This is a genomic window from Bacteroidota bacterium, assembly GCA_017303905.1.
Taxonomy (GTDB): domain Bacteria; phylum Bacteroidota; class Bacteroidia; order B-17B0; family Aurantibacillaceae; genus JAHEYG01.
In genome coordinates this window covers 115,343-230,685 of record JAFLBH010000002.1, presented here as the reverse complement: position 1 = coordinate 230,685, position 115,343 = coordinate 115,343, and the positions used below count along the sequence as shown (strand labels likewise).

The 115,343-nt window shown below is 36.0% G+C and carries 92 protein-coding genes (2 of these 92 running past the window's edge); 41 read left to right on the top strand and 51 right to left on the bottom strand.

Annotation, left to right across the window (positions count from 1 at the left end):
- Nucleotides 1-3, top strand: the 3' end of a protein-coding gene (locus J0L69_08765) for an ABC transporter permease (protein ID MBN8693276.1). 1,269 nt of this gene lie to the left of the window's left edge; 3 of the gene's 1,272 nt are visible here — the last part of the coding sequence; its start codon lies off the left edge, out of view; it ends in the stop codon at nucleotides 1-3.
- A 140-nt stretch (nucleotides 4-143) separates the two neighbouring features.
- On the opposite strand, the gene J0L69_08760 is transcribed toward J0L69_08765, so the two are convergent.
- The 3 genes from J0L69_08760 to J0L69_08750 form a co-directional block, all read right to left on the bottom strand.
- Nucleotides 144-1,448 carry a DUF5103 domain-containing protein gene (locus tag J0L69_08760; protein ID MBN8693275.1) on the bottom strand — a complete coding sequence of 435 codons (1,305 nt, stop codon included), beginning with the start codon at nucleotides 1,446-1,448 and terminating at the stop codon, nucleotides 144-146.
- A gap of 76 nt (nucleotides 1,449-1,524) precedes the next feature.
- Nucleotides 1,525-2,154, bottom strand: a complete 630-nt coding sequence (gene plsY, locus J0L69_08755) for a glycerol-3-phosphate 1-O-acyltransferase PlsY (protein MBN8693274.1) — start codon at nucleotides 2,152-2,154, stop codon at nucleotides 1,525-1,527.
- Between the two features lie 131 nt (nucleotides 2,155-2,285).
- Nucleotides 2,286-3,563, bottom strand: coding sequence for a Glu/Leu/Phe/Val dehydrogenase (locus J0L69_08750; GenBank protein MBN8693273.1), 1,278 nt, complete (start codon nucleotides 3,561-3,563; stop codon nucleotides 2,286-2,288).
- A 172-nt stretch (nucleotides 3,564-3,735) separates the two neighbouring features.
- Between J0L69_08750 and J0L69_08745 the strand changes: the two genes are divergently transcribed.
- Complete coding sequence (locus J0L69_08745; protein ID MBN8693272.1) at nucleotides 3,736-4,206, top strand: small multi-drug export protein; 471 nt, start codon at nucleotides 3,736-3,738, stop codon at nucleotides 4,204-4,206.
- The gene (locus J0L69_08740) at nucleotides 4,203-4,892 is read left to right on the top strand and encodes a YjjG family noncanonical pyrimidine nucleotidase (protein MBN8693271.1); all 690 of its coding nucleotides are present in this window, start codon (nucleotides 4,203-4,205) and stop codon (nucleotides 4,890-4,892) included. The genes J0L69_08745 and J0L69_08740 overlap by 4 nt, the downstream gene beginning before the upstream one ends.
- Here the strand turns inward: J0L69_08740 and J0L69_08735 are convergent, their stop codons facing one another.
- From J0L69_08735 to paaZ, 5 genes are read right to left on the bottom strand one after another with little or no spacing between them, the layout of a single operon-like run.
- Nucleotides 4,893-5,216, bottom strand: coding sequence for a DUF4188 domain-containing protein (locus J0L69_08735; GenBank protein ID MBN8693270.1), 324 nt, complete (start codon nucleotides 5,214-5,216; stop codon nucleotides 4,893-4,895).
- A 2-nt stretch (nucleotides 5,217-5,218) separates the two neighbouring features.
- Nucleotides 5,219-7,174: a tetratricopeptide repeat protein gene (locus tag J0L69_08730; GenBank protein MBN8693269.1), complete on the bottom strand. Its 1,956-nt coding sequence runs from the start codon at nucleotides 7,172-7,174 to the stop codon at nucleotides 5,219-5,221.
- A gap of 1 nt (nucleotide 7,175) precedes the next feature.
- Nucleotides 7,176-9,122, bottom strand: a complete 1,947-nt coding sequence (locus J0L69_08725) for a tetratricopeptide repeat protein (GenBank protein ID MBN8693268.1) — start codon at nucleotides 9,120-9,122, stop codon at nucleotides 7,176-7,178.
- A 1-nt stretch (nucleotide 9,123) separates the two neighbouring features.
- Nucleotides 9,124-11,154 carry a SpoIIE family protein phosphatase gene (locus tag J0L69_08720; GenBank protein MBN8693267.1) on the bottom strand — a complete coding sequence of 677 codons (2,031 nt, stop codon included), beginning with the start codon at nucleotides 11,152-11,154 and terminating at the stop codon, nucleotides 9,124-9,126.
- A gap of 16 nt (nucleotides 11,155-11,170) precedes the next feature.
- Nucleotides 11,171-13,273, bottom strand: a complete 2,103-nt coding sequence (gene paaZ, locus J0L69_08715; protein MBN8693266.1) for a phenylacetic acid degradation bifunctional protein PaaZ — start codon at nucleotides 13,271-13,273, stop codon at nucleotides 11,171-11,173.
- A gap of 132 nt (nucleotides 13,274-13,405) precedes the next feature.
- Between paaZ and J0L69_08710 the strand changes: the two genes are divergently transcribed.
- On the top strand, nucleotides 13,406-14,095 hold the full coding sequence (locus J0L69_08710) for a DUF4476 domain-containing protein (protein MBN8693265.1): 690 nt from the start codon (nucleotides 13,406-13,408) through the stop codon (nucleotides 14,093-14,095).
- Here the strand turns inward: J0L69_08710 and J0L69_08705 are convergent.
- From J0L69_08705 to J0L69_08690, 4 genes are read right to left on the bottom strand one after another with little or no spacing between them, the layout of a single operon-like run.
- Nucleotides 14,092-14,787, bottom strand: coding sequence for a response regulator transcription factor (locus J0L69_08705; protein MBN8693264.1), 696 nt, complete (start codon nucleotides 14,785-14,787; stop codon nucleotides 14,092-14,094). The two genes, J0L69_08710 and J0L69_08705, sit on opposite strands and share 4 nt — an antisense overlap.
- The gene (locus J0L69_08700; GenBank protein ID MBN8693263.1) at nucleotides 14,784-15,575 is read right to left on the bottom strand and encodes a histidine kinase; all 792 of its coding nucleotides are present in this window, start codon (nucleotides 15,573-15,575) and stop codon (nucleotides 14,784-14,786) included. Before J0L69_08700 ends, J0L69_08705 begins: the two co-directional genes overlap by 4 nt.
- Before the next feature lie 4 nt (nucleotides 15,576-15,579).
- Nucleotides 15,580-15,969, bottom strand: a complete 390-nt coding sequence (locus tag J0L69_08695) for a hypothetical protein (GenBank protein MBN8693262.1) — start codon at nucleotides 15,967-15,969, stop codon at nucleotides 15,580-15,582.
- A 2-nt stretch (nucleotides 15,970-15,971) separates the two neighbouring features.
- Complete coding sequence (locus tag J0L69_08690; GenBank protein MBN8693261.1) at nucleotides 15,972-17,159, bottom strand: DUF2130 domain-containing protein; 1,188 nt, start codon at nucleotides 17,157-17,159, stop codon at nucleotides 15,972-15,974.
- Between the two features lie 104 nt (nucleotides 17,160-17,263).
- On the opposite strand from J0L69_08690, the gene J0L69_08685 reads away from it, so the two are divergent.
- The 8 genes from J0L69_08685 (at nucleotide 17,264) to J0L69_08650 (ending at nucleotide 25,654) form a co-directional block, all read left to right on the top strand.
- Nucleotides 17,264-17,764, top strand: coding sequence for a histidine phosphatase family protein (locus J0L69_08685; GenBank protein ID MBN8693260.1), 501 nt, complete (start codon nucleotides 17,264-17,266; stop codon nucleotides 17,762-17,764).
- 3 nt (nucleotides 17,765-17,767) lie between these two features.
- Complete coding sequence (gene ppk1, locus J0L69_08680) at nucleotides 17,768-19,873, top strand: polyphosphate kinase 1 (GenBank protein ID MBN8693259.1); 2,106 nt, start codon at nucleotides 17,768-17,770, stop codon at nucleotides 19,871-19,873.
- The gene (locus J0L69_08675; protein ID MBN8693258.1) at nucleotides 19,873-20,760 is read left to right on the top strand and encodes an exopolyphosphatase; all 888 of its coding nucleotides are present in this window, start codon (nucleotides 19,873-19,875) and stop codon (nucleotides 20,758-20,760) included. Before ppk1 ends, J0L69_08675 begins: the two co-directional genes overlap by 1 nt.
- Nucleotides 20,761-20,763: 3 nt before the next feature.
- Nucleotides 20,764-21,564, top strand: coding sequence for a diadenylate cyclase CdaA (cdaA, locus tag J0L69_08670; GenBank protein ID MBN8693257.1), 801 nt, complete (start codon nucleotides 20,764-20,766; stop codon nucleotides 21,562-21,564).
- A 9-nt stretch (nucleotides 21,565-21,573) separates the two neighbouring features.
- Nucleotides 21,574-23,457, top strand: coding sequence for an ABC-F family ATP-binding cassette domain-containing protein (locus tag J0L69_08665; protein MBN8693256.1), 1,884 nt, complete (start codon nucleotides 21,574-21,576; stop codon nucleotides 23,455-23,457).
- The gene (locus J0L69_08660) at nucleotides 23,457-24,653 is read left to right on the top strand and encodes a sensor histidine kinase (GenBank protein MBN8693255.1); all 1,197 of its coding nucleotides are present in this window, start codon (nucleotides 23,457-23,459) and stop codon (nucleotides 24,651-24,653) included. The genes J0L69_08665 and J0L69_08660 overlap by 1 nt, the downstream gene beginning before the upstream one ends.
- Nucleotides 24,654-24,698: 45 nt before the next feature.
- A complete protein-coding gene (locus J0L69_08655) occupies nucleotides 24,699-25,175 on the top strand; it encodes an SRPBCC family protein (protein MBN8693254.1) in 477 nt (158 codons plus the stop codon).
- A gap of 260 nt (nucleotides 25,176-25,435) precedes the next feature.
- Entirely contained in the window at nucleotides 25,436-25,654 is a 219-nt protein-coding gene (locus J0L69_08650) for a hypothetical protein (protein ID MBN8693253.1), read from the top strand.
- A 42-nt stretch (nucleotides 25,655-25,696) separates the two neighbouring features.
- On the opposite strand, the gene J0L69_08645 is transcribed toward J0L69_08650, so the two are convergent.
- From J0L69_08645 to J0L69_08635, 3 genes are read right to left on the bottom strand one after another with little or no spacing between them, the layout of a single operon-like run.
- Entirely contained in the window at nucleotides 25,697-27,838 is a 2,142-nt protein-coding gene (locus tag J0L69_08645) for a SpoIIE family protein phosphatase (protein ID MBN8693252.1), read from the bottom strand.
- A gap of 3 nt (nucleotides 27,839-27,841) precedes the next feature.
- Nucleotides 27,842-29,416: a hypothetical protein gene (locus J0L69_08640; protein MBN8693251.1), complete on the bottom strand. Its 1,575-nt coding sequence runs from the start codon at nucleotides 29,414-29,416 to the stop codon at nucleotides 27,842-27,844.
- Nucleotides 29,417-29,423: 7 nt separating this feature from the next.
- Nucleotides 29,424-31,586 carry a glycoside hydrolase family 9 protein gene (locus J0L69_08635; protein ID MBN8693250.1) on the bottom strand — a complete coding sequence of 721 codons (2,163 nt, stop codon included), beginning with the start codon at nucleotides 31,584-31,586 and terminating at the stop codon, nucleotides 29,424-29,426.
- A 90-nt stretch (nucleotides 31,587-31,676) separates the two neighbouring features.
- Between J0L69_08635 and J0L69_08630 the strand changes: the two genes are divergently transcribed.
- Nucleotides 31,677-32,297 carry a hypothetical protein gene (locus tag J0L69_08630; protein MBN8693249.1) on the top strand — a complete coding sequence of 207 codons (621 nt, stop codon included), beginning with the start codon at nucleotides 31,677-31,679 and terminating at the stop codon, nucleotides 32,295-32,297.
- On the opposite strand, the gene J0L69_08625 is transcribed toward J0L69_08630, so the two are convergent.
- The 4 genes from J0L69_08625 to J0L69_08610 form a co-directional block, all read right to left on the bottom strand.
- Nucleotides 32,294-32,656 (bottom strand): hypothetical protein, encoded by a 363-nt coding sequence (locus tag J0L69_08625; protein ID MBN8693248.1) that lies wholly within the window; start codon nucleotides 32,654-32,656, stop codon nucleotides 32,294-32,296. The genes J0L69_08630 and J0L69_08625 overlap by 4 nt on opposite strands.
- A gap of 5 nt (nucleotides 32,657-32,661) precedes the next feature.
- Nucleotides 32,662-32,934, bottom strand: a complete 273-nt coding sequence (locus J0L69_08620) for a hypothetical protein (protein MBN8693247.1) — start codon at nucleotides 32,932-32,934, stop codon at nucleotides 32,662-32,664.
- A 90-nt stretch (nucleotides 32,935-33,024) separates the two neighbouring features.
- Complete coding sequence (gene idi / locus J0L69_08615) at nucleotides 33,025-33,525, bottom strand: isopentenyl-diphosphate Delta-isomerase (protein ID MBN8693246.1); 501 nt, start codon at nucleotides 33,523-33,525, stop codon at nucleotides 33,025-33,027.
- Nucleotides 33,526-33,528: 3 nt separating this feature from the next.
- Nucleotides 33,529-34,998, bottom strand: coding sequence for an oleate hydratase (locus tag J0L69_08610; protein ID MBN8693245.1), 1,470 nt, complete (start codon nucleotides 34,996-34,998; stop codon nucleotides 33,529-33,531).
- Between the two features lie 52 nt (nucleotides 34,999-35,050).
- Between J0L69_08610 and crtI the strand changes: the two genes are divergently transcribed.
- Genes crtI through J0L69_08590 form a run of 4 tightly spaced genes read left to right on the top strand, consistent with a single transcriptional unit; the run spans nucleotide 35,051 to nucleotide 38,035 of the window.
- On the top strand, nucleotides 35,051-36,520 hold the full coding sequence (gene crtI, locus J0L69_08605) for a phytoene desaturase (GenBank protein ID MBN8693244.1): 1,470 nt from the start codon (nucleotides 35,051-35,053) through the stop codon (nucleotides 36,518-36,520).
- A gap of 1 nt (nucleotide 36,521) precedes the next feature.
- The gene (locus J0L69_08600) at nucleotides 36,522-37,157 is read left to right on the top strand and encodes a carotenoid biosynthesis protein (protein MBN8693243.1); all 636 of its coding nucleotides are present in this window, start codon (nucleotides 36,522-36,524) and stop codon (nucleotides 37,155-37,157) included.
- On the top strand, nucleotides 37,150-37,842 hold the full coding sequence (locus tag J0L69_08595) for a lycopene cyclase domain-containing protein (protein MBN8693242.1): 693 nt from the start codon (nucleotides 37,150-37,152) through the stop codon (nucleotides 37,840-37,842). The genes J0L69_08600 and J0L69_08595 overlap by 8 nt, the downstream gene beginning before the upstream one ends.
- Nucleotides 37,835-38,035: a hypothetical protein gene (locus tag J0L69_08590; GenBank protein MBN8693241.1), complete on the top strand. Its 201-nt coding sequence runs from the start codon at nucleotides 37,835-37,837 to the stop codon at nucleotides 38,033-38,035. The genes J0L69_08595 and J0L69_08590 overlap by 8 nt, the downstream gene beginning before the upstream one ends.
- On the opposite strand, the gene J0L69_08585 is transcribed toward J0L69_08590, so the two are convergent.
- Nucleotides 38,013-39,050 (bottom strand): PD40 domain-containing protein, encoded by a 1,038-nt coding sequence (locus J0L69_08585; GenBank protein MBN8693240.1) that lies wholly within the window; start codon nucleotides 39,048-39,050, stop codon nucleotides 38,013-38,015. The genes J0L69_08590 and J0L69_08585 overlap by 23 nt on opposite strands.
- Nucleotides 39,051-39,185: 135 nt before the next feature.
- On the opposite strand from J0L69_08585, the gene J0L69_08580 reads away from it, so the two are divergent.
- The 4 genes from J0L69_08580 to J0L69_08565 are packed head-to-tail and all read left to right on the top strand — an operon-like array spanning nucleotide 39,186 to nucleotide 45,102.
- Nucleotides 39,186-39,668: a winged helix-turn-helix transcriptional regulator gene (locus tag J0L69_08580; protein ID MBN8693239.1), complete on the top strand. Its 483-nt coding sequence runs from the start codon at nucleotides 39,186-39,188 to the stop codon at nucleotides 39,666-39,668.
- Between the two features lie 4 nt (nucleotides 39,669-39,672).
- Nucleotides 39,673-40,743: an efflux RND transporter periplasmic adaptor subunit gene (locus J0L69_08575; protein ID MBN8693238.1), complete on the top strand. Its 1,071-nt coding sequence runs from the start codon at nucleotides 39,673-39,675 to the stop codon at nucleotides 40,741-40,743.
- Nucleotides 40,743-43,808 (top strand): efflux RND transporter permease subunit, encoded by a 3,066-nt coding sequence (locus tag J0L69_08570; GenBank protein MBN8693237.1) that lies wholly within the window; start codon nucleotides 40,743-40,745, stop codon nucleotides 43,806-43,808. The genes J0L69_08575 and J0L69_08570 overlap by 1 nt, the downstream gene beginning before the upstream one ends.
- On the top strand, nucleotides 43,798-45,102 hold the full coding sequence (locus J0L69_08565) for a TolC family protein (protein MBN8693236.1): 1,305 nt from the start codon (nucleotides 43,798-43,800) through the stop codon (nucleotides 45,100-45,102). Before J0L69_08570 ends, J0L69_08565 begins: the two co-directional genes overlap by 11 nt.
- A 44-nt stretch (nucleotides 45,103-45,146) precedes the next feature.
- Here the strand turns inward: J0L69_08565 and J0L69_08560 are convergent, their stop codons facing one another.
- Nucleotides 45,147-46,007, bottom strand: coding sequence for a hypothetical protein (locus J0L69_08560; protein ID MBN8693235.1), 861 nt, complete (start codon nucleotides 46,005-46,007; stop codon nucleotides 45,147-45,149).
- Between the two features lie 58 nt (nucleotides 46,008-46,065).
- Between J0L69_08560 and J0L69_08555 the strand changes: the two genes are divergently transcribed.
- Both J0L69_08555 and J0L69_08550 read left to right on the top strand, forming a co-directional pair.
- Nucleotides 46,066-46,500 carry a nucleoside deaminase gene (locus J0L69_08555; protein MBN8693234.1) on the top strand — a complete coding sequence of 145 codons (435 nt, stop codon included), beginning with the start codon at nucleotides 46,066-46,068 and terminating at the stop codon, nucleotides 46,498-46,500.
- A gap of 49 nt (nucleotides 46,501-46,549) precedes the next feature.
- The gene (locus J0L69_08550; GenBank protein MBN8693233.1) at nucleotides 46,550-46,744 is read left to right on the top strand and encodes a hypothetical protein; all 195 of its coding nucleotides are present in this window, start codon (nucleotides 46,550-46,552) and stop codon (nucleotides 46,742-46,744) included.
- On the opposite strand, the gene J0L69_08545 is transcribed toward J0L69_08550, so the two are convergent.
- The 14 genes from J0L69_08545 to J0L69_08480 all read right to left on the bottom strand — a co-directional run bounded on the left by J0L69_08545 (nucleotide 46,741) and on the right by J0L69_08480 (nucleotide 66,213).
- Nucleotides 46,741-48,117, bottom strand: coding sequence for a T9SS type A sorting domain-containing protein (locus J0L69_08545; GenBank protein MBN8693232.1), 1,377 nt, complete (start codon nucleotides 48,115-48,117; stop codon nucleotides 46,741-46,743). The genes J0L69_08550 and J0L69_08545 overlap by 4 nt on opposite strands.
- A gap of 136 nt (nucleotides 48,118-48,253) precedes the next feature.
- Nucleotides 48,254-48,928 carry a hypothetical protein gene (locus J0L69_08540; protein MBN8693231.1) on the bottom strand — a complete coding sequence of 225 codons (675 nt, stop codon included), beginning with the start codon at nucleotides 48,926-48,928 and terminating at the stop codon, nucleotides 48,254-48,256.
- A 47-nt stretch (nucleotides 48,929-48,975) separates the two neighbouring features.
- Nucleotides 48,976-50,295, bottom strand: coding sequence for a DUF3887 domain-containing protein (locus tag J0L69_08535; protein ID MBN8693230.1), 1,320 nt, complete (start codon nucleotides 50,293-50,295; stop codon nucleotides 48,976-48,978).
- Nucleotides 50,296-50,317: 22 nt separating this feature from the next.
- A complete protein-coding gene (locus J0L69_08530; GenBank protein MBN8693229.1) occupies nucleotides 50,318-51,289 on the bottom strand; it encodes a peptidoglycan DD-metalloendopeptidase family protein in 972 nt (323 codons plus the stop codon).
- An 85-nt stretch (nucleotides 51,290-51,374) separates the two neighbouring features.
- Nucleotides 51,375-53,636, bottom strand: a complete 2,262-nt coding sequence (locus tag J0L69_08525) for a SpoIIE family protein phosphatase (GenBank protein MBN8693228.1) — start codon at nucleotides 53,634-53,636, stop codon at nucleotides 51,375-51,377.
- Nucleotides 53,633-54,085: a DUF4293 domain-containing protein gene (locus J0L69_08520; GenBank protein ID MBN8693227.1), complete on the bottom strand. Its 453-nt coding sequence runs from the start codon at nucleotides 54,083-54,085 to the stop codon at nucleotides 53,633-53,635. Before J0L69_08520 ends, J0L69_08525 begins: the two co-directional genes overlap by 4 nt.
- 1 nt (nucleotide 54,086) lies before the next feature.
- A complete protein-coding gene (locus J0L69_08515) occupies nucleotides 54,087-54,530 on the bottom strand; it encodes an NUDIX domain-containing protein (protein ID MBN8693226.1) in 444 nt (147 codons plus the stop codon).
- A 31-nt stretch (nucleotides 54,531-54,561) separates the two neighbouring features.
- On the bottom strand, nucleotides 54,562-55,200 hold the full coding sequence (mnmD, locus tag J0L69_08510; GenBank protein ID MBN8693225.1) for a tRNA (5-methylaminomethyl-2-thiouridine)(34)-methyltransferase MnmD: 639 nt from the start codon (nucleotides 55,198-55,200) through the stop codon (nucleotides 54,562-54,564).
- Nucleotides 55,201-55,203: 3 nt separating this feature from the next.
- The gene (locus J0L69_08505) at nucleotides 55,204-55,704 is read right to left on the bottom strand and encodes a DUF1761 domain-containing protein (protein MBN8693224.1); all 501 of its coding nucleotides are present in this window, start codon (nucleotides 55,702-55,704) and stop codon (nucleotides 55,204-55,206) included.
- Between the two features lie 13 nt (nucleotides 55,705-55,717).
- Nucleotides 55,718-57,760, bottom strand: coding sequence for a M48 family metallopeptidase (locus tag J0L69_08500; protein ID MBN8693223.1), 2,043 nt, complete (start codon nucleotides 57,758-57,760; stop codon nucleotides 55,718-55,720).
- A complete protein-coding gene (locus tag J0L69_08495) occupies nucleotides 57,760-60,192 on the bottom strand; it encodes a tetratricopeptide repeat protein (GenBank protein MBN8693222.1) in 2,433 nt (810 codons plus the stop codon). Before J0L69_08495 ends, J0L69_08500 begins: the two co-directional genes overlap by 1 nt.
- Before the next feature lie 68 nt (nucleotides 60,193-60,260).
- Nucleotides 60,261-61,220 carry a hypothetical protein gene (locus J0L69_08490; protein ID MBN8693221.1) on the bottom strand — a complete coding sequence of 320 codons (960 nt, stop codon included), beginning with the start codon at nucleotides 61,218-61,220 and terminating at the stop codon, nucleotides 60,261-60,263.
- Nucleotides 61,221-61,270: 50 nt separating this feature from the next.
- Complete coding sequence (dnaE, locus tag J0L69_08485) at nucleotides 61,271-65,635, bottom strand: DNA polymerase III subunit alpha (GenBank protein ID MBN8693220.1); 4,365 nt, start codon at nucleotides 65,633-65,635, stop codon at nucleotides 61,271-61,273.
- Nucleotides 65,636-65,658: 23 nt separating this feature from the next.
- Entirely contained in the window at nucleotides 65,659-66,213 is a 555-nt protein-coding gene (locus tag J0L69_08480; GenBank protein MBN8693219.1) for a PH domain-containing protein, read from the bottom strand.
- A 73-nt stretch (nucleotides 66,214-66,286) separates the two neighbouring features.
- Between J0L69_08480 and J0L69_08475 the strand changes: the two genes are divergently transcribed.
- The 3 genes from J0L69_08475 to J0L69_08465 all read left to right on the top strand — a co-directional run bounded on the left by J0L69_08475 (nucleotide 66,287) and on the right by J0L69_08465 (nucleotide 71,433).
- Nucleotides 66,287-68,275 (top strand): tetratricopeptide repeat protein, encoded by a 1,989-nt coding sequence (locus tag J0L69_08475; GenBank protein MBN8693218.1) that lies wholly within the window; start codon nucleotides 66,287-66,289, stop codon nucleotides 68,273-68,275.
- 1 nt (nucleotide 68,276) lies between these two features.
- On the top strand, nucleotides 68,277-70,289 hold the full coding sequence (locus tag J0L69_08470) for a SpoIIE family protein phosphatase (protein ID MBN8693217.1): 2,013 nt from the start codon (nucleotides 68,277-68,279) through the stop codon (nucleotides 70,287-70,289).
- Between the two features lie 76 nt (nucleotides 70,290-70,365).
- A complete protein-coding gene (locus J0L69_08465; GenBank protein MBN8693216.1) occupies nucleotides 70,366-71,433 on the top strand; it encodes a branched-chain amino acid aminotransferase in 1,068 nt (355 codons plus the stop codon).
- Between the two features lie 10 nt (nucleotides 71,434-71,443).
- Here J0L69_08465 and J0L69_08460 read toward each other — a convergent pair whose 3' ends face one another.
- The 3 genes from J0L69_08460 to J0L69_08450 form a co-directional block, all read right to left on the bottom strand.
- Complete coding sequence (locus J0L69_08460; protein ID MBN8693215.1) at nucleotides 71,444-72,064, bottom strand: hypothetical protein; 621 nt, start codon at nucleotides 72,062-72,064, stop codon at nucleotides 71,444-71,446.
- A 99-nt stretch (nucleotides 72,065-72,163) separates the two neighbouring features.
- The gene (locus J0L69_08455; GenBank protein ID MBN8693214.1) at nucleotides 72,164-75,199 is read right to left on the bottom strand and encodes a M4 family metallopeptidase; all 3,036 of its coding nucleotides are present in this window, start codon (nucleotides 75,197-75,199) and stop codon (nucleotides 72,164-72,166) included.
- Between the two features lie 68 nt (nucleotides 75,200-75,267).
- Nucleotides 75,268-78,741 (bottom strand): M4 family metallopeptidase, encoded by a 3,474-nt coding sequence (locus tag J0L69_08450; GenBank protein ID MBN8693213.1) that lies wholly within the window; start codon nucleotides 78,739-78,741, stop codon nucleotides 75,268-75,270.
- 169 nt (nucleotides 78,742-78,910) lie between these two features.
- Here J0L69_08450 and J0L69_08445 point away from each other — a divergent pair, with 169 nt between their 5' ends.
- Nucleotides 78,911-80,557 (top strand): M23 family metallopeptidase, encoded by a 1,647-nt coding sequence (locus J0L69_08445; protein MBN8693212.1) that lies wholly within the window; start codon nucleotides 78,911-78,913, stop codon nucleotides 80,555-80,557.
- Here the strand turns inward: J0L69_08445 and J0L69_08440 are convergent.
- The 4 genes from J0L69_08440 to J0L69_08425 form a co-directional block, all read right to left on the bottom strand.
- Entirely contained in the window at nucleotides 80,540-81,151 is a 612-nt protein-coding gene (locus tag J0L69_08440; protein MBN8693211.1) for a WbqC family protein, read from the bottom strand. The genes J0L69_08445 and J0L69_08440 overlap by 18 nt on opposite strands.
- Nucleotides 81,151-82,038, bottom strand: a complete 888-nt coding sequence (gene lepB / locus J0L69_08435) for a signal peptidase I (GenBank protein MBN8693210.1) — start codon at nucleotides 82,036-82,038, stop codon at nucleotides 81,151-81,153. Before lepB (J0L69_08435) ends, J0L69_08440 begins: the two co-directional genes overlap by 1 nt.
- A complete protein-coding gene (gene lepB / locus J0L69_08430) occupies nucleotides 82,025-83,215 on the bottom strand; it encodes a signal peptidase I (GenBank protein MBN8693209.1) in 1,191 nt (396 codons plus the stop codon). Before lepB (J0L69_08430) ends, lepB (J0L69_08435) begins: the two co-directional genes overlap by 14 nt.
- Nucleotides 83,216-83,986: 771 nt before the next feature.
- Nucleotides 83,987-84,238 carry a type B 50S ribosomal protein L31 gene (locus tag J0L69_08425; GenBank protein MBN8693208.1) on the bottom strand — a complete coding sequence of 84 codons (252 nt, stop codon included), beginning with the start codon at nucleotides 84,236-84,238 and terminating at the stop codon, nucleotides 83,987-83,989.
- A gap of 308 nt (nucleotides 84,239-84,546) precedes the next feature.
- Between J0L69_08425 and J0L69_08420 the strand changes: the two genes are divergently transcribed.
- Nucleotides 84,547-86,973 carry a transketolase gene (locus tag J0L69_08420; GenBank protein MBN8693207.1) on the top strand — a complete coding sequence of 809 codons (2,427 nt, stop codon included), beginning with the start codon at nucleotides 84,547-84,549 and terminating at the stop codon, nucleotides 86,971-86,973.
- A gap of 14 nt (nucleotides 86,974-86,987) precedes the next feature.
- On the top strand, nucleotides 86,988-87,554 hold the full coding sequence (locus tag J0L69_08415) for a hypothetical protein (protein ID MBN8693206.1): 567 nt from the start codon (nucleotides 86,988-86,990) through the stop codon (nucleotides 87,552-87,554).
- 65 nt (nucleotides 87,555-87,619) lie between these two features.
- Here J0L69_08415 and J0L69_08410 read toward each other — a convergent pair whose 3' ends face one another.
- Nucleotides 87,620-88,270, bottom strand: coding sequence for a carboxypeptidase-like regulatory domain-containing protein (locus tag J0L69_08410; protein MBN8693205.1), 651 nt, complete (start codon nucleotides 88,268-88,270; stop codon nucleotides 87,620-87,622).
- 148 nt (nucleotides 88,271-88,418) lie between these two features.
- On the opposite strand from J0L69_08410, the gene J0L69_08405 reads away from it, so the two are divergent.
- Nucleotides 88,419-89,096, top strand: coding sequence for a hypothetical protein (locus J0L69_08405; protein ID MBN8693204.1), 678 nt, complete (start codon nucleotides 88,419-88,421; stop codon nucleotides 89,094-89,096).
- A gap of 48 nt (nucleotides 89,097-89,144) precedes the next feature.
- Here the strand turns inward: J0L69_08405 and J0L69_08400 are convergent, their stop codons facing one another.
- On the bottom strand, nucleotides 89,145-89,450 hold the full coding sequence (locus J0L69_08400) for a hypothetical protein (protein ID MBN8693203.1): 306 nt from the start codon (nucleotides 89,448-89,450) through the stop codon (nucleotides 89,145-89,147).
- Nucleotides 89,451-89,848: 398 nt separating this feature from the next.
- Between J0L69_08400 and J0L69_08395 the strand changes: the two genes are divergently transcribed.
- On the top strand, nucleotides 89,849-93,697 hold the full coding sequence (locus tag J0L69_08395) for a PKD domain-containing protein (GenBank protein ID MBN8693202.1): 3,849 nt from the start codon (nucleotides 89,849-89,851) through the stop codon (nucleotides 93,695-93,697).
- A 90-nt stretch (nucleotides 93,698-93,787) separates the two neighbouring features.
- Here the strand turns inward: J0L69_08395 and J0L69_08390 are convergent, their stop codons facing one another.
- Together J0L69_08390 and J0L69_08385 are read right to left on the bottom strand one after the other, a co-directional pair.
- Entirely contained in the window at nucleotides 93,788-94,591 is an 804-nt protein-coding gene (locus J0L69_08390; protein ID MBN8693201.1) for a M48 family metallopeptidase, read from the bottom strand.
- 2 nt (nucleotides 94,592-94,593) lie between these two features.
- Nucleotides 94,594-94,878, bottom strand: a complete 285-nt coding sequence (locus tag J0L69_08385) for an ATP-dependent Clp protease adaptor ClpS (protein ID MBN8693200.1) — start codon at nucleotides 94,876-94,878, stop codon at nucleotides 94,594-94,596.
- A gap of 115 nt (nucleotides 94,879-94,993) precedes the next feature.
- Between J0L69_08385 and J0L69_08380 the strand changes: the two genes are divergently transcribed.
- Entirely contained in the window at nucleotides 94,994-97,912 is a 2,919-nt protein-coding gene (locus J0L69_08380) for a gliding motility-associated C-terminal domain-containing protein (protein MBN8693199.1), read from the top strand.
- Nucleotides 97,913-97,914: 2 nt separating this feature from the next.
- On the opposite strand, the gene J0L69_08375 is transcribed toward J0L69_08380, so the two are convergent.
- Genes J0L69_08375 through J0L69_08365 form a run of 3 tightly spaced genes read right to left on the bottom strand, consistent with a single transcriptional unit; the run spans nucleotide 97,915 to nucleotide 100,311 of the window.
- Nucleotides 97,915-98,904 (bottom strand): amidohydrolase, encoded by a 990-nt coding sequence (locus J0L69_08375; protein ID MBN8693198.1) that lies wholly within the window; start codon nucleotides 98,902-98,904, stop codon nucleotides 97,915-97,917.
- A gap of 25 nt (nucleotides 98,905-98,929) precedes the next feature.
- Nucleotides 98,930-99,466: a 16S rRNA (guanine(966)-N(2))-methyltransferase RsmD gene (gene rsmD, locus J0L69_08370; GenBank protein ID MBN8693197.1), complete on the bottom strand. Its 537-nt coding sequence runs from the start codon at nucleotides 99,464-99,466 to the stop codon at nucleotides 98,930-98,932.
- On the bottom strand, nucleotides 99,457-100,311 hold the full coding sequence (locus J0L69_08365) for a DUF3822 family protein (GenBank protein ID MBN8693196.1): 855 nt from the start codon (nucleotides 100,309-100,311) through the stop codon (nucleotides 99,457-99,459). Before J0L69_08365 ends, rsmD begins: the two co-directional genes overlap by 10 nt.
- A 141-nt stretch (nucleotides 100,312-100,452) precedes the next feature.
- On the opposite strand from J0L69_08365, the gene J0L69_08360 reads away from it, so the two are divergent.
- The 6 genes from J0L69_08360 (at nucleotide 100,453) to J0L69_08335 (ending at nucleotide 110,015) form a co-directional block, all read left to right on the top strand.
- On the top strand, nucleotides 100,453-101,895 hold the full coding sequence (locus J0L69_08360) for an AAA family ATPase (GenBank protein ID MBN8693195.1): 1,443 nt from the start codon (nucleotides 100,453-100,455) through the stop codon (nucleotides 101,893-101,895).
- A 53-nt stretch (nucleotides 101,896-101,948) separates the two neighbouring features.
- A complete protein-coding gene (locus tag J0L69_08355; protein ID MBN8693194.1) occupies nucleotides 101,949-103,085 on the top strand; it encodes a glycosyltransferase in 1,137 nt (378 codons plus the stop codon).
- A gap of 163 nt (nucleotides 103,086-103,248) precedes the next feature.
- Complete coding sequence (locus J0L69_08350) at nucleotides 103,249-104,496, top strand: hypothetical protein (GenBank protein ID MBN8693193.1); 1,248 nt, start codon at nucleotides 103,249-103,251, stop codon at nucleotides 104,494-104,496.
- Nucleotides 104,497-104,605: 109 nt separating this feature from the next.
- The gene (locus tag J0L69_08345; GenBank protein MBN8693192.1) at nucleotides 104,606-105,208 is read left to right on the top strand and encodes a hypothetical protein; all 603 of its coding nucleotides are present in this window, start codon (nucleotides 104,606-104,608) and stop codon (nucleotides 105,206-105,208) included.
- Nucleotides 105,209-105,258: 50 nt separating this feature from the next.
- Nucleotides 105,259-108,942: an ATP-binding protein gene (locus tag J0L69_08340; protein MBN8693191.1), complete on the top strand. Its 3,684-nt coding sequence runs from the start codon at nucleotides 105,259-105,261 to the stop codon at nucleotides 108,940-108,942.
- Nucleotides 108,943-109,010: 68 nt separating this feature from the next.
- Nucleotides 109,011-110,015, top strand: a complete 1,005-nt coding sequence (locus tag J0L69_08335; protein MBN8693190.1) for a glycosyltransferase family 2 protein — start codon at nucleotides 109,011-109,013, stop codon at nucleotides 110,013-110,015.
- On the opposite strand, the gene J0L69_08330 is transcribed toward J0L69_08335, so the two are convergent.
- Together J0L69_08330 and J0L69_08325 are read right to left on the bottom strand one after the other, a co-directional pair.
- Nucleotides 110,016-110,543, bottom strand: coding sequence for a hypothetical protein (locus J0L69_08330; protein ID MBN8693189.1), 528 nt, complete (start codon nucleotides 110,541-110,543; stop codon nucleotides 110,016-110,018).
- Between the two features lie 17 nt (nucleotides 110,544-110,560).
- Nucleotides 110,561-111,718 (bottom strand): cystathionine gamma-synthase, encoded by a 1,158-nt coding sequence (locus J0L69_08325; GenBank protein MBN8693188.1) that lies wholly within the window; start codon nucleotides 111,716-111,718, stop codon nucleotides 110,561-110,563.
- A gap of 87 nt (nucleotides 111,719-111,805) precedes the next feature.
- Here J0L69_08325 and J0L69_08320 point away from each other — a divergent pair, with 87 nt between their 5' ends.
- The 3 genes in view from J0L69_08320 to J0L69_08310 are tightly spaced (at most 7 nt apart) and all read left to right on the top strand, a layout consistent with a single transcriptional unit that may run on beyond the window.
- Nucleotides 111,806-112,522 (top strand): hypothetical protein, encoded by a 717-nt coding sequence (locus J0L69_08320; GenBank protein ID MBN8693187.1) that lies wholly within the window; start codon nucleotides 111,806-111,808, stop codon nucleotides 112,520-112,522.
- Nucleotides 112,515-114,167, top strand: a complete 1,653-nt coding sequence (locus J0L69_08315) for a S8 family peptidase (GenBank protein ID MBN8693186.1) — start codon at nucleotides 112,515-112,517, stop codon at nucleotides 114,165-114,167. Before J0L69_08320 ends, J0L69_08315 begins: the two co-directional genes overlap by 8 nt.
- A gap of 7 nt (nucleotides 114,168-114,174) precedes the next feature.
- A protein-coding gene (locus J0L69_08310; protein MBN8693185.1) for an MFS transporter crosses the window boundary here: on the top strand, nucleotides 114,175-115,343 show its 5' portion. The gene runs 85 nt beyond the window's last position; only the first 1,169 of its 1,254 coding nucleotides appear in the window; it begins with the start codon at nucleotides 114,175-114,177; its stop codon lies off the right edge, out of view.

Below are 115,343 nucleotides of genomic sequence, written 5' to 3'. Positions count from 1 at the left end.
TAACCCCCTCGCCCGTGACCCCCTCCCGCTTCGCGGACTCCCCCTTAAAAAAAGGGGGAGAAAGATTTCGTTTTCAAAAAAGAATTTTAAGAGTAATAATGCTTTCTCCCCTGCTAAGGGGAGATGTCCGAAGGACAGAGGGGTTATGGTTTTCTAGAATTTAATCGTCTGATGCCAATCAGTTGATCGTAATAGGTGCCGCGCTGACGGTGATACACGTAAATGCTGTAATCGTTTTCGGTTTCCCAATGATTTCCTTCCACCATAGTTTCATCGCCGGCTTTCGTATTGTCGCTTAAAAACGCGTACATGTAATTGTAATAACCTTGTTTTAAGTAGAGCGTCCATTTGTAACCTTTCTTGGAATAATCGTACTCCATTTTATTGGCTTTATCCAATTTCCAATTACTCATTTTTCCGAGTAAATAAAAATTACCGCTTGCTTCAGGAGCCGGATATGGCAAAAAGAAATGCACGTAGGCATAGTCCGCTTCCGTATCCTGATTACCGTTCATGTCTTTATTCTTAATTAAGAAAGAGCCGTTGAAATCTGGATAAAAAATATAATTTTTAATACGACGATTTTCTTCGGGCGTGAGTTCAATGTGATTCTTATTGTTTTCGTCTTTATAACTGTTTTGAATGCGTTCGGTGTAAGTGCGAAGAGAACGCGTATCGAAATAACGAAACTCATTGCCGCCATTAAAGGTGCTGGTGTTATCGAGCGAGTAAGTTAGTTTTTGTGGCGTATTAAACGTTGGTTTGATATCATATACCGCATTATCCCAACGGTTATTTTGAGTAAGTACCACTTTTAAATCGACATGGTTATTCGTGATATCGTACGACGAATTAATAATGGAAAAATCGATGTGCTGCTTTTCGTATTGCGCGTCATCGCCAATGGCTTGCTGAATGGTAGAAACAACCGTTACCTTCTCATCGTACACCATAAAACGGCGACTTAGCACTAAATCTTTCTTATCGCCATCTTTATAAACGTAAACAATGTAGTTCCCGGATTTGGTGAGAATCATGTTTTGCGTTGGAAAGAGAATGGAGTAGTGCGTGTATTTCTGCAGCGTATTGATGGAGAAACTAAAGTTGATGATGTTTAAATCGTAAAAGCCTTGTAAATATTCCTGCTGCATGAGATCACTGGGATTCCATTTCGCATCGCAATGAATCACACTGAGGGAATATTGTTTTTGGTCGCCATCCAAATCATCAAAACTCAAACGCAATTGCTCACCGGAATTAAATTTAATGAGCGGCGCCGAAAACTCCCAGGTGGATTCGTAAAGTTGCGCGGTTTTAATGTTTGGTTTGTAGATATAATCTTCGTAGCGCAATTGATTATCGTTTACATAATCATCTTCTTGCGCCAAATAAGCATCACTAAAGCCGAGTAAAAGGAACAGAAGAAGATATGTTTTATGTAAACGCATAAACGTGATAAATCAAATGTATTGCCAAAAATACAATTTGAAGACAATTAAATGGATAAATAAGATTTATTAACGATTAATGAGACGCTTTATTGTAAAGTCTCACGCGGGTTTCCTGCTTATTTAATAAACGGGTAATGTTCTTACGGTGTGTAATCACTAATACCACAGCAACCAGGATTGAAAAAATCATCAGATTCGCGTTATCGTTTTTAAAGATCACATTCAAAATAATCGGGAAACTTAAACCGGCGCTCATTGAGCTTAATGAAACATAACGGGTTGTAAATAATACCGCCAAAAACACCAATAAAGCTATTGAACAAGCTACAGGATGAATACAGATAACTACTCCTAATAAAGTAGCAACACCTTTACCGCCGCGGAAGCCGGCAAAAATCGGGAAGATATGTCCGATTAAAGACGCCACACCTAAAGCAATTTGAAAATTGATAAAGAAATCAGAACCCGGATCGAAGCCGCTTGAATAGGATAAAGCAACGGCTGCACTTCCTTTTAAGATATCGATGATTAAAACGGGAATCCCGGCCTTTTTACCCAATACTCTGAAAGTGTTGGTGGCTCCGGCATTACCGCTTCCGAATTCACGTACATCTATATTAAAGAACAGCTTGCCAATCCACACCGAAGTAGGGATAGAGCCTAATAAATAAGCTGTAAATAAAAATATACCTATATAAAGAATTTCCAAGGGTTTAAATTTTGGTTAAGCAAAAATAAACTAAAAATTAAGCTAAGGGCATAAAAAAACTGTTTATATAAGTTAATATACAAACAGTTTTTTGTTAATTTATTGTTTATTAAGCATTTAAAGGCTTAGTAAGCACCTTTTAATTTAACTGCCTGCTCAATTTTTTGAAGGGCAGTAATATAAGCAGCAATACGCATGCTGGTTTTGAAACGGTCTGCATTATTCCAAACACTTTCAAAAGCGATTTCCATTTTGTGGTCATGCTTTGTATTTACTTCATCTTCTGTCCAGTAGTAACCGGCTTTGTTTTGTACCCACTCAAAATAAGATACAGTAACACCACCACTGTTCGCTAAAATATCCGGAACGCAGATGATTTTCTTGTCGTTTAAAATAACGTCAGCTTCCGGACGAGTTGGTCCGTTTGCGCCTTCCACGATTAATTTCGCCTGAATTTTAGCTGCGTTTTCTTCAGTAATTACATTTTGTAAAGCTGCAGGCACCAATACATCACACTTCGAAATCAATAATTGATTCGAAGGAATTTCGGTTGCACCTGTAAAGCCTTTTAATGTGTTTTTATTTTTTGAAGCGTATTCTAAAGCCGCTTTAATATCAATTCCGTTTTCGTTATAGAATGAAGCGGTATGATCACCGATACCTACAATTTTTAATCCTTGTTCAGATAATAAACGTGCGGCATGAGAACCTACATTACCAAAACCTTGAACAACCGCCGTTACGTTTTTAGGATTTAATCCCATTTTCTTTAAGGCGGCTAAAGTATTTACCATTACACCGCGTCCTGTAGCCGCATCGCGACCTAAAGAACCACCGATAGCAATTGGTTTACCTGTAATTACACCCGGAGAATCTTCTCCTGTTACTTTATTAAATTCATCTAAAATCCAAGCCATTTCGCGTCCGCTTGTTCCCATATCAGGAGCAGGAATATCGCGATTAACACCAAATACATCTTTCATGGATTTAGCATAGGCGCGAGACAAACGCTCTAATTCGCCAACACTCATTGCACGAGGATCACATTTAATACCGCCTTTTGCACCACCGTAAGGTAAGTTTGCAACAGCACATTTAAAGCTCATCCAGGCAGCTAAAGCCATTACTTCATCTTGATTTACATCCATTGCATAACGGATACCGCCTTTAGAGGGACCGATAGCCATTGAATGCACAACACGGTATCCTTCAAAAACCTGAACTTTACCATTATCCATCATTACAGGTAAACTTACTTTCACCTGCTTAATAGGGTTCCTTAATACTGTTGCAACATCATCCGAAAGGTTCATTAATTTGGCAGCCACATCTAAGCGGGCCAATACTGCTTCAAACATACTTTCGTGGGTTGCAGCAGCTGCGTTAGCAGTTTGTGTCGACATATTTAAATAGTTTTAGTTAGCTGGGGGTTAAAATTAATAAATTTTATAATATGCCAGCAATATAAAATTAACCCTGCGTTTTTAGATAAAACAGGTGTTTTTGACGATTAAAATATTAACAAACATTAATTTGCGAATTGAGCACTTTACCTCTTATTTTACATTCTGACTCATGGAAGAAATTTGGAAAATATTACCTGTGTTTTTTGCAGGAATGTTGGGTTTTGGCAAGATATCGGTGCCATCGGCAGTTGGATTATTCGGCTTTAATCATTTCATGGTATTGGGTGTAACCTGGGCGGGAGGATTAACAGGTGTGGTATTGTTTACGTTTATCAGTGATGTTTTTTTGAAATGGATTGAGCGGATTAAAAGTAAATACTCGAAGAATCCGCAAAAGCCAAAGCGCTTTACCAAGGGTAACAGAAGAATTATTAAAATCAGAAAGAAGTTTGGAATATGGGGCATCGCGTTTTTTACACCCATTGGATTGTCCACACCGGTTGGAACTTTTATTGCGGAGCGCTTTTATAAAGATAAACGAAAAGTGATTTTTGTGATTGGCAGTGGTGTGTTATTCTGGTACACGCTTATTTATTTCCTCATGTTTTTCTTTAAGGAATCGTTTAGCAAATTTCTTTGATGCATTTATTTTTTGATTTGGATAATACCCTTTGGGATTTTGATTTGAACTCATATAGGGTGTTACAAAATCTGTACTCTTCACTTGAATTGAAGGAAAAACTTAATGTAGAATTCGATAATTTTCATTCGTTTTATAAAAGGAAAAATGATGAGTTATGGCATTTGTATTACAAACAAATGATTCAGAAATCGGAATTACGATACAAACGTTTTTACGATTCGTTTTTAAATTTCGGACTGGATGACATTGAATTAAGCAAACATCTTTCGGAGGAGTATGTGCGTATTTCCCCTTATTCAAAAGCATTAAAGCCGGGTACGGTGGAAACGCTGGAGGCCTTAGTGAAGAATCATGAGTTACACATCATCACGAATGGTTTTAAAGAAGTGCAGAATATTAAAATTGATAATTGCGGATTACGTCCCTATTTCAAACAAATTATTATTTCGGAAGAACATGGTTTAACAAAACCGAACATCGAAATATTCCGATTGGCGCAAGAGAAAGCCCAGGCTACAAAAGAAGAATGTGTAATGATTGGTGATAATTGGTTGAGTGATATTGAAGGCGCTTTAGGAGCAGGGTGGAAGGCGGTTTTTTATAAGGTGAGTGAGAGGGCTTTGTTCGAGCATAAAAATCTTTCGGTGATTGATCATTTGAATCAATTGCCCGAATTGTATTAATTATTTTTCCATTAAATGGGAGTGCTCTACTTTACAAATCTGACTTAAATACCGTTTAGACCATTGATTGGCTTTTGCTTTCGCCATGAGATGTGTTGAGTTTTGACGCCACACGTTTATGGCTTCCATGCTTTCCCAATAGGAAATAAAGATTCCGGTATTACCGTTACTCACGCTTTCATAACCCAGATAACCGTTTTGTTCCTGTGCTAATCGCATGGTTTCATCATCCATTTCTTTATAACCTTCCAGGTTATCCGACTTAGTGGATGAAAAGATAACAGCGTAATATCCTGATGTGGGTGGTGATTTTTTCCAGGGCATAATTATATTTTTATTCCGATTATTAATACATCGTCTACTTGTTCGTTATTGCCTCTCCAACTTTCAAACTCAGCTAAAATCTTTGCTTCTTGTTCGGCAGGACTTAAATCTCCGGTTGCAATCAGTAATTCTTTTAATGCTTTATATTTAAATTTCTTTCCGTTCGGTCCGCCAAATTGATCGGCATACCCGTCGGTGAAAATATAAACACTATCGCCGGCTTGTAAGTTCTGCTTTTGTAAAGTGAAAGTTTTGTGTTCTTTAATAAAAAAACCAACGGGCTGTTTATCGCCGTTAAATTCTATTAATTCTTTGTTCCTGATTATCCACACCGGATTGTTAGCGGCGGCAAATTCAACCTCAGTCATATTAGAATTAAAACTCAACAGGGCAATGTCCATTCCGTCGCGTGAGCGATTTGTTTCCGATTGCTTAAGCGCGTTTATGATTTTAAATTTTAATTGATTTAATATTTCCGAAGGATTGGTGAGGCCTTCATGCTCAACTAACTCATTTAGAAAATTATTACCAATCATGCTCATCAATGAACCGGGTACGCCATGTCCGGTACAATCCACCGCTGCAATTAGTTTTCTATTATTCTTTTCGGTATACCAATAAAAATCACCACTTACTATGTCTTTAGGTTTAAATAGCACAAATGATTTAGGAAAAAGTTTTTGCTTTAATTCTTTAGCAGGAAGTAAAGCCTCCTGAATGGTGGAAGCATAATTGATAGAATCGGTTATCTCTTTGTTTTTATCGTCTACCTCATGCTTTTGTTTTTCTATGATCGTTTTTTGTTTTGCTGTTTCCTTGTATTTAGTGTAAAGAAAAAATGAAAAAACCAGAATGATGATTAAAATTACTGTGATAAATGCGATTGCTGATTTTTGTCGTCTCGAATTTTGTTGAAATTCTAATTCTTTTTTTTCGGTTTCGAGACGTGTTTTCAATTCCTTTTGTTCAAACTCAAACTGTAGAGTTTTTTGGGTGAACTCACGTTGTATATCGGCATTACTTAAACTATCTTTTAATTTAATAAAGCTTTTGTAATGGAATAAAGCATTTTTAGTGTCATTTTGTTTCTCGTAAAAGTCAATTAGCATTTGGTGTACATCCCGTAATAGATCCGGTGCACCGGTTTCTGAAGCTATTTCATAAGCTTTAAAAAAATGTGATTTCGCCTCTTTTAAATTGTTTTCCGAAGAGTACACCAATCCAATGTTTAAGTGTGAAATAGTTAATTCCCATTTGTTATTTTCCGCTTCTTGAATAACAGCGGCTTTATTAAAGTAATCGAGGGCTTTTTGATTTTGACCTTTAATTCTTAATATCTCACCCAAATTGTTATAAGAATTCGCTATACCTGAACTATCCCCGCGTTCTTCTCTTTTACGGAGTGCTTTTTCGTGATAGCTGTAGGCGATGTCGTATTGTTTTTTTGTATAATAGATGTTGCCAATGTTGTTGTAGTATATGGATAGATTCGCGTTCTGATTTGATTCGGACAACTTAACCGCTTTAAGATAACTTTCAAGGGCTTTATCGTACTGTTTTTGTGAAAAGTAAATAATTCCAAGTGTATTATAACTTGCTGGCAGAAGTTCTGAGTATCCGTTTTTTTCTGAAAGATGTATTACTTTTAAATTAGCGTCCAGAGCGGCCGTGTAATTTCCTCTGCCTTCTGCAACACGCCCTTGAATGATGGTAGCATAGGCTTCCGCTCTTTTATATCCTAATCGTTTTCCAAGTTCACTTACTAAATTCCTAAGTGAATCGGCGGTTTCGAAATCACTTTGATTCAGGTAAAAAAACGAAAGTTTATACATATTATACAATCTGAATGTGTCTTGCGTTGGTTTAAGCACAATTTCTCTGATTGAATCTTGTTTTCGATTTTGCGCATGTGTAAATGCACCTATAAATAAAAGTATGGATATACAATATTTACGCATGCTATATTTTTATTCCAATGATTAAAACGTCATCCACTTGTTCCAGATTGCCTTTCCATTTCTCGAATTCCGATTCCAGACGAGCGCATTGTTCCTGTAAAGTCAAATTATGAATGTCAAGTAATAAATGATTTAATTGCTTGTATTTATATTTTTTTCCGGCAGGTCCGCCAAATTGGTCGGCATAACCATCCGTATATAAGTAAAGCAAACTTCCTTTTTCTGTTTCAATACTTCTTAATTTGAACACTTCTTTTCTTTCCCCAATTCCAACCGGCATTCTATCGCTTTCTAATTCGGTGATTTGATTGTTACTTATAATTACCGGACGGTTATGCGCGGCAGCGTAGTCGAGTTTTTTGTTCTTGGTGTCAACCCGAAGTAAAATTCCGTCAAAACCGTCTTTTTGTCCGTCTTTTCCAATACTGTAGATTAATTTATCACGCACAAAATTGAAGATAGCATCCGGCTCCAAAATGTTTTTCTCATTAATAGCTTCGTTAATAAATCCAATGTTCAATAAGCTCATAAATGCTCCCGGCACACCATGACCGGTACTGTCACATACAGCCAAGTAGAAATAATCATTTTTTCGAGTAGCCCAATAAAAATCGCCACTAACTATATCCTTGGATTTATGAAAGATGAAATTCTTTTCAATGTTTTCATTAATAAAGTCTTTGTTGGCTAACAAAGCGGATTGTATCTTTTTTGCATAATTAATAGAATCCAAAATTTCTTTTTGTTTTTGCTCAACCAATGTTTTTTGTTGGGTAATAATGGTGTTCGATTTCTTTTTATCGCGATATCCTTTGTAAGAAAAGAAGAGGAGTATGACAATCAAAAATAATGCTACCAATGTTATGGAAGTATTTTTCTTCTCATTAATTAACTCTTTTTCTTTATTAGTTACTTCTATTTGATATTTCAACGAGTCTTGAATTTTAGCCTTGTTGAAGGAATAATTTAATTGCATTTCGGTTATTTCCTGCTTTTTTGTATCGTTTAATAAACTGTCGCCAATTTGCTTGGCTGTTTTATAATAACGCAACGAATTCTTAAAATCGCCTGTTTGTTCGTAAGCACTCGATAAATAGTATAATAAATCTCGGCTGGTGCTTCTTGCATCCACTCGTTTGGCAAATACAAGCGCTTTAGTTAATATATCGATTGCCTCACTGTATTTTTTTTGTTGTATTAATGAATTGCCAATGTAACTCATGTTTATTGCTAAACTATGCGTGTCTTTTCGTTGCTTCCAAATATCATAAGCTTTCAATAAATATACTTTGGCTGAATCATAATTTCTTTTTCCATCGTAGATTAATCCGATATTTTCTAAATTGGCCGCCACGCCATAATCGTTTCCGGCTTTATCGTTGAAGCCTCTTGCCTTATGAAAAAGTTCAAGAGCATGCTCGTAATCCTTTTTTTCAAGATAGATTAATCCTACGTTGTTATTTATCGATGCTTGTCCGCCAATATTTCCTTTTTTGATGTAGATAATCATGGCTTTGTTATAGTACTCAATGGCTTTATCAAACTCTTTTTGAACCGCATGAATAACCGCCATTCCATTATAGCAATTCGCTTTTTTCACATCGAAGTTGTTTTTTTCTGCAACGTCTAATGATTTTACCATATAGTCATAAGCTATATCATAAAGGCCTTTTTCTCTATGCCCCAAACCTAATTCACTATAAAAGGTGCAAATATATTTTTGATCATTCAATTCAATAGCCTTTTCTAATCCTGTACGATGATACTGTAAAGATGAATCCAACATGCCATTATAATAGTATTCGCGGCCAATTGAGTAATAAGTTTTTAATAAAGTTGTGTCCACCTTGTTTTGGTTTAAGGTGTGCTTTAAAGAATCTGCTTTATCTGCAAATAAATTCACATATAGAAATAAGAGTAGAGAAAGGATGTAATTGTTAAATTTCATACTATCTGATTTTTAATCCAATTAAACAAACATCATCTACTTGCTCTAAATTACCTTTCCATTCAGTAAAGACATTTTCAAGATTCTGTTTTTGGTTTACTAGTGTTAATGAGTTAATATTTAAAAGCAATTCGTTGAGTTGTTTGTATTTGAATTTTTTTCCCTTTGGCCCACCAAATTGATCGGCAAATCCGTCGGTATACAAATAAAGTGTGTCGCCTTTACTTAATTCTAAGTTATGCAGGGTAAAGGATTCTTTTCGTTCTCCAATTCCAACTGGCATACGATCTGATTCGAGTTCTCTTAATTCCGGTGCCTCGACAGCCTTAGTTTCCGTTTTTTTTCTAATTAAAATAGGCGCATTGTTGGCGGCAGCGTAAGTTACTATGGTTTTAGGCCCTTCGCTCATTAATGATGGTAATGTTTCAATGCATAACAATATACCGTCAAATCCGTCTTTTTGTCCTTCTTTACTGATATTATCAATTAATCTTTTTCTAACGAAATTAAAAACTTCATCAGGTCTCTCTATTCCTTTTTCATTGATGGCTTCGTTAAGGAAGTTGATGTTGAGTAAACTCATGAAAGCACCGGGAACGCCGTGTCCGGTTGAATCGCAGACTGCCAGATAGAATTTTCCATAAACATTACCGGTTTCCGGATTTACTGTTTTATTGCGTACAAATGTTGCCCAATAAAAATCACCGCTCACAATGTCTTTTGGCATGAATAAAATGAAATTATCAGGAATGTGTTTATTGATGAAATCGGTATGTGCTAAGAGCGTATTCTGAATTCTTTTAGCGTATTGAATAGAATCCAGTATTTCTTTTTGTTTCTCGTCTACTAATTTCTTTTGTTCAGTAATAATGTCGGTTGCTTTTTTCTTTTGTAAGTAACTTCTATAGGAGGCTATTAAGAGCGCAATAACACCTATTATGCCAAGTATCAAAAAATTCCGTTGTTTGTTTTGGACCTCAATTAAATGTTCTTTATCTTTTATTTCTCCTTCCTTTCTGCTGATACTGTAACGAGCATCCATTTCCAATGTTTTGGCTTTTAATTCTTGATCCGAAACACTGTCGTTATAGGAAGAAAAATTGGTTTGATTCTCGTATGCTTTCTTATAATCTCCCTTTACCTGATAGATTTTTGCAAGGAAAGCATAACAATCTCTTTTCATTTCAGCGTTGTAGTATTCATTCGTGATTTCTAATGTTCTTTCAAAATTAACGATGGCAGAATCATTCAAGCCTTGTTTTAGATCTATCTGACCAATTACAAAATAGGTTTGCATTAATCCTAGTTTTAAATTAATTCCGGAATAAACATTTAAAGCCTCTAAAGCTTTTAGCTTAGCGTTAGCATAATCTGCTTTTGCCAGTTTAATTTCGGCAATACTAAGAATAGAGTTGGCCATTTCGCTCTGGCGGTTGTTTTTTCGAAATAAATCGATGGCTCTTAAGCCGTAAAAATAAGCGCTATCAGGTTGGTTATTGATTAAATGAAGTAAACAAATATTACTTAACACGGTTGCTACAGATACTTCATTTTTCTCTTCTAAATAATAATTTAAAGCTTTAAAGTTATATTCTAATGATTCTTTGTATTTACCTTGTTTGCTAAGAAGCGTAGCGTATACTTTGTAAACCTTCTTAAAGTAATTTTCTTGTTTGCTCTCAATTAAATACTGAATGTAATTGTTACAATATTCCAGAGCTACATCATATAATTGCCGATGCGATAAATTGGTAATTAACTGAACCGAAATGCGGTGAATGCCATCTTTAAAGTCGATTTTTTTTGCGAGATTTAGTGCCGCAATATAGTATTCTATTCGCTCTTTCGATTTAAAGTATTCGTATTGATTCCCAAGTTGAAACAACAAATTTACTTTTGTACTATCATCCGTTTGGTGATTTACAATTTCAATTTTAAGAGAGTCAGATTTGTTTTCGGACCTGGAATAAAAAAAGACCAATAGAAAAGCCGTTAAATAAATTAATATTTTACGGCTTTTATGGTTTTTCATTTTTAATCAGTAATAATTAAGACTGTTGTTTTTTCTTTACCATGGTTAAAATGGTAGCAATGCCAACAGTATCTCCGGTTGCACCATCCAAGCCGTATTGATCGCGTACCGATTGCTCACTTGCGTCATAAATGTCAACCACCCATTTAACAATTCCAACTTTTACATCTTCACCGCTTGCTGCTTTTAATGGTTTATCATTCTCAATTTTTTCTTTACAAGTGAAACGAACTCCAATGCTCATACCAGGATAAATTGGTTTTGTAAAGCGACACTCATCAATACCGTAGTTTAATAATACCGGACCTTTTGGCGGGTCTACAAATAATCCGGCTGCACGCGATAAAATAAAGTAACCATGTGCCACGGTGCGTTTAAAAATTGTTCCTTCCAAAGCATCGGGTTGTAAATGCGCATAGAATTTATCTCCACTCAGATTGGCAAAGTTTTTAATATCATCTTCGCTTACTGTGTGTGTATCGGTAATTAATGTTTCACCTACTTCTAAATCTTCAAAATATTGACGGAACGGATGAACATCCTTAATGATATGCTTAGCACCATATTGGTAACTATTTAACACGTTTGTAATGGTTGTTGGCGAACCTTGAATAGCGGTACGCTGCAAATAATGAAACACACCGCGTTTACCACCCATTTCTTCACCACCACCTGCACGTCCCGGTCCGCCATGTACTAACATTGGCATTGGAGAACCATGGCCGGTACTTTCCTTGGCACAGTCGTTGTTTAGTATTAAAATTCTACCGTGCATGCACGCTGCACCTAAAACATACTCTTTTGCAGCTTTATCATTGGCTGTTACAATTGAACTTACTAATGAACCTTTACCTAATTTACTTAATGCAATGGCTTCATCCATGTTTTTGTATGGCATGATGGTACTTACCGGACCAAAAGCTTCAATATTGTGACAATCGGTGTTTTTAAACGGATTTTCATTTAAGAAGATAATCGGAGGCATGAAGCAACCTTTGTTTTTATCGGCGCCTTTTACTTCGAAGTTTTCGAAATTACCAATAACGATTTTTTGTGTTTTGCTGAGTTGTTCAACTTTCTCGCGTACCTCAGTCAATTGAGATTTTCCTGCCAACGAACCCATTTTTACCCCTTCCACGTTAGGATCTCCGATTACCGTTTGAGCTAAACGTTTGCCTAAAGCAATTTGTACATCTTCCACCATGTTTTCAGGAACAATTACACGACGCACAGCCGTACATTTTTGTCCTGCTTTCGTGGTGATTTCTCTTGCCACTTCCTTAATGAAAATATCGAATTCAGGTTTGTCAGGTGTAACATCCGGCCCAAGCACGCAGCAGTTTAGTGAATCAGCCTCCATGTTAAAATGCACCGATTCTTCCATTAAGCGAGGATGCGATTTCAACATTTTTCCCGTTAAGGCAGATCCGGTGAAAGTAACTACATCCTGATTAATGACATGGTCTAATATTCCGTTGGCACTGCCACAAATTAATTGCAATGCGCCTTCCGGTAAAATTTTACTGGCAATAATCTCTTTTACTACAGCTTCTGTGAGGTAGGAGGTAAGTGTAGCAGGTTTTACAATGGCAGGAACACCTGCAAACCAGTTAACTGCTACTTTTTCCAGCATTCCCCATACAGGGAAGTTAAACGCATTGATATGAATGGCGACGCCTTCTTTTGGTACACAAATGTGATGCCCAATGAAAGTGTTGTTTTTTGATAAACGGGCAACTTCACCCTCATAGCAAAAAGGTTCATTAGGAAATTGTTTACGCAATGAAGCATAGGTAAATAAATTACCAATTCCTCCTTCGATATCCACCCAGCTGTCAATTTTCGTAGCACCGGTTGCCCAACTTATTTTATAGAATAAATCTTTTTTACTTAGAAGATGCATGGCTAAAGCACGTAACATCAAACCACGTTCCTGAAACGTCATCTTTCGAAGTTTTGGTCCGCCCACTGTGCGGGCATAGTCCAGCATTTTTCCAAAGTCGAGGCCTTTACTGCTGGCCGTGGCTATTAAATCTCCATTAATAGCATTATATAATTCTTGTCCTTTATCGGCACCTGCTACCCATTGTCCGCAGGCGTAGTTCATTAATGAGTTCATATTGTATGGAATGTTAAATTAACTGAGAGTTTAAATATAATAATTACCCCATTAATTCAATAGAAAACTAATAAGATTTAATTCATTCTTTTAACAAAATAATTTCTAATTTTAGAAACACAAATTTAAATTATGAGAAAGCTTTTTACCTTAGTTTTTGTTCTGATTTCAATGGCCATTTTGGCTCAAAATTTCGGAAAGGTTATTATTTACACCAATACTAATCAGCCATTCATGGTATCGTTAAATGGTATTCGTTTAAGCAATCAATATGCGATTAAATCAACATTTGAATTTGCAGAAGAAAATGAATACCGCACCAAAGTTTGGATTCAAGGCAATCAGTATCCGATTAATTTTAATATTCAGAGTACACCCGGATATGAGAGCACCTATCAACTGGGTAAAGATCAGTACGGAGCCTTTACCTTAAATTTAATAAGTAAAGTTTTAATCGGTGCTAACCAACCTATAACAACTGCGCCAACTGTGACTCCTACGCCCACGCCTACACCTACAACTCCTGTTATTGTTGCCATGAATGGCAATGAGTTTAATGATAAATTAAACACCGTTAAAAATGAAAGTTTTGATGACAGTAAAATGGATAAAGCTAAGTTTGTTTTTGACGATGAGTATTTGAGTTCAGCTCAAGTGGCTTCGGTGTGTAAAGCTTTCAGTTTCGAAAACCGTAAAGTGGAATTCGCAAAATGGGCTTATAAACGTACAGTTGATAAGAAGAATTATTATAAAGTGGTGGATGTTTTAACTTTTGATCCTGATAAGAGAGAACTTCAAAATTGGATTAAGAAAAACCCTTAATTGGAAGTGAATTTATAGCCTACACCGCGAATGGAATGGAAATGTCGCGGTTCTTTTGGGTTATTTTCAAAATGCTTTCTGAAATTTAGAATGTAATTATCGATGGTTCTAGAAGAAGCATTTTCATCTTCTTCCCATAGAGCGTCAATAATTTCATCGCGGGAAATAACCTTTCCATCTGCTTCGGTTAGCAATTTCAATAAACCTATTTCACGTTTTGATAAAGTATGTAACTTTCCATTAATGTCTTTTACTTCGTAATTATCGAAATTAATTTCACAGTTGCCAAACATGTATTTGTTTTCATGTTTCACCGGATTGCGCTTTATCACATTGTTAATGCGCAAAAGCAATTCTTCCAATTCAAATGGTTTTGTGATGTAATCTTCAGCACCTAATTTTAATCCCGTAATTTTTTCGGCACTCATACTTTTGGCCGTTAAGAAAATGATAGGGACATTTTGATTTGTTTTTTTGAATTCGGCGCATAAATCAAACCCGCTAATTTCAGGAAGCATTACATCTAATAAAACAAGGTTTATTGTTTTGTTATTCTCCATAAACAGATTACGCGCGTCTTTTCCGTTTGCTGCCGTTAAAACCGCGTAATTCTCTAATTCAAGATTTAACTTTAAAGTGCTCAATAAAGCTTCCTCGTCTTCAATAATTAATATCTTTCCTTTTTTCATTATAGCGGGAAAATTAATTCAAATTTAGCACCATTATCATTTCTAAAGATACAAGTTCCATTTAATTGTTCACTTAGCATCCTGATTAATTGCAAGCCTAAACTGCTGGATTTACTTTGAGATTCATCAATACCTATACCGTTGTCGCTTACTTCTAATTTTAGTAAATCACCGGCTCTGATAAGAAGTATTTTAATTTCGTTGTTTTCAGGCGTAGTAAATGCGTATTTGAAACTGTTACTAATTAATTCGTTTAATATTAATCCAACAGGAATCATTTTATCTATTTCTAAAAATATATTCTCTCCAACAGTTAGTTGCATAGCCACTTTATCTTTTTCTGTAGAAAATGATGAAACTAAACTTTGCGTAAGCCTGTGAATGTATTCTTTTAATTCAACTTTATTTAAGTCTTTGGATTTGTAAAGCATTTCATGCACCAAAGCCATGGAGTTGATTCTGTTTTTACTCTCACGGATCATGTTTAAATAGCGTGCATCTTCAACACTTTCTGATTGTAAACTCAATAAGCTGGAAACTATTTGAAGGTTGTTTTTAACGCGATGATGTATCTCTTTTAAGAGTTGTTCTTTTTCGCGAACAGTTACTGAAGAATGATTCAGTTCTTCTCCCAGCATATTTACGCCAGTTCCAATTCCGTCCAAGGCATCATTTTCTCCGCTGATTGTTACCTTTTTATTGAAATCAAGTCGAGCAAAAGCATAGATTACTTCCAGAATTTCGTTTACTCTGTTATTGCTGGAAAATTTTGTATCTATGTTATCAGTCATTATCTTAAATGAAGTTTTTGAGCCAGGCTTTAGCCTCATCTTCAGTTTCGAAAAGTTTTGTTGGAACAGATGGTTTACTAATTCCTAAGAAAAAGTTACCAACAACTCGGCTTATTGGAGATTTAACGATAATTCCGAATGAATTAGTTTTAGAATCACGTCCTCTTGCAGAAAAGTGATTTCTCGCTTCGCGCGACATCGATTTGATTCCCCTTGAGTCAATCATAATCGGAAATTTTTTGCCTTTATAGAAGGAAGTAACAAGTGCCGAGTTTTCCAAAGCGTCTTCTAATACTATTTCAGAGCCTTCCTTCACTTTGGTGCGACAAATACCGTCTTCACCCATCCAGGTAAAATATTTCTTTATTTCAGTTGCGTACGGAGGTACTTGCATAATTATTCGCCTAGTTCCAAAGTTTTAATATCACCGATAGCATTTCCGGCAATTCCTTTAACGGATCCATAAAAATGTGAGGTATTCAAAAGCACTTTTTCCAGCTGCTTTTCTCTTTCTTTCCACAGTTTTTCCATTTGAATTCTTTCTTTGCCAATTCCTTCTTTTAAAGCGCTGAATCCTTCCACAATGGCTTCAATCTGCTGTTTGAACTCATTGCCGGTTAAAAAATCATAGAGCATTTGCATTTTATCGCCTTTGTTATCCTGGCTTACCAAGGCATTATTGATTTTAATAAGTCCGTCGCGAAGTACAAACGCAAGCGATTTAATTTCATTGTAATTACATATCCAAACACCGTCTTTCATACCGAAATTATCCATGTCTTTGGGCATAGTCTCTGTAACTATAACCGCAATATCGGCGTTTTGCGCCCGCATATCATTCTTCAACTTTTCAATCCATTCGTTTGTGAAAGCTTTGGTACGTTTACTTTCATAGATGATTTTTCCGCACTCTCTTCCTGTATGGTCTCGCACAAACTGCATACAATCGGCCCCTTTGATGCCTTTTCCAACCTCTTCAATTCTATCAAATGGAAAGCTTGATTTCAGCATTTCCTCCAGGGCTAACTCTTGTACTTCCCCTTGGCGCTGCATACTGCCTTGCTCGGCCTTTCGTTTCATCTCATCAATCAGTTTTTTCTGATCTTCAATCTGTTTTTCAAACTCCTTAAACTTAAGAGAATTTCTTTCCTGTTCTTGTTTCTGAATTAAAGCAAGAAGATTTGTTCTTTCCTCGTTTAATTTTTTTTGTAATTGTATGTCGAGCTCGGCCTCCTTATTCTTTAATTCTTGCTCTTTCTTGAGAAATTCCAGCTCTTTTTGACGGGCTTCCTTCAGTTTTTCTTCGTTTTTCAGATTAGAATCGGCTAATAATTTCAGCTTGTTTTCATATTCATCGGCCACCGATTTCTTAATGGATTCTTCAATGTTAAGTTTTTGTTTACTTAAGGCTTCCGTCATTTGTTGCTGGAACAAATCCTCCTTCTTTTTGTATTCTTCTTCCTTCTTAGCCTGCCATTCCTTTGCTTTTGTATTCAGCTCTCTTTGCACTTCATCTCTGAAAGCATCGGTCGCTTCAAATTCGTGCTGACAGTTCGGACACTTTATTGTTGATTTATTGCTCATAATTTGCCGCAGCTTTTATGTAAATTTAGAGCTTTTAGAACATACAAATTCGCATATTTATAAACAATTAACTGGCTTAATTATAACATTAAAATATTGAGGAAATGAAGGAACTGATTTTAATACGCCATGCTAAGTCGGACTGGGCGAATGAAGCGATTAAAGATATCGACCGTCATTTGAACGACAGAGGATACGCAGACGCCTATCAGTTAAGTCAATGGTATAAAAGTGAATTTACTCTACCTGATTTATTACTGAGTAGCCCTGCAACGCGTGCCATTAATACCGCGTATATTTTTGCCAGAACATTTGGTATTCCTGAGGCTCAGGTAATGGTGAACGGCGATTTGTATGAAAGCACCATGCAAGATTATTTAGAGATAATTTCTAAACTCGATAAAAAAAATAACCGTGTTATGTTATTCGGACATAATCCGGCAATTACAAATCTGACGAATGAACTGAATAAAGATTTGTTATTTGAAAACGTACCAACCTGCGGAATTATAAAAATTGGTTTTCCTTATGAGAATTGGAAGGAAGTGGCAGATAAAAAGCATGGGCAACTGTTGTTAAATAAATTCCCGAAAAGTTTTAAATAATTTATGGCAAAAAAGAGCTTCCCATATATCAATCGTGAAATCAGCTGGCTTTCATTTAATGAAAGAGTTTTGCAAGAGGCCGCCGATAAAACGACACCGCTGATTGAAAGAATTAAATTTCTTGGTATTTTCAGTAATAATCGTGACGAGTTTTATAGGGTTAGGGTAGCCACCGTTAGACGTTTAAGTAAATTGGGACGTAAAGCGGTTTCCTTGTATGGCGAAGATCCTAAAGAACTATTACCAAAACTTCAACGAAAAGTAATTGAGCAGCAAAATCGTTTCGAGGAAATTTATACGGAGATTTTAAAGGAATTGGCCGACAATAATATTTTCATGATTAATGAGCGGCAGTTAAATGAAAATCAAATTGCCTATATAAAAAATTATTTTCATTCGGATGTATTGCCTGCTTTGTTTCCCATCATGGTGGATGATACCAAGAGTTTTCCGTATATGAAAGATAAGTCAGGCTACTTGTTCGTGAAGCTGATTTCCATTGCGGAAAAGAAAAAGAACAAATTTGCCCTTATCGAGATTCCTTCTAAAATTCTCAATCGTTTTGTTGTATTACCAACAGAAGATGAAAAGAAATACATTATTCTTCTTGACGATATTATCCGTTATTGTGTAAATGAAATTTTTGAGGTATTTGGTTTCAGATCAGTTGAATCATATAATATAAAATTAACGCGCGATGCCGAGCTCGATATTGATAATGACGTAAGTAAAAGCATGCTCGAAAAAATATCGAAGGGTATTAAGGATAGAAAGAAGGGACTGCCGGTTCGATTTGTATATGATGCGGCCATGCCAAACGATATGCTTTCGTTCATTATGAAGAAACTTGGAATGGATAAAAAAGATAATGCTATTCCTGGTGGACGATACCATAACTTTAAGGATTTCATCAATTTCCCAACCCTTGGCGAAAAGAAATTAATTTACAAGCATCAACCGCCTTTAGAACACGGTTTGTTGCAGAATACCAATAAAACAATTCTGGACACACTTTTTCATAAGGATATTTTATTGCATTATCCTTACCATACATTTAATCACATTATTAATTTATTGAGGGAAGCGTCTATTGATCCACGCGTTGAGTCGATTAAAATTACTTTATACCGAGTGGCAGATTCTTCCAAAATTGCCAATGCACTCATTAATGCCATAAAGAACGGAAAGAAAGTTGTGGTGTTGGTTGAATTGCAAGCGCGTTTTGATGAGGAGAATAATATTTATTGGGCTAATAAATTGCAAGAAGAAGGAGCGCATGTTATTTACGGGGTAACCGGATTAAAAGTACACTCTAAGCTTTTTTTAATTACCTCACGCATTAAAGGTAAAGAAGTAAAGGTGGCGCATGTAGGAACCGGTAACTTCAACGAAAAAACGGCAAGAATTTATACCGATTTCTCATTACTTACTGCCAATAAATTAATCACCGATGAAGTAAATAAGGTTTTTGATTTTTACGTTGATAATTTTAAAGTCGGACAATTTAAACATTTGGCAGTTGCGCCATTTTACATGCGTAAGACTTTTGTTTCATTAATAAACAAGGAAATTGCAAACGCTAAAGCGGGAAAAAAATCAGGCATTATTTTAAAAATGAATAGCTTGGTTGACCGTGAAATGATTGTGAAATTGTATGAGGCTTCCAACGCGGGTGTGCCTGTTCAACTGATTGTACGCGGCGCATGCTCTCTTGTTACCGGTATTGATGGGTATAGTAAAAACATTGTGGCTTATAGTATCGTGGATAAATATTTGGAACATGCCCGCGTTTTTATTTTTCATAATGGCGGTGAAGAAAAAATATATCTCACATCGGCTGATTGGATGAGTCGTAATTTGGACAGCAGAAGTGAAGTAGCGGTGCCAATATATGATAAGGAAATAAGAAAGCAGATTAAGGATATCATCAATATTCAGTTAGCGGGAAATACCAAAGTAAGAATCTTAGATCCTTTTCAGGAGAATATTTACAAGAAGCCCCAACCCGGAGAACGCAAAATAAGGGTGCAGGATGAAGTGTATGAATACATCAAAGAATCGAATAAAACATATAGTAAATCAAAAGTAGAACTCAGTAATATTAAATAATGGTTTTTGCAGCAGTAGATATTGGAAGTAACGCTATTCGACTCTTGTTTTGCAGGGTGTATGAGCTGGAAGGTAAACCTCATTTCCATAAAGAAGAATTAATCCGTATGCCTATTCGTTTAGGAGAAGATGTATTTTTAAAAGGAAAAATTTCTTCAGCAAAAGAAGAGCGTTTAATCACCTCATTAAAGGGTTTTAACGAATTAATAAAGGCTTATCAGGTTGATGGTGTAAGAGCCGTTGCTACCAGTGCTATGCGTGATGCTGCAAACGGACAAGAAATAATTTCCCGTGCTAAACAAGAATCAGGACTCAATGTGGAGATTATTGATGGTAAATTGGAAGCTGCCTTGGTTTTTTCGAATCATATCGAACAAATATTAAATCCGAAGTTTGCTTATTTATACATCGACGTGGGTGGTGGAAGTACAGAGCTCACCTTGTATTTCAATCAAAAAGTAATAGCCGCCAAATCTTTTAACATTGGTACAGTAAGGATGTTGTTGGATAAAGTAAATAAAGAAGAGTGGGAGGAAATGAAGGCTTGGTTGAAGCGAAGCACAGTTGGTATTCATCCGTTATATGCGATTGGCTCCGGCGGAAATATCAATAAGATGTTTAAAATGATCAACAAAAAGGAAACTAAGCATCTGAATTACGATAAACTCAAAGACTTATATGACATGCTTAATTCATACACCTATGAAGAACGTGTTGAAAGATTAGGTCTTAAACCCGATCGTGCCGACGTAATTATCCCCGCCGCTAAAATTTTCTTAACGGTGATGAAAACAGCCGATATTGAAAAAGTGTTCGTTCCTCAAATTGGTTTATCGGATGGAATTGTACATGATATGTATGATAACTATAAAAAGAAGAGTAAATAAAAGATGTATCTGACTAAGCTTTATATTTTATTTATTCATTTCGGAATCACCGATGCCATCGACATACTTTTAGTAGCCATTATCCTTTATTTGCTTTATAATATGGTGAAGGGCACATCCGCCGTAAATATTTTTATCGGATTAGCCCTAATCTATGTGGTGTGGATTGTGACAAAAGCGTTTGAACTGAAATTACTTAGTTCCTTGATGGGAAAATTTGTCAATGTAGGAGTTATTGCCATCATGGTTGTGTTTCAACAGGAGATAAGGAAGTTTTTGTTATACATTGGTTCCAATGAATTTATCAGAAGCAGGAATTGGAGAAATATTCTAAAGTTTAACATTAATAAGGCAGAAGAGGGAATTGAATTAGATGTGGATGAATTGATTACCGCCTGTTTTAATATGAGTGAAACCAAAACCGGCGCTTTAATTATTATTTCCAGAAAGTCTGATTTAAAGTTTTACATTAATTCCGGCGAAAAGGTGGATTCCGCTTTAACTGCACGTATGCTCGAGAATATTTTCTTTAAAAACTCACCGCTTCACGATGGGGCTGTCATCATTATAAACAACAGAATTGTAGCCGCTCGTTGTGTTTTGCCGGTTACCGAAAAAGAAAATTTTCCGGCTAATTATGGCATGCGTCACCGTGCTGCCGTTGGTATTACTGAAACAACGGATGCAATTGCTATCAGCGTTTCCGAACAAACCGGTGCTGTTTCTCTAACTACTCATGGAGAAATTAATGCCGGTTTAACCCGCGAAAAATTAAGATTCTTACTCGAAAAAAATATTAGATAATTCTGCCTTATGAACTTGCTCTCTGTAAACAACCTATCAAAGTCATATGGCGATCGTGTGCTTTTTACCAAAATATCGTTTGGCATCAATGAAGGTGATAAAGTAGCTCTCGTGGCAAAAAACGGAAGTGGTAAATCCACCTTGTTTAAAATTTTAAAGGGAAAAGAAATTGCCGACTCCGGTGACGTTGTTTTTCGAAAAGATATTACGGTTTCGTTTTTAGATCAGGACATTGTCTTGAACGAAGAGTTGAGCATCATCGATCATGTTTTTTCAGCCGATAATAAATTAACTGCTTGTATTAAAAATTACGAGAAGGCATTGAAACTATCTGAAGAAGGACATGCCAGCGCGGCAAATTTGTTGGAAAGCGCTTTACGAGACATGAATGAGCAGAACGCCTGGGATTATGAGAAAACAATTAAGGAAATTCTTTCCAGACTCGAATTACATGATGTGGAACAAAAAATTAAAACGCTAAGCGGCGGACAAAAAAAACGTTTGGCGCTTGCTCAGGTTTTAATTAATAAACCGGATTTACTCATCATGGATGAACCAACCAATCATTTGGACATCGACATGATTGAATGGTTAGAGCATTATATAGCCAAGGAACAAATCAGTATTTTATTGGTTACTCACGACCGTTACTTTTTAGATGAAGTATGTAATACGGTTATTGAATTGGATGGCGGAAAGCTTTTTGAATACAAGGGCAATTACGAATATTTTGTGGTTAAGAAAGCTGAAAGAGAGCAAATGCTGAATGCTGAGATTGATAAAGCCCGTAATTTGTATCGTCGCGAATTGGAATGGGTGCGTAAAATGCCTAAAGCAAGAGGAACCAAAGCGAAGGCACGTGTTGATGCCTTCGATGATGTAGCGCAAAAAGCAAAACAAAAGCGCATAGATAAGCAAGTTGAACTGAGCGTGAAAATGGAAAGATTGGGTTCTAAAATTTTGGAGTTAGTGAAAATTTCCAAATCATTCGGCGCAAAAAAGATACTTGAACCTTTTACCTATACATTTAAAAAGGGAGAGAAAATTGGAATTATTGGAAAGAACGGAGTAGGGAAGAGTACTTTTTTAAATATACTGCAAGGAATAGAGCAAGTTGATTCCGGTAAAGTACAAACCGGTGAAACGGTGGTGTTCGGATATTACTCTCAAGCGGGAATTAAGGTAAGTGAAGATAAACGTGTGATTGAAGTGGTGCGCGATATTGCTGATTTTATTCCGCTTGCTAACGGAACACAGCTATCCGCTTCTCAATTATTGACCAGATTTAATTTTCCTCCCGACATGCAATACAATTACGTAAGTAAATTGAGTGGCGGGGAGAAAAGGCGCTTGTATTTATTAACCGTACTTCAAAAGAATCCGAATTTTTTAATTCTGGATGAACCAACCAATGATTTGGATATTGTGACATTACAAGTATTGGAAGAGTTTTTGGCTGATTTTGGTGGCTGCGTGCTTATAGTTTCTCACGACCGTTACTTTATTGATAAGTTAGTTGATCATGTTTTTGTGTTCGAAGGAAATGGCGTTATCAAAGACTATCCAGGTAATTATACCGAATACCGCGAATGGAAACAGGAACAAAAAGAAGAAAGCAAATTACCAAAAGTAGAGCCCGAACCTGTAAAAGACATCGAAACCAAACCAATATCCGATACCAAGCGCTTAAGTTATAAAGAACAAAGAGAATTGGAATTAATAGAAAAAGAGATTGGTATACTAGAAAAAAAGAAGGTTGAGTTAGAAAACAGTATGGGGACTACCACCGCGTACGAGGCTTTACAGAAATTAAGTAATGATTTAAAAATTAATAATGAAACTCTTGAGGAAAAAACCATGCGCTGGCTTGAATTGCAAGAGAAAATGGCATAATGATAAGGGCCTTCTTAGATAAAATAGTAAATATAGGTGTAAAGCCCGGCTTACAAACTTGGGAAGTTTACCTGATACGTAAGCTGAATGCAATTACGATTATAGCACTTCTCAATAATATTATCGGCGTTGTGTTTTTTAGCTTAATTGGTTTACCGCAATTTAACTTAGAATGTATCACCGTTTTAGTTATCGGACCACTTGTTTTTGTGTTCAACAAATACAAGAATGTTATTTGGGCAGTTTACTGGTTTTATATTGTTGGTTACATTTATTTAACCGCATTTAATCTCCATATGGGGAAAGACTCATTTATTCTTTTGTTTTTCTTTCCTGTTATTATCAGTATGGTTCAGTTACTTGGTCGTCGAGAATTGTTAAAGCATTTGATCATTTTAAGCTCACTAGTTGTTGTTTGTGCAGTTGTGATTGTGCTTAGCTACAGGTATCATTGGTTTGAATCTCCCTTGTCTAAAGAAACGATTCAAGACTTAAGTACATTTATGATTATTTTAAGTTTTGTGACTGTCATTGCATTTATTATTGTTGTGGTTACCGAGTCGATGAGTCAGGAACGACGCATTAAAAACATGCTTCATGAAAAGGAGGTTTTATTGGCAGAAGTTTATCACAGGGTTAAGAACAATATGAACATCGTTACAAGCTTGTTAAGTTTAAAAAAGGATATGTCTGCATCATCTGAAGTTCAAGAAGCATTGGATGATTGCCGTAACAGAGTATACTCTATGGCTCTTGTGCATCAGAAAATGTATAATAGCAAAAACCTGGAGAGCTTAAATTTTAAGGATTATATTTATGATTTGGTTAAGGATATTAAACACTCTCTGGGAGGATCCAAGGAACTAAATGTTACGATAGAGGCTGAGAATATTAATCTGGAATTAAGCAACGCTATTCCTTGCGGATTAATATTAAATGAGCTAATCACAAACGCCTATAAACACGCCGGATCTAATGAGAAGAGCATTCAAGTTTTAATTGTACTAAAAAGAATCGGTAAGTCAATAAATTTAATCGTAAAAGATAACGGACCCGGTATTAGTGAACAAGCTTTAAATAAGCCCAATGCCTTAGGTATTGAACTTATTAAATCATTAACGGAGCAATTAGAAGGTAAGTATGAGTTCAGCAATCAAAACGGCTTAGTTTTTAAATTAAGTTTTAAGCAAGATTAATTCGTTAATCCGTAAACATTTTCTTCTTGTATTTGTTGTTCTGTTATGTCTATCTACACTCTACAGCAAATACAAAAAATACCTGCGCCTATTCATACTGTATGGGAGTTTATTTCTTCTCCATATAACTTAAAACTAATAACGCCTGAGTACATGGGGTTTGAAGTCCTTACCGAAGATTTACCGGAAAAGATGTATCCTGGCATGATAATTACTTACAAGGTAAGGCCACTATTGAATATCCCCATGACGTGGGTAACAGAAATTACTCACGTACGCGATTTTGAATTTTTTGTTGATGAGCAAAGGGTAGGGCCCTACAAATTGTGGCATCATCAACATCATTTAAAGGAAATTGATGGCGGAGTTTTAATGACCGATATTGTAAATTATCAAGCACCATTTGGTTTATTTGGTAAGACATTCAACCCAATACTAATTAAACCGAAACTCGACGATATTTTTAGCTATAGGCGCAGGAAGGTTGAAGAATTATATGGGGCACAATCGATTAAAAAATGAGATTTCCGGCAATAATTCCAATTGTAAAACCTATAATAATACCGTACCATAGGAATTCCCATCTTCTACTTCTTTTGTATGTGTTTACAAAGTTCATCCTGTACAAAAGTAAAAACATTATGATTTTAGTTCATTATGCTTTTATTAAGCTTGTTTTAATGAATTGTTAGCTTGTTCTATGAGTTTGCTTAATGGTTTGATAATCGGAAATTATTATTCAGATAAGATTGAATAACTTATTTTGTTTTAAAATCAATTATATGAAAACTAAGCGAGCAAAAAAGAGTTTTAATGCCGATATGCTGGATATTAATACCAAACTTTATACTCATATTATAAAACACGGACATAAGAATGTCACACTCAACAAGAGGTATGCGCGAAGATTAATTAATCAAACTCAAAGTTTAAGGAATAATCAATATGAAAGTATTTGTAACAGCAAGTACATCATGATGTATGAGTGGTATAAAAATTAACGTTTAAATCTAATCTGATTTACGCATTAAACTTCTTTTGTTTTATAATTTTATACCAATCACACAAACATCATCCACTTGCTCTAGTCCGCCTTTCCAATCCATGAAATTACGTTTGATTTCATGAGCTTGTTCGTTCATGGATTTATTTCTAATAGAAACTAGTAGTTCTTCAAATTGTTTGTACTTGAATTTTTTTCCTTTTGGTCCGCCAAATTGATCCGCAAGTCCATCTGTAAATAAGTAAAAAATATCTCCTTCTTTATAGCTTAATTGGTGACTTGTAAAAGATTTCGCGTGATCGCTTTTTCCAACGGGTTGCTTATCGGCTTTAATTTCGTTGAGTTCATTGTTGCTCAAATACCAAAGTGGATTATTGGCACCACTCCAATGAATCAATTTATTCTTTATATCCAGGCACAACAAGGAAATATCCATACCATCTTTAACATCACTACTACTTTTTGAAAAAGTCTCTAAAACTAACTCACGGGTTTTATCTAGTATTTTTCCAGTATCAGTAATATTAAACTCTTTTACGGTACGATTAAGCGCATTACTGCAAACCACGCTCACCATCGCTCCCGGTACGCCATGTCCGGTGCTGTCGGCCGCGGCAATAAAGAAAAGCTCATTAATTTTTTCAGCCCAATAAAAGTCACCGGCCACAATATCCTTCGGAAGATATATAACAAAATTATTAGGTACGTTTTCATCAATGAATTTGGAAGGAGGTAAAATGGCTTCTTGTAAACGTTTTGCGTATGAGATACTATCTATTATTTCCTTTTGCTTTTCTTCAATTACATGCTTTTGTTGCTCTGCCTCTTCTTTTTGCTTTTCAATTATTTGTTTCTGACTCAACAAAGTTTTATTGGCCTGCTTTCTTAAATAGTTACTTCTTACAACAAAAAATACCATTACCAGGAATAACAAGGTGATTAATACAAATACAAGAATGGTTTGCTTTTGTGTATTTAGTTCTTCTTCGCGCTGACTAATCATTTCTTCACGCTTTTCATTTTCACTTTGTAATTTGCTAATCTCTTCTTGCTTTTTGTTTTCTGTATAATTCGAATTCAATTCAGATATTTTATTTTGTACGCTACTGCTTAAGTTTTGTTTTTCTGAATTCAGAATGTCAATTAATATTTGGTACTCAGCATTTTTAATTTCATACTGTATGGAAAGTAAGGTATAAATTGCAGACAAGAGCGGGGTATGCGAAAAGTTTTCGACTTCCCACGGAATAATTTCTCCATCTGTACTTTCATAATTTTCAGTCGATAAATTTATCCCTTCACTAATTACCATGCGTTTTTCTTCACTCACCAGGCTAATAAGCGAGTCTCTAAAACTATTTATTACCTTTTTTAATCGATACGCTGAGTATTTATAGGTTTTTGGATCACCCGTTTCGAACAATATTAAATTTGGGATATCCATTTCATTAGGACTCTTAATATATATAAAAGGCAGTGAATCTGCGTCAGCTTTCGTCATTACTGCTGACTTGCTTATTAGCTCAGATTTTAAGTCCTGAATATATCCGGAAGTAGTGTCGCATAATTCTTTTAATTTCTTAGTTTTTATGGAGATGAACAAAGAATCATTTACACCTGCATCTTTTATTGTATTATATAAGTTAATATTACGTGCGTTTGCCGATTGCAGGGCATTTTCCATGTTATTTCCTTGTACATAAATAGGATTAACGTTTATTTTACCTGAACCCGACATAAAAAGTGAACTCATGCTGAACGCAAAAAAGTATATTGCAAGAAAAACCGCGTGTGTAGTTAAAATACTTTTCTTGTAGGATTTAATTAAGTGATAAATGGAATAGGGAGTAACAACAAAGAAAAGTATACTGTAATTTAAATCATATAAAAGTCCCGAACCCGGCCAATGCATGATTTTAAATAAAAAGCCTAGTCCAAATAGAAATATAACCAAGCTCTGAGCAAATAAGATCAATTTCGATTTAATTGTTCCTAAACCTTTTTTTGCCTCTATAAAATACAAAGGGATGTATAAAAAGCAAAGTACAAAGGTACCAAGCATCATTAATATACTGGCGCCCGGCCAATGCATTAATTTAAATAACTGCCCAAATAAACTACTGATAACAGTAATCCATATTAATACCTTAATTAATGTATTAGCTTTAATACTTTGATTCATACATTATTTTATCTCAATGGAGTAAAGGCTGTTCATTTTGTGTTTACGTTCACTGCTTATAATGTTATTTCTGCCTCCGTCTATGAATTCACGGATATAAAAATTGGTCTCGTATTTTTCTACCTCTCCTAAATTATATTTACTCTGATTGCCGTTCTCATCAATTTTTACGCCGGTTAAAAATCCACCGCGACCTTGCTCATGCCATTTAGGCGCTTCATTCACAGGCAAATTTAAATTTTTCAAATTGTCGACATAAAAAACATGAATGTCATTATCGACTGCATAAGATTGTATAGATAGTTGTGGTCCGCCAGCATCATTACTGTGTTGAGCTTTCGGAATTTTCTTTACCCATTTCATTTTGCCCATCGCGTCGATGTTCATAACAAACACATCCTCTGCATAGGTATCATACGTTGTTTGTGTAGTTCTTCCATTATAATATGTACGCGTTACTACATGGTATTGTTCAGAAACGATGGTCGTTGATCCGTTTTTCATTTTATAAATAGCACGAATTTTTAAAAAATCGATTCCTAGATCAGATTCTTTTTGTTCTTTCTTTTCTGCACGCTTCTTTTCTCTGTCGCTCATGAATGATTTAATTAATTCGGAAGGAAATTCATAATATCCGCCTTCGGGTTTCATTGAAATGCCCTGTTTAGTATCTATCGTTACCATATAGGCCCCATCGATTGGTTTGTTGGCACCTTTAGAATAAAAGCCACTCACAAAAATCTCATGTTTTTCATTTTCATAGATGTACGCCTCTTTCGGAAAATTATTATCCAGGTTTACTTTTATTATTTTCGGTTTAACATTATCGGCATTATACATAATAACTTCAAAATGATAGTTAGGTAAACCATCAATACTTTCTTTTTGTGTGTCATCGTTATATACTCTGGCCAGTAAATAAACAGTTCCGTCATCACCCAATGTATAACCCCAGTTGTCCATTTTTGCTTCGGTATATGGCATTTCAACTTCCGCACCCCATATTTTTCCCAGGTTTTCATCAAAAATGTGCATGCCCACAATATCCTTATTTAGTTTATCACGCTTTTCACGACTTACCAACTCATAAGTGTACATGAAGTTTTTTTCATCTTCACTCATGTAAAAACGATAACTAAATGAACGTACCTTATCGGATGATTTAAATAAATTGCGCGATTGCCCTACAAAATCCAATTTTTCTGGCGAGAACTCAAGTGCGGAAATCCCTTCAGTTTCTGTGTCTTTAAAAACATCTCTTACCATTAAGTAAGTTTTGTTATTGAACTTCTGGAATCGATTATAACTTACATGTTCATTTAATTTTCCCTCCGTACTAACGGTGTTTTCTTTTAAAAACTTCAAATCGTTGTTAAATAATTGAAATGAAAAAGATTCTACTTTTTTCGCATTAACCTGAATGATGCCTAAATCACCGTAAGGAACCGGATTCATTACCACATGGCGTTTAGGAGATTCAAACTCCTGTGAAACCTTAACTGTATAAGGAGAATTTTGTTGTGCAATAGAAAGCTGAATACCAGCTAAAAGAGCGATTGAATTAAGTGAGAATTTCATATGATTTTTATTCTTTTACAAATTTAATAGTTTGCTTAGTGTTATTATAGCTTACTTCAGCAAAATAGATGCCGGCTGATAGTTTTTCGATAACCAGTTCGATTGTGCCGATATTATTGTCTTTATCCTCCATTAAGAGCTGTCCGTTTACCGAATATATTCTGCAACTAAAACCTGTAGCTTTATTACTCAATTGGATAAACAATTTGTTTTCCGTAGGATTAGGGTATAGCATTGCACCACTGTGTAATTCCAAATGATTAGTTTTAATTTCGGTGCTTGTACTGCAGCCTGTACTGATAAATTTGGATAACATTCTAACGTAAGCGGCATTCGTATAAATGCCGGCTTCAGTAATCTCCCAACTATTAACAGGCCAATCATTATTAAAATCTTTATACGACTTTTGAATGGGTTGTCCCATGGGTGGAGTTACATTCGTTAAGCAAAGTGCATTATTCGCTGCACTTCCACATGTACTCGGACAACAAGAAGCAAGTGAATAGCTTGGATTGGGTCCACCGGGAATATAACCGGGAGCAGGACCATAGGTGGAAACTCCTTCTTCATCCCATAAAGCACTTCCGTCTTTAAACCAGCTATGATAGAATTGTTTTACGTAGTTTTCAGCTCCGTATTTTTTCATATTGCTTAAATAAACTTTAGTATTTGGATTTACACCGTGCATGTAATGTACAAATCCGGAAGCTGCGTTCGTGTAATTCGTAGAATTGGCAGAATTTAAATTATATTGATTCATTAATAGGAACATAATACCTTGTTTACTCTTAGTTTGATTGCTGTTCCAGGTGTAATTGTTATTCGCCATCCAGGCTCTGTAAGCATCAGTTTTATTTATATGTGCCGGTAAATTATCAGCATTATTTGTTTGCATACTTACCGAATAAGAATTTATTATTTGATTGCGGATAGCTGTTGTTGCTCCCGGCGTTTTGGTATAGTAAAGTAGGGCATCTTGTTCAACAGCTTCAAAAGGGTAGGCATAGGTCCACATTATTAAATGTGCATTGGGAACATTTGCGTCTACATAAGTTCTGTAAAAATTATTTCCGGTAAGCGCATACAAATAAATCGCACCGGCCAACTTACGCATATCAGTGTCATAAGCGCTTGTTTGTTGTTCTCCTGCAGCTAATGTTCCGGCATTATAAAATGTTATATTGGGATGATTGTTTGCCCAGTGCCATGCCTTTATGGCGCGAGATTGAAGTGCTGCTGCATATGTAGTTTGGCCAATGGCGTTAAATTGAATGGCGGCTAAGGCAAAAGCTGCTGCGCCTGTTAAACTGGCTGCCGTGGTAGGCGGACCGTAACGTCGGAACGCGACATCTGCTGAATTCGGACTGGCAGAACCGCCGCCAATAACAGAAATAAGGGAGCTGTCGTTTCCTTGCATTTTAATGAACCAATCCAATTCATATTTCGCTTCATCTAATAAATCTGGAATACCATTTCCTGATTCCGGTAAATTATAGTCGTCGGTGAATACAGTAGGATTATATTCATAAGCCAGTAACATATCAATTAATGGAGAGTAAGCGAAATTCACATACTTGTTGTAATCACCAGCATCGTGCCATCCACCGGATAAATCCTTCGAGGTTGATACATTGGTATTATTATAAAGCCGACAGTCAGTATCCTGTTGTGTTCCTTTGTGACAAACTCCATCTACAAATCCTGTATCAGCAAAAGGAAAAGCTTTTGCCATGCCGCAACGTTGGTAATAAAACATACGTACCGCAGCTTTCATAACATTGTTATAAACGCATGTGCTAATTTCAAATCGATACGAGCCAACATTGTTTGTTACATCAAAAATGTAATAACTCCCGGGAGTTGTCAAAGAACTGAAATTAAAGTGCCAGACTTTATCACCCGATTGCGTTTGTGTTGCTCCTGCATTCCATGGCGTAATAGATCCTGTGAAAACTACGTTATTGGTTGTCCATTCACGCACCTGATAAGTACTACCTGGCGAGAATGGTGTTGTGTTGTTGTAACCGGTAATAGGATTCGCAATCACTGCAATTTTTTCATCATTCGGCTTGTAACCAAACTGATCTACTTTAATAAATTCAACCGTAGTGGCAGGAGGAGCCGCAAAGAGATTGACTGCTAAAAACAGTAAGACAATGATTTTTTTCATTTCAATAAATTTAAGGGAGAGGCCGATTTGTATATGCAATATAAGAAAATAATTAGGAGACTAAAGGTTTGTTTTTGTACATTCGACTAAATGCATAAAGCGGTTCATATTCGGGTATCGTTATTAATTCTCATAACGCTTTTACTCAGCTCTTGTGCTATTCACGATAAATTTCCTTACATCTGTTTACGTTGGGGATGTTTTGCAAAGCAAGTGGGTTTGCCCGATAAAAAAGTAGTGATGAAGCGCATGCAAACAAATGCCAAAGTGAGAAAGAAGAAACGGGAAGCTAAAAAAAGGAAACGCAATAAAATGAATGAAACAGCGGTTGTCAATGCTAAGTCAAATAATGATTCTTCAAATGAACAGGACGAACCTATAGAATCAGCAAAAACAGATTCCACGAAATATACACCTAATCCAAATGGTGATTCAAATTATTTGATTTTGGTTTTTAATGAAGCGCATCCTCCGGGCGAAGATAGTTTATTGATAAAGTATCCTGAGAAAGATTTTTCGGAATACGAGAAAGTACAGATAAGAAACTATGTGGAAAGTTTAAATTTTGGAAAAGGAGATTCTTTTATTGTTAAGGAGTTTAAAGAATATTCTCAACCGGAACTTAAAGGCAATACGAAGGCCAAAGAAAAGTTAATTGAAATTTTAAAGAGTTTGGGGATAAATCCAAAACAAATCCGATTTAAGGATTAATCGTAGCGTACTGATTTTTGTACTTGTTTTACTTTCCCGTTTCGGTCGATAACAACTGCTCTGGCTAACCAGGCAAAGTTTTGCCATTTACATTTTCCGTCAGTGGAATAATACCATAATTTGGAAGAACTTCCTATAACGCCTATTGGACGGCCCACAAGTTTTATTACTTCCGATGAGTCAATACCTTCTGTGATTTTGTTAAAATTTTCTTCAGAATAACCGGGACCAAATTGCGTGTCAATATCTGGCTTCACAGGATTGTAACCTTCATGTAACGAAAATCCCCCTAGAAAGAACATGCCAACACAGCAAAAAACCACTGTAATAACTGATAATATTTTAAATAGGGGTGACATAATACTTATCGGATTAAAGATTCAAGTAAAATAAAGCAGTAACCTAAAATATAAAATGAGGAAGCTAAAATGAAACCCAATTTCAATGATTTTTTAAAACGGTCTTTAAAAGTGCCTAAATACCACGGACTAATGAAAAAGGCCATGATTAAACTGCAAACTGTTAATCCCATTCCAACCGAGATAATCAAGAAGCCCGTATTATATGGTGTCATGGATATGAATGTGCATCCAATAGCAATACAAAATAACAGAATAATCAATACTTTTTCTCTCATAACAGTAAGTTAATTCGTTAAAAGAACCTTACGTGTAACAAATATAAGATTTTATTAGAAACGACAAAACACGGGAATATGAACCGTGTATTAACTAAAAAACTTCTCGAGGGCTATTTTAAACCAGGAAGTATAGTTTTTGGGGAAGTTTTCTACGTCTGACCTGATATCCGGAATGGATTTCCAGCAAAAATCGGCGGCTTCTTCGGGATTTAATTCGGGATTTTCAGTATAAATTCCCGTAAAAACATGATCCAGTTCAAATTCAGTGAGACCGTTGCTAAATTCAGTTTTGTAAATAAATTGTCCCTTATGAATTAAAGAGGTATTAATGCCCATTTCTTCAAAAAGCCGGCGCTCTGCAGCCATTTTAGAGTCTTCACCGGGACGAGGATGACTGCAACAGGTGTTGGTCCATAAACCGGCGCTGTGATATTTGTGCAAAGCTCGTCTTTGTAGAAGCATCTCTCCCTTTTCATTGAAAATGAATACCGAAATGGCACGGTGCAGAAGTCCTTTTTCATGCGCCTCTATTTTTTCCATCCGGCCAATGGATTCGTCCTTCTCATTTACAAGCACAACTTCTTCCATCACTTACTTGAAATAATTGTTTATTTGATCGGCAACCAGTTTACCTGAAATTAAAGAAGGCGGAACACCCGGACCGGGTACAGTTAATTGTCCGGTGTAAAAGAGATTTTTCACTTTTTTACTCTTAATGGAAGGTTTTAAATGCGCTGTTTGAAGCAAAGTGTTCGCTAAGCCGTAGGCATTTCCTTTAAAAGAGTTGTAATCGTTGATGAAATTTTTTGGCGAATAAATATGTTTAAAGATGATGTTTTCTTTAAAGCTCATACCAATTTTTTTCTCAATACGTTCTATAGCCAAATTGAAATACTTCTCTTTTATTTCCTCACTTTCATTTAACCCCGGGGCAACCGGAATTAAGATGGTTAAGTTTTCGTAACCTTCAGGCGCGGTAACAGGGTCTGTTTTGGAAGTACAACTTACATACAATAAAGGTTTACTTGGCCATTTGGGAGTTGTGTAAATCTCCTGAGAGTGTAATTCAAAATCTTCATCGAAAAACAAATTATGATGAAGAAGATTTGGTAATTTTTTATTGATACCCACATAAAATAAAATAGAACTTGGTGCCATTTTCCGTGATTCCCAATAGTCTTTAGTATAATGACGGTGAGTAGGAGGAAGTAATACCTGATCGGTAAAATGGTAATCTGCTGAAGAAATCAGTGCATCAAAACCGTTATATTCCTTTTGCGCTTTTAATTTTTTTGCCAGGTTTCCGTTCAATTCTATTGCAGATACGTCAACCCCCGTTTCAAACTTCACGCCTAATTCAAGAGCTAGTTTTTTCATAGCCTCCGGTACCACGGCCATTCCGCCCATAGGATACCAGGTTCCAAGAACTAAATCAGCATAATTCATTAAACTGTAAAGCGCGGGTGTGTTTTGCGGCAAAGCGCCCAAAAACAAAACAGGAAATTCAAGCAATTGAACCAGCTTTGGATTTTTGAAATTTTTAGCAATGTGCTTTCGGATGGATTTGAAAACATCCAGTTTAAATATTCCCGTTATCAAACGGGCATCCATCAATTCAGAAATATTTACGCCCGGTTTATAAACCAATTCGTGAATCCCAACATTGTATTTGTATTCGGCTTCTTTTAAGAATTGTTTGAGCTTAGCTGCACTTCCTTTCTCGTGTTTTTCAAATACTTCGTATAATTCTTCCAACGAAGCGGGAACATCTAAATATTCATCATTAAAGTAAATGCGATATCCCGGTGAAAGTCTTTTTAATTCGTAATAATCAGAAACCTTTTTTCCGAAATCTCCGAAAAAACGCTCAAAAACATCCGGCATCCAATACCAGCTTGGACCCATATCAAACAAAAAACCATCTTTTTCGATGGTACGTGCACGTCCGCCAATTTGTGAATGTTTCTCGTAAATAGTAACATTATATCCGTCTTTTGCCAGATAACATGCTGCCGCTAAACCTGAGAATCCGGCACCGATTATGGAAATATTTTTCTTCACTTGCCTAAGTTAAACAAACTTTCACTACAATTGTTTATTAAAAAACGTAAAAATTTTGAAGCGGGTTCATATCATCGGAGGTGGGATTGCAGGATTGGCGGCATCAGTACGTTTGGCGAAGGCCGGATTTAAGGTGAGCGTATTCGAAAGTGCAGCGCATCCCGGCGGCAAACTTTGCGAAATGAATCTTGGCGGCTATCGATTTGATAAAGGACCTTCATTATTTACCATGCCGCATTTGGTAAATGAATTGGGTGAACTAACCAAAACCAAAACACAGTTTAAATTTCAAAAACTGAACGATGTTTGTCATTATTTTTATGAAGACGGAACGCGCTTAAAAGCGAAGTCGGATTTAAATGCATTCGCCGATGAAATTCATCATCATTTAGGTGAGAGTAGGGAAGCTGTATTGCAGCATTTAGAGCATAGTGCTCAGTTATATCATTACACGTCTGATTTGTTTTTACATCAATCTTTACACAAGCCGCTTAATTTTTTTAATATTAAAACAATTAAGGCTATTGGGAATATTAAAAAACTGCAATTAAGTAAAACAATGCATGAAGCGAATGCAAAGCGGTTTAAAAATCCAAAAACAGTACAATTATTCAATCGGTACGCGACTTATAATGGTTCCAATCCTTATAAGGCACCAGCTTTACTCAACATTATTCCGCATTTGGAATATAATATTGGCGCATTCATGCCAAACGAAGGCATGCATGACATCACAAAGTACATTTATGGTTTAGCAAAGGAACAAGGTGTTGAGTTTTATTTTAACCACAAGGTGGAAGAAATTGTTGTTGAAAATGAAAAAGTAAAAGGCCTAAAAGCGAATGGTGCTCTTTTTGAAAGTGATATCGTTTTGAGTGATGCCGATATGCATGTTGTTTATCAGAAATTACTTCCTTCAAAATACACACCACATAAATTACTAAACCAGGAAAAATCATCTTCTGCTTATATTTTTTATTGGGGAATAAAACGCGAATTCACAGAGCTGGGTGTCCATAATATTTTGTTTAGCGATAATTATGAGAAGGAATTCGAGCAGCTTTTCAATTCCGATAAACCTTATCACGACCCAACTGTGTATATCCATATCAGTTCTAAAGTGTGTAAAAAAGATGCACCTCCGGGTTGTGAAAATTGGTTTATCTTAATTAACGCGCCTCACAATAAATCGCATTTACCGGTAGGTTATTTTGATGAATTGAAATTGAATGTGATTAAGAAGATAAACCGTATTCTTAAAACAGATATTCTTCCTTACATAGAGGAGGAATCCACTTGGGATCCTTTCACCATCGAGAAAGATACATCATCTTATGGCGGTTCTTTGTATGGCAATTCTTCCAATAATAAGTTTTCTGCTTTTTTAAGACACGCTAATTACAGCAGTAAGATTAAAGGTTTGTATTTTTGTGGAGGAAGTGTACATCCGGGTGGCGGAATTCCTTTGTGTTTACTTTCGGCAAAAATTGCGGGTAATATGATAATTGATAAGCATAATTAAGTTGAATGTTTTAAAAAAAATAAACGATCCCTGGTTGCCATCGGCGATTATTATATTGTTTCATTGTATCGGAGCAGTTGGGATGTTATTTGCCCCGGTTTACTTTTTAAAACTATCGGTTTTTAATCTGGTGCTTTCCGCCATCATGCTTTTCTGGAAGGCTGAATTAAAGCCAATCCATTATGTGGTTGTTTTGAATGTGGCATTATTGGCCTTTTTTATTGAAGTACTGGGTGTTTATACCGGTTTTCCTTTTGGAGAGTATTATTACGGAACCAATCTTGGCCCTAGACTATTGAATGTACCTTTAGTAATTGGCATAAATTGGATCATGTTATTATATGCCTGCCATGTGATTTTACGGAAACAATCCTTTTATGTGTCTGTCATTGGCGCTTCATTACTAATGGTGCTATTGGATGTGGTGATTGAGCAAAGCGTTCATATAATGGGATTTTGGTTTTGGAAAGACAATCATATTCCAATGACTAACTATGTGGCTTGGTTTTGTATTTCGTTGCTGTTCTCCTTTTACATACGCAAGAAATTACCATTAAAGGAGAATCAAGCTGCTCTTACTTTATATGTAACTCAATTCATGTTTTTCTTATTCTGTTTATACGTATTTCGTGATTAATCCGAAGTTTACATATTTGTTATTGGATGCGGCTGTTATTTTCTTTCCGCTTATTTTAAGCTTTGATAAAAAAGTAGCTTTTTATAAAACGTGGAAATCGCTCTTTCTTTCCATTCTAATTGTTGGTGTTGGTTTTATTATTTGGGATATACTATTTACAAAAAGCGGAATCTGGCAGTTTAATCCTGAATTTGTGAGTGGTATTTACTTTTTTAATTTGCCTATTGAAGAGTGTTTGTTTTTTATTACGGTGCCGTATTCAACGGTTTTTATTTATGAATGTATTCGGGTTTACTTTAAAAAGTACTATACTAATTCGGTGACCGATTTAATTACTAAAATCATTATTGCCGTAAACTTAATTACGCTTGTATATGGTTTTAATAAGGTTTATACGCTTGTTAACTCAATAGTGGCCATCTTATGCATAGTTTACGTGGCGTATTTTGCGAAATGGAAACAGCTTAATTTGTTTTATCTGGCCTTTACTGTTTGTCTTTTACCGTTTGCTATTTGTAATGGAGTTTTAACATCTTGGCCCATTTTGATTTACAACGATAGCCAAAATTTATCCATTCGGATGGGTACCATTCCATTCGAGGATTTATTTTATAACTTTAGCATGATCATTTTATGGTGTTTCTTTTACGAGAAATTCCGTTATATGAATAAAAGCCATGCTTAAACTCATTCAAAAAATAGGATTATTCCGAATTATTTTAACTCCTTTAGGAGCATGGATAATTTATACTGCTTTCGAACGCAAAGAATGGTTAATGGCTTTAGTAGGCCTGGTTGTTTTAATTTTCGGATTACTAAACCGCTGTTTAACAACGGGTAAATGCGCTACGGATTTTAATCCACCCAATCAGCAATAAATAAATTGGTATCACGGGTACCGTGGTTATTTCTGTTGCTAGAGAAAATTAATTTCTTACCATCCGGTGAAAACATAGGGAAGGCATTGAACATGCTCTCGTTTGTGATTTGTTCTAATCCTGTTCCGTCTTCATTCACCATAAATAATTGAAAGTCGTAACCTCTTGCGCTGTGATGATTACTTGAAAAAATAATTTTCTTTCCGGAAGGGTGGTAAAACGGCGCCCAATTTGCTTTACCAAGAGAAGTCACTTGTTTTAAATCACTGCCATCCACATTACAGGTGTATATCTCCATATTGGTGGGAGCTACCAAATGTTGCGATAATAAATCTTTGTATTCTTTAATTTCTTCTTCTGTTTTCGGACGAGAAGCGCGAAATACTAATTTCTTTCCGTCAGGTGAAAAGAAAGCACCGCCATCATAACCTAATCCTTTTGTAATTTGTTTTTGATTTTTTCCATCAATATCCATGGTCCATAATTCTAAATCGCCACTGCGGTCGCTGGTGAAAACTATTTTATCGCCTTTTGGTGAAATGGTTGCTTCGGCATCATATCCCGGCGAATTGGTTAATTGTTTGGTTATCTTTCCTTTTTCATCGGCCACGTAAATATCAAAATCTTTGTATACGGCCCACAAATATTTTCCTTTAATCTGTGGGGCAGGCGGACAAGAATCATTGGCTTTGTGTGTAGAGGCATACAAAATATCTTTTCCGTTAGGCATGTAATAACTACATGTAGTTCTGCCTTTGCCCGTACTTATCATTGGTGGTTTATAAGTACTGTCTTTCGCTGCTTTTTCAATATCTAAGGCAAAAATCTGATCGCATTGTAATCCCCATTTAGAATTATTACTCTGAAACGCGGCCATCTTTCCGTTTGGCGAAAAATAGGCTTCAGCATTATCGCCGCCGTAGGTTAGTTTTTGTAGATTTTTTAGGTGTTTTTCCTGCGCGTTAATTCCTGTTAATCCCGAGAATAGAATGGCGATAAAAAATAGACGTTTCATAAAATAAATAGGTTACAAAAATACGAGAAATAGTCTATGAAAAAGCGAATTCGGCAAAAATCATAAAATTGTTAAATCGGTTATGATTGGTCCGGAATTAGTTATATTTGTCAACTATTTTAAAATTCAACTATTATGAAGAGTGAGATAAATAACGAACTGCCTGTTGGAACCAGAGCGCTTATTTTATCGAAGTTGTATTACGGCGCTTTGTCAAAGAGTTTAGATAATTTAGATGTGGAGCGTTATTATTCGGTGCTTTTCTTTTTATACAATCATCAAAACTGTTGTCAGCAAGTGGTTTGTGATAATTTACGTATCGATAAAACAGCCATGGTAAAAGTTTTGGATTATTTAAGTAAGGCCGGCTATATTGAACGCACTACTAATCCGGCCGATCGTCGCGAGCATTTCATTAAGTTATCTAAGAAAGGCGAAAAGCAAACCAAAAAAATAGTACAATCCTTTGATTCAATTGATGAGAAGGCTTTTTTAAATATTTCCGAAGGTGAAAGAAAAACCTTTTTAAAGGTGATGCAATTAGTTTGCAAAAATTTAGATTCCCTTCCTTCCGACGATTTATTTTTTAATTACAAGAAAACAAAAGCAAAAAATTAAGATTATGAAAAAGATTCCCGGATGGTTATATGTGGTTGTGTTTTTTGGCATTCTCATTGCCATAAAATTTATTTTCCTTTCAAAACCTGAAGAAAAAGGGGGAGGTCCAAAGGGTATGGACAAATCCAAAATGCCTGTCGCAGTCAATTACATGATTGCTCAATCTAATTCATTTAGCAATAAAGTATACAGTAGCGGAAAAATTGGCGCGCTAAATGAAATTGAAATTAAACCGGAAGTTTCCGGTAAGGTAACGGCTATCTATTTTAAGGAAGGTGATGAAGTAATGAAAGGAACTTCCTTACTTAAAATTAATGATGCCGATTTGCAAGCTCAATTATTAAAGAACAAGGCTCAAATAAAATTAGCTCAGGATAAACTGGAGCGCCTGAAAAAACTTTTAGATGTGAATGGAGTTAGTAAGGAGGAGTATGAAATTCAGGATAACGAAGTAACATCTTTAATGGCGGACCAAGCTTTTATTAACGCGCAAATTGCAAAAACGAATATTACTGCTCCTTTCAGCGGACGAATCGGATTAAAAAATATCAGTGAAGGTGCTTATGTGAGTCCGGCGTTAAGCATTGCTTCTCTGGTTCAGGTAAAACCTTTATTTATTGAGTTTGCATTACCTGAGAAATACAGCAATAGTTTGAAAAAAGGTTTAGAGGTAGAGTTTAGTCGCGATAATTCAAACGAAAAAATGAAAGCTTCTATTTACGCGATTGAACCAAAAATTGATGATGTCACCAAATCGATTCGCTGCCGAGCCATGTATAATGGTAGTACTGAATTGTATCCCGGCAGTTTTGTAAAAGTATATGTTGACTTGATTAAAACCGAAAACAGCATAATGATTCCAACGCAGTGCGTTATTCCAATTCTTAAAGGACAAAAAGTAATGATTGCACGTAATGGCGAAGCGGATGAGGCTAAAGTTGTAACCGGAGTTAGAACGGATGAAAATATACAAATACTGGAAGGACTTCAGGTAGGAGATACGGTTTTAACGACAGGTTTACTATCAGTTAAAAAGGGTTCGAAGCTTAAATTTTTAAATCAGGGTAAGAAGTAATGGATATAGCAGGTTTAAGTGTTAAGCGCCCGGTGCTGGCCACCGTTATGTCGATTATCATTGTGCTGTTTGGTGCAATTGGATATACATTTTTGGGTGTGCGTGAGTTTCCTTCCATCGATCCTCCTGTTATTACGGTTCGTACTAATTATACAGGAGCCAATGCTGAAGTTATTCAGTCACAAATTACAGAACCACTCGAAAAAGCCATTAACGGTATCGAGGGTATTAGAACTATTTCCGGTGCATCTAATCAAGGTTCAAGCATCATTACTGTAGAGTTCAATCTGAGTTCTAATCTGGAGGCAGCAGCTAATGATGTACGCGATAAGGTTTCTCAAGCGGTTCGTCAATTACCCCAAGATATTGATGCGCCACCGGTGGTGACTAAATCAGATGCTAACTCGGATGCAATCATCTCCATGACCTTAAAAAGTGATACACGAACACATGCCGAGATAAGTGATTATGCAGAGAATGTTATCGGACAAAATTTACAGACCATTCCAGGGGTAAGTAATGTTCAAATATGGGGACAAAAACGTTATGCGATGCGAATTCGCATTGAACCTAAAAAATTAACGGCATTCGGATTAACGGCTTTAGATGTTAAACAAGCTTTGGATAGAGAAAATGTAGAGTTACCAACGGGAAAAGTTGCCGGTAATTCTACAGAGTTAACCATCAAAACAAGCGGCAGGTTGGTAACCGTTAGTCAGTTTGAAGAAATGATTGTGAAGCAAAACGCGAATGAAGTGGTGAGATTAAAAGATGTAGCGAATGTTGATTTAGGTGTAGAGAATGAAGAAACAATATTGAAAGAATCAGGAGTACCAATGATTGGTTTAGCTTTGGTGCCACAGCCGGGTGCTAATTATGTGGAGATTGCCGATGAATTTTATAAACGTTACGAACGCTTAAAGCAAGATTTGCCGAAAGATTATACCATTAATATAGCTTTAGATAATACACGCTTCATTAAAAAGTCCATTTTAGAAGTGCAAGAAACGTTATTGATTGCGATTCTTCTTGTGATTCTGATTATTTATTTGTTCTTCCGTGATTGGCTTATTGCGTTTCGTCCTTTAATCGATATTCCGGTTTCTTTGATTGGGGCTTTCTTTATCATGTATATTATGGGGTATTCCATTAATGTATTAACGCTTTTAGCTATTGTATTAGCGACAGGTTTGGTTGTTGATGATGGAATTGTGGTGACTGAAAATATTTTTAAGAAATTGGAGAAAGGTATGCTTCCACAACAAGCCGCAATTGAAGGTACACGTGAAATTTATTTTGCGGTCATCTCCACCTCCTTAACCTTAGCTGCAGTATTTATGCCGGTTGTATTTATGGAAGGATTTGTAGGACGTTTATTCCGTGAATTCGGGATTGTTTTGGCCGGTGCTGTTCTAATTTCTGCTTTTGTTTCCTTAACCTTAACACCCATGCTAAATGCAAAGTTGGTGCGTAAAGACCATAATAAGAAAAGTCGTTTTTATATTTGGAGCGAACCTTTCTTTGCAGCATTGGATACAGGGTTTAAGAATTCAATTACTAATTTTTTAACGAAACGATGGTGGGCATTCATTATTATTATTGTTTCTACCGGTGCTATTTTCTTTTTCGGAAAACAATTACAATCAGAGTTATCACCATTGGAAGACCGTGATTGGTTACGTTTAAGTTTTACGGGACCTGAAGGAACTTCATTTGAAGCAACAGATGCTGTAGTAGATCGTATGGCGAAGTTCGTTGGAGATTCAATACCTGAGAAACGCGTTTGTCTAACGGTTACCGCACCGGGCTTTGTTGGCTCAGGAGCAGTAAACACAGCTTTTGTTCGTTTGGCTTTAACAGAGGCAAAAGACCGAAAACGTTCTCAACAGGATATCGCCAATTACATTAACAAGAATATAGCCATGTTCCCGGAAGGAAAAGTGTTTGTTATACAAGAGCAAACGATCTCATCGGGTGGTGGTCCACGTGGTGGTTTACCTGTTCAATTTGTCTTGCAGAACAATGATTTTTCTAAGATTCAGGAGATACTTCCAAAATTCATGGAAGAAGCCGGCAAACATCCGGTGTTTCAGGGAGTGGATGTTAATCTCAAGTTTAATAAACCTGAATTAGTTATTGAAGTGGACAGAGAAAAAGCCAAAACTTTAGGTGTGAGTATAGCTGATTTAGCGCAAACGCTGCAATTGGCATTAAGCGGACAACGTTTTGGTTATTTTATTATGAATGACCGGCAATATCAAATTATTGGTCAGGTAGACAGAGAAAACAGAGACGACCCTTTAGATTTATCAGCTTTGTATATTAAAAATAATAATGGTGAAATGATACAGCTGGATAACATCACTAAGATGCGTGAGCAAAGTAGTCCGCCGCAGTTGTATCATTATAACCGCTATCAATCGGCAACTGTGCAGGCAGGTTTAGCTCCCGGTAAAACTATTGGAGATGGCATAAACGCTATGAATGAGATTGCTAAAAAAATATTAGATGACTCCTTTACAACTTCCTTAACCGGTTCATCGCGTGATTTTGCAGAGAGTTCATCAAATACCTTATTTGCTTTCGTTTTAGCATTGGTTTTAATTTACTTGTTGTTAGCCGCGCAATTCGAGAGCTTTATACAACCTTTAATAATCATGTTGACCGTTCCGACCGCTTTAGCCGGAGCTGTATTCTCACTTTGGTATTTTAATCAGACTTTGAATGTTTTTAGTCAGATTGGTATGATTATGCTGATTGGATTAGTAACTAAAAACGGAATTTTGATTGTGGAATTTACAAATCAACTCAGAGAAAAAGGGATGGGTGTTAGAGAAGCTTTAATTGAAGCATCAACAGCGCGCTTACGACCGATTTTAATGACCAGTTTAGCAACTATTTTAGGAGCTTTGCCAATTGCCATGGCATTAGGTGCAGGAGCAAAGAGCAGAATGGGAATGGGTATTGTAATTATTGGTGGTTTATTACTATCGATGGTGTTAACCTTGTACGTTATTCCATCCGTTTATTCATATTTTGTAAAGGAGAAGAAACATGCTGAATAAAAAGATAAACATAGTCATTGCTTTATTCGGAATAACGTTTCTGAAAGCGCAGGATGTTTTAACCGTAGAGCAAGCAATTAAAACAGGTTTAGAAAAGAATTACGCGGTGATGATTTCTCGTAACGAAACCGAAATTACCAAAGCTCAAAATAATTTTGGTAATGCGGGTATGTCGCCACAAGTAAGTTTAAACGGTAATTTAAGTTTAGCGAACCTTAATTCGTATCAGGAATTCAGTAACGGAACGGTTCAAGACAGGCAAGGGGCTCAATCCAATAGTACCGGCGCCTCTTTAAATGTGAATTGGGTTGTGTTTGATGGAATGAAAATGTTTGCCGTTAAAAAGCGTTTAAGCCAAAATGAGCAATTGAGTAGTTTGCAATTAAAGCAACAAATGGAAAACACTGTTTATGAAATAGTGAATGCTTATTACGATGTGGTGCGAATACAACAACTGATGAAAGCGGCACAACAAAATCTGGCAGTGTATGAGGAAAGAAAAAAAATAGCGAAACTTAAATTAGACATAGGTTCCGATTCAAAAGTTGATTTATTACTCACGGAAGCTGATGAGAACAAAGCAAAAAGTAATTTACTGAAATTGGAACAGCAGTTATTAAGCGCAAAAACAGGTTTGAATGTTTTAATGAATGTAGCACCAGATGCAGACTTTAAAACAACAACTGAAATTGCTACCAATTATAACCCGGCTTATGATGAATTAAAAAAATCAGCTCTAAAGAATAATTCTTCTTTATTGATGGCATTGCAAAATGAGATGATAGCCGAGCAAAGTATTAAAGAGGCACGCTCCGGTTTTTTACCTCAACTACAATTAAATGCTTCCTATAACTTTATCAGAAATCAAAGTCAGGCCGGATTTTTATTCTTAAATCAGCAAAATGGTGTGAACGCCGGTTTAAGTGCCGGATGGTTATTGTTTAGTGGTAACAAGAACAATAAACTCGTAAAAGAGAGACAAATTCGTTTGTTGAATCAAAAAAATTTGACAGAGTTAAATAAGCAACAAGTAGATGCGATGGTTTACATACATTATCAAAACTATTTAACCAATAAGAAAATTTTGGAACTTGAATTGTATAACCTGAAAGGTGCAGAGGAGTTGCTGTCAGTTTCTATGGAAAGATACAAAATTGGTAAAGCCAATTTATTAGAGACAAAAGAAGCGCAAAGTAATTTAGAAGAAGCTCAAACCCGTATGATAAATGCGTCTTACGATTGTAAAAAATCAGAAACAGAATTGTTACGCTCCAACGGCGATTTAGTGAAATAAAAAAGCCTCCCTTTTGAGGAGGCTTTTATTAAAAAATCAAATTGTTATTTAGTTACTTTATCGCGTAACGCATAAATTTTAGCACTGATGGATTTGAACTTTGCGTCATTCATATCCTTTGGATCCTTAATATCATTGATTTCTTTATGAATTTCACGGAAGTTGTTGTTTAAATCCGCTGCTTCTTTTTTGTCTTTATAATCTTCCATTAAAGTAATCAAGTTGTTTAAGTAGAAACGTTGATCCCAAACTGTTTTGTAAACGTTTGCTTTAGCAGCGGCATCAGTAACGCTTTCACCTAATTTACAAGCTAAGTATAAACCTTCAATCCAAGAACCTGCAAAAACAGAAGAAGCAGTATAAACACGTTCGTTGGTACGTAAATAAGAATCGCTTTTTACAAAAATCTCATCCAAAATACGTAATAACGAATCTTTATTACTTAAGTTTTGTTCAGCGCGTTTTCCTACCATTTGATCAACCGCACCTTTTAAACCTAAAGCATCCGATTGTACTAATACGGTTTTCATTAACTTCATTACATCTTCACCACGGTTGTTTACCATAGCGTATGACATATCGATATTGTAAATACCTAATGTTACTGCTTTAGTAAATTCAGCTGTATACGTATTTGATTTTTTAGGATCATTCATTAAGGTGTTGTTATAAGGCACACCCCAGTTTGAAATATCATTAACCATTCCTACAGGTGAAGGAATATTGGCTATAGCGAAGTCGAATTTAAATTTAGTTTCTTCATTTACTGTTACAGGGGTTGTATCCACCGCAACCACTGAGGCTGAGTCAACAGATTCTTTTGCTTCTTCAGCATCGTGGCCACCGCCACACGCCATTAAAACAGCACCTAAAGTAAGAGGAAGTACAAAACTTAATTTTTTCATAATTATTGAGATTTTATTTAAACAGGAACAAATATAATATTTTACCTTTAAGTCATATATGTTTGATGATAATTACTTTATGAACGAGGCATTTAAGGAGGCTCAAAAAGCCTTTGATGCTGATGAAGTTCCGGTAGGGGCTGTAATTGTGGCGAATAACCGAATTATTGCCAGGGCGCATAATTTAACGGAGCGCTTAAATGATGTAACAGCACACGCCGAAATGCAGGCTATTACGGCTGCTACAAATGCCTTGGGAGGTAAATATCTTCACGAATGTACTTTATATGTTACATTAGAACCTTGTCCGATGTGTGCCGGTGCCTTAAATTGGGCACAAATCAGCAAAATAGTTTACGGGGCTTCTGATGCTAAGCGTGGATATAGTTTGTTTTCTGAACCCTTATTGCACCCTAAAACACTGGTTAGTAAAGGGGTAAATGAGGTGGCTTGCGGTAAAATCATCAAAGACTTCTTTTTGAAAAAGCGTTAATTTTTGAAGCTGTATTATTCTTCCAATTAACTTTACATAAAAATTCGCCATGGGAGCTATTATGTTTGGAAGTATGGGAATCATGATCATTTTATGTATTCCAATCCTTACTTATTTTTTTGCAAAACGTGTTGGAAGAAATCCTTGGTTGTGGTTCGGAATTAGTTTGGTGTTGCCGGTAATTGCAACTTTAATTTTGTTTGTTTTGCCGGATTTAAGTGAAACAGGTAATATAGAAGGCTAGTTGCGAATTATTTTTCGCATATAGTAATTACCGTTATTTTCAATTTCTAAAATATAGAAACCTCTGTCTAAACTTCTAAGTTCAATTTCATTTTCATATTTATCCAGGTTTCCTTCCATGATTTTTTCACCGGTGGAGGTTTTTAGAATGTATTTTGAATTTACGGGAGGATAGGAATAACTGATTTTTAAAATTTCAGAGGCTGGGTTCGGATAAACTTCAGGCCTATAATTTTTGATTCCGTAACAGGCTTGTAAAATAATGGGATTTGATGCTGTGTTTTTTCCGTCATAATCTGTTTGACGAATTCGATAATAATAGTTTTTTTCGAACTCGATGGTATTATCCAAATAGCTGTAATTCCTGCTTTGATAACTGTTGCCCGCGCCTTTTACATTTCCAATTTCCATGAAATCTATTCCGTTTTCTGATCTTTCTATTGTAAAGTAATTGTTATTTTTCTCAATTGCTGTCGACCAAACCAATCTTGCTTTTTCGGCTTCACATTGTACTGAATAAGAGGAAAACTCAATAGGCAAAGGACTTGTTGTTGCATAGGCAAAGATTCCGCCCCAGGGATGATTATCGCTTCCGGCTCCGGCATGTTGATGCAATAAACTTACCGTTGTTGCGCCGTTTGTAGTTAAGGTTTTAAACTGACTCAATGCCTCGGCATTACTCACTGTTACATTTACATTATCATCACTCAATGCAGTTCCAACATTATTATTAAAGTAAAAACTTCCAACGGGTCCGCCGCAAGCTCCTGAATTAATATCGCCACCTACAACTGTTCCTAATAATGTACCATTAAGGGTAATTCTTTCGCCATCCGCCGCACTACATTCATAACCACCAAAGAAAGAATAAATCGCATCACCCGCAGTGTTAATGGCATTATTAAGCGTGAGAGTTCCCCAATTCATGATATTGGCAGCATTTTGCGAATTCAAAAAGATGGCAGTACCAACAGGTAACATAGCTGCATTATTATACGCTATATATAAATAGAAATCCTGATAACGGTTAGAAGTATTGGCCTGAGCCGGCAAACCCAAACTATATACGTTTACTGCGGGATTAATGATAGCAGTAACATCCACAGCATGAACTCCGGATGCGCCACCATAAATTGTATTAAACGATGGTGTTACCATATTGGTACCATTGAGTGTTAATACATTTCCATTCAGTGTAACGTTGGTAGCAGGTGCTGCTCCTAATCGGCCGCTTAGTAAATACGCACGGCGAATGGTACTTCCGGCTGCAATATTAACCGTTATAATTCCTGTAACAGGTGTGGTTTGAGAATAAGTTGGTGAATAGCCCGCGCAAGTGACACCGCCATTAAATACATCCTGATAAAAACTCATTTGTGCAAAAGAATCTGTTTTAAGTATAAACAGACTAAAAAACACTAGAATAATTATTTTTCGGATAAACATTTGCTTAAAAACTTACCGAAGATATAAAAAAACGCAGAATCGGCAAGTGTTTTTATAGAAAGCCTTATTCGCTCCCTTTCTTCTGTAAATACAGTTTGCTAAAACTTAGGTTTAAGCCGATGTTGAATATAAGAGGCTGACTATAGATGGATAAAACATCATTGGAATGTAAGGATGCGCCGAATTGTACAAAAAACTTGCCGTATTTATAGCCCACTTTTGCAGTAACTACCGGTTCAAAAAACAAGGCATTAGTTGGTGTATTAGTAATATTATCCAATTTTAAATCGTATAAATTTACAACAGAAATTCGTGGAGCAAATGAAGCTTCAAACACACTCATTTTTGCTCCAATGGCAGGCTGAATAAAAACACGATTATACCTGGCAGATATTCTTTCTGAAAGAATATTGTTATTTAAAATAGTATTTCCATTCCCGAACCCGGCATAAACTTCATACCGGCCATTTGTTTCGAAGTCGCCATAATAACCTAAACCTCCTTCAAAAAACTGATGACTATCGTCGTTAACGTTATAGAAACCGGTATTTGCCATGATGCCAAAATGCTTTAGTGGAGAGTAGGCCGCTTGCACATCATAACCGTTAAAACCAAAACTACCTTGCAAAGAAGCATCATGCTGTTCGGTAAATAATGGAGTGTTGATGGCGTTTGGTACGTATACCGGAGCGCACGATGTGAAAGCAATAACCGTAAGTAACAACAAATACCTTTTCATACAGTAAAGGTATTACAACTAATAATTCTTCAATTGACCTAGATCAGTTATTTCTGGAATGCTTTTATCCAATCGCAAATATCTTTTATGACTTGCTCCTGAACATTACCCGAAACTTGGTATTCGGCAGGAGTGCATTTCCCTTCGCCCTTGATGAATAAATGGTTTAAACCTTCGTACGAAATAAATTTATTCTTCGGGTTATTTTCTAATTCCTTTTTCCAAATTTCAAAATCAGTCATAGTTACCTGATAATCGCGTTTCCCCTGAAGTACTAAAATCGGTTGTTTAACACCTTTTGCTGTTTGTACCTGATTGTATTTTTTGATGCTTTGCCAATAGTAAGAGGGTTGTCCGAGCGGTAATTCCGATGCTTTTGCTGTTTTAAGTTGCTTCGGATCTTTTACTTTTTTTATTTGGGCTTCTAAATCACTTAATGATTTCTTTTCATCCGCATCAATGATACTATCCAGATTAAACAAATAGGTAAATTGTTCCAAAAGCATATCCTCAAACGGACGGGCAGGACCTGCCAACATAATTATACCACTAATGTCTTTTCCTTTCTTTGCGATGAGAGGTGCGCACATGGCACCCAAACTATGACCTGCCACATAAATTTTAGAAGACTTTGTTGTAGGATGATTTCTTAAAAGTTTTACGGCACTCAATACGTCCTCAATAACTTCTTCTTCCAATCCAATCTTATCTTGAGAGGAAGACATTTTTTGTGCTTCGGCAAATGTGCGTTTATCGTATCTGTAACTGGCGATACCATTGGATGCTAATCCAAGGGCTAAGTCTTTCAGCACTTTATTAGGACCTAGGGTTTCGTCTTTATCGTTTGGTCCGGAGCCGTGCACGAAGATCACTACAGGAGGATTTTCTGTATTATTTGGTACGCATAACATTCCCGGCATTTTATAATCGCCGGTTTTAAGCTCGAGTTTTGTTTCGTAAAGCTTTTCTACGCGATAATACTCCGGTACATTGTAAACAGCTTTGCTTTTAACCGGTTGAAAGAAAATACCAACGATTTTTTTTGGCGTATTGTATACTAATTTTAAATCGAGTTTTGTCTTTTCGAAAGCACAGGTCATTAAAACAATTTCTAATGTATCTTGCTTTTCGCTTCTTACATTTTCATAGGATTTAAATTCGCCAACGTAATTCGGGATTTTTTCCCACATCGACTGTATCATCTGAGGATTAATCTTATCAAGCACCGAAGCGTCAAAGTAGGAGCGACAGCTATCATAACTGCCGCGAAGCATTTTATTTAAAAAACTTTCTGAAAGTTCATTGACTGTTTGAGACTTTACCGCATAACTCAAGAATGCTAGTAAAACGAAGGTGATTTTTTTCATAGAAATATGGGGACGAAGGTATTTAATTTACCCGTATTTTTTGTCCCACTTTTAAATAGTAGCGGCTTTTTGTGCCATTTAAAGCGCAGAGCTCTTTGCTGGTTACGCCATATTTTTTTGCTATTACCGACCAGCTTTCGCCTTTACCTACCGTATGAAAGGTGGCATTTGCCGGATAAGCATTCACACCAACTCTGGATTTATTTAAAACAATAGTATTGTATAAAAGTTTGTGTTCATCAAAGGAAATGAATGTAGAAGGATTCAAAGCCACACTTTTATAGCGTACTTCAAAGTGTAAATGTGAACCGGTACTGTGCCCTGTATTACCACCTAAGCCTATTATTTGTCCTGATAAAACAACTTGGCCGGGTTTAACTTTTAATTTAGAAAGATGCGCATACACCGTTTCGAGACCGTTAGGATGCATGATTACAACCACGTTACCGTAACCTCCGCGTTTAGCCGCCACCCTTACTTTACCGTCAAATGCCGCTACAACTGCATCACCCTTTACTAAATCGATATCGATACCTTTGTGCATTTTTTTATCGCGCCAACCGTATAGGGAGGTGATGACACCGGCGCGGGGAGCGGTATAATAACTCAAAGCATCATTTTCAATAACAATAGTAGTCGATTCAGGAATGGTTTTATCACTCACCAAGGGGAAAATCATCGACTCATCTAAGTCCTCATAAAAATTTAAATCGGATAATTTTATGGGAGTAGCTTTTGTTGAATCGGCGTAAATAGATAACAAATCGTTATAGTAGGCAACCAATTCAATTTCCTTTGAATCGATATGATCAAGGTTTAATAAGGAGTCTACGATTTTGACTAATCTGGATTTGGAAATCGGGAAATTTCCGGCTGGCTCTTCGCCTTCATGGAAAAATTTAGTGAAAACGGCTTTTGCATTCGGACCGTTTTGACCGACTAATACCTGTAAAGACAGAATAAAAAGTAGCAGATATCCTTTCAGTTTCAACACGGGGATAATTGAAAGGTGCTAAAATAGTAAAATTATAAGAATCAGCAAGTTTAAAGGGATAATTTAAAGAAAAACTAAAACAAATTTAGAAGCGGATGCCTATCACTAAAACATCATCAATTTGCTCTACATGACCCTTCCACTGATTAAAAAAGAGGTCTAATTCTTGTTTTTGCTCGTCGATAGGTAAATCAACGATTTTCGCAAGTAGCTCCTTGAATTTTTTGGTAGTTAGTTTTTTGGTTTTTTCGCCTCCAAACTGATCTGCGAATCCATCGCTAAATACATAGGCTGCTTTTAAAGTATTGGTATCAAATTCATACTGTTCAAAATCCTGATCATATGGGGTGAGTCCGGCAATGGCGGTTTTAGTGGCTTTTATTTCACTGAAGTTGTTTTGTTTATCGAATAAGTACAAAGGACGGTAAGCACCGGAATAATAGAGTTTCGACCCACTAAGTTTTAAGAAAGCAATGTCGCATCCATCGCGTGAGGCGTTTTCGTTTTGATATTGTTTTAAAGCATCTTTTACTTGTTTATTGATACTTTGTAGAATTTGATTAGGTTGATTAAATATTTTAGTGGCCGCTTCAATTTTCTCATGCACAATCATACTCATTAAGGCGCCGGGCACACCATGTCCGGTACAATCTGCAGCGGCAATATAGGTTCCTGATTCGCTAAAGTTTTCTAATCGACCGGGATGTTCGGCTCCACTGCTAAAGGTTTGGAAGTAGTAAAAATCGCCGCTCACAATATCTTTTGGGAGATAAAGAATAAAGCTGTTCGGTAATTTTGCTTTTATTTCACTTAACTCGGGTAATAATGCCTGCTGAATTCGTTTAGCATAGGTAATGCTATCGGTAATTTCTTTTTTCTGATGTTCGAGCATTTTATTTTGCTCGGCAATTTCCTTAGTTCTTTCTGTTACCTGAATTTCCAGTGTTCTGTTTTGATTCGCTAATAACTCTTGCTTTTCCTTTTCCTGTTGTAATGACTTAGCGTTTAATTCCTGATTTTCGATTAATTTAAGTTTGAGCGACTTAGTGGTACCCGCAAAATCATAAGCTAAGTAAGCTGTCATCGAAAGTGGGATACTCAAAATTCCTAATATGATAAAAAAGGCATAGGTAAATAATGCAGCGGGTTCTCCATTGGCTTCTACTGAAATCATGGAAATAATGATGGAAGATAAAATCAGTAAAATGAAGGAGAGTGTAAATCCAAGAATACCCCATCCTAAAAACTTAGCCGATACAATTTTGCGGCGAACACCTTTTATAGAGTGCGCTAAAGTATTGAAGTAAGTATAGAAAATTATAGAAACACCGGTGAATCTATGAAATTCATGAATAAAAATCACATCCACATAATGATAAACTAAGGCTATACATAAAGCAATATAGTGCCAGGTTCTTTTCTCGTGTAACAGTTTGTTTAGGATGGTGACTAAAATGAAACAAACCGTTGGAAAAATAACATTATCGAAACTATCTAACCATAAATAGAATTTTAAGTCTTCAATAAAGCGCAGAATATAGGCTTCTAAAAAAGTTAATGATAATAAGAATAAGAACATCGCATAAAGCAAATTGAAGCTTTGATCGCGATAGAAAAAATAAATTAAAAGATGAATGATAAAGAGCGCAAAGAAAAATGCCGAGAGCATGTTTGTTACACTATAATAGATGCTTAATAATGTTTGGCTATCGTCTTTTAAATCAGATACCGAAAATTCAAAAGCCGGCTCCTGCAGATTGTCTTCGTACTTACTTAAATAGTGGGCGTAATTAGGTAAAGCAAAACGGATAGCGAGACAATGTACTAATGAATCGTTAATTGGGAAATATATACTGCCATCGGTTACGTTTAACTCCTGTACTGTCTTCCCATCTGTACTAATTGTTCCAATGGCCTTTTGAAACTTTCCATCCAAATAAATTTCTATGGCACCGTGTAATGCCATTTCTAATCCGTAAACCTTGTTAATTTGATGCTGTGGAATTTTAAAATAGCATTTGTACCAGGCAATGCCATTAAAACCGGTATCGAAAATCCCTTTGTCTTTTTCGCCAATGGTAATAACACCCGAATGGCTATTAACTATTTTATATTGACTTTCATTTTCGTTGCCAAATTTAAAATCGGCCTGATCATCATTAATAAAAAGCCATTTTGGGTCGGCAAATTTGAATTTGTTTTCGCGTTTACCGTTTGTAATTTGAATGTTTTTATTATCTGCGGTCTCAAAATCAATGATATTTATGAGCGAATCGGGTAGTGTAGCACTGCCTGTAAGCGTAAAGAAAACTGCGAATAGAAATAAATATGTACACCTTTTAATCACCTGATTCTGTCAGCACTTTTAACAAGCTCATCATCCTTTTTAATAAAACGTTTAGCAATAAAAGCTAAAATGATATTGATTAAAGGAATAAAAGCGGCTATGTTATAACTAATCATGGTTTCATGGTTCTCTTCCAATTTCGCATATGTAAATAAGAATAAACTGGCTGTTAAAGCAAATGAAAGAAGGGCTATCAGCGTACATAATTTCATTTGCAAGCTTCTCTTTTTATACATAAAAATGGTAATGAGTGACAGGAGTGTAATTAATAAACAGATCACTAGCGGAAGGTGAATGATTGGTTGTGTAGTTGCATTGTAAGTGGCAGGTGACAAATAAAGCATTAGTGTGCTTTCGTAGGTAGTGATGGTTTGAAAAGGAACAAATAATTGAAGAACTGAAAACACAGTAATCAATAGAAGAAACACAGTTTGTATGCGTTGTAACATTTTAGTGCAGTTTTTTATTTAACAATGAAGATACTTTTTTATCTATAGCAAATGTAAAATTATTTTGGTGTAGCTCGTCTACTTTCAGCCATCTAAACGCCTGATCTTCTTCCTTTAATGGGTCGAAATCAAACGCCTCCTCTGAAATTTTAGCGTTTATGGGCTCCAGGGCACGAACATGGTAATAAATGCTAATTACCTGACTATTGGGATTGAAGGCGGAGGCTACAAAAAAATCGGTCGTATAAAAATGGTCGACTACCTCTATATTCAGATTAAGTTCTTCCTTGAATTCACGAATAACGCATTCAATTGTTCCCTCACCGAACTCGAGACCACCTCCCGGGAATTTGGTTATTTTATGTCCCTTAATAAGTTCATCACTTACCAAAACACGACCTTCATCCAGGAGTAGCCCGTAAACACGAACATTAAATAGTTTCATTGGCTTGAATTTACAAAAAATTGTTGAAAGCTTAAGGACGAATTGCCCTTGTCATTTCTCTTTTTCCGGGTGGTCCGGGAAGGGTTTCTACTATAAAACCAACAGATTTTAAATGACGCTTCAGTTCTCCCTTGGCACAATAAGTTACCAAAATACCTTGTGGTGCCATCATATGAAAGATTTTCTGCAGCACTTCTACTTGCCAGAGTTCATTCTGTGTAGTAGGAGCAAAAGCATCCAGGTAGACTAAATTATAGATTTCGTTAGACTTGAATTCTAAAAAATCTGCATTGATTTTTTCGATGGCAAAACCGTCTTTAACTTCAACTTTCTTGTTCCAGGGCAATTGATGTAAATGTATAAACCCCTCTTCCTTTGCATAACTTAAGTTTGAGTAGATATTTTCTGATAATGGAAACTTTTCGATAGCGGTATAACGAATGGGTTTATTTGAAATTTCTTTTAGAGTTAAAAAGAGATTAAGTGCAGTTCCTAATCCAATCTCTAAAATTGAAACAGAGTCGAATTTTGAAATTGCGACATGGAGTCCGTTTTCGATAAACACATGATTGCTTTCACGAACTGCGCCATGTATAGAATGATAGGTTGCATTATACTGTTTACTAAAAACAGTATCACTACCATCCTTTGTTTTCAGTATTTCGAACATTGTTTAAGCGTAGGCGCAAACGATTCCTCCCATTAGTGCCATACTCACAATCCAATATCCCGCATGAATAGCGATATATTTAAAGCCGCGGCGTTCGAACATAGCGCCAACACTAATTACAGGAAGGGCTATAACTATTCCGGCAATTGTTCCATGAAAAGCGCCGTGTTTAAAAGTACGATAACTGTTTCCTAAAACATCCATTACGGATTTATACAAAGCGCCCATTTCGGTGGAAGGATCATCAATGGGTTGTAAAAAGAAAAGAGAAGTTAAACTTAGTTGGTGAATAGATAAAGAGCATAATGCAAACGCGACAAAAAAACTAAAGAGATAAGTTAAACCAAAAATAACCAACATATTCGCTCTTTTCGCCTTTTCCTCTGTCATTTCTGATGCTTTTAACCAGGCATTTCCAAATCCGATTTTTGGGTTATACCAGATGTTTCCAACAGCTAATGGTACCAACGCTGCTAACAATAAAATTACGATGTCGATTTTCATAGGTTTATTTAGTTTAGTTATTTGATAATAGTTCTGCTACATCAGACATTAAGGCAGAGGTTTTTGCTGCAGTTTGATCCGCATAAACACCCTTAACAACTCTGTAGTTTGTATGAATTACTTTTTTCGCACAATCAAAATAGAATGCTTTAATCACAATCATTTTTTTGGGTTTCCCAACAGGAATCATCATTGGTCCAATTCCCATGCTTTGAGCTTGAACATGTTCAGGAGCCACTTCTATATCGTAAAAAATACATTTTTCCAATTGATTTTTTGATAGATAAGGACTTAACTCAGGATATAAGGAAATTAAATCAACATTAACCGAGTTTGTAATATCTATCGGTTCTCTTCTTGGGTTTTTAACTGCCTTTTCAAGCTCATCAAATTTTGCACCAAACCTTTGGATGCTAATACCTAAATCGAAGAGGGGCACTTTATTATCTAATGATTGCTCAGAAAGATTAATAACCCTGCCGGGATAAGTAAAATCTGAAGTGAAATTGGACATGACTGTTGTAGCAAAATCGGTAACATCCTCCTTTTTTTGTAAAAAAGAAAATGTATTGTTTTCGTAGATAATCCTTAACGGAATTGCGGTAAAAGTTATTGTGTCCTTTGGTTTAACGTAATAATTAATTACTTCATTGAAATTTTCAAACGATGGTTTTAGCGGTTGTAAAGTTTCATTTGAAACAACCATCCCATTTAAGAATTTTGTAAGTGCAGAAAGTTTAGGTTGTACTTTGTTAAGTTGATCTTGAAAATAGTCGTAAGCCTCTTTGATTGTTATGAACTCAATCGTGTCATGCTTGGTTAAATGATTTTTCGGCAATTTATTTAAGTTAGTGGAATCATTATTAAAAAGTAATTGCAGGTGTTGAAATTGAATTATGTTATTAAGTTCGCTTGTATTTGAACAGTTGGTTTCACACAAATAGTATTTAGGCCATTTATCCTTAGCATAAGATTTACTACTTACTTTATAATACTCGGTAATGAAATTTGAATTTTGTTTTTCTGGATTAATATGTAAATACCTTCGAATTGATTCAATGAGATAAAACAGGTAGAATTCATCGTAAGGTTTACTTAAAAGTTCTTTATAGCACTTCACCATTGAAGGATAAAATTCCATCTCACTCAAATGATAATATATACATTCGTCAATCGCTTTTTGCTTTATTGCTTTAAAACGTTGTTCGCTTATAATAAACTCCTTCTTTTTTATAATTTCATTATCTTTTCGATAAGCTTCCGCCTTTTTGAGGCGCTCTTTTGTAGGCGGATGTGTATAATAATATCTCCCTGACTTATAACCTACTTGCTTTTTGTATTTATTCTCTTCTTCTAAAAATCCCTTAAACACATTAACATTACCCAATAAACTGTATTCCGAACTGAATATTGTTTTGAGAGCAATATCATCTGCTTCCGATTCATCTTCTTGTGATCGCTGGAAGTATTCCTTTGTTGTTTTTTTAACAATATTTGTAGAGCCGGGAAAAGGTATAAGACTCGCCGATTGAATCCTTTCCTTATCACTTTTTGTATTTATATAATCTTTATAATGATGTTCACTGATATAATGACCATATTCATGTGCGATTATACTGGCTAATTCCGCTTCACTGTTCACAAAGGCTAATAAACCAACGTTAATATAGATTTTTCCATTCTCAATCATATAAGCATTAACCTCCTGGTTTCGGCTTATCACAGCAACACAATTAGGGGTCCATTTTTCCTTCAATGTTACCTTAACAATTTCGTTAATGTAATCAGTTGCCTCTTTCCAATTTGTGTAATTGCTTCCCCATTTGTTATCAGCAATTTCATTAGCGATGAGATTATTTACATATTCCTTTAACCATTCGGAATTCGGACATTTACCTTGATATTTATCGTACAATTCTTTTTCATATTTTACCAGGTATTCGGAAATATTCATCTCCTTTTCACCATTATATCCAATGAAAGAATGTTCAGGTATTTGAGCAAACAGTGAATTAAAACCAATGCTCACTAAAAATATAAGAATTAAAAACCTCATTATATTTTAAATCCGATTAATGTCACATCATCCACCTGTTCTAATTCACCGCGCCACGATTCGAACGACGTATCCAATATAACTTGCTGTTCATTTAGGTTTTTATCCTTATTTAGTAAAAACTGTTCTTGTAGCTGCTTATACTTGAATTTCTTTCCTTTTGGTCCGCCAAACTGATCAGCAAAACCGTCGGTAATTAAGTAGAAAATAGTTCCTTCCTCGTAATCTAATTGATGTGTAGTAAACGGCATTGGGTTTTCTGTTTCTCCAATCGGTTGTTTAGTCGCTTTAATTTCCTGTAATCCGTTTTTATTGATGAACCAAAGTGGATTATTGGCACCACTCCAGGAAATTTTCTTTGTCGTGTGATTAACACAAATTAAAGAAATATCCATTCCGTCTTTTACTTCACCTTCGCTTTTTTCGAATGTTTCTAAAACAAGCTCACGTGTTTTATCTAATATTTTACCCGGTTCATTTAATTTAAACTCTTTTAAAGCGCGATTGAGTGCATTTGAACATACCACAGAAACTAATGCTCCGGGAACGCCGTGTCCGGTTGAATCGGCTGCCGCAAAAAACACATTGTTATCAATTGCTTCCATCCAATAAAAATCACCCGCAATAATATCTTTAGGTTTATATAAAATAAAACTTTCCGGAAAATGTTGCTTAACCATTCTCAAAGGGGGCATAATAGCATCCTGTAAACGTTTGGCGTAGGTTATACTATCAGTGATTTCTTTGTTTTTTTCTTCAACCAACTCTTTTTGATGTTCAACTTCTTGCTTTTGCGCGACGATGATTTTATTTTGTTTTTTGTTTTGTTGTAAACTGCGATAAACAACTCCTACTAAAAGCAAAACCAGAATAAAACCAATCGTGAATGCATAGCGAATTGTTTTTTGTCGTTTTAATTCTGTTTCTTTCTTTTCTTGTTCAGCTTTAAATGAGAGTTCTTTAGCTTTTTGTTCTGCTTTTAATCCATCTTCCTTTGCCTGATACTCGATGGCCGCCATACGTTTTACGTTTTCCTCGTTATTCACGGAATCGCGCATTTTGATAAAGGTTTTAAGCATTTCAAAAGCTTCTTTATGATTGCCTTGCTCTCTAAAAACTTCAGATAAAACACTTGCTGAGTTTTTTATATCCTCAATTATTCCGTTTTCATAGGCAATTTTGATACACTTCTGACTTAGTTCTTTGGCTTGGTTATATTCTTTTAAAAGAATATGTATTTGTGCGAGTTGATTATAACATTTGGTTAATAGAGATGTGTTTCCGGTTTCCTCAGTAATTTCAATGGCCATTTTGGTGCTAGTGATGGCTTCATTGTATTTACCCTTACTCACCAAAATATTTCCTTTAGCGACATAACCAAAGGCTAATTTATCAACGTAACCAATTTCTTCGGCCAGTTTATTTGACTTCTCAATGTATTCTAATGCTTTAGTATAATCCTTTTGCTGATCGTACGCCAATGACATACTACTTAAAATGTTACACTGTTGTACTTTTGCGCCTAATTCAACTGCAATTTCATAAGAGTCGTTATAATATTTTAAAGCTTTAGAAATTTCCTTTTGTGCACTAAATATATCCCCCATACAACTCAAACAAAAAGCAATTTGATTTTTATTTCCCATTTGCTTTGCCAATGCCAATGCCTTGTTATAATAATTGAGGGCTTCAGGAAAATTACTTTGTATACGGTATACTTCTCCTAAGCTGTTATAGCAAATAGTTATTTTTGTTACATCGTTAATTTCTTGAGCATAAGCGATAGCATTTTCATAACACTCTATTGCTTTATCAGATTGTCCTGTAAAACGAAAAGCCTCACCTTTTGAAATATTACAGAAGGCTAGTCTCTTTTTATCATTGGCTTTTTTTGCCATGATAATGGCCATATCCTGGCCGATAATAACGCTGTCGTTGAGTCCGTTCATTCGGAGTATTTCAGCCCGCCAGGATTGGGCTTCGGCTCTTAAAGCATCGGAGTTTATTTCATTAGCGATTTTTTCAGTTTCATTTAAAAAATAATGTGCGGAGTCGAAATTATATTTACGCGCATAGTAAATTCCAAATTTGGCATTAGCTGATGCCTGATGATGTAACTTGTTTAGTTTTTTACTTTGAGATAATAGTTCCGAAGCTATACTATAAGTATGAGGTCGCCATGTTTCTGCTAACTCAGAAATTAACTCCATTTGCTTTTCAGTTTCACTATTAAGAATAAAACTTCTAAGGCTATCTACTAATGGATTAACCCTTGTGGTATCATGAAGCAGGTTAAGAAATTCTTTGTTTAATGACAGCTGTTGATCGCTGTTAACAGTATTCTGTTCTGACTTTTGCGTACAGGAGAGAATGAAAGCAAAGGAAATCAATACCGTTAAAAATAGAAATATAGAATTCCTTTTTTGTCTCATAGAATAGGGTAAAAATAATAAAAAAAGGCCGCTTAAAGAAGCAGCCTTTTAACTTGAAATGAAATATTTTATGGCAAATTCTTTAAGTCAGTTGCTAATTGAGTAAAAGATATTGGCTGCATGTTTAATCCAAATGTACCCGAACTTACAGCGGTTGACATAATAGCAGAGTAGTACTGTCCGTCGATCACAGATACACCTACGATATGAACTCCTTTACCATTTGGCATATTAGAAATACGGTAAACGCCCGGACTGATTTCATACATCGCACCAATTGTTAAGCTTCCATTAAATGATACATAAACAGCGCAATTATTCTTGTTAAACATACTAGAATTAACAGTGGCTACCATCGGTACTTTTAAACCGGTTGTGTCCCATTGTTTACCAACGTTTAACCATTTAAGTGAATCTAATCCAGCACGGTGAACATATTTGCCTAGAGTTGGGCTCCAAACCGCTTGAACATTGTTTGTATCTGCTTCCATAGCCCACACTTTTGTAGAATCAGTAACAGATAATTTACTAACGTAATATTTCTTTGTTGTTTGTGGAGTTACTGGTCCATCAGGTAAACTTACAAAAACTGTACCGCTAGCCGGACTTAAACGTAACGACTGACTGTTTTGTGAAGCGGTTAATTTTACACACCCTTTAGTTGTTACTAAACGTGAATTTGTAGAATTAGCTTGAGCGCCGGTTAAAATTATTTGATCCTTTGTAAGGATAGTTTTTACACTAATAACAACATTACCGGTAACGGTGCCGCTGGTGCTTGTTTGAAATGCATTGGCAGGAAACTCAATCGTAACATCATTAGAGGTGATGGTGCTAGGAGCGGTGGCGCTTACCGTAAAATTCACAAATGGAGAACCATTGGTTGCGAATAAATCGGCTAAGGTACTAATTCCTGCAGTTGGAGTTGGTTCCGGCTCCGGTTCCGGTTCTTCTGTTTTCTTTTTACATTCAACCATAGCAAAAGCTGTTAATGCTAATGCCAGAAATAGACTAATCTTTGATTTCATAGATGTTTTGTGTTTAATCAAATATAATAAATTGTTTTTAAGTAAAAAAGTTAATTTAATTCGCAAGCCACATTGCCCATTCGTTCCAGTTCAAACATTAAATCGTTGCTAATAGCTACTTTATATCCTTTAGAATGAAGCTTAATGCTAATGTTTTCATTAGGGTCTTCCACATAAAATTCAACATTCGATTTTCCTTCAAATTGTCGGAATAAATTTTCAAGACTGCTGATTAATTCGTCGGTTAAATTATTAACGTCAATTTTTAATTTAAGATGGCTAAAGGCTTTTTGTTTGATTTCATCCAGTAATTCTATTTTCTGAACTTTCAGCTCTAAACTTCCGGGTTGATTGTAACGTTCCTGAACACGTGCTTTAACAAAAATAAATAATTGAGGCACCATGAATTTAGAATACTCAACAAAGTCTTTTCCAAATAACATAATATCAAAAGCGCCGTGGTAATCTTCTATTACAATTTTACCAAACTGATTACCGGTTTTTGATGTACGGGTTTCTGTATTAACAACAATTCCTGCAATGGTTACTTCTTTATTTTTGAAAGGTTCTAATCCTGCTTTCAACTGAGCGCAATTCGCTTTACATAAATGTTCTATCTCTAATTTGTAAGGATCGAGCGGATGTCCGGAAATAAAAAATCCTACCACTTCCTTTTCACGTGCCAATTGTTCTAATGAATTCCACGGTTCTACTTTCGGCAATTGAGGTTCTGTAATTTCAATTTCATCTTCGCCTCCAAATAAACTGGCTTGTGATGTATCAGTGCCGTTGTTCATTTGATTACCGTATTTAATCATACGGTCGGTGAGGGTAGTGCCGTCTCCTCCTTCAGGTACGAAGAACATAGCTCTGTGTACGCCTTCAAAACTATCCATAGCTCCTGCCAGCGCTAAACCTTCAATCGATTTTTTATTGATGGCTTTGCTGTCGAGTCGTTTGGCTAAATCAAATACAGAGGTAAATTTACCATTGGCTTCGCGTTCCGTCACTAAAGTATTAATTACATTTTCGCCAACACCTTTGATACTGGCCATTCCAAAACGAACATCCCCATTTGGATTCACACTAAACTTACCAAAACCTTCATTTACATCGGGACCCAAAACTTTTATGCCCATTCGTTTACATTCTTCCATAAAGAAGGTAATCTTTTCAATGGCTCCGGAATGATTTAACACAGATGCCATGAATTCAGACGGGTAGTGGGCTTTTAAATAGGCTGTTTGAAAGGCTAAATAAGCATAGCAAGTAGAGTGAGATTTATTAAAAGCATAACTCGCAAATGCTTCCCAGTCTTTCCACACTTTTTCTGCAACCGTGGTATCATGACCGTTAGCTTTACATCCATCCAAATACTTGCTCTTCATTTTATCAAGAACATCCTTCTGCTTTTTACCCATGGCTTTACGAAGTGTATCCGCATCACCTTTGGTAAAATTGGCCAATTTCTGACTCAATCGCATAACCTGCTCCTGATATACCGTGATTCCGTATGTCTCTTTCAGAAATTCATCCATTCCCTCTAAATCATACGTGATAGGCTCTCTACCATGTTTACGATTAACATAGTTTGGAATATAAGCTAATGGACCCGGACGATACAAGGCGTTCATCGCAATCAAGTCGTTAATACTGTCGGGCTTTAAGTCCTTTAAATATTTTTGCATACCGGCACTTTCAAACTGAAAAATACCGTTGGTTTCACCGCGTTGAAATAATTCTAATGTTTTTAAATCATCCAGAGGAATTGCGTCGATATCGATATCTATTCCTTTCCCTTTTTTGATGAGAGCCAGCGCATCTTTAATGATGGTTAAGGTTCTCAATCCAAGGAAGTCCATTTTCAATAAACCTGCTGATTCAGCTACCGAGTTATCGAATTGCGTTACCAGCATATCGCTGTCTTTAGCTTTCGTTACCGGAACATATTTTGTTAATTCATCCGGTGTAATGATTACCCCGCAAGCGTGTATACCGGTATTTCGTAAAGAGCCTTCTAATTCATAAGCTTGCTGTAATACTTTCGCCTCCGGTGTATTCTCCTCAGATAGTTTACGGAAGTTAATCGACTGTTCTACAACCTCACGACGATCTTTTACTTTCTCTAAGTATTTTTCATCAATTCCTCCCGGCTTTAATAAAGCTTTCAATTCTGCTTCCAGACTATCCGGAAATGATTTTGCCAATTTATCGGCGTCAGGCAATGGTAAATTTAAAACACGCGCTGTATCACGGATGGCGGATTTTCCTCCCATTGTTCCATAAGTAATAATCTGTGCAACTTGATTAAATCCGTATTTATCGATTACATAATCAATCACTTTATCGCGGCCCTCGTCATCAAAATCAATATCTATATCGGGCATGCTAATACGGTCAGGATTTAAGAAACGCTCAAAGAGGAGATCGTATTTAATAGGATCGACATTGGTAATTCCTAAACAATAAGCTACTGCAGAGCCGGCGGCACTACCACGACCAGGACCAACAGAAACACCCATTTCGCGGGCTTTGGTGGTAAAATCAGAAACGATTAAGAAGTAACCGGGAAAACCCATACGTTCCATTACACTTAATTCGAAATCCAAACGGTCTTTAATCTCCGGTGTTAAATCCGGATATCGTTTTTTAGCACCTTCATAGGTTAAGTGTTTTAAATAGGCATTTTCACCACGTTTTCCTTTTCCCTCATCATTCGGGTCTAAATCACGCGGATCTTCAAATTCCTTCGGTAATGGAAATTTAGGAAGGAGTACATCACGACCTAATTTAAAGGATTCTATTTTGTCAACGACTTCCTGTGTATTTGTGAGAGCTTCCGGTAAATCACTGAATAAGTCAGCCATTTCCTTAGGTGATTTAAAATAGAATTCATTATTCGGCATTCCAAAACGGAAACCTCTACCGCGACCAACAGGTGTTTCTTTTAATTCACCATCCTTTACACACAACAAAATATCATGCGCTTCGGAACCTTTTTTATCAATGTAATAATTGTTATTAGCCGCAATGCACTTTACGTTATGTTTTTTTGCAAACTGTAATAAAACGTCGTTAACATGGTTCTCATCGGGTAAATTATGGCGGTTTAACTCGACATAAAAATCGTCACCAAATTGTTCTTTATACCATAAAAACGCTTCTTCTGCTTGGGATTCACCTACGTTCAAAATGAGAGAAGGTACCTCACCCATAAGTCCGCCGGTTGTTACTATCAAACCTTCTTTATGTTGAACCAGAACATCTTTATCAATACGCGGTACGTAATAAAATCCATGAACAAATCCGATAGAACTTAACTTAGAAAGATTCTCGTAACCGAGTTTGTTTTTTGCCAGAAATGGTATAGCGAAACCGTTATCTTGTTTCGATTTATCAGTATGGTTTTTGGTTACATATAATTCGCAACCAATAATGCATTTAATTTCCTTCTTCTTTTCGCCTTGCTTTTCACCTTTATCAATGGCTTCATTGTGTGCTTTTATGCCTTTGTTTTGCTTATCTACCGATTGCCAGAAAGTAAAAGCACCATACATATTTCCATGATCAGTAAGTGCAATGGCAGGCATATTATATTCTGCCGCCTTTTTTACCAAATCCGCCACATCACTTGTACTTTGCAATACCGAGAACTGAGAGTGGTTGTGAAGATGGGTAAAGGAAATATTCTTTAAATCAGCAGCGGAAGAATCATTCTGATTTACTTTTTCTTCAGTCTTTGTTTTTTGCTCTTTTAATTTTAATTCATTGGCAAGTAAATCCGATAAATCAGGAGAAACATAATTAACAGAGGAAGCATCAGTAACGTCTTTGATTTTAATGATACCACGTTTGATGATTTCGAAGAATGCTTTCGCTGTAGCCTGTACGTCGAATGCCGCATTATGCGCTTCTGCAAAACTATCGTTAAATAGTTTGGAATATAATTCTGTTAGTGTAGGCCATTTAAATTTCCCGCCTTTACCACCCGGAATGGCGCAGAACTCAGTAGTTTCATCGTTTTTTGTATCAATGCTAGGTTTACCTTCAAAAACATTAGGTAAGCCTTTACGTAAGAATTCGGCACCAATAATATTGATATCAAATTCAATGTTGTGTCCGCATAGATATTTACATTGGTTAACAATCTCAATAAATTGTTCAAGAACTGTTTTTAAATCCTGACCTTCCGCATTAGCGCGTGCGGTAGATATTCCGTGTACCTGCTCCGCATTGAACGGAATGGTATACCCTTCAGGCTTTATGATAATAGAAGCGTGATTTAATAAATTCCCTTTGTCGTCGTGCAATTGCCAAGCTATTTGAACCATTCGCGGCCAATTATCAGAATCGCTTAATGGCGCATTATAGTTTTTTGGTAAGCCTGTTGTTTCTGTATCAAATATTAAGAACATGGTGTGTAATTATGAATGTTGAATTATAAGTTTTTTGAGGCAAGAATTTGCTTGATCTGAGTCAATTCATTCTTTATATCTATTAAAATAGAATCTGAAGAAGCCGATGAAGTGTTAACTGTAGTTGTGTTGCCGCTAGTTTTCTCTTTAATCACTTTTTCACGTTGTGATAAAATAAGATTTTTAAATTCTTCTGCATTTTCAATACCAATCATGCTCATCATGTTGGATTGATGCGCACCGCCACCACCCGCTGTTTCCACTTTTATCATGGTTAAGCCAAATGAGCGAAGGATAGGGCCGCCAATGAAGGAGAGATCCTGAATGTTTTCTAATGGAATAGTTTTTTCGATGTGTAAGATAAATCCTTTTGAAAATTTTAAATGCTTATTACCTAATTCACATTTCAAGGTGTTAAAGAATTTATTGCTTAACCACTGACCTAATCCGAAAATCCAAAAAGGCAAAACAACCAGACCAATGAAACTAACAATAAGATAAAACATAACTACGATAAATATGTATGTTTTAACCTTAGGGTTAAAGGTGGCCTGTCGGATAATATAATTCTCTTCCATAGCCTAAATTTAATAAATAAACAGCCTTGAATTTGCAATGTTGATAATTAAGAAAAATGGTTAAATTAGTACTGTGTTATATTGGAAATCGATAGGGAAATTTTGGTATTTATCATTCGTGTTATCTCTTATTTCTCTGAGTATTAGAGCTCAAGAGGAAGTAAGTAAATTAAGTGAAAATGTAATTTCAAAATCGGTTTTTGAACAACAGCAAGATCGACACATTGAAATAAATGATAGTTTATTCCGTAAGGGAAACCTCAAGCTACAATTTAACTATCTTGAAAATTTACGAATTAAGGCAGTTGAAATTAATTCACCGCGGCTCATCGCTGTTATTGATATATCTTACGGAAACCTTTATTTAGAAACCGGTAATTATTATCGGGCTTTGGAGGCATTTCAAAATGCCATTAAACTTTTTGAAGCCGAAAATTCTTATTCAGGCGTTAATTCGGCTCGTGCCAATATCGGTAATACATATTATTACATGGGTAATTTGGAGAAAGCCTTAGATTATTATAAAAAAGCTATTGAGGATTATAAAAAGATTAAGGATATAAAGCCTGAAACGGAAGGTAAACTTGCGAATCTTTACAATAATCTTGGGATTATTTATGCTTCCAAAAAAGATTATTTATATGGGAAAATTTATTTCGATTTGGCTCTGAATTTATGGCATAAACAAAAAGATACAATCAGCATTGCTTATATATACAATAATTACGCGAGTGTTTATATGGAGCAGAATAAAGTGGATAGTGCCTTTTACTATTTTACAAAAGCAAAAGATCTCAAATTAAGGCACGGAAACCAATCAGATATGGTTGACGCTTATAATAATCTTTGCGATTTTTATCAAAGAACCAATAATAACGCGAAAGCATTAGAAATGGCAAAACTGGCTGAGTCGTTTTTGAATAAAAGTGAATTTACCGCCGATAATCGAGTTACCTATACAAATTTATCAAATCTGTACGCCAAAACCGGAGATGTAAAAAACGAATTGAAATACATTAAGTTATTAAACGTTGTAAAAGATACTTTAGATAAACGGAGTGAGTCGGATAACATTTCCCGTCTGGAATTAAAAAATGATTTTGATAAAATACATTTGGCCGATAGTTTAAAAAATCAGGAAGAAATAAGATTGAAAGATTTAAAAATATCTCAGAAAAAGAATCAATCGTATTTCTTAATCCTTGCGTTGGTTCTGACTTTTTTAGTGCTTGGATTGATTTATTCAAGATTTAAAGTAACTTCTAAACAAAAGAAAATTATTGAAGAACAGAAAGAAATTGTAGAATTAAAAAACAAGGAAATTACGGATAGCATAAATTATGCAAGCCGATTGCAAGGCGCTATTTTACCTTCTGAAACTGTATTCAAAGAAGTTTTTAGTGAATGTTTTATTTTGTTTAAACCAAAGGATATTGTGAGCGGCGATTTTTATTTTTTTGAAAAGAAGGGACAAGATGTTTTTATCGCTGCTGCAGATTGTACGGGTCATGGTGTTCCCGGAGCCATGCTATCCATTGCGTGTTATAATGCACTTCAGAAAGCTATTTTTGAATTAAATCTTAATAACACGGGTTCTATTTTAGATGCCGTAAAAGACATTGTAATCTCCAATTTTAATAAATCGGATAATCAAATTAAAGACGGAATGGACATATCTTTACTTAAGATAGATTTAGCCAATAAGCAAATACAATGGACCGGGGCGAATAATCGTTTAATATATGTGCAGGATAAATTTTTGAATGAATTAAAGCCTGATCGTAAACCTGTAGGTGTTTCTGAAAACTCGACTCCTTTCACAAGTCATACTATACCATATCAAAAGGAAACTGTGTTTTATTTGTTTACTGATGGTTTAACTGATCAGTTTGGCGGACCAAATCAAAAGAAGCTTACCATTGCCAAAGTAAGACAACTAATTGAAGATGTAAAATCAAGACCATTGAATGAACAGAGTAATTATTTCAAATCTGAGCTGGCAGAATGGCAAGGTTCACACGAACAAACGGATGATATCACCATGGTAGCAATAAAAATTTAGTATGAAAACAATTATTTACAAGAGAATTAATCTGGTTTTATTACTTAGTTTTTTATGCTTTAATTTATTCACGCAAGAACAGCATGCTATTAATACCCTTATTTCTAATTTACCGACTTCCAATTCATTTGAAATAAGGAAGGAGTATGTTCGAAATATTAATGATAGTTTAAAGCTCAATGGAAATGTAAAAATCAGATATCTTTATTTAAGTAAATTAAGTCAATCGCTTTCTAATACAAGTGATTACTTATTATTTTCTTATACGAATAATTTACTTGGTTTATTGTATAATAACATTGGTAAATACAATAGTGCTGTTGAATGTTTTGATGCTGCCATTAATGCAATTCAATCAAATATTTCAATCATAAACGATAAAGAAAATTCACAGATTGTATTGCATTTGGTCTATTTAAATTATGGCAATACTTTCTATTATTTAGGAGATTATCCAAAGGCATTACTGTATTATAAGAAGTCGTTGAGTAGTATTTTAAAGAAAGGACTTAAAGATAAAGCAGATAGTGTACGAGTTTCCCAAGTGTACAATAATTTTGGTATAATGTATAATTTAATGAAGTTACCTGAAGAAGGTGCGCATTATTTTCAGCAATCCTTAAACTTAAACGTCAAATTAAAAGATACTGTTAAAATAGCAAATGTTTTAAGTAATCTTGCCAGTTTACAGTCAAATAAACAAGAACACGATAGCGCCCTAAAATTATATTTTATAGTTAAGGCGATTTATGAGAAAGGAGATGATAAAGCAGATCTGGCTTTTGTAAATAGTGAAATAGCGACTGTGTATTTAGAACAAGAGCAACCTCAAAAAGCTTTAAAATATGCATTAACGGCTTTATCCTATTGCGATATTGAGGCAATGAGCTTTGAGTTAGTAAGCGTATACAATATTTTATCAAAAACTTACGCCAACTTGAAAGATTATAAAAATGAAAACATTTATATTAAGAAGTATTACGCGGCTTTAGATTCAGTAAAGGCAGAAGAGGTGTTGAATAATTTGCAGAATAAAGAGCAACAAGAAGAATTTGTTAGAATTCACTATGAGGATAGTTTAAAAACGGCACATGATTTAAGTATAAAGGACATAAAGATAGAAGAGAAAAAAAAGGAAACCTATCTTCTCGTAACTCTTGTTCTTGTTATTCTATTAGCGTTAATACTTATTTTCAAACGCTTTCAACTCACCAAAAAACAAAAGCAGATTATAGAGGAACAAAAGTTAATTGTAGATCTTCGGAACAAGGAAGTAATTGATAGCATAAATTATGCAAAGAGACTTCAATCGGCCATACTACCATCTAATTATGAAATCAATAAATTGATTGGCGAGTCCTTTCTTTTATTTAAGCCAAAGGATATTGTTAGCGGAGATTTTTATTTTGTAGAGGAATATCAAGATTGTCTTTTTATAGCAGCTGCAGATTGTACAGGTCACGGGGTACCGGGGGCTATGCTAACTATTGCTTGTTATAATGCAATGCAAAGTGCCATATTTGAGAATAGTTTAACCCAACCCGGATTAATCCTGGATTTTGTTAGAGATCGAATAGAAAAGCATTTCAATAAATCAAGCGATTCGTTCTATGACGGAATGGATATTTCACTTATTGTTTTAAACAAAACCGAGAAAAAGGTGATGTGGTCGGGCGCTAATAATAAATTGCTTTTTGTAGTTAATAATAGTTTAATGGAATTAAAGGCTGATAGGCAACCTGTTGGAAAATCGGATAAAAAAGCTAGTTTCACTACGCATTTTATTGAATCTTTTGAAGGCACTGTCTTTTATCTTTTCACAGATGGTTTAATTGATCAATTTGGAGGAGATAAAGGAAAGAAGTTTTCAATTTTAAGGCTTAAGAAACTAATTGAATCCACTTTGTCGTTTCCATTAAATAAGCAATTTGAGTTAGTAACTAATGAGTTTACAAACTGGAGTAATGGAGTTGAACAAACTGATGATGTTACTTTGTTGGTTTTCAAAATATAACAAATTATATAAATCCATTAAAAATTTGCTTTTTTAATATAATTGTAGTTACTTGGAAGGAACTAATTATTGAGTTATGACCAGTACTGAACCAATCAAAATCCAGAAAATTGCGAAGAGCAGAGTAGGGGAATATGATGTGAATAATGTTCCTTTCGGTAAAGTTTTTTCAGACCACATGTTTGTGGCAGAATATAAAGATGGTAAATGGCATCAAGGTGCTATCATGCCATATCAAGATGTACCAATGAGTTTAGCTTTGTCGGCACTTCATTACGGACAAGCTATTTTTGAAGGTATGAAAGCGTACAAAACATCTAGCGGAGAAATCAATTTGTTTCGTCCTTTAGATAATTTTAAGCGTTTAAATATTTCTGCCGTTCGTATGGCAATGCCGGAAGTACCTGAAGAAATTTTCATGGGTGGATTAAACGAACTTTTGAAATTAGATAAAGCCTGGGTTCCAGATTCTGAAACCGGGAGTTTATATATCCGTCCGTTTATGATTGCTACAGATGAAGCAATTGGTGTTAAAGCAAGTGATACATATAAGTTCATTATCATTACTTGTCCTGCCGGAAAATATTATTCTGAACCAATTAAAGTAATGGTTGAAACGAATTATTTCCGTGCGGTTGAAGGTGGTGTTGGTTTTACTAAATGCGCAGGTAATTATGGCCGAAGCTTATTCCCAACAAAATTAGCTCAGCAAAAAGGATACCAGCAAGTAATTTGGACCGATGCGAAGACACACTCTTACGTTGAGGAATCCGGTACCATGAACCTTATGTTTGTTATTGATAATATCTTAATTACTCCGGCAACAAGTGATACAATTTTAGCCGGTGTAACTCGTGATAGCGTTATTCAACTAGCCCGCGATTGGGGAATGATGGTAGAAGAGCGTAAAGTATCTATTAAAGAAATTTTTGACGCGCACAAAAACGGTAAATTACAGGAAGCATTTGGTGTAGGTACCGCTGCTACCATAGCTCACATTGTTACGATTGGTTTTGAAGGAAAAGATTATGAATTGCCGCCGATTGAAAAGAGAAAATTCTCACCTAAAATTGATCAGGCTTTAAGAGATATCAGAAAAGGTCGAGTGGAAGATAAATTCCGATGGATTATAAAGGTAGCTTAGGCTACCTTTTTTATTTGATGAAAACACTAATAATACCGGTGATGATTAATACAATCCCGGAAATTAACCCCGCATTATGTTCAATTTTATGCGCATTTATTTTCTTAAGAATTTTTTGCGCAAATGAAATCCAGATTACAATACCTAATACGGATATTCCAATATAAAGCACACTGGTTAAGAAGATATATTTAAGTCCCGCCGAACCTGCTAAAATAAAGTAGCCTTCAATTTCTAAGCATGGCGATAAAAACATGCTTGTCACCAAAACCGTAATTATTTTTCTTGAACTTAAAGTTTGTAATTCGCCCTCATTATGTAAATGAAAGTGGTTATGATGATGATGGCGTACGATGAAAATAATTCCCAGAACTACCAAAACAACTGCCATTACATATTCCATGATCTCCTCATAGATAGCACTCACCTTCAAACTAAGCAAGCCAATGGCAATACCCAATAAAACTGTACTTAAAGCATGCGCTAAAGCGGAGATGACAGTTATTCTTAAAGTTTGTTCTTTCGTCCAATTGAATTTTTTCTCAAATGCCAGAATAGGTAACCAATGACTTGGAATAAGCGCGTGTAATACACTTATTGTGACTGTTCCTATAATTAATTGATATAGCATTTAAACCGAGGGGCGAAATTACCATTTTATTTCCATTAATTATAAAAAACAAAAAGCCCCCGGTTCTGAGCTTTAGAGACTGGGGCTTTAAAATAGTATTTATTGCTTAATGAGTTTTGAACGATAATGATGTCCTTGTTCGTCTTTAATCTCGAGTAAGTATACTCCCGCAGAGAGCTTATTCACCGAAATAACTTCATCTATCCCGTTTACTTCTTTAACTAAAACTTGTTTTCCTGTTGCATCAGTTAATAGAATTTTAGCATTCACTAAGTTGTTTAAACCGTTTACGTGAATCAAATCATTAAATGGATTAGGGAAAATAGTTAAGTCTTGAAGTCCTGAAATTTCATTTACGCCAATACAAGGCGATACAACAATGTTTAAATTGCCTGTATTTGAGCATCCGTTGCCATCTGTGTAAACATAATTAACGGTATAACTTCCCGCACCAACTGAAGGATTGAAATTTGTTCCGATAACACCGCTTCCGCTGAAGGTTCCACCGGCAGGACTACCAACTAAAGCCAATGCTCCATCGTCGGTACAAACTTGTGTGTTAGTTGCGCTGGCACTTACATTGGGTAATTGATTCACCGTAACGGTAACTGAATTTGTTAATGAGGTGCAATTATCTTGTTGAACTTCCCAATTATAGAAGAAGAAAAATTGTCCGGCACCACCGCTTGAACCCGTTATTTCAACCAAACCACCAATGTTATATGGATAAGAAACGCCACCACTATTTCTATACAACTGCGCTGTTCCTGCTCCTAATCCTAAACGGTAGCCATATCCGGGATTTAATTTAAAATTAAGATTGACTGTATTAACCCCTGCAGTTAAAGGAATGGTTGTTGTAGATAAAACTGCGTTTGCTGAATTTCTTAACTCAAATACACGATTAGCAGTTGTACTGGCATAAACAACTACCGATTTCAAAGTACAAGGTTGTAAAACAGTTAATGAATCGTAAGCTGTGGTTCCCGGGAAAAATGCTCCGGTACCAATAGCCGTTGAAGTTGGTGCTCCAAAAATAGCCGTATTTGTTAAAGTATTAACAATATAGAATGTACTATTTGATGTTAAAGTTGGACTGATAAAAGCATTACCAATAAATAAAGGAGTTGCCGTGGTATTTGGTACGTTATACCAGTATTGTTGTCCTGTTCCACTTGCGTTTAAAGTAGCGCTGGTACCGGCGCAAATTGGCGCGCTACTTGTAATGTTTGATGGTGACGGAGCGTTTATCGTTAAGTAAGATGTTTTAATGATGGAATCGGGAATAGAAGAGCAATTTGAAGTTGATTTTAGTTTCACGGTATAAACTCCATTTGTAGTATAAGTGTGAGTAGGATTGAAAGAAGTTGAAATGGCTGAGCCATCTCCAAAATCCCAGAAATAATTGTCACCCCCCATTGTTTTGTTTACAAAATTTACGGTTACAGGTAAAGAGCAAATCGAACCGGCAAAAGATGTGAAATTAGTAACTGGTGCCAACGTTCCTGATGGAGCAGGACCAACACCAACAGCATACCATGCATTTTTAACTTGATATACTTCATTAGAACATGCGCCGTATAAATCAGTGGCTGCCTGAATAGATAGAGTTCTTGCTTGAGAATAATTTGTATTTGGCCCGTAATAAACCGTTAAGGCGCGGAATGCAATTCTTGATGCAGCAGTCATACCTATTGAAGTAACAGTATAAGAATTGGAGATATCGTTAACACCTGTACCGCCCTGGCATAATAAATAATACCAGAAATTACTTACACCGCTGTTGGTATGTACGCCACCATTATCACCTGTTCCGGTATACCAGTTTAATCCCTGATATGTATCCGGATCACCATAAGCATTAGGATTCGACATACTTCTGATCACACCAACATCTTCACCCATTAACCAATTTGCAGAAGATGGTTTTGCAAAATGTTCAATAGCTACTCCAAAAATATCAGAATAGCTCTCGTTTAATGCGCCTGATTCGTTTTGATAAACCAATGCTGATGTTTTAGATGTTAAACCATGCGTTACTTCATGCCCACAAATATCTAATCCGGTAAATCCGCCGCCGCCGCCGGAGCCGTAGGTCATCCAGAAGCCATTCCAAAAGGCATTTTGATAAGCAACACCATAATCGGCATAGCTGATTAATTTATGTCCGGCATTATCGATACTATTACGACTGTGTTGCGTTAAATAATAATCATAAACCATTTCCGCTCCCCAATGCGCATCTGTTCCTACTTGTTGGATAGTTGTGGTAGTCCAACTGGTGGTTGTGTTTGTATAATCTACTGCAGCCGAAAAAGTTTGGCTGGTATTTAAGTTATAGGTTTCAACGCCTAAACCGCGACCGGTTTCCTGAAGGCGATATAGCCCCGGAGATACATTATCAACAGTCATTGTTTTAACACCGCTAAAACGTGTATTCGCCGTTGCAGGAACATCAGCCGTATGTATTAAGTTTTCTTCAGAAAGTATAGTTCCGGTTTGCGCATCAACAAATACATTCGCTCTATAAAGTGGTAATTCGGCATAAATATCAAATTTGTAAGCATAACGTAATTCCTCTTGAGCATTCACAAACAAAACAAGTTCTGCTTTAGGGTAAAAAGTAAATTGTGAGTTGTTGAATGATTTTCGCATCTGTGCAGTTTGTGCTTCATTCTCCCACATGTATTTTTGAGCATTTACTTTTTGTAAAGCCTTTTCAAGTGCTTTGCTTTCGTTTAATACAACGGAATTTACAGGCTCGTTATACGCACTAAGATGTCCGTTTAATGAAACGATTTTACCATCTTTAGAATGCGTTACTATTTGTTCATTACAAACAGGAACATTATTGTAGGTAATGGAATAGCGTTGATGCGTATAACCGAGCTCATCGGTTTCACTTTTTAGTTTAGAAATTCTAAACAAATCATTTAAGAAAGTTGAATTGATGAAGCCTTCAGTATTAGATTCGAAAACGGACAATCCCGATTTAATTTTTACAAAATCTGTTTTGCCATTTTTATCATAAGATACTTCTTGTGCAATTGAATTTAATACGCTTTTATTTTGTGAATAAGCAAAAGTGCTTAATCCTAGGCTAAGCGCTAAAGCCTTTACGGTTAGATTTTTCATTTATAATTATTACGGAAATAAATAACAATAGGTTTGGTTACCATACCAAACCTATTGGATTGTAGTGATTATTGTTTTACGATATTTGTTTTATAAACTCTTTGCTGCTGACTTAAAACTTCTACAAAGTAAGTTCCTTTAGCCAGTTCAGAGATGTCGATTATTTCTTGATTAGATGAAGTAGAATGACTGATAATTATTTTTCCTGTTACATCATATACATTTACAGTTAAACTTTCTCCGGAAGTATTTCCGTTTAATATAAAATACTCTGTAGCCGGATTAGGATAAACCGTTAATTTTTCTGTTAATCCATTTAGTAACTCAATACCGGTACAAACATTTACAACAATATTCGTTGAAGTTGAATTACTACAACCTGTACTTGAATTGGTATAAGAATAAACCGCTGTATATGTTCCGGCAGCGGCTTGTGTGTTAAATGTATTTCCGCTCACACCAGTCCCTGAATATACACCACCGGCCGGAGTTCCGGTTAAGGTAACCGGAATACCGCCTGTTGTACTTGTGCAAGCTGTACTTGATGTAGCAGCTAAGCTTACGGATGGTAACGCATTTACAATCACGCTAGACAAAGCAGATCCTGTACAAGAACCGCTTAAGCCTGTTACAGTATAGGTAGTATTAGAAGTTGGACTCACTGAAATACTTTGTGTAGAAGGACCTGAGCTCCATGAATAAGCTGAAGCGCCATTCGCCGTTAACACCGCGTTTTGTCCCGCACAAATTGTAGCTGAGTTTACGGTTACTGTAGGTGTTGGATTCACTACAACAGATGTTGTTAAAGAGTTCGTACAAGATGAACTTGTTCCATATACTGTATAGTTTGTAGTTGAAGACGGAGTAACATTAATAGCGGATGTTGTTTGTCCTGAACTCCAGGAATAAGTTGTAGCACCATTCGCCGTAAGGTTGGCTGATTGTCCGCTACAAATAGTAGGGGTATTAACCGTTAGTGATGGTCCGGCACTGATGGTTGCAGTGACAGCAACCGGAGCACTGGTACATGGCGCTTTTTGCACTTGCCAGTTGTAATAGAAATAGAAATAACCCGGTGTGCTCGCACTTGAACCGGTAATACTTACTAAACCTCCGATGTTATATGGATACACAGCACCTGCACTATTACGGTATAAGTTAACAGCTGATGTAGAGCTCAATCCTAAACGGTAACCTGTTCCGGGAGTTAAGGCAAAATTAATGTTCACTGTATTTGCACCAATAGCAAGGTTCACAATTGTACTTGTGATAACTGCATTCGAAGAATTTCTTAATTCGATTGTTCTGTTACCGGCCGTGCTTGCATACATCACTGCGGTTCTTAAAGTACAAGGTTGAAGTACATCGAAAATTTCGTAAGCAGTATTGGTATTAAAGTTAGCACCCGCGCCAATGTTTGTACTAGTTGGTGCGCCAAACACAGGGGTGTTAGTAGAGGTATTAACTACATAATAACTTGTGGTAGTACTTAAAGATGGAGTAGAGTAGTTGGTTCCAATAAAAACAGGGGTTCCGGTTCCTGTTGGAGAAGTATACCAATACAATTGTGATGTTCCGGTTGCAACCAAATTAACCGTTCCGGTTCCACATCTTGATGCGCCTGTAGTAACAGGATTCGCCGGAGTGTTAATTGTAATGTAAGCCGTTTTAATAATTGAATCCACCGCTGATAAACAACCTACCGCTTTTAATTTTACAGAGTAAGTTCCATTAGCCGTATAAGTATGAACAGGATTAGTTGAAGTTGCTATAGCTGAACCATCACCAAAATTCCATTGGTAACTTAAACCATTTGCAGTGGTATTATTAAAGTTGATAGTGGCAGGCACTGTACAAAATGAAGTGCTATTCGCTACAAAGTTTGGAGAGATTGAATTTGAATAAGCAGGTCCAACACCTACAGCGTACCATGCGTTAGTTACTTGAACTACTTCATTACTACAATTTCCATATAAATCTTTAGCAGCTTGAATCGACAAATTACGCGCTTGGGCATAATTAGTGGAAGGTGTATAATATACGGTTAAGGCACGGAAAGCAATACGCGCAGCAGCCGTCCAACCAATTGATGTAACAGTATAAGAGTTTGAAATATCATTCACACCTGTACCGCCATTCACTAATAAATAATACCAAAAATTACTTACACCACTATTTGTGTGTACACCACCATTATCTGCAGTTCCTGTATACCAGTTAGTCCCTAAGTAAGTATCAGGATCCGCGAATAAACCTGGATTCGACATGTTACGAATACCATTATTTCCTGGTGTCATATCTTCACCAACTTTCCAAGACCATTGAGTAGGACGAGCAAAGTTTTCGATGGTATTACCGAAAATATCAGAATAGCTTTCATTTAATGCACCGGATTCATTACTGTAAGTTAAATTAGAAGTATTGGAGGTTAATCCGTGTGTGATTTCGTGACCACAAACATCCAAAGCGGTTAAGATCGTAAAGGTTGAGCCGTTTCCATCACCATAAGTCATACGTGTACCATCCCAAAATGCGTTAGCATAATTTGTATTGTAATGTACGTAGCTTAATAAATTGTAACCTGCTCCGTCAATACTATTTCTGCTATGAGCACTTAAATAATAATCATAAGTCATTTCAGCACCCCAATGTGCATCAGCTGCAGCTTGGTCAACTCCGGTTGTTGTCCAACTTGTAGTTGTATTGGTGAAATCAGTAGCTGCACCGTAATTAGATCCGTTATTTAAATTATACGTTGCTACCCCATTACCGCGGCCTGTTTCACGCATACGGTATTGATTTGTACCAAAATTATCTACGGTGAATGAACGAACACCACTGTATTTTGTTACGGCAGTTCCCGGTACATCAGCATGACAAATTTGATTTTCTTCTTCTAAAATAGTTCCGCTTTGAGCATCCACTAACACATTCGCTTTGTATAAAGGAACTTCAGCATAGATGTTAAACTTATAAGCGAAATAAACTTTTTCGTTCTTTTGAAATAATACTAATTGTCCTTTTGGTGAATAAGAAAAATCAGGGTCATTTAATGCTTTACGCATATGCTCTTCTTCCTCCTTATTCTCCCACTTATACTTAGAAGCATTTATTTTTTGTAAAGCTTTTTGAAGCGCTTTTTGCTCAGATAAAACTACCGCATTAACGGGTTTTTGTATAGCAGATATATCTCCATTAATGGAAGCTACTTTTCCGCCTGTTCCGTGCGTAACGATAATTGCATTATGAACAGGAATGTTGTTATATTGAACTTGATATCGTGTATGTGTATAACCTATTTCGTCCTGTTCAGACCGCATTTTTTTAACTGTCATGTCATTATTAAGAACAACAGCGTTTAAAAAAGCTTCTGCCGAATTTTCATAAATAGTATAATTTTCTTTCAGCTGTACAAAGTGAACTTTGTTTTTGTCATAAGCTTTTTCTTGCGCCATTTCCATCAAACGTTGATTGGTTTGTGCAATAGAAGTGCCCGTAACGAAGCTTAACAGCAATAAGCTTCCTGAATAGAGGTTTTTCATGTGTTGTGTGTTAGTGTGTGTTTGTTATCTATGAAAGTAGTAAAGCAGAGTGTTAAATGCAAATCTTTAGTCGAATTAATCGTTATTAAGTTATTAATAGGTAAAGGGTTAATAATTGACTACCATTAATGTAAAATGATAGCCGTTCGTGGATAATTTAGCAGTGTAGATGAACAAAATCGGATATATTCTGTTAATGTGCCTTTGTTTAAGCGCAAGAGCCCAACTTTATACAAAATGGCCTGTATCAAATACTAATTTAACAGGTAATTACGGTGAAATAAGACCTAATCATTTTCACGCGGGACTCGATTTTGCCTGGGAGAATATTTTAGGATCTCCAATTTACGCTGTGAAATCAGGTTATATTTCCAGAATTAAGATAAGTCCTTATGGTTATGGTAAAGTCATTTACATAACACATTACGATGGTAAAGTTAGTGTTTACGCCCATCAATTGCGGTTTAACGATTCCATTTCAAATTATGTGAAACGTGAACAAATCAGAAAACTTTCCTATGAAGTGGAGCTATTCCCACAATTAAACGAATTACCCGTTAAAGAAGGTGAGCTTATTGGTTATGTTGGCAATACGGGTGGTTCAACCGGACCACATCTTCATTTCGAAATAAGAGATGAAATAACTGAAATCCCTCTTAATCCCTTAATGATTTACAAACTAGCAGACACCATAAAGCCCAATAGCACGTCACTTGCTTTGTTTGATATACGAGATACGCTTCAACCAAAGCTTATTAAATATATTTCGGTGAAGAACAAAAAGGATAGTTTGTATTGTGTAAATGATTCTATCGTAATTAATCAATCGAAATTAGGAATTGCATTTAGCGGATATGATCAGGAAATGTTTAATGGTAATCCTAATAATATTTATTCAGCCAAATTATTTTTGGATGATACGTTAATGTATCATCATGAGCTGAATTATATACCCTTTGATTTGGCGAATTATGTGAGTGAATTTTCATTTGAAGCGTATAAACGTAAATATCAAAAATGTTTTTTACCCTCAGTATACGCAACGTATATGTACAAGAATATCAAGAATAAAGGGAGAATTGAGTTAAATGATACTTTGTTTCATCACATTAAATTGGAGTGGCGAGATGAAGCCGGAAACAGTAATAATCTGATGTTTTATATAAAGTCAAAGGAACTAAACGATTATAAATGGATTAACACAAAAGCCCCGAATTTTATGAATGCCAAATCCGGATTTACTCATTCGGCCAAATCCTTTACCCTAAACATCCCTCCAAACTCCGTTTATCAAAGTGGATTTATTTCGATTGCCGATAATTTCAGTGCTAAAAAATCGGTAAATGTATCTTTTACTAATACCCTATTAAGGCAGACCGGTTTAATTACTATAAAGTTAACCGAAAAACAAAAAGAGTTGGCTGGGAAATGGATTTTGAAAAACAATAATTCGGTTTGTCTGCCAAAAGTGAGTGAGAATTTTAACTCATACAATTTTAAATCGTTTGGTAATTTAACGATGATGCTCGACACTATTCCGCCCACAATCAAAACAGCCATCCCGCTTAAACGTTTAAAAACTCAAATTAAAAAAGCTGAAAATCTGTCTTTTAAAATATCAGATAATTTAAGCGGAATTGCGAACTATTACGTTTACATGAACGATCAATGGGTATTGGCAGAATACGATGCGAAATCCGATTTACTCACTTATTTTTTTAATGCCGATACACCAACAGGAGAATTGAAAATATTAGTCAGTGTACAAGACAGAGTAGGGAATGTAGGAACGTATAAATTAATTCTTACCCGATAGTAAATCAAGTCCGGTCATACCTTGATTAAACAATAAATCAATGCAGCTTAAATTGGCAACGAAGCCATGCTTGTCGGAAAAAACCTGATGATACGGCTTTATGATGACTTCATATTTCATTTTAGGATGAATCGTATTTCTTAAATCTGCTCCGTTAAACTCCATAGAGTAATTTTCGGTGAATGCCACAGTTTTTTTTATTCGCCAAAGCTTTAAAATCAGCTTTAACAAGGCGTTGTTGTAATCAAACAGCAAATCGAATTGTTGTGTGTAAAAAGGCCTAAAATCATCTTCAAAATACTCAAAGTAAGGCGAGTTTTTATAAGCGCTGGTGATGGCTCTCCAATGATTCATTTGCCAGTTTTCAGAGTAACTGATTCTCTTTTGAGAAATTACTTCTTTATCGGATTGTTTAATTAAGGGGATGCTTAAAGCCAATTTACCATTCGCGGAAAGTATTTCGCAGCGATTTCGGTATGATTGTTTTTGAAAGTGTTCATGAGCTTCAATAACAACGTTTTCATTTTGTAAAAAATGATACATCCAGTTTATGGAAGGTAAATAAGCGGAGCTTAACAAAACCCTTGAATTCATTAATCCTTATTAGAAATTAGTTTGCGGGTTATTTTTCCTAAAATATTCTGTTCAGATAATAATCCCCAATAACGTGAGTCGATGGCATTATCGCGATTATCTCCCAATACAAAATAATAGTTATTCTTAATTTCTATTTCCGTAATGCGCTTGCCGTTTAACTGAATAGAATTGTTTTCGACTATAATTGTTGCGTCATTCTCCAGTTCAATAAGTCGCTTGTATTTATAAATATTAGATGTGTCGAGTTTTAAAATATCGCCTTTTTTAGGAATATAAAGCGGACCAAAATTATGTTTGTTCCATTTATGAATAGTATCGTTAGTGTACATTTGCTCATCGCCGAAATCACTCTTTTCAATGTTTTTGTAAAGATGCGTAACAAGAGAATCGTTTTTTAAAAGTGCTGCCGTTTTTTCATTCATGCTAAAGGAATAATCCAATTCATTTGAAATAGCGCCGCCTTCATTTAATTGATAGTTCACTAAAAACAAGGAATCCAAAGCTCTTTTAGTTTTAAAGTGATAGTTGTAAAAAAAGGATTCGGTGTTCGACTCCATTTCATTATTCACATACACATTTCCATTATCAATCACGAGCGTATCGCCGGGCAATGCGATGCAACGTTGTGTAAATAAAACCGGTTTTGTGTCGGTGCTATCGTCGGCATAAAAATTAAACGCTAATAAATCACCTTGTTCAAAATGATTGGTTACACGCATCATAACTAAATCGCCACGATGATAGGACGGATGCATGTCGTGTGAAGGAACATGAATGAGTTTTACGAAGAAAGTCGAGACAATAAATAAAACAAATAAAGCAATAAGCCCCGGAATAATCCAGGGCAATATGTGCAATGAAAATGTTTTATCAATTCTTGGCATCTGTTGTTTTTGGTTTACGACGCTTCTTATAATAGCTGTATCCCCACAAAATTAAAATAATGGCAATAACAGGAGTTTTCATCGACACTAAACCATTATCACCTACATAGCATAAGAAACGGTCCCAACGGAATTTTCCTTCTTTAGAGTTTTTAAAGATAGAACCTAACACCGATTTCCCGCTTACCGGATTGTTATCGGCATATTTCATGCTAAACCAAACAAACACAGGTTTTCCAACTACATGATCAAACGGAACAAAACCCCAGCTGCGTGAATCTGCACTGTTATGACGGTTATCACCCATCATCCAATAATAATCTTGCTTGAACGTATATTCAGTAATAGGTTTACCATCGTATAAAACCTGACCGTTTTTCTTCTCGATTTGGTGAATTCCATTATCATATGTGCTTAAAACTTTCTCGTATAAACAAATATTTCCGGTATCAATTTTCAAAGTCATGCCTTTTGCAGGAATTTGAAGCGGACCGAAATTATCGTTGTTCCATGCATAGGATGGATGGTGAGGGAAGATTGTTAAGTCACGCTCTCCCTTTGGTTCAATTTTTCTCTCAATTGAAATAACACCGGGGATTTTCTTTACCTCTTCAATTTTTGTTCGAGGCATATTCAATAAATAAATACACGTATCGGTTTTAGTGTTTTCTAAATCAGCCTCTGTTACATAAATATCTAATTCATCTAACAAAGCTTGATTACTTAAAACAACACGGCCTTGTTTGTTTTCCATTCTTTCACCAAAAATGGCGTCTTTTGTTGTTACGAAATACTTATGCTGTGCGTATTCCGGCATTTCTTGCTTAGAATCATTGATGAAAATCTCTCCGTCTTTAATTTCAATTTTATCACCACCAATCGCAACGCAACGCTTTACATAATGCTCGCGTTTATCAGCAGGACGCGCAGCAACTTCTCCGATTGGTTGTCCGTTAAACGGATTCGGATTAGTAGGAGTGTGCATGTAATCCCAAGCTTGTTGTTGGTATTGATTGTCTGATTTTAGTTGTTGACTATTGGCCGCATCTTCACGCTTCATTAATTGAGCCACCTGACGAATACCTTGGTAATAGCTTATATCCTGCATATTCAGGAAGACTGTATCACCATCCGGATAATTAAACACTACGATATCTCCGTTTTTTGGATCGCCCATTCCCGGTAAACGAGTGTAAGGTAGTTTAATCCACTCCAAATACGATTTTGTTGTTGCGGTAAAAGGTAAGGTGTGATGCGCAAATGGAAATGCGATTGGCGTTTGCGGAATTTTTGGTCCGTAGGCCAGTTTGTTTACAAATAAAAAATCACCTACCATTAATGATTTCTCTAATGAAGAAGTAGGAATAGTAAAAGCTTCAAGGAAAAAAGTACGGATGATGGAAGCCGCAATAACTGCGAAGATAATTGGGTCGAGCCAGTTTTTCACAAAGGCACTCGGTTCCTTTTTATATCTGTCTAAACCAACAAACTTCGCGTCTTTATCATGACCTGCCACCACAAAAAACAAGTAGGGCATAATCGATGCGAACACTAAATCCTTCGTTTCTGCCTTATTAAAAGCGCGGGCTACATTAAATCCGTAAACACCGTACATCATTAAATTAACGCCGGGAACCACCATGATTAAACACCACCACCAGGGTTTGTTTAATAATTTAGAAAGAACAAAGAAATTATAAAAGGGCACAAAGCCTTTCCAAGCTGCTTCGCCGGCTTTCACAAATAATTTTGATAAACCGTAAAACGAAATGATAACAAGTGCCAGATAGATGTAATTACCCATAGTATATAAATGTGTTACAAATAACTTAAATATTGGTTGATTATTTTATACCGTTTAACAAAAAATGTTAACGATAGTATGCTCAAATACCACAAAATAAAAAGCCCCGCTTTAGGCAGGGCTCTTTTATAATGGAAATAAGTATTATTTCTTCTTGTTGTAACGGGTGCGGAATTTATCAACGCGACCGGCAGTATCCACTAACATTTGTTTACCGGTATAGAACGGGTGAGATGTCATAGAGATATCTAACTTCACCAATGGGTATTCGTTACCATCTTCCCATTTAATAGTTTCTTTTGTATCAGCACAAGAGCGGGTTAAAAATGAATAACCGTTGCTCATATCTTTAAATATGCAGAATCTGTAGTTTTCAGGGTGAGTTTCTTTTTTCATGATAATAAATCTTTATTCTTTCGTAATTTTAATAGGGGTACAAAAATAGTACATTTTTCACTATTCGCAAAATATTTGTAATAATAAGATTATCAAATAGTTAAATAACCTGACCAAAAACGGAAGCTTTCAGGTCTTTTACTACAATCTAAACAGAAATTCAAATTACCTTAAATCAATTCTCAGAATTATTCAAATTTATACAAATACTTTATAACTAAAATCAGGTTAAATTATATCTCGTAAAAACACCTGGCTTTATTTTTTTTTATCCCTCTCAAACTTTATATTTGTAAGGATACACTATCATGGAAAAGCAAGGAAATATTGGTATTGCAAAAGACCTATCGTTCGACGATTTTAAAAAAGTTGTTCTTGAAGATTACCGCATCGTAAACGAAAGCCGTCAGGCAAGTTTATTGGGACGAAAAGAAGTATTAACCGGAAAAGCTAAATTCGGCATTTTTGGCGATGGAAAAGAGGTGCCTCAAATTGCCCTCTCCAAAGTATTTCAAAATGGTGATTTCCGTAGTGGTTATTACCGTGATCAAACGTTTATGATGTCGATTGGTGCGGTTACTTTGCAGCAATGGTTTGCAGGTTTATATGCACATACCGATATTGAACATGAACCTATGAGTGCGGGTCGCCAAATGGGCGGACATTTCGCTACTCGCAGCTTAAATGAAGATGGTACTTTCCGTGCTCTAATTAATCAAAAGAATTCTTCATCCGATATTTCTCCAACCGGCAGTCAGATGCCGCGTTTGTTAGGCTTAGCTTACGCTTCCCACTTTTACAGAGTAAATAAAGATTTACAACAAGGTGAGTTTTTAAATTATTCCAATAAAGGAAATGAAATTGCTTTCGGAACCATTGGTGATGCCAGTACTTCCGAGGGTTTGTTCTGGGAAACCATTAATGCAGCAGGTGTTTTACAAATTCCAATGCTGGTTTCTGTTTGGGATGACGGACACGGAATATCTGTTCCGAAAAAATATCAAACGACTAAAGAAAGCATTTCTGAAATTTTAAAAGGTTTTCAGAGAGAAAATGGCGGAAAAGGTTACGAAATATTTAAAACCAAAGGATGGGATTACGCTCATCTTTGTGAAACTTACGAGAAAGCAGCCAAAGTTTGTCGTGAAGAACATGTGCCTGTATTAGTGCATGTGGAAGAAGTAACACAGCCGCAAGGTCACAGTACTTCCGGATCGCACGAACGTTATAAATCCAAAGAACGTTTACAATGGGAAACTGATTTCGATTGTATCAAAAAAATGCGCGAATGGATTTTAAAGAATGCATTAAGTGATGAAGCAACTTTAGATAAAATTGAAGAGGATGCTAAAAATGCGGTTCGCGACAGCAAAACAGCAGCTTGGACAGCTTACTTACAACCGATCAAAAACGAAGTGGCCGAAGTTTGCGCTTTGTTTGACGAAATTGCATCAGAAAGCGGAAAGGATGCATTCATTCATCCAATTAAAAACGAATTGGTTTCCATTAAGGAACCCATCCGAAAAGATATTCAGGTAGCCGTTAAGAAAGTATTGCGCCTAGTGAAGAACGATGATGTTGCAGGCCGTCAAAAATTAATCTCATGGCTAAGTTTATCAAAAATTGAAAATCACGATCGTTATAGTTCGTACTTACATTCACAATCTCCGAAGAATGCATTGAATATCGCATCTAATCCTGCTCAGTATGAAGGTGAAGTTAAAATGATGGATGGTCGTGAAATTTTACGTGAGAATTTCGGATCAATTTTAGAGAAATACCCTAATACTTTAATTTTTGGGGAAGATTCCGGTAAAATCGGAGGTGTTAACCAAGGATTAGAAGGTTTGCAAGCTAAGTTTGGTGAACACCGTGTTTTTGATACCGGTATTCGCGAGGCAACTATTATGGGACAAGCTATTGGTTTGGCCATGCGCGGACTAAGACCAATTGCTGAAATCCAATATTTAGATTATTTGTTATACGCATTACAGTTAATGAGTGATGATTTAGCAACTGTACAATGGAGAACGAAAGGAACTCAAAAAGCGCCTGTAATCATTCGTACACGCGGTCATCGTTTAGAAGGCGTATGGCACAGTGGTTCCCCAATGGGAATGATTATTCATGCTTGTCGCGGTATTCATGTTTGCGTACCTCGCAACATGGTTCAAGCGGCAGGATTCTATAATACTTTACTAGAAGCGGATGAACCTGCTTTGATTATCGAACCTTTAAACGGATATCGCTTGAAGGAACAAATGCCAAGTAATTTAAGCGAATTCAAAATGCCTTTAGGTATTCCTGAAACATTAAATGAAGGTTCTGACATTACTTTGATTTCTTATGGTTCAACTTTACGAATTGCCCAGGAAGCTATCAAAATGCTCGCGGAACACGGAATTAGTGTTGAGTTAATTGACGTTCAAACTTTATTACCATTTGATATACATCACAGCATTGTCAACTCAGTGAAGAAAACAAATCGCTTAGTTGTTTTAGATGAAGATGTACCGGGAGGAGCAAGTGCTTATATTTTGCAAAAGATTGTTGAAGAGCAAGGAGCTTATCAATTCTTAGATTCGGCACCGGTAACTATTGCAGCCAAAGAACATCGTCCGGCTTACGGAAGTGATGGAGATTATTTCTCTAAACCAAGCAGTGATGATGTGTTTGATGTTTTGTACAATCTAATGCACGAAAGCAATCCGGCTGCATTTCCGAAAATTTATTAATTTTGAGTTCGAATATGAAAATTATATTAAAAGCGCTTTTATTTAGTACACTGTTTTTGTTTTCTGCAGCAGCAAATGCACAGGATGATGGTGATGGAGGAACTTCCGAGAAAAAAGCGGAAGAAAAAAAATTTCAGGAAGTTGTGTTAATGGATTCAATGCCGGCGTCTGAAATTTTAAAGCGTGCTGTAAACTTTATTAAAATTGAATCGCCTCGTTTCGCAAAAACCAAAGGTGTAACAACAGGAAATAAAGCGGAGTGTATTGCTAAATTTAAAATCAAACCAAAAGAATTAAATCCAAAACCTGATTATACCGGTTTCATAACCATGCATGTTAGCATTGAATGTAAAGATAACCGTTACCGTTATGTGATTTCTAAATTAACACACACTTCTGCAAGCGGTAAAGCAAGTGGAGGCGATATTAATAATGTGGTACCGGCATGCGGAAGTATGATTATGCCTGATTTAATTTGGAAGCGAATTAAAGGTGATGCTTTCAGAAACGCGAACATGGTTGTTTCAGAATTAAAGGAAGCCATGATGAGATCGGTTGATACTGCCGGCGATGAATGGTAATAAAATTAAAATGAAATAATAAAAAAGGCTCCATTTGTGGAGCCTTTTTTATTGATGATAATTCTTTACTTCTTGGTATTTGATTTCTTCTTAAACTTTCCTTGTCGCCAGGCGTCAATAAACTGTGCCCAGGCAATTGGGTTTAATAAATTATTTACAGGATATTGTCCGGTTGTATAAACCTTGGTTAAATATTGTTGCATGGCATAACGGTAATTAGCCTGAGCATCCATTTTTAAATTTCTTTCGGCATAGCTTAAATCGTTACGGTCTAAATTTTTTGCAGCACGATCATAATCCGTTTCACTTAAATCCAAATTAAGAAATGCCTTTTTGAATTCCTCTTTACTTGGCCAGGGATATACATCTACATCAGCTAATAATATGGTATCTTTTAATAAACGTTGAATTACATAATAATGCTTGAGACTTAAAGTATCTTCCAATTTATATACGGCGTTTTTATGATTAATGGAAAAAAATTGTAATTCGTCACCGGGTTGCGCAACTACACTAAAGAATCCGTAAAAGTCGGTGATGGTACCGCGTTTAGTGCCTTTTACTATAACAGAAACAAAAGGAATTCCGCGCAAACTGTCGTCATCAACAACAATACCTGATAATTGAATAAAATGCTCTGAATTGCTTTTTTCTTGCGCCAGGGAACTTTGTACAAAATAAAGTAACCCAATTAGTATAAGAGATATTCTTTTCATTACGGGTAAATTTACTATACTTTTTTATTTAATTTACTGATTTTTGCCGCTAATAACATATTTTATAATTCTGCCATTTATGAATTAAATGCACCCACTTATCTAAAAACGAATGTTTTAACCATATTATTTACTAATTTTATTTTATATGATTCGGTATACTTTACATATACTCGCTTTAATTACAGTCTTGTGTGGTCAGCTTGTGGCTTCCGACCCTCCTAAAAGGAAAACCAAGACTGATGTTATCAAAACAAACTTTGAAGCTGGTGGCGGATTAATGGGGAGTGTTTTATATCTGAGCCGAAATATTCAGGAGGATAATGATGCCTTGGGTTATACTATTGTGGCCAATTATGGCGGACATAAACTTTTAAGATATAGCATACAGTACACCTATTATAAGCCCATCAATATAGAACCTACCTGGTATACCATCAGAGCGAATACTTTTGAGTTTAATACAGAGATCCTGGCCAGATTTCCTAATAACAAAACCTATTTATATCCGTTTCTTGGACTCAGCTATAACACCTTTAGAGGATATTTTACCGGGCAAAACGACTATTTGAATTTAAGAGAGCAGTTTAAGGCAAATACGACTATTAAGAATAATTGGCTGGGCTTAAATTTAGGGATAGGGTTTGAACATGCTTTTGGTCCCGTTGTTATATTTTTTGATTATCGCATGCGGGTAGGAAGAGAGCGGGGCTGGAGCTTTAATATTATGGATGTATGTTATGGCGGAGGATTGAGAGTAAAATTATTCATGCCAACTTTTAAAAGTATCTTTCATGGTTGGAGAAACCGATACGGAAGAGTATAAAAAAAGCCCCGATAAATTATCGGGGCTTTTTATTTTAAACAGAATTGTTTAATGCATATTTTGCCAAGGTAACATAGAGAAGGCCGTTCCTAAAATGACAAGGTAAATAATGATAAAAATTAAATATAAAGACCCTAAACAAATTCCTATGATTGCGCAAATACGTCCGCCTTTCGTATTATTAAATGACGATAATGTATAGGCAGATGGATTAGCTTTATATAATGCCATCGCCTTATTTCCTAAAACAATGGCGATAATACCACAGGTTAAAGCTACAATTCCATAACACCAGCATAGTGCAATAGAAATAATTCCTAAAACTAATACGGCGGTTGAATTTGGTAATGGCACTTGTCCGGAAGGCGCTCCTCCGAATTGTTGATTGAATTGCTGATTGATTTGTTGTTCGTTTAGTGTATTGGAATTTTCCATAAATATTATTTTAAGCTAAAATAATGATAATTCCATCATCTCAAAACTGCCATTAATACTTTCTTAAAACATTTTAGTGGTAATGAACATTTTTCGGTTGATTACTTAAAGCCTTGTTTTTAGAACCTCCCTTAACAAGCTACGTATAATACGATAACAAAAACTCAATCATACCCGAAACCCCCGTGAACATTCATGTTGACGTGGGCTGGTAAAAAAACATCTACCCAATAAAAAACAATTACAAACCTATCCGCATAAGCGGAATTAAACAACAACAAAAATGAAAACAAAAAACTATCAAAACCCCATTAGCCATGAAAGCAAAAATTTACTTAACAGCCGTGCTGGCTGCCTTGTACTTCATAAGTGCAGGTCAGGCACACAAAATCTCAAGCTCTACGATTGACAGCTTGCAGCATTTTGATAAAAATTATTGGCTTAATTATGCCAATACTACCCTAAACCTTCCACCCGGTAGTGTTACGGAGTTTATTAAAGCTCATGAAAGACACTACATTCATGAAACCTACTTTCCTGAACAAAAACAAACGCCTAATTCACCTATTATTCAACAGGCATGTACCAATGTTGATTTCGAATCCGGTACATTAAATGGTTGGACTACCACTACAGGTTTTCATCCTTTATTTAATGCAGCCGGATGTTGTCCAACTGCCGGTGGTGCACAAACCATTATGACAGGTAACGGTGTTGATCCCTGCGGCGGATTTCCTGTTGTTTGTCCGGGCGGTAATTTTTCTGTTCGTTTAGGAAATAATGGTACAGGTGCCGTAGCCGATCGCTTAGAACAAAAATTCTTTGTATCGGCCGCAAATGCCAACTTCACCTATAAATATGCTGTGGTTTTTCAAGATCCCGGACATACAGTTAACCAACAACCTGCTTTTAGAATTGAAATGTTCGATTCATTAGGCGTTGCTATTCCTTGTACCTATTATAATGTAGCAGCCGGACAAAATATTGCAGGATTTCAAAACTCACCAAACTGTGCCGGTGTAGTTTATAAACCTTGGACCAATGTTGTAGTTGATTTAACTACCTATATCGGACAAAGCGTAACCATTCGTTTCTCAGCGTTTGATTGTTCTTTAGGTGGACATTATGGTTATGCTTATATAGACGGTTCATGTGTTTCATTTCAACAAACTACACAGGATACAATTTGTGTAGGTTCAACAAAAAATATTTGCGCCCCTCCAGGTTTTTTATCGTATGTATGGAGTGGTGGAAATATTAACGGAAATACCAACCAATGCGTGAATGTTTCCAACCCCGGCATGTACTCTGTGCAAACAACCTTAATGACAGGATGTACCGGCCCTATTTTCTATTATCCTTTACATAACTTTCCAAAACCTGTGGCCAATTTTAATACCGGCGCGAATAATGGTTGCGGCTTAACTGTCAACTTTAATAATAATTCCAGCATGTCATCCGGTAACCTTACACAGTACCAATGGAATTTCGGTGATGGTTTTACATCTACTTTACAGAATCCAAGTCATACTTATGCAAATGCCGGTTCTTATTTAGTTTCATTAATTGTGACTTCCAGTAAAGGTTGTAAGGATACCGTTGTTAATTTAGTGAATGTAAATCCGCCTCCAACAGCAGCATTTTCCTATTCAAATATTTGTCAGGGCGCGCCTGTTATGTTTAACGACAACAGTACCATTCAGCAAGGCAATATAAATCAATGGAGTTGGAACTTTGGTGATAATACACCCGGTTCGTTTTTACAAAACCCAACACATATATATGCCAACGCGGGTACATACACCGTAAGTTTAACAATCACCAGTAATCAAGGTTGTGTGGCAACAACAACATCTGTAGTAACCGTGAATGCTAAACCAAATGTAAACTTTACAGCGGCAAACGGTTGTTTGAATGCTCCAACCGTATTTAATAATAGCAGTTCAATAAGCGGAGGCGCCATTACTAGTTGGATGTGGGATGTAGATGGAAATGGAATTATCGACTACAACACACCCAATATTTCGCATACTTATGCTAATGCCGGAACTTACACAGTAATTTTAAATGCATCAAGTAATGCCAACTGCATTAATTCTTATTCTACCACATTAACTGTTCATCCCTTACCATTAATTAATATCAGCGGGAATAATGCATGCCATAATTCAGTAACTAATTTCACCAACACAAGTAGTATTGGTAATAATAATACGATTACAAGTTACAACTGGAACTTTGGTAACAATACGAATACAAACCAAACTTCTCCTCAGGTTATTTATTCGGCTCCCGGAAATTATGTGGTAACCTTAACTGCCACTTCTAACAATAACTGCGTATCAAGTGGAACGACCTTGGTTTCTGTATTCCCAAATCCAAATGTTAGTTTTAATGCGGCTTCAGTTTGTCAGGGAAATGCAACTCAGTTTAATAATACATCCGGAGTTAGCAGTGGCTCTATTGTAAATTGGTTATGGGATTTGAATGGCGACAGTAATGCCGACAGCACTTCTCAAAATCCTACATTTATTTATCCTGCTTCCGGAACCCATGTGGTAAGCTTAACTGCCATTACAAATAATAATTGTGTGGCAACATACACCAATGTGATTAATGTTAATCCGCTACCGAATGTTTCTTTTGCGGTAAATAACGCTTGTCAGGGTACTGCAACGCAGTTTACAAATAATAGTACCATTAGCAGCGGACAAATCTCCTCTTATCAGTGGGCTTTTGGAAACGGTAGCGGTACTTTTCAAAATAATCCCGCTATTGTTTACAGTAATATTGGAACCTATGTCGCTACATTAACCGCAACATCCAATAACAATTGTGTTTCAAGTGCTACGCAAACAGTAACAATACATGCTGTTCCAAATGTAAATTTTTCTGTCACTACAACTTGCTTAAATCAGGCCACACAATTTACCAATATCAGTAACATTGCAAGTGGTAATATCGTAAAATACCGTTGGGATTTTGAGAATAACAATACCTGGGATGACTCAACCGCCAACCCAACATTTGTTTATCCTAATTTCGGTTCGATGCAAGCCAAATTGCAAGCTATCAGCAATAACAATTGTTACAGCCAGAAAATTAATCCGGTTGTCGTTCATGGAAATCCGGTTGCAAACTTTAAAGTTAATTCAGCCTGTTTAGGTGATAACAGCAATTTTGTTAACTTATCTACTTGCAGCGATGGATTAATTACCAGTTATCAATGGGATTTTAACGGTGATAATATCGTGGATAATAATTCTCAGAACCCCATTCATAATTATGCTACTAACGGTGTTTACCTTGCTAAACTTGAAGTTCAGAGTCAGTATGGTTGTGTAAACGTAATGTCGAAATCCGTTTATGTGAACGCCAAACCAATTGCTAAATTTAATGCGAACAATGTGAGTGGTTGTCCGAGCTTATGTGTGAACTTCACTAATATGTCAACTATCTCTAACGGAAGTATTGTAACCAATCAATGGTTGTTCGGTGATAATTCTATTCCCGGTTACGCCACAAATCCAACACATTGTTATGAAACCGGCACTTATAATGTAACCTTAAAAGTAGTTTCTGACAGTGGCTGTATTAGTCAGTACACCTCTCCAAGTTTAGTTAATGTTTATCCAAGTCCAACTGCTGAGTTTGTAGTTTTACCAAATGAAGTGGATATGAATCAACCAATGATTGAAGTAACCAATACCTCAATGGGTGCTTCAAGCGTAAGTTATACTTTCAGTAACGGAACTTCTTACAACCAACAAAACTTCACTCACACCTTTGACACCGATAATCCTATGACGGTTTACATTACACAAATTGTTGTAAATAATTATGGATGTAAAGACACCATTAGTCAGCCCGTGAGCATTAAACCTGCCTTTGTAATTTGGGTACCGAATGCGTTTACCCCTAACTCAGATGGATTAAACGATGGCTTTATGGCAAAAGGCGTTGGTATCAACAAATTTAAAATGTGGATTTTTGACAGATGGGGCAGAGTGATTTTTGAAACCGACGATATTAATCAGGCCTGGGATGGAACTGTAAGAGGAAGTGATGAGCCAATAAAGAACGATGTGTATGTATGGAAAGCACAAGTAGAAGATGTGTTCAGTAAAAATCACGACTTAACGGGCCATGTAACTTTGATTAAATAAAACGTTATACTAAAAATTGTAAGTAAATATCTGATGGGACAGATAGATGGTTAAAAGAAAAGGCGGGAATTATTTCCCGCCTTTTCTTATTTATCTTTTTAATGTTGCTTCGTAGTAAGGAAGCGCGTCTTTCATGTAACCTTTTAAATCATTCACGCGGGTTTCATCACTTGGATGTGTACTGAGTAACTGCGGTGGCTTCTCTCCACCTGTTTGCGACATTCTTTCCCAAAACGTAATGGCAGCCCGAGGGTCATATCCTGCCATAGCCGCAAAAATAACCCCCATTTTATCCGCTTCACTTTCGTGACTTCTGCTGTAAGAAAGCATACCCAATTGAGAAGTGATCCCAAATGACTGCATAAAAATATCGTGGGTTAATTGTGGTTTGGTTTGCATGGCAGTTGATAATACAGCGCCACCAAATTGAACCATCATGGCATTACTCATACGTTCGTTACCATGTTGAGCAATGGCGTGCGCAATTTCATGCCCCATAACAACTGCTAAACTTTTTTCATCTTGGGTAACCGGAAGAATTCCTGTATATACTACCACTTTACCGCCGGGCATACACCAGGCGTTTACAGTTGGATCATCTACCACATTAAACGCCCAGGCAAAACCATCTAATTGTTTGCTTAATCCTTTATCCGCGTAATATTTCTCCACCGATTTTTGAATTTTAGCACCGACACTTCTTACCAAAATCACATTGGGGTTATTGTCAGGTAATGGTTTGTTAGCTGCTAAAAATTTATCGTATTCCGAAAAGCTCATCGCGTTCATTTCGGTGTTGGAAATAAAATTAAGTGAGCGACGACCGGTAATCGCATTTTTGTGACAGCCATTAAATAAAATGGCAGCTGTAGTGATAAATAATAAACGCCTCATAATTAATCTTCGATTTTTGCCGTTAAACCACGTTCAAGTAAAGCTTCACACATGGGTTTAAGCTTAATGTACGGAGCAGTTTTAACGGCACATTTACCCGCAAAATGAACTAAGTAAGTACATTGCTCAGCCTGAATGGAATCGTGACGGCAAATTTTAATTAAACTTTCTGTTACAAACTCAAACGTATTAACATCATCATTATATAAGATAAGGTTCTTATTCGGTTCCGTTAATGTTTCAACTTCTTCAAGTTCTAATTCTTGTATTTGGGTATTGTTTAACATGGTGCAAATTTACAAAATTTGCCAGATATATTGAAAAATTAGCCACTTATAAAGTGCTGTTTAACAAAGATAAAAATCATTGCCATAGCGTTTTAAACATCCTATTTTTATATGCATGAAACGGCTATTTACTTTTAGTATTCTGTTAATAGGTTTTTTACTAAATGCAGCTAAGCCTGCAATAGTATTCAAAGAAAACAAAGGACAATGGCCTGACAAGGTTTTGTTTGGCGCGCAATTTGCAACAACAAAATTTTATGCCAATCAAACAGGCTTTAACTATTGCATTTATAATGGAGAAGATTTATTAAAAGCAAGAGGTCATACACACCAAAACATTAATCATTCTGAAAGAACCAGCAATGAAGGTTATGTAAGAGCGCATAACTATGAAGTTAATTTTATTGGTGGCAGTCTGAACAAAGTAATTAAAAAAGGAGAACAAAACGATTATTATAATTACTTTTTAGGCAAAGATAGAGCGAAGTGGGCCGGCATGGTGAAATCTTATGCTGATTTATTGTTTAAAGATGTATACGAAGGAGTAGATCTAAATATTTATAGCGAAGGCAGGAATTTAAAATACGACCTTATTGTACAGCCAAATGCAGATGTTACAAAAGTTAAATTGAAATATAAGTATGTCGATAAAATTGAAATAGTAAATGGAGAAATAATCGTTAAGACATCTGTTGGTGATATTATTGAAAAACCACCTGTTGCATTTCAGAATATTAATGGATTTAAAGTCAATGTTCGTTGCTTATATAAATTAATCAATGAATCAACAATAGGATTTGTGTTTCCTGACGGATATAACAAAGATTATAGCTTAACAATAGATCCAACTGTAGTTGTTTGTTCTTACTCCGGTTCTGAAATTCATGCGGGCGCTTCCGGATGTAGCTATGATGCCAATGGTAATATTTATAACTTCGGTTACGCTGAAACCGGGTATGATGTAACACCGGGCGCTTTTCAGGTAAATTTTGCCGGATATTGGGATGCCGTATTAAGCGTTTATAACAGTAACGGCTCTTCAAAATTATTTTCAACTTATATTGGCGGCGATTCTTTAGAGTTACCATTAGATTTAAATATTAAAAACAATGAGATTACATTACTCATTAAAACCCAATCAAGTAATTATCCGTGTAGTGTATCAGGATATGATACAACCTATAATGGTGCATACGACTTAGCCATAACAAAACTTGATATGACAGGTTCAACTTTAATAGGCTCTACATATATTGGCGGCTCTAATAGCGAATCAGTAGATAATTTTTCCTTGGGTGGTGTAGATTACCGTTGCGAAGCCGAGATGCAAAATGATAATTTAGGAAATGTATATGTTTATACAGCTTCCTCGTCTGCAAACTTCCCTACAACTCCCGGAGTTATCTCTAATGTCAAAAAAGGATTCGCGGATGCAGTATTTTTTAAGCTAAGTCCCAATTTATCTAATTTGGTTTGGAGCACCTATCTGGGTGGTAGTTCCAGCGAGAGTGGTAAATCCGTTCGTTTTGATGGAACCGGTGGATTTTATTTGGCAGGCACAACTTCCAGTACTGATTTTCCGGTTACTCCGGGCGCACTGCAAACAACAAAGGCAGGCTTGGCGGTTTTTTCTGATTTTTATATTACACATGTCAATTCAACTGCCAATTCAATTATTGCGTCTACTTATTTAGGGGTTCAAGGTCATGACATCTTAGCTTTTATGGATTTAGATATGAATAATGATGTATATATCTGCGGACATACAGGTACACCTTCACAATTCATTCCAACAGCCGGAACCTATAGTAATGCGAATGGTTTTAATACCATTCATAAAATAAATTCTTCACTAAGTTCCTTATTCTTTAAAACAAAGTTTGGATATTATGTATCCACACCTTTCCAAACTATTACGCCTAATTTAGCCTATAGTGCTTTTAAAGTGGATAGTTGTCAAAATATTTACATCGCAGGTTCGGGTCCAAATTCATTTCCAACAACACCTAACGCATTGCAACCTGCTTACGGTGGAAGTGAGAACGATTTATATTTTGCAGTTTTTTCACCTAATTGTGCTTCCTTAAAATTTGGAAGTTTCTTTGGCGGTAAAAATCCGGGATGGTTCGCCATTGGTCAATACGGTGAGCATTCAGATGGTGGTATAAATCATTTCGATAACCGTGGTGTGCTTTATCACGCTATCTGTAATAATGGCGGAATTCCAACAACTACCAATGCTTATTCACCGGTGAAGAGTAGCGACTCAACCATCTGGGATAATTCCTTTGTCAAAATCGATATGGGAACTTTTGTTAATGCAGGTTCATCCTATGGTTCAACAATTATGGGTTGTCCGCCTTTTACAGCCAATTTTGTGAGTACAACCAATACGGGAACAACCTATTGGGATTTTGGCAACGGAAACACCAGTACCAATACTACGGAAACACAAACCTATACAAACCTGGGTAACTACAATGTACTTTTAGTCGTTTCCGATACTAATACTTGTAACAAACACGACAGTATTAAAAGTCTTGTAAGCATTATTAATCCAACAGAATTTGATTTGGGTGATCCACTCACGAAATGTATCAACGATAAATTACTCATTCAATCCAATATAAGCGCGGTAACTTACAGTTGGAGTACTGGACAAACCACTCCAAATATTTTAGTTACACAACCCGGTACTTATGTGCTTACTATAAATAATGGCGGATGTAATACAAGCGATGATATAGAAGTGAAAATTAGTGAGAAGAAATTTTCGGATCGTTTTCCAAATGTCATAACACCAAATAGTGATGGTACGAACGATTGCATTCATTTCATCAATTACCGTTTGGAACAAGTTGAATTTATTGTGTACGATCGCTGGGGAAGAGAAAAATACAAAACAGATAAAATCACCGAAACCTGGTGTCCGGATAATTTAAATGACGGCTCTTATTATTACGTTGTAAATTATAAATCAGAATGTACAGGAGAAACCAAAAGTGATAAAGGATTCATCAGTGTGTTTAAGTAATTCTAGAGTCCTAACCAGGCTTTAGCGGCATCTCCTAAAATCATCTTTTTATCATTATCACTCAATGGGGCAGAGCGTACCAATTCACCCGGCACTGCTTCTCCCAATGGAAATGGATAATCAGAACCTTGCATTACTTTATCTGCGCCCACTAAATCAATCACATATTGCAGCATCTTATGATCACAAACGTGTGAGTCAACCCAAAATTGACCTAAATATTTCTTAGGATTTTCTTGATTATCAATGGCTACTAAATCAGGGCGGCATTCCCAACCGTGTTCAATTCTGCTGATGGTTGGAAGAAAACTTCCACCGCCATGCGCGAAACATACTTTTAATTTTGGATGCTTTTCAAATACACCGCCGAAAATCATACTGCATATCGCGCGACTGATTTCTGCCGGCATACCAACCAACCACGGCAACCAATATTTTGCCATATGTTCTTGTCCCATCATTTGCCATGGATGAACGAGAATAGCGGCATTTAAACTTTCGCAAGCTGCAAAGAATTCTATAATCTCCGGTTCATTCAGGTTTTTATTATTGACATTACTTCCTATCTGAACTCCTTTATATCCCATTTTCATGCAACGCTCTAATTCCTTAATGGCGAGCTTCGTATCTTGTAATGGCACAGTGGCTAATCCAACAAATTTATCCGGGTATTTTTTGAAAGTTGAAGCAATATCATCATTTAAAAACTGACTAATCTCTAATCCGTGTTCGGGTTTTGCCCAATAACTAAACATTACGGGAATCGTACATATCACCTGCATGTCTGCGTGGTGTTGTGCCATTTCCTGAATACGTACCTCCGGACTCCAACAATTCTCTAATATTTCACGGAAACGCTTCGAGCCTTGCATCATCCATGCTTTACCTTTTTCGTGATGGTCGAGCATGATAAATTCACCGTAACCGAACTTTTTAGAAAAATCAGGAATGTTCTTCGGAATAATGTGTGTGTGTGTATCTATAGTGAACATGATAGTGATGTTTTATTATTGGTAATTAATCATTAGATGCCTGAAAAAAACTGAAATTAACATTGCCATACTTACGGTGTTCTATAAACCTGGGAAGTTCTTCTAATTTGGTTTTCGGACCGTGTTCAAGAATGAGCCAGCCATTTTCTTTCAGTAATTTATTTTCAAAAACATATTTATGTATATCAGCAATGTTTTCCAAATCATAAGGTGGATCAGCAAATACAACATCGTAAGCTTTATGATGCGTCGCTAAAAATTTAAAAACATCGCTTTTAAAAGTGGTTACGGTTAAATCGAGTTTTTTTGCTGTGTCGCTTACAAATTTTGTACAACCAAAATGCATATCGATGGCTGTTACATGCGCGCCGCGTGAAGCACATTCTAAAGCAATGTTACCGGTACCGCAGAATAAATCCAGAATCTCGGCGCCTTCAAAATCAATTTTATTAAAGAGAATATTGAAAAGTGCTTCTTTGGCAAAATCAGTGGTAGGTCTAACCGGTAAACCCTTTACTACATCAATTCGTTTGCCTTTATGAATTCCGCCAATTATTCGCACAATAAGCGATTTAAGGTTGTGAAGTAAAAATGATGCGGTAATTTTTCCAGCTCTTCTTTTCTGATAATTAATTTATCGCTTACCGCAAATTCAACATTCTTAATGTATTTTTTAATAGCAACAAATAGCTCGGAAGATGTTTCACGATTAGCCGCTACGGCCACACGAATGTTCGCCGGATTTAAATTAAACTGTTCTATTGAGAACAATAAATAATATAATATATCCTCATCACTCAAAGTATTGTAAACATTATACAGCAATGGTTTTTTGTCTTTTTTAATGACAATTTCCGTTTGTCCGTTATGGATATTGAGGAACAAATCGGCATTCTTCAATTGAAAATGATTAAAGAATAATTTTACCGTACTGTAACCTATGTGTTTGAGATTGTGGCTTGGAAATAATTTATCTAAAGTATTTTTAATTTCTGTTGGAATCGAGTAAACCAATTTAATATCTTCCACATCATTGGTGATAATACTTTCATCCGGTGTTTTTCCGATGTTAAACTCTAATAAGTCACGTGCTTTTTCCGAATCGTAAAATGAACTTGGCAATAAAGTAAAATGTTGCCCAATCCAATTAATGAAAATGTTTTTATAAGTATGGCGAGGTAAATCGTGATCGTTAAGAAATTGAATCAAATAATTATTCAAGTCCCTAAAATCTTTAATGCCTGATTCAAAACTTAATTCAGAAATTTTAGTAATGTAATAGGGCGATTTTGAGAAACCGGCTAATTCAAAACCATTGGCGGAAATACTTAAAACCAAATTCTCGGTTTTTTGAGCATCCAGCTTTAAACTGTAATCTTTTCTATGTAAGGGCAAGGTGCTAATCATAGCCTTACAAAACTAGTGATTTATATGGTTCTTGGAGGTAAAATCGTCAAGATTTATAAGATATTATTCAGAATATTTCTAACAATTTTCGAGTCCGAAAAAATAAATCAACAATTCACTTGTTAAGCTAATTAAAACCTAATTTTAAGCGTGCTAAAACCTCTCGATATAAATCTATTTATTTCAAAATTTAATGCGCAACTTCCGTTTACCGCAAACGAAAATCAGCAGGAGGCCATACAAAAAATAGCACATTTCATGAATCGGTCTGATAATACAGACTTATTCATTTTAAAAGGATACGCCGGTACCGGTAAAACTAATTTGGTTTCGGCACTATCTAGAGTATTACCCGAATTTAAATGGAAAAGTGTTTTATTGGCTCCAACCGGAAGGGCTGCTAAGGTTCTATCGCTTTATGCGCAACGTCCGGCTCAAACAATTCATAAAAAAATATTCCGGCAAGCTGTAAATGAAAACGGCGGACTCTACTTTTCATTGGGCGAAAATCTTCATAAGAATACTTTATTTATTGTTGATGAGGCTTCTATGATTGGTTTGGATTCAAACTCCGGTTCTAATTATGCCTCACCCGGCTTGTTAGAAAGTTTGTTTGAATATGTTTTTTCGGGTGAAAATTGCAAGCTTCTGTTTGTTGGGGATGGTGCTCAATTACCTCCCGTAGGAGTAGAGGAGAGTCTCGCACTTAATCCTAAATTTCTGAAATCAGCTTTCCATCTGAATATTTTCGGTATCGAATTAACCATGGTGGCTCGACAAAGTTTAGAAAGCGGTATTCTTGAAAATGCCACCAAATTGAGAGGAATTTTAAAAGAATTTGATGGCACAATTCCTAAAATACGCCTGACACAGGATGTAGTGAAAGTGGAAGGTGACGAGTTGCAGGATGTTTTAAATACAGCTTACAGCAAGTATGGTTATAATGATGTATTAATTATTACTAGAAGTAATAAACGCGCTAATTTATTTAATCAGGCGGTGAGAAATCGTGTACGATATATGGAAGACGATATTGCGGCCGGCGACTTACTCATGGTGGTGAAAAATAATTATTTCTGGTTGGAAGAAAATTCGGATGTTGGTTTTATCGCCAATGGCGACAGCCTGCAAATTCGAAAGATAATAAACCGCGATAATTTATACGGTTTTAATTTTCTGGATGCCTTGGTGGAATTTATTGACTATCCTCAATTAAAAGATACGCAGGTAAAAATCATTATGGAAAGCATTTATTCGGAAGGACCAAGTATCAGTACTGAGCAACAGAAAAAATTGTTTGATGAGATTATGTTAGATGTGGCGGATGAACCTATCAAAGGCAAACGAATGGCCTATATGAAACAAAGTCCGTACTACAATGCTTTACAAGTTAAATTTAATTATGCCGTAACATGTCATAAAGCGCAAGGCGGACAATGGCCGGTAGTGTTTATTGACCAGGGTTATTTAAACAAAGAACAAATTGATGTTGGTTTTATACGCTGGTTATACACGGCACTTACAAGAGCTAAAGAACAGGTTTATCTGATCAATTTTTCAGAAGACTTTTTTGACCATGCCTAACTAAACCGACATCTCTATTTTTTGAGAGTAATTTTATTGTAATTTTACACCGCATGGCAAAGGTTTTTATTATCGGTCCCGGATATCCGCTTCGTGGCGGACCTGCACAGTTTAACGAAAATCTGTGCCGTGAATTCAATAAATTGGGACATGATGCTCAAATCATTTCCTACTCTCTGCAATATCCTAATTTTTTATTTCCGGGAAGTTCACAATATGAAACAAGCGGTTCAGCACCATCGGATATAAAAATTCACACCTTAATTAATACTGTCAATCCCTTCAACTGGATAAAAACAGCAAGGTTCATCAAAAAGCAAAAACCTGATTTCATCATATTCAGGTATTGGTTACCTTTTTTTGGACCGAGCTTAGGAAGTATAGGAAGAATGGTGAAACGAGGTACCAATATAAAAGTATTGGCATTAACCGATAATATTATTCCGCATGAAAAGCGAGTAGGGGATGTGCCTTTCACCAAGTATTTTGTGAAGAGTTGTCATGGTTTTATTACCATGAGCAAAGCCGTTTTTAATGATATCTCCCAATTTACGCCAACAGATAAAAAAGTATTTTCGCCGCACCCCATGTACGAAACCTACGGTGCTGCTGTAACTAAGGAAGAAGCGCGTAAAAAGTTAGGTTTAAAATCAGACGACAAAGTGATATTGTTTTTTGGTTTAATAAGGAAATACAAGGGGCTTGATTTTTTATTAGAAGCAATGAATCATCCGGATATAAAGAATCAGAATATTAAACTTTTGGTAGCCGGCGAATTTTACGAAGACAAGCAACCTTATTTGGATTTAGTGGAGAAAAACGGATTGCAAAATCAGGTTATATTCCATTCACAATTCATCCCGAATGAAGAGGTACGTTATTACTTTTGCGCAGCCGATTTAGTGGCTCAAACCTATAGAAATGCGACCAACAGTGGTGTTACCATGGTTGGTTATTACTATGAGAAACCTATGTTGGTAACCGATGTGGGTGGTTTATCTGAATTAGTGCCGCATCAGAAAATAGGATACACCGTTCCGATTGATGTAGCAAAAATCACGGAGAGTATTTTGGATTTCTTCAAGAATCATCGCGAGCAGGAATTCATTTCTAACCTCAAAACAGAAAAAGTAAAATACCTGTGGCCAACTTTTATTAACAGGGTGTTAGAATTATATAACAGGTGTTAACTTCTTTTCTCTCCAATGAGAGATAGATCCTACAATCTATAAATCAAGCAATTAACCCAATTCACTTAAATGTTTCGTGAATTACTCTAGTTTTTGTTGAAAACCCGCGCCAATTGCGAGCTACAGCCTTTGTATTTTTATAAAAATAGACAAAACCAAAGGCATGGCTTTACAGGTCAACGTTAACGATATATTATCACAATTGTACCATAACCGCGGAGTGGTTGAATTTTTATTCGCCAACCGCGAAAACATTACGGTAAACGAATTACTGGCACGCGAAGATTTATCGGAAGAGCAGTATCAAAAAATGCGCTCACTCGATTTGCTTTACGTTTACGAAGGAGTTGTAAGCTTGAACGATGCTGTAGTAGCAATGTTCGAGGACTTTATGGAAATTGGGGAAGTAACTCCCGGGTTTATCAATGATTATATCAACGAACTTAAGCGCCACATTCGCTTCTATCAAGAGGTTCATGAACACCGCTTTTTACGCAGTATCAAAAAATACTTAAAGCGAATCAATATTGCTCTTTCCCGTGAAATCATCAAGCTCCAAAAAAATGTAGATGATACTTACAAAAACGAAAGTAATTACCGCATCAAATTACAGAAGCTGGAAGATTACCGTTTAAAGCGCGATACTATCATTGATTTCATTAAGAAAACAGAAGAAGTTATCGAGGAAACTCGTGGATTATTCAGTCTTACCAACGATACGGAACTTTATGGTATTGTAAATGCTTTAAAGGCCAGCTTAATTGAGAATTTAGACTTCTTAATCGAAATTCAAACCGACATTACGGATTACATTAACAAAATTCAGTTCCAGTTGGATGTGTACGTGAAGGCACAGCGTTTGAAAGAGGTTAAAGATCACGGCGCATTACACTTCCGCACCAATTTCAATGAAGTGGTAAAGAGTTTAAATCCTATACGCTTCAATGGCGTGAAAGGTCCGCGTACCAAAATCGCTATCGATTTCTTATTTACCGACGACGGTCATATTTTATGCCAGAAAGTAGCGCAGAAATATAAAATTTCGCGTTTAATGATGCGCGGAATGGCAGGCAAATTACCGGGGAACTTCAAGGATAAAATGGTGGATAACCAAATTAAACTGGATACTGAAAAGTTGGTCGACCGTTTTTTAGCTCAAAATAAATTTAACCTGTTCGAGTATCTCATTCAATATAAATTCCCGAAAGCCATTGGTGATGTAAAACTGGAAGACCGTATGTCGTTGTTCGTTGAAATTGCCATGGAATATGAAAAAACATTGGATTTTAAATACCGCTTACAATGGTACGAATACAAAGATGATAACGGTAAAGACAGACGAATTGGTTACACCGTAATTTTACCAACTGTAGAGGAAAAAAAGAAGAAAGAAAAGAAAAAAGCAGCATAGCAGAGTACTAATTAAATATTAAAAACAAATGGCGAGGTATACTCGCCATCGCGAGCAAAGCCTCGCGACACTAAACATAAAACACCAAATATTAAACATAAAACATAAAATGACAGCAGAAGACTTTAACCTACCGAAACAAACCCACGATATTTTCGCCATTATGGCTCGCGGGCATTTTATTTCCAGCAACGGAACCAAAGACGGTATGGGTCGACTTTACGATATCATCAATAATCCCGACAACTTTGATCGCTTACAGGCTTATTTTAATGTGATTCGCTACAACATAGAGCGTGGAAATAACTATTTCTATTTTTCTAAAACCAGTGAGGCTAATAGTATCATTGAGAAAAAACTAGAAACCTTCGAACGTTATATCGATGTGGTTGATTTATTTGCCAGCATGGATAATAAAATCACCATTGGCTCTCGTTTTCGTCCGAGCGAAATCGCAGAAGAGTGTAATGCAAACGTACGTTTGAAACAAAAGCTTCAAAAAATTCCAATGTATCGCTCCGAAACTTTATTAAACAAAGTGCGTGATATATGCGACTTAATGTCACGTGACTCGTTTTTAGAGTTGGAAGACGAACAAAGTGAAAGCTACAAAGTATTGGATGCTTATACTTATTTGCTTGATGTTATCAACGCAATTGCTATTTATGATGATAGCAGCGATGGACAGGGTGGCGGAATTATTTACAACTAAAATCAAACACTATACTTTAATCAAGATTAAGAAACGAGAAACATTATAGAATGGAAAATTGCAGGATATTAAATAGAATTGTTGAGATTAATATTGCTAACGTAAAGTATGCGGATATCGAGTTATGTGGAAATACATGTTTCGTTGGTACCAATAACTATGGAAAGACTTCTTTACAACGCGCTATTTTATTTTTTTACAGTGCGAATAGCCGTGGTTTAGGTATCGCTCAATCTCAAAAATCTTTTGAGGAACACTACTTCCGCTACGAAAACTCATTTTTGATTTATGAGATCGCTACCGAAGACAAACCATTCTGCGTGTTGGTATATCGCCACAATAAATTAGTATATCGTTTCTTAGATGCGCCGTACAATCCGGATTTCTTCTTAAATGCTAATGATGAAGCATTAAAAATAAAAGAAGTAATTGCCAATGTAGAAAAACGCGGTATTTATATCAGTAACCAAATCGATACCTTCGAACGTTACCGTAACATTATTTACGGAACAGAAACAGATAAACAATTATCGAAATTCCATTTATTAAAAGGTAACGAGAAATATCAAAACATTCCGAAGTCAATTACCAACGTTTTCTTGAGTTCGAAGAACAGTATTGATTCACGTTTTATCAAAGATTTCATTGCTAACTCACTTACTACCGAAAACTCAAGTATTAAGTTAGAGCAAGTGGAACGTCAGCTACGTCAGTTTAATGAGAAATACATGGATATTGAGACCTTCCTTAAAAAGGAAAGTCAGCAATTAGTTGAACTCATTGATAAGAAGTACGATCAAGTACATATGTTAAAGGGTTCACAAATGGAATTGGCCGATAAATTAGGAAGCAGCTTACGTTTTGCGGAAACACAAAATGAAAGCATTCGTGAAGCGGCAAAGCAAAAGGAAGAAGAACTTGAAAAACTAATTGAAAGTCACGAAGAGCATAAAACCAGCATTGAAGAAAAACAAAAGGATATTCGTGAAGAAATTGGATATTACGACCGTACCATTCGTGAAGCCAATAAAAAATTAAAAGAGTATAAAGAGAAAAACATTGAACAAGCGGTAGAGAAAAACTCGGAACGTGAGAAATTGCAGGTAGAATTAAATATCGCACGTCGCGAATATGAATCTTTAACTTCTAACGTAAGTAGTATTGAATTAAAGTATTCTTCTTTAATTGAGCAATTAAGAAATGATAAAGCCGCTTACATTAATAAAATCAATACCAAAACTTCTGAAGTATTTAATCATTATAACGAATTGCAATTACTTCAAAAGAACGAGTACAATAAAAAAGACGGAGAACTACGTGAAAAGCGTGATGCTTCTTTAGAAGAAGTAACTTCTGAAATTACTGCTAAACAAATTGAGTTTAACGAATTAAAGTCGGAAGAAAAGGTAATTCGCAATACACGCTTTTATGAGAACGAAATTAAAGCGCTTGAAACAGAATTAGCTGAATTACGTGCCGTTAATTATAAGAATAAGAGTGAGCGCGCCATCAAACAAAACTTAGTACAAACTTTACAACGTGAGTGGGAGCAGACTGAAGCTAAATTGAAAGCTTCCTTAAGCAATCAGGTTAATACCATCAATAATGAAATTATTAAACTGAAGAATGAAATTAAGGAAGTAGAAGGGAAGTTGGAAGTGCAGCACGATGCGTTTTATGGTTACCTTGAGAAAAACGTAAAAGACTGGCATACCACCATTGGTAAAGTTGTAAATGAGAAATTATTATTCCGTACCGACTTAACTCCTGAGTACAAAGAAGAAGCCGTAAAATCATTATATGGTATTCAGTTGAACTTAGAAAGCGTGGATGTTGTTTCAAAAAGCATTGAAGAATATCAGTTTGAAAAGAACGAACGTTTAGCTCAAATCCGTGATTTGGAAGATTCTTTAAATCAATTCCAGATTAACAATAACGAAGAAAAAGTTTTAGCTGCCGATAAATACGGAAAGCAATTAGGCGAATTAAAAGAAGAGGTGAAAGTGTTAGCCTACTCTTTAGAATTAGCTGAAAAACGTGAACAAAAGCTAATTGAAGAACTAGAAGAGTGGAAGCAAAGAGCAGGTGTTGAAATCGAAACTTCATTAAGCGGTAACCGTCAGAAATTAAATTTAATTGAAGAAGAATTATCTATTCTGAACAAAAAGAAAAACAATCTCCTCAATGATTTTAATGTGCAAATTGAACGCTTGCGTGTTTACAATGAAGAACGTATTGCCGAATTAAAAGAGCGTCAGGAAACTGAAATTTCTGAATTAGAAGTTGAGAAGAAAAATCAGGTAAAAGAATTTGAAGAGAAGGAAGAACAACTCTCTAAAGAAAAGGAAAGCAATTTCAAATCGAAGGGTGTTGACAGTAAACAATTAAAGCAGGTTGAAGGACGCATCAAAGAAATACAGGAAGAATTAAAAGAAATTGAGCAATATGCTCAGATAGTAAGCGATTATTTAAAAGATAAGCGTGAAACTTTCGATAAATTACCGGATTACATTCAGAAAAAAGAAGAGTTTGTAAAAACTGCCAATGATTTAACCACTCAATTGGAAGAAGCAACCCGTAAGTTTAACATTAAACGTATGGAGTTGAATAAGCAAAAACGTGCTTTCGATGAAGAATTGATTGAATTTAATAATGGTATTAACTTTTACAGTAACAACTTCCGTGAAACACCGGTGTATGGAAAGTATGCCGAAATCATTGAGCGTGCCGAACCAAAACGTACCAATTACAACATCATGGATTTGTGTACTCAGTTATTAAAGAACGATTCTCACTTTAATGAAGAGTATGGTGCATTCCAACGTTATGTAAATGAATACGCGGGCAAATTCCGTATCGACAATCACTTTAACTTTATGATTCGTAATGATGCGACTCAAGCGGAATATGAACGTTTTGCCCAAAACTTACGTTCTTTTTTAAATGAGAACAAAATTGAATTATCAATAGCGGAAACAGCGACTCAAATTGGTTTAGTAACAGATAGTATTGCCAGTAAAGTAAAAGAGTTAAGCGGACAACAAGACAAGATTTCTCATATCATCAGCTTAATTGCGGAAGACTTTAAGAAAGCGGAGTTCGAAGAAAGTAAGTTGATCGAGTTTATCAAAATCAAGATTGAAGAATCGGATAACAAAGTTTATAAGCTATTAAAGAAAATCGAAGAGTTCCGTGAGGAGCATGGCTTGATTTACAATGAAGGATTATTCAACACCGATTTTGCAACCGGACAAAAACGTGAAATCAGTACACGTGCGGTTAGATTGTTAGAACAATTACGTTCGGCTATCAAAGAACAAGATCAGGAAGAAATTCGATTACAGGATTTATTTGAATTGAAGTTCAATATTAAGGAAGGTATGAATGAAACCGGATGGACACATAAAATCGACAGCATTGGTAGTACCGGAACCGATATCCTTGTAAAAGCGATTATCTATATTACTTTATTACACGTATTCATTAAAGAATCTTCGCATAGAAGCAGTAAAGACTTTAAAGTACATTGTATCATCGACGAGGTAGGACAGATTTCAGCTCACTATTTACGTGAGTTATTGAAGTTCGCTAAGAATAGAAATATTATGATGATTAATGGTTTACCAAACAAGAGTGGTTTGGAAAGTCATTACCGTTATACTTATCAGTTCCGTAAAGAAGATAATGGAAACGTACGTATCTTCCCAAGTATCGTTACTGAAGTAGAAGCTTAATTTAAAAACAGCAAAAACAAAATCGGGACTTCTAAAATGAATCCCGATTTTTTTTAAGTATCAATTTTATGGGTGTTCCTTCAATTTCTGTCTTAATGCCTGTTTACAATTCATCTGCTTTCTTAAAAGAGAGTATGGATAGTGTATTAAGTCAAACATTTTCTGATTTTGAGTTTGTAATTATTAATGATGGTTCTTCTGATAATTCGGAAGAGATAATTCTCTCTTACAAAGACCCACGCATTAAATACTATAATAATGAGCAAAATCTCGGACTTATTGCCACATTGAATAAAGGCATTGATTTATGTCAAGCTAGTTATATTGCGCGAATGGATGCGGATGATATTTGTATGCCGGAACGTTTGCAAAAGCAATTTGATTTCATGGAAAGTAACAGTGGAGTAGGAGTGTGTGGTTGTGATTACATTCATTTCGGAAAAGGGAAACAGATTTATCATAAATCGCATCACAGCCACGATATAATTTTGGGATGGATGTTGTTTAATTCCTCTATGGTTCATCCGGCATTAATCATGCGTAAAGGATTATTGCAAAATGAAAAACCTTATTTAAATTCACAGTATAAACATGTGGAGGATTACGAATTGTGGAGCCGCTTAATTTTCAAAAGTAAGTTTCACAATATGTCCGAGCCTTTGTTGAAGTACAGAATTCACGCTTCGCAGGTCAGTAAAAAATACAGAGGTGAGCAAATCAGCAATGGTAATTTAGTTAGAAGAACCTTACTTGAAAAGGTGGGCTTAAAATTTACGGAAGAAGAATTCAGAATGCATTGCCATTTAGGCAGCTCTCAGATTATAACTTCCATGAATGATTTACTCATTATTGAGAAATGGTTCCATAGCATTTTAGAACAGAACAAAACTTTACATTTTATTTCTGATGAAGCACTCAATGCTGTTATCGGAAAACAATGGTACGATGCTTGCGGCATTACAAATGTAGGACCGAAAGCTTATTTTCATTACTACAAATCTTCGCTTAGTAAATTGTATCAGGGAAGCAAGGCAAAACTGCTCAGTAAATGTATGGTAAGGTGGGTAAAGTAATTAATCTCTCATTAAAGGCCATTTACCACTTGCATCCGGACAAGTAGGAGATATCATTTTTACATCGCCATTCTTTTTGTATATCGTCACTTTCCATCCATGTTTTGAACCTTGACATTTTTCAGTGAAATCAAAATATTGCTCCACATCCTTTCCTCCCGGAAAATATTCCTTACAGGAAATATATACTCCGTTTTTGAAAATGTGAACCGATGATAATTTTCCCTTTTCATCCAGCCATTTGTATTCGCCATTCAATAATTTTGAACTTCCGGAATTAGTAGGAGCTTCTAATTTGTAGCCTTCTTTTCCGCAAGGTCCCATCGGATAAATATTCATGCCGTCGTGATACCATGTATAGCGACAATACTGCGCATTTGTGCTGTCATCTGTTCGCTTCCAATCCTTATCCAAATAAATTAACCATTTACCTGTACGGCGTTTATTCAAATCCAATTGATTTAATTTCTCCTGGGAATAAGAAACCCAAGTAATCAATACGCATAAAATGACAAGTAATCTATTCATTGTTTTATATTTAAGATTTACCCTAATACCTGTTTTAAATCAGCTAATAAATCTTCCACATCTTCAACACCCACACTTAAACGTAATAAGTTATCTACCACACCGGCTTTCTCACGCTCTTCTTTAGGAATAGAAGCATGTGTCATGGTAGCCGGATGATTAATTAGAGATTCAACACCACCTAATGATTCTGCCAATGAGAATACTTTAAATGAAGAAGCTAACTTAAAGGTATTTTCGATACTCTTATCTTTTAATACAATTGAAATCATTCCGCCGAAATCACGCATTTGTTTTTTCGCGATTTCATGATTAGGATGTTCAGGGAAACCCGGCCAATATACTTTTTCAATCTTTGGATGATTCTTTAAGTATTCAGCAATTTTTCTTCCGTTATAGCAATGTCTTTCCATACGTAAATGCAAGGTTTTGATTCCACGCATTACTAAGAAACAGTCCATTGGTCCGGGATTAGCTCCGCAACTGTTCAAAATGAAATACAATTGTTCGTGCAATTTATCACTATTGGTTACCAAAGCACCCATCACCACATCGCTATGTCCGCCTAAGTATTTTGTCACCGAATGCATGACAATATCAGCACCTAATGCCAGTGGATTTTGTAAGTAAGGAGAAGCAAAAGTGTTATCCACCACCATTAGTAAATTATTTTCCTTAGCGATTTTAGAGCAAGCTGCAATATCAATAATCTGCATGGTTGGATTGGTAGGCGTTTCGGCCCAAATCATTTTGGTATTGGCATTAATATACTTCTTGATGTTATTCGCATCTGTCAGATTAATGAAGTGAAATTTTATTCCATAAGGCTCAAATATCTTCGTGAATAAACGATAAGAACCACCGTATAAATCATCACCGGTAATAACTTCATCACCCGGGCGTAATAATTTCATAACTGCATCCGTAGCACCCATACCACTTGAAAAAGCAACACAGTGTTTACCGTTTTCTAAAGCAGCAATGTTTTTCTGTAATGCTTCACGGGTAGGATTTTTACCGCGTGCGTAACCAAATCCCTTGTTTTTTCCAGGAGATTCCTGAACATAGGTACTGGTTTGAAATATAGGCGTCATAATTGCACCTGTGCTTGGATCCGGATCGGCTCCGGCATGGATTGCCTTGGTACCGAATTTATAGTTTGAAAAATCTGACATATACGTTGAATTTGAGGCGAATTTAATAAGAATAAGGCAATAAATCGGGGCTTTTATTTCAACAAATTATTTGGTATCTTTAAGCTATTGAAAAAGCTTTTCTACATACTGGCTTTAATAGCTGTTTTTGCTGCTTGTAAAAAGAAAACAGTTTCGGAAACTCATGTTTTAAACGGCATAGATTACTATCCTACTACGCTTGGTAATTATGTTATTTATGAGGTGGATAGCATTGTTTACGATGAATTTACTTCAGATACCACACATTACAAATATCTCATAAAAGAAAAATTGGAAGAGGAATTCACTGATCCTGAAAACAAAACCGCTCTTAAAATTGCGCGTTACATAAAAAAATTCAATGCTTCAAAACCTTATGATTCGATTGCCTGGACAATTAAAGACATTTGGCAAGCCAATGTGAACAAAACAAATGTAGAAGTTGTTGAAGAAAATGTGAGATTTACCAAATTGATATTTCCCGTTAAAGAAGGTTCTACCTGGGATGGAAATGCTAAAAACAGTATTGGTCAATGGGATTATACCTATTCCTATATCGATAAAAGTGAAAACATTAATTCTATTCCTTTACAAAAGACTTTACTAGTAACGCAAAAGAATTTCAGAACTTTAATCTCATGGCAGTATTACGTTGAAAAATACACAGTAGGAGTAGGATTAGTATACAGAGAAATTATAGACATCAAGCATCCGGTAACATCAACAATAACTCCGGTAAATAACATTCCCCAAAAAACAGGATTAATTTATAAATCACAAGTAATCAGTTACGGACATGAATAAGAAATTTATTTTCGCTCTTACATTTTTAGCTTCCATTTTATTTTCTGATTTAGCAGTTGCGCAGAAATATTGGGTGAAATTCAAAAACAAAAACGGAACACCATATACCACTTCCAATCCAAGTGCTTTCTTATCGGCAAAAGCAATTACACGTCGTGTGAATATGGGAATTGCCATTGATCAAACGGACTTACCTGTTACGCCAAGTTATGTCACACAAGTTGACGGTGTAAGCGGTGTGACTGTTTTATTTCGTTCGAAATGGTTAAACGGAATTGTAATTAGCGTCACTAATACAGTTGCATTAACTACTATCAACTCTTTTACTTTTGTACAATCATCAGCTCCGGTAAACAGATATAAAATTGTGATGCCGGCTATTGATAGAACCACTATTAATCCGCATAGTGAAAATAATAAAATCCAATCGCCAAGCGCATTCAATTACGGACAATCAGCAGGGCAAGCCAGTATGATTGGCGCCGACTGTATGCATAATTACGGATGGAGAGGGCAAGGTGTTACGATTGCCGTGTTAGATGCAGGTTTTAAAGATGTACACATTGATAATGTATTTGATAGTTTACGGTTACAAGGTCGTTTAAAAGGAACCCGCGATTTTGTTACCGGTGATACCATGGTTTTTGAAGATCATACGCATGGCTCCATGGTATTATCGTGTATGGCAGCTATCGATCCGGGAAATATTATCGGTACAGCTCCAAAAGCAAATTATTGGTTATTGAGAACTGAAGATGTAGGAAGCGAAACTTTAAGTGAAGAATACAACTGGATCCGCGGTGCCGAATTTGCTGACAGCTTAGGTGCTGATATGTGTACTACCTCTTTAGGCTATACAACATTTGATGGAGGATTGAACAATCATACCTACGCACAATTGGATGGAAAAACAGCCCCAATGAGTATTGCCTCAACCATGGCAACACGCAAAGGTATGCTTGTGTTGAATGCAGCGGGTAATGAAGGCGGAAGCGCATGGAATTTTATTTCCGTTCCTGCTGATGCGGATAGTATCATTACGGTTGGTGCGGTAGATCCTACAGGCGTAAAAGCAGGATTTAGTTCATTCGGACCAACCAGCGATGGAAGAATAAAACCGGATTTATGTGCACAAGGCGGACCAGCTTTTGTTTGTAATACCGGATGTTTTTTCGGAAACGGAACATCATTCGCAACACCTGTGCTGGCAGGAGCAGTAGCTTGTTTGCTGCAATACAAACCTTATGCAAAACCAATGCAAATTTTAGGAGCATTAAAGGCTTCTGCTAATAATTCAATTAGTCCGAATAATAATGTAGGGTGGGGGATTCCAAATATGTGTACTGCATCGAGTAATACCTTACTATCGGTTTCTTCCAACGAAATGAATGATTTAAATAATTCAATTAATATATATCCGAATCCGGTAAGCGACAAATTAAATATCGAATTTGCCAACAAAATTGAATCAAATATTACTATCATAATTAATAATGTGTTAGGTCAGGTTGTTGACACGCGTACTTTAAAATCAGCAAACGAATTAATAGAATTCAATGATTTTTCTTCGCTAAAACCTGGCGTTTATTTTTTAAACATTCAAGTTGGTAATTCAACTATAGTAAAAAAAATAGTGAAGCAATAATTGTTTTATGTCAGCTAAAAGTTCTCCTTACCTCAGTAAAATAATAATTGTTGCCGCATTAGGTTATTTTGTCGACATCTATGATCTTGTTTTATTCGGAATGGAACGCGTTTCCAGTTTAACGGATATATTATCGAAAACAATTTCTGATGAAGCTGAATTAAAGCGTCAGGTTAAAGAAGTGGGTATTTCCTTATTAAACTGGCAAATGTTTGGTATGCTGGTTGGAGGCGTTTTTTGGGGCATACTCGGTGATAAAAAAGGAAGATTATCTGTTTTATTCGGCTCCATTTTTTTATACTCCATAGCCAACATTGCAAACGCTATGGTGCAAGACACAACCACGTATGCTCTCTTACGTTTTATCTCAGGCTTTGGTTTGGCAGGCGAATTAGGCGCGGGTATTACTTTAGTAAGTGAAAGCATGGATAAAGACAAGAGGGGATGGGGTGCCACCATTGTGGCTTCTGTTGGTTTATTTGGTGCCGTAGTGGCGGGAACCGTTGGAATATCAATCGGGGACTGGAGAGTGTCTTATATTATCGGTGGTGTAATGGGATTAGCATTATTGGTGATGCGAATAGGCGTTTTAGAATCTACCATGTTTAAAAGCGTAAAGGAAAGTAATGTAGAAAAAGGTAATTTTTTATCCTTATTTAAAACATCAGAGCGTTTCATCAAATTTATAACCATCATACTTGTTGCATTACCGGTTTGGTATGTGATGGGGATTTTGATTACGTTTTGTCCGGAGTTAATGAAAAGTCTCGGTATGGAAAACCCACCCGAGAATGCCAGATTAGCCATGACCTTGGCTTACGTGGGTATAACCATTGGCGATATTGTAAGCGGCGTAGTGAGTCAAAAATTGCAAAGTCGTAAGAAAAGCTTGGTATTATTTTTATTACTCGCCGTTTTATTTGTGGTAGGTTATTTTACTATTGCAAAAAACTCAGTAGTGATGTTTTACACTGTCGTGATCTTAATTGGATTTGCTACCGGCTATTGGGCGGTATTTATTTCTACAGCCTCTGAATTATTCGGCACTAATTTACGTGCAACGGTAACAACCAGTGTACCTAATTTTGTAAGAGGCGGCACAATATTAATCACCACCTTATTTCAATACTTCAGTAAGATTGAAAGTATCGGAAACATTTATTCGGCCATTATTGT

What these genes read in the sequence shown, in the direction of transcription:
- J0L69_08760 (MBN8693275.1), bottom strand. Translation starts at nt 1,448, where the DNA reads ATGCGTTTACATAAAACATATCTTCTTCTGTTCCTTTTACTCGGCTTT.
- J0L69_08750 (MBN8693273.1), bottom strand. Translation starts at nt 3,563, where the DNA reads ATGTCGACACAAACTGCTAACGCAGCTGCTGCAACCCACGAAAGTATG.
- J0L69_08745 (MBN8693272.1), top strand. Translation starts at nt 3,736, where the DNA reads ATGGAAGAAATTTGGAAAATATTACCTGTGTTTTTTGCAGGAATGTTG.
- J0L69_08735 (MBN8693270.1), bottom strand. Translation starts at nt 5,216, where the DNA reads ATGCCCTGGAAAAAATCACCACCCACATCAGGATATTACGCTGTTATC.
- J0L69_08730 (MBN8693269.1), bottom strand. Translation starts at nt 7,174, where the DNA reads ATGCGTAAATATTGTATATCCATACTTTTATTTATAGGTGCATTTACA.
- J0L69_08725 (MBN8693268.1), bottom strand. Translation starts at nt 9,122, where the DNA reads ATGAAATTTAACAATTACATCCTTTCTCTACTCTTATTTCTATATGTG.
- J0L69_08720 (MBN8693267.1), bottom strand. Translation starts at nt 11,154, where the DNA reads ATGAAAAACCATAAAAGCCGTAAAATATTAATTTATTTAACGGCTTTT.
- paaZ (MBN8693266.1), bottom strand. Translation starts at nt 13,273, where the DNA reads ATGAACTCATTAATGAACTACGCCTGCGGACAATGGGTAGCAGGTGCC.
- J0L69_08710 (MBN8693265.1), top strand. Translation starts at nt 13,406, where the DNA reads ATGAGAAAGCTTTTTACCTTAGTTTTTGTTCTGATTTCAATGGCCATT.
- J0L69_08700 (MBN8693263.1), bottom strand. Translation starts at nt 15,575, where the DNA reads ATGACTGATAACATAGATACAAAATTTTCCAGCAATAACAGAGTAAAC.
- J0L69_08695 (MBN8693262.1), bottom strand. Translation starts at nt 15,969, where the DNA reads ATGCAAGTACCTCCGTACGCAACTGAAATAAAGAAATATTTTACCTGG.
- J0L69_08690 (MBN8693261.1), bottom strand. Translation starts at nt 17,159, where the DNA reads ATGAGCAATAAATCAACAATAAAGTGTCCGAACTGTCAGCACGAATTT.
- J0L69_08685 (MBN8693260.1), top strand. Translation starts at nt 17,264, where the DNA reads ATGAAGGAACTGATTTTAATACGCCATGCTAAGTCGGACTGGGCGAAT.
- ppk1 (MBN8693259.1), top strand. Translation starts at nt 17,768, where the DNA reads ATGGCAAAAAAGAGCTTCCCATATATCAATCGTGAAATCAGCTGGCTT.
- J0L69_08675 (MBN8693258.1), top strand. Translation starts at nt 19,873, where the DNA reads ATGGTTTTTGCAGCAGTAGATATTGGAAGTAACGCTATTCGACTCTTG.
- cdaA (MBN8693257.1), top strand. Translation starts at nt 20,764, where the DNA reads ATGTATCTGACTAAGCTTTATATTTTATTTATTCATTTCGGAATCACC.
- J0L69_08665 (MBN8693256.1), top strand. Translation starts at nt 21,574, where the DNA reads ATGAACTTGCTCTCTGTAAACAACCTATCAAAGTCATATGGCGATCGT.
- J0L69_08660 (MBN8693255.1), top strand. Translation starts at nt 23,457, where the DNA reads ATGATAAGGGCCTTCTTAGATAAAATAGTAAATATAGGTGTAAAGCCC.
- J0L69_08655 (MBN8693254.1), top strand. Translation starts at nt 24,699, where the DNA reads ATGTCTATCTACACTCTACAGCAAATACAAAAAATACCTGCGCCTATT.
- J0L69_08650 (MBN8693253.1), top strand. Translation starts at nt 25,436, where the DNA reads ATGAAAACTAAGCGAGCAAAAAAGAGTTTTAATGCCGATATGCTGGAT.
- J0L69_08645 (MBN8693252.1), bottom strand. Translation starts at nt 27,838, where the DNA reads ATGAATCAAAGTATTAAAGCTAATACATTAATTAAGGTATTAATATGG.
- J0L69_08640 (MBN8693251.1), bottom strand. Translation starts at nt 29,416, where the DNA reads ATGAAATTCTCACTTAATTCAATCGCTCTTTTAGCTGGTATTCAGCTT.
- J0L69_08635 (MBN8693250.1), bottom strand. Translation starts at nt 31,586, where the DNA reads ATGAAAAAAATCATTGTCTTACTGTTTTTAGCAGTCAATCTCTTTGCG.
- J0L69_08630 (MBN8693249.1), top strand. Translation starts at nt 31,677, where the DNA reads ATGCATAAAGCGGTTCATATTCGGGTATCGTTATTAATTCTCATAACG.
- J0L69_08625 (MBN8693248.1), bottom strand. Translation starts at nt 32,656, where the DNA reads ATGTCACCCCTATTTAAAATATTATCAGTTATTACAGTGGTTTTTTGC.
- J0L69_08620 (MBN8693247.1), bottom strand. Translation starts at nt 32,934, where the DNA reads ATGAGAGAAAAAGTATTGATTATTCTGTTATTTTGTATTGCTATTGGA.
- idi (MBN8693246.1), bottom strand. Translation starts at nt 33,525, where the DNA reads ATGGAAGAAGTTGTGCTTGTAAATGAGAAGGACGAATCCATTGGCCGG.
- J0L69_08590 (MBN8693241.1), top strand. Translation starts at nt 37,835, where the DNA reads ATGCTTAAACTCATTCAAAAAATAGGATTATTCCGAATTATTTTAACT.
- J0L69_08585 (MBN8693240.1), bottom strand. Translation starts at nt 39,050, where the DNA reads ATGAAACGTCTATTTTTTATCGCCATTCTATTCTCGGGATTAACAGGA.
- J0L69_08580 (MBN8693239.1), top strand. Translation starts at nt 39,186, where the DNA reads ATGAAGAGTGAGATAAATAACGAACTGCCTGTTGGAACCAGAGCGCTT.
- J0L69_08575 (MBN8693238.1), top strand. Translation starts at nt 39,673, where the DNA reads ATGAAAAAGATTCCCGGATGGTTATATGTGGTTGTGTTTTTTGGCATT.
- J0L69_08570 (MBN8693237.1), top strand. Translation starts at nt 40,743, where the DNA reads ATGGATATAGCAGGTTTAAGTGTTAAGCGCCCGGTGCTGGCCACCGTT.
- J0L69_08565 (MBN8693236.1), top strand. Translation starts at nt 43,798, where the DNA reads ATGCTGAATAAAAAGATAAACATAGTCATTGCTTTATTCGGAATAACG.
- J0L69_08560 (MBN8693235.1), bottom strand. Translation starts at nt 46,007, where the DNA reads ATGAAAAAATTAAGTTTTGTACTTCCTCTTACTTTAGGTGCTGTTTTA.
- J0L69_08555 (MBN8693234.1), top strand. Translation starts at nt 46,066, where the DNA reads ATGTTTGATGATAATTACTTTATGAACGAGGCATTTAAGGAGGCTCAA.
- J0L69_08550 (MBN8693233.1), top strand. Translation starts at nt 46,550, where the DNA reads ATGGGAGCTATTATGTTTGGAAGTATGGGAATCATGATCATTTTATGT.
- J0L69_08545 (MBN8693232.1), bottom strand. Translation starts at nt 48,117, where the DNA reads ATGAGTTTTTATCAGGATGTATTTAATGGCGGTGTCACTTGCGCGGGC.
- J0L69_08540 (MBN8693231.1), bottom strand. Translation starts at nt 48,928, where the DNA reads ATGAAAAGGTATTTGTTGTTACTTACGGTTATTGCTTTCACATCGTGC.
- J0L69_08535 (MBN8693230.1), bottom strand. Translation starts at nt 50,295, where the DNA reads ATGAAAAAAATCACCTTCGTTTTACTAGCATTCTTGAGTTATGCGGTA.
- J0L69_08520 (MBN8693227.1), bottom strand. Translation starts at nt 54,085, where the DNA reads ATGTTACAACGCATACAAACTGTGTTTCTTCTATTGATTACTGTGTTT.
- J0L69_08515 (MBN8693226.1), bottom strand. Translation starts at nt 54,530, where the DNA reads ATGAAACTATTTAATGTTCGTGTTTACGGGCTACTCCTGGATGAAGGT.
- mnmD (MBN8693225.1), bottom strand. Translation starts at nt 55,200, where the DNA reads ATGTTCGAAATACTGAAAACAAAGGATGGTAGTGATACTGTTTTTAGT.
- J0L69_08505 (MBN8693224.1), bottom strand. Translation starts at nt 55,704, where the DNA reads ATGAAAATCGACATCGTAATTTTATTGTTAGCAGCGTTGGTACCATTA.
- J0L69_08500 (MBN8693223.1), bottom strand. Translation starts at nt 57,760, where the DNA reads ATGAGGTTTTTAATTCTTATATTTTTAGTGAGCATTGGTTTTAATTCA.
- J0L69_08495 (MBN8693222.1), bottom strand. Translation starts at nt 60,192, where the DNA reads ATGAGACAAAAAAGGAATTCTATATTTCTATTTTTAACGGTATTGATT.
- J0L69_08490 (MBN8693221.1), bottom strand. Translation starts at nt 61,220, where the DNA reads ATGAAATCAAAGATTAGTCTATTTCTGGCATTAGCATTAACAGCTTTT.
- dnaE (MBN8693220.1), bottom strand. Translation starts at nt 65,635, where the DNA reads ATGTTCTTAATATTTGATACAGAAACAACAGGCTTACCAAAAAACTAT.
- J0L69_08480 (MBN8693219.1), bottom strand. Translation starts at nt 66,213, where the DNA reads ATGGAAGAGAATTATATTATCCGACAGGCCACCTTTAACCCTAAGGTT.
- J0L69_08470 (MBN8693217.1), top strand. Translation starts at nt 68,277, where the DNA reads ATGAAAACAATTATTTACAAGAGAATTAATCTGGTTTTATTACTTAGT.
- J0L69_08465 (MBN8693216.1), top strand. Translation starts at nt 70,366, where the DNA reads ATGACCAGTACTGAACCAATCAAAATCCAGAAAATTGCGAAGAGCAGA.
- J0L69_08460 (MBN8693215.1), bottom strand. Translation starts at nt 72,064, where the DNA reads ATGCTATATCAATTAATTATAGGAACAGTCACAATAAGTGTATTACAC.
- J0L69_08455 (MBN8693214.1), bottom strand. Translation starts at nt 75,199, where the DNA reads ATGAAAAATCTAACCGTAAAGGCTTTAGCGCTTAGCCTAGGATTAAGC.
- J0L69_08450 (MBN8693213.1), bottom strand. Translation starts at nt 78,741, where the DNA reads ATGAAAAACCTCTATTCAGGAAGCTTATTGCTGTTAAGCTTCGTTACG.
- J0L69_08445 (MBN8693212.1), top strand. Translation starts at nt 78,911, where the DNA reads ATGAACAAAATCGGATATATTCTGTTAATGTGCCTTTGTTTAAGCGCA.
- J0L69_08440 (MBN8693211.1), bottom strand. Translation starts at nt 81,151, where the DNA reads ATGAATTCAAGGGTTTTGTTAAGCTCCGCTTATTTACCTTCCATAAAC.
- lepB (MBN8693210.1), bottom strand. Translation starts at nt 82,038, where the DNA reads ATGCCAAGAATTGATAAAACATTTTCATTGCACATATTGCCCTGGATT.
- lepB (MBN8693209.1), bottom strand. Translation starts at nt 83,215, where the DNA reads ATGGGCGATCCAAAAAACGGAGATATCGTAGTGTTTAATTATCCGGAT.
- J0L69_08425 (MBN8693208.1), bottom strand. Translation starts at nt 84,238, where the DNA reads ATGAAAAAAGAAACTCACCCTGAAAACTACAGATTCTGCATATTTAAA.
- J0L69_08420 (MBN8693207.1), top strand. Translation starts at nt 84,547, where the DNA reads ATGGAAAAGCAAGGAAATATTGGTATTGCAAAAGACCTATCGTTCGAC.
- J0L69_08415 (MBN8693206.1), top strand. Translation starts at nt 86,988, where the DNA reads ATGAAAATTATATTAAAAGCGCTTTTATTTAGTACACTGTTTTTGTTT.
- J0L69_08410 (MBN8693205.1), bottom strand. Translation starts at nt 88,270, where the DNA reads ATGAAAAGAATATCTCTTATACTAATTGGGTTACTTTATTTTGTACAA.
- J0L69_08405 (MBN8693204.1), top strand. Translation starts at nt 88,419, where the DNA reads ATGATTCGGTATACTTTACATATACTCGCTTTAATTACAGTCTTGTGT.
- J0L69_08395 (MBN8693202.1), top strand. Translation starts at nt 89,849, where the DNA reads ATGAAAGCAAAAATTTACTTAACAGCCGTGCTGGCTGCCTTGTACTTC.
- J0L69_08390 (MBN8693201.1), bottom strand. Translation starts at nt 94,591, where the DNA reads ATGAGGCGTTTATTATTTATCACTACAGCTGCCATTTTATTTAATGGC.
- J0L69_08385 (MBN8693200.1), bottom strand. Translation starts at nt 94,878, where the DNA reads ATGTTAAACAATACCCAAATACAAGAATTAGAACTTGAAGAAGTTGAA.
- J0L69_08380 (MBN8693199.1), top strand. Translation starts at nt 94,994, where the DNA reads ATGAAACGGCTATTTACTTTTAGTATTCTGTTAATAGGTTTTTTACTA.
- J0L69_08375 (MBN8693198.1), bottom strand. Translation starts at nt 98,904, where the DNA reads ATGTTCACTATAGATACACACACACACATTATTCCGAAGAACATTCCT.
- J0L69_08365 (MBN8693196.1), bottom strand. Translation starts at nt 100,311, where the DNA reads ATGATTAGCACCTTGCCCTTACATAGAAAAGATTACAGTTTAAAGCTG.
- J0L69_08355 (MBN8693194.1), top strand. Translation starts at nt 101,949, where the DNA reads ATGGCAAAGGTTTTTATTATCGGTCCCGGATATCCGCTTCGTGGCGGA.
- J0L69_08350 (MBN8693193.1), top strand. Translation starts at nt 103,249, where the DNA reads ATGGCTTTACAGGTCAACGTTAACGATATATTATCACAATTGTACCAT.
- J0L69_08345 (MBN8693192.1), top strand. Translation starts at nt 104,606, where the DNA reads ATGACAGCAGAAGACTTTAACCTACCGAAACAAACCCACGATATTTTC.
- J0L69_08340 (MBN8693191.1), top strand. Translation starts at nt 105,259, where the DNA reads ATGGAAAATTGCAGGATATTAAATAGAATTGTTGAGATTAATATTGCT.
- J0L69_08335 (MBN8693190.1), top strand. Translation starts at nt 109,011, where the DNA reads ATGGGTGTTCCTTCAATTTCTGTCTTAATGCCTGTTTACAATTCATCT.
- J0L69_08330 (MBN8693189.1), bottom strand. Translation starts at nt 110,543, where the DNA reads ATGAATAGATTACTTGTCATTTTATGCGTATTGATTACTTGGGTTTCT.
- J0L69_08325 (MBN8693188.1), bottom strand. Translation starts at nt 111,718, where the DNA reads ATGTCAGATTTTTCAAACTATAAATTCGGTACCAAGGCAATCCATGCC.
- J0L69_08315 (MBN8693186.1), top strand. Translation starts at nt 112,515, where the DNA reads ATGAATAAGAAATTTATTTTCGCTCTTACATTTTTAGCTTCCATTTTA.